The 112,408-nt window shown below is 70.8% G+C and carries 104 protein-coding genes, 5 tRNA genes, 2 pseudogenes and 2 riboswitches (1 of these 113 cut by a window edge); of the genes and pseudogenes, 59 read left to right on the top strand and 52 right to left on the bottom strand.

Features of this window, described 5'->3' with window-relative positions; all coding sequences use genetic code 11:
- From ACWDZ4_RS19165 to ACWDZ4_RS19155, 3 genes are all read right to left on the bottom strand, one after another.
- Positions 1–626: the 5' portion of a phosphatase gene (locus tag ACWDZ4_RS19165; protein WP_451509572.1), read on the bottom strand. Its footprint begins 154 nt before the window's first position; the window shows 626 of its 780 coding nt (coding positions 1–626); the start codon lies at positions 624–626; the stop codon falls past the left edge of the window.
- A gap of 134 nt (positions 627–760) precedes the next feature.
- Positions 761–1,381 (bottom strand): SACE_7040 family transcriptional regulator, encoded by a 621-nt coding sequence (locus tag ACWDZ4_RS19160; RefSeq protein ID WP_451509571.1) that lies wholly within the window; start codon positions 1,379–1,381, stop codon positions 761–763.
- A 22-nt stretch (positions 1,382–1,403) separates the two neighbouring features.
- Positions 1,404–2,582: a DUF418 domain-containing protein gene (locus ACWDZ4_RS19155; protein WP_451509570.1), complete on the bottom strand. Its 1,179-nt coding sequence runs from the start codon at positions 2,580–2,582 to the stop codon at positions 1,404–1,406.
- 277 nt (positions 2,583–2,859) lie between these two features.
- Between ACWDZ4_RS19155 and ACWDZ4_RS19150 the strand changes: the two genes are divergently transcribed.
- The 8 genes from ACWDZ4_RS19150 to ACWDZ4_RS19115 all read left to right on the top strand — a co-directional run bounded on the left by ACWDZ4_RS19150 (position 2,860) and on the right by ACWDZ4_RS19115 (position 13,965).
- Positions 2,860–4,476, top strand: a complete 1,617-nt coding sequence (locus ACWDZ4_RS19150; RefSeq protein ID WP_451509569.1) for a carboxyl transferase domain-containing protein — start codon at positions 2,860–2,862, stop codon at positions 4,474–4,476.
- Between the two features lie 13 nt (positions 4,477–4,489).
- On the top strand, positions 4,490–6,787 hold the full coding sequence (locus ACWDZ4_RS19145) for an ATP-binding protein (protein WP_451509598.1): 2,298 nt from the start codon (positions 4,490–4,492) through the stop codon (positions 6,785–6,787).
- Entirely contained in the window at positions 6,784–7,722 is a 939-nt protein-coding gene (locus tag ACWDZ4_RS19140) for a hydroxymethylglutaryl-CoA lyase (protein ID WP_451509568.1), read from the top strand. The genes ACWDZ4_RS19145 and ACWDZ4_RS19140 overlap by 4 nt, the downstream gene beginning before the upstream one ends.
- Before the next feature lie 2 nt (positions 7,723–7,724).
- Positions 7,725–8,885, top strand: a complete 1,161-nt coding sequence (locus ACWDZ4_RS19135; RefSeq protein ID WP_451509567.1) for an acyl-CoA dehydrogenase family protein — start codon at positions 7,725–7,727, stop codon at positions 8,883–8,885.
- 285 nt (positions 8,886–9,170) lie between these two features.
- Positions 9,171–10,193, top strand: coding sequence for an ABC transporter substrate-binding protein (locus tag ACWDZ4_RS19130; protein WP_451509566.1), 1,023 nt, complete (start codon positions 9,171–9,173; stop codon positions 10,191–10,193).
- Positions 10,194–10,195: 2 nt separating this feature from the next.
- Positions 10,196–11,077 (top strand): siderophore-interacting protein, encoded by an 882-nt coding sequence (locus tag ACWDZ4_RS19125; protein ID WP_451509565.1) that lies wholly within the window; start codon positions 10,196–10,198, stop codon positions 11,075–11,077.
- A 142-nt stretch (positions 11,078–11,219) separates the two neighbouring features.
- Complete coding sequence (locus ACWDZ4_RS19120; RefSeq protein WP_451509564.1) at positions 11,220–12,707, top strand: pyridoxal phosphate-dependent decarboxylase family protein; 1,488 nt, start codon at positions 11,220–11,222, stop codon at positions 12,705–12,707.
- Positions 12,691–13,965: a lysine N(6)-hydroxylase/L-ornithine N(5)-oxygenase family protein gene (locus ACWDZ4_RS19115; RefSeq protein WP_451509563.1), complete on the top strand. Its 1,275-nt coding sequence runs from the start codon at positions 12,691–12,693 to the stop codon at positions 13,963–13,965. Before ACWDZ4_RS19120 ends, ACWDZ4_RS19115 begins: the two co-directional genes overlap by 17 nt.
- Here the strand turns inward: ACWDZ4_RS19115 and ACWDZ4_RS19110 are convergent.
- Positions 13,892–15,193 (bottom strand): RNA-guided endonuclease InsQ/TnpB family protein, encoded by a 1,302-nt coding sequence (locus tag ACWDZ4_RS19110; protein WP_451509562.1) that lies wholly within the window; start codon positions 15,191–15,193, stop codon positions 13,892–13,894. The two genes, ACWDZ4_RS19115 and ACWDZ4_RS19110, sit on opposite strands and share 74 nt — an antisense overlap.
- A 151-nt stretch (positions 15,194–15,344) precedes the next feature.
- Between ACWDZ4_RS19110 and ACWDZ4_RS19105 the strand changes: the two genes are divergently transcribed.
- Positions 15,345–15,932 (top strand): GNAT family N-acetyltransferase, encoded by a 588-nt coding sequence (locus ACWDZ4_RS19105; protein ID WP_451509561.1) that lies wholly within the window; start codon positions 15,345–15,347, stop codon positions 15,930–15,932.
- Positions 15,929–17,749 (top strand): IucA/IucC family protein, encoded by a 1,821-nt coding sequence (locus tag ACWDZ4_RS19100; RefSeq protein ID WP_451509560.1) that lies wholly within the window; start codon positions 15,929–15,931, stop codon positions 17,747–17,749. The genes ACWDZ4_RS19105 and ACWDZ4_RS19100 overlap by 4 nt, the downstream gene beginning before the upstream one ends.
- Positions 17,750–17,819: 70 nt before the next feature.
- Here the strand turns inward: ACWDZ4_RS19100 and ACWDZ4_RS19095 are convergent, their stop codons facing one another.
- Entirely contained in the window at positions 17,820–19,439 is a 1,620-nt protein-coding gene (locus tag ACWDZ4_RS19095) for a beta-N-acetylhexosaminidase (protein WP_451509559.1), read from the bottom strand.
- 227 nt (positions 19,440–19,666) lie between these two features.
- Here ACWDZ4_RS19095 and ACWDZ4_RS19090 point away from each other — a divergent pair, with 227 nt between their 5' ends.
- Together ACWDZ4_RS19090 and glmS are read left to right on the top strand one after the other, a co-directional pair.
- Positions 19,667–19,948 carry a hypothetical protein gene (locus tag ACWDZ4_RS19090; RefSeq protein WP_451509558.1) on the top strand — a complete coding sequence of 94 codons (282 nt, stop codon included), beginning with the start codon at positions 19,667–19,669 and terminating at the stop codon, positions 19,946–19,948.
- Between the two features lie 34 nt (positions 19,949–19,982).
- On the top strand, positions 19,983–21,800 hold the full coding sequence (gene glmS, locus ACWDZ4_RS19085) for a glutamine--fructose-6-phosphate transaminase (isomerizing) (RefSeq protein ID WP_451509557.1): 1,818 nt from the start codon (positions 19,983–19,985) through the stop codon (positions 21,798–21,800).
- Between the two features lie 135 nt (positions 21,801–21,935).
- Here the strand turns inward: glmS and ACWDZ4_RS19080 are convergent, their stop codons facing one another.
- Positions 21,936–22,457 carry a universal stress protein gene (locus ACWDZ4_RS19080; protein ID WP_451509556.1) on the bottom strand — a complete coding sequence of 174 codons (522 nt, stop codon included), beginning with the start codon at positions 22,455–22,457 and terminating at the stop codon, positions 21,936–21,938.
- 801 nt (positions 22,458–23,258) lie between these two features.
- Here ACWDZ4_RS19080 and ACWDZ4_RS19075 point away from each other — a divergent pair.
- The 3 genes from ACWDZ4_RS19075 (at position 23,259) to ACWDZ4_RS19065 (ending at position 25,259) form a co-directional block, all read left to right on the top strand.
- On the top strand, positions 23,259–24,479 hold the full coding sequence (locus ACWDZ4_RS19075; RefSeq protein ID WP_451509555.1) for a helix-turn-helix domain-containing protein: 1,221 nt from the start codon (positions 23,259–23,261) through the stop codon (positions 24,477–24,479).
- A 5-nt stretch (positions 24,480–24,484) separates the two neighbouring features.
- The gene (orn, locus tag ACWDZ4_RS19070) at positions 24,485–25,096 is read left to right on the top strand and encodes an oligoribonuclease (protein ID WP_451509554.1); all 612 of its coding nucleotides are present in this window, start codon (positions 24,485–24,487) and stop codon (positions 25,094–25,096) included.
- A gap of 90 nt (positions 25,097–25,186) precedes the next feature.
- Positions 25,187–25,259 (top strand) — tRNA-His (locus ACWDZ4_RS19065).
- Positions 25,260–25,668: 409 nt separating this feature from the next.
- Here ACWDZ4_RS19065 and ACWDZ4_RS19060 read toward each other — a convergent pair.
- Positions 25,669–26,745 carry a LacI family DNA-binding transcriptional regulator gene (locus tag ACWDZ4_RS19060; RefSeq protein ID WP_451509553.1) on the bottom strand — a complete coding sequence of 359 codons (1,077 nt, stop codon included), beginning with the start codon at positions 26,743–26,745 and terminating at the stop codon, positions 25,669–25,671.
- Between the two features lie 249 nt (positions 26,746–26,994).
- Between ACWDZ4_RS19060 and ACWDZ4_RS19055 the strand changes: the two genes are divergently transcribed.
- The 6 genes from ACWDZ4_RS19055 (at position 26,995) to ACWDZ4_RS19030 (ending at position 32,737) form a co-directional block, all read left to right on the top strand.
- A complete protein-coding gene (locus tag ACWDZ4_RS19055) occupies positions 26,995–28,335 on the top strand; it encodes an ABC transporter substrate-binding protein (RefSeq protein ID WP_451509552.1) in 1,341 nt (446 codons plus the stop codon).
- Complete coding sequence (locus ACWDZ4_RS19050; protein WP_451509551.1) at positions 28,335–29,357, top strand: carbohydrate ABC transporter permease; 1,023 nt, start codon at positions 28,335–28,337, stop codon at positions 29,355–29,357. The genes ACWDZ4_RS19055 and ACWDZ4_RS19050 overlap by 1 nt, the downstream gene beginning before the upstream one ends.
- On the top strand, positions 29,354–30,202 hold the full coding sequence (locus ACWDZ4_RS19045) for a carbohydrate ABC transporter permease (protein ID WP_451509550.1): 849 nt from the start codon (positions 29,354–29,356) through the stop codon (positions 30,200–30,202). Before ACWDZ4_RS19050 ends, ACWDZ4_RS19045 begins: the two co-directional genes overlap by 4 nt.
- Before the next feature lie 36 nt (positions 30,203–30,238).
- A complete protein-coding gene (locus ACWDZ4_RS19040) occupies positions 30,239–31,690 on the top strand; it encodes a GH1 family beta-glucosidase (protein WP_451509549.1) in 1,452 nt (483 codons plus the stop codon).
- A gap of 112 nt (positions 31,691–31,802) precedes the next feature.
- On the top strand, positions 31,803–32,183 hold the full coding sequence (locus tag ACWDZ4_RS19035) for a cupin domain-containing protein (protein WP_451509548.1): 381 nt from the start codon (positions 31,803–31,805) through the stop codon (positions 32,181–32,183).
- A 116-nt stretch (positions 32,184–32,299) separates the two neighbouring features.
- Positions 32,300–32,737: a CBS domain-containing protein gene (locus ACWDZ4_RS19030; RefSeq protein ID WP_451509597.1), complete on the top strand. Its 438-nt coding sequence runs from the start codon at positions 32,300–32,302 to the stop codon at positions 32,735–32,737.
- A gap of 73 nt (positions 32,738–32,810) precedes the next feature.
- Here ACWDZ4_RS19030 and ACWDZ4_RS19025 read toward each other — a convergent pair whose 3' ends face one another.
- From ACWDZ4_RS19025 to ACWDZ4_RS19015, 3 genes are all read right to left on the bottom strand, one after another.
- On the bottom strand, positions 32,811–33,107 hold the full coding sequence (locus ACWDZ4_RS19025) for a DUF3303 family protein (protein WP_451509547.1): 297 nt from the start codon (positions 33,105–33,107) through the stop codon (positions 32,811–32,813).
- Positions 33,108–33,328: 221 nt separating this feature from the next.
- Positions 33,329–34,741 (bottom strand): sensor histidine kinase, encoded by a 1,413-nt coding sequence (locus ACWDZ4_RS19020; protein WP_451509546.1) that lies wholly within the window; start codon positions 34,739–34,741, stop codon positions 33,329–33,331.
- The gene (locus ACWDZ4_RS19015) at positions 34,738–35,427 is read right to left on the bottom strand and encodes a response regulator transcription factor (protein ID WP_451509545.1); all 690 of its coding nucleotides are present in this window, start codon (positions 35,425–35,427) and stop codon (positions 34,738–34,740) included. The genes ACWDZ4_RS19020 and ACWDZ4_RS19015 overlap by 4 nt, the downstream gene beginning before the upstream one ends.
- 76 nt (positions 35,428–35,503) lie before the next feature.
- Here ACWDZ4_RS19015 and ACWDZ4_RS19010 point away from each other — a divergent pair, with 76 nt between their 5' ends.
- Positions 35,504–36,106, top strand: coding sequence for a hypothetical protein (locus ACWDZ4_RS19010; RefSeq protein ID WP_451509544.1), 603 nt, complete (start codon positions 35,504–35,506; stop codon positions 36,104–36,106).
- Between the two features lie 45 nt (positions 36,107–36,151).
- Here ACWDZ4_RS19010 and ACWDZ4_RS19005 read toward each other — a convergent pair whose 3' ends face one another.
- The gene (locus ACWDZ4_RS19005; protein WP_451509543.1) at positions 36,152–37,018 is read right to left on the bottom strand and encodes a spermidine synthase; all 867 of its coding nucleotides are present in this window, start codon (positions 37,016–37,018) and stop codon (positions 36,152–36,154) included.
- A gap of 24 nt (positions 37,019–37,042) precedes the next feature.
- Entirely contained in the window at positions 37,043–37,546 is a 504-nt protein-coding gene (locus tag ACWDZ4_RS19000) for a hypothetical protein (RefSeq protein WP_451509596.1), read from the bottom strand.
- Positions 37,547–37,771: 225 nt separating this feature from the next.
- On the opposite strand from ACWDZ4_RS19000, the gene ACWDZ4_RS18995 reads away from it, so the two are divergent.
- A complete protein-coding gene (locus ACWDZ4_RS18995; RefSeq protein WP_451509542.1) occupies positions 37,772–39,124 on the top strand; it encodes a hypothetical protein in 1,353 nt (450 codons plus the stop codon).
- Between the two features lie 67 nt (positions 39,125–39,191).
- Here the strand turns inward: ACWDZ4_RS18995 and ACWDZ4_RS18990 are convergent, their stop codons facing one another.
- The gene (locus ACWDZ4_RS18990) at positions 39,192–39,788 is read right to left on the bottom strand and encodes a histidine phosphatase family protein (protein WP_451509541.1); all 597 of its coding nucleotides are present in this window, start codon (positions 39,786–39,788) and stop codon (positions 39,192–39,194) included.
- A gap of 218 nt (positions 39,789–40,006) precedes the next feature.
- Between ACWDZ4_RS18990 and ACWDZ4_RS18985 the strand changes: the two genes are divergently transcribed.
- The 7 genes from ACWDZ4_RS18985 to ACWDZ4_RS18955 all read left to right on the top strand — a co-directional run bounded on the left by ACWDZ4_RS18985 (position 40,007) and on the right by ACWDZ4_RS18955 (position 46,494).
- A complete protein-coding gene (locus ACWDZ4_RS18985; RefSeq protein WP_451509540.1) occupies positions 40,007–40,930 on the top strand; it encodes a phosphatase PAP2 family protein in 924 nt (307 codons plus the stop codon).
- Positions 40,827–42,008, top strand: coding sequence for a hypothetical protein (locus ACWDZ4_RS18980; protein ID WP_451509539.1), 1,182 nt, complete (start codon positions 40,827–40,829; stop codon positions 42,006–42,008). Before ACWDZ4_RS18985 ends, ACWDZ4_RS18980 begins: the two co-directional genes overlap by 104 nt.
- Positions 42,009–42,237: 229 nt before the next feature.
- On the top strand, positions 42,238–43,842 hold the full coding sequence (locus tag ACWDZ4_RS18975; protein ID WP_451509538.1) for a hypothetical protein: 1,605 nt from the start codon (positions 42,238–42,240) through the stop codon (positions 43,840–43,842).
- Complete coding sequence (locus ACWDZ4_RS18970; protein WP_451509537.1) at positions 43,839–45,194, top strand: AAA domain-containing protein; 1,356 nt, start codon at positions 43,839–43,841, stop codon at positions 45,192–45,194. The genes ACWDZ4_RS18975 and ACWDZ4_RS18970 overlap by 4 nt, the downstream gene beginning before the upstream one ends.
- A gap of 93 nt (positions 45,195–45,287) precedes the next feature.
- Entirely contained in the window at positions 45,288–45,629 is a 342-nt protein-coding gene (locus tag ACWDZ4_RS18965) for a hypothetical protein (protein WP_451509536.1), read from the top strand.
- A gap of 147 nt (positions 45,630–45,776) precedes the next feature.
- Positions 45,777–46,430, top strand: a complete 654-nt coding sequence (locus ACWDZ4_RS18960; protein ID WP_451509535.1) for a hypothetical protein — start codon at positions 45,777–45,779, stop codon at positions 46,428–46,430.
- Positions 46,421–46,494 (top strand) — tRNA-Lys (locus tag ACWDZ4_RS18955). Before ACWDZ4_RS18960 ends, ACWDZ4_RS18955 begins: the two co-directional genes overlap by 10 nt.
- 118 nt (positions 46,495–46,612) lie before the next feature.
- On the opposite strand, the gene ACWDZ4_RS18950 is transcribed toward ACWDZ4_RS18955, so the two are convergent.
- Positions 46,613–47,917: a M6 family metalloprotease domain-containing protein gene (locus ACWDZ4_RS18950; RefSeq protein WP_451509534.1), complete on the bottom strand. Its 1,305-nt coding sequence runs from the start codon at positions 47,915–47,917 to the stop codon at positions 46,613–46,615.
- A 329-nt stretch (positions 47,918–48,246) separates the two neighbouring features.
- Between ACWDZ4_RS18950 and ACWDZ4_RS18945 the strand changes: the two genes are divergently transcribed.
- On the top strand, positions 48,247–50,049 hold the full coding sequence (locus ACWDZ4_RS18945) for a putative bifunctional diguanylate cyclase/phosphodiesterase (RefSeq protein ID WP_451509533.1): 1,803 nt from the start codon (positions 48,247–48,249) through the stop codon (positions 50,047–50,049).
- A 24-nt stretch (positions 50,050–50,073) separates the two neighbouring features.
- On the opposite strand, the gene ACWDZ4_RS18940 is transcribed toward ACWDZ4_RS18945, so the two are convergent.
- The 3 genes from ACWDZ4_RS18940 to ACWDZ4_RS18930 all read right to left on the bottom strand — a co-directional run bounded on the left by ACWDZ4_RS18940 (position 50,074) and on the right by ACWDZ4_RS18930 (position 52,976).
- Entirely contained in the window at positions 50,074–51,135 is a 1,062-nt protein-coding gene (locus tag ACWDZ4_RS18940) for an LLM class flavin-dependent oxidoreductase (protein WP_451509532.1), read from the bottom strand.
- 305 nt (positions 51,136–51,440) lie between these two features.
- Entirely contained in the window at positions 51,441–52,406 is a 966-nt protein-coding gene (locus ACWDZ4_RS18935) for a helix-turn-helix domain-containing protein (RefSeq protein WP_451509531.1), read from the bottom strand.
- A 279-nt stretch (positions 52,407–52,685) separates the two neighbouring features.
- Entirely contained in the window at positions 52,686–52,976 is a 291-nt protein-coding gene (locus ACWDZ4_RS18930; protein WP_451509530.1) for a hypothetical protein, read from the bottom strand.
- 62 nt (positions 52,977–53,038) lie between these two features.
- Between ACWDZ4_RS18930 and ACWDZ4_RS18925 the strand changes: the two genes are divergently transcribed.
- From ACWDZ4_RS18925 to ACWDZ4_RS18895, 7 genes are all read left to right on the top strand, one after another.
- Entirely contained in the window at positions 53,039–53,632 is a 594-nt protein-coding gene (locus ACWDZ4_RS18925; RefSeq protein WP_451509529.1) for an NAD-dependent epimerase/dehydratase family protein, read from the top strand.
- A gap of 339 nt (positions 53,633–53,971) precedes the next feature.
- Complete coding sequence (gene ehuB / locus ACWDZ4_RS18920; protein WP_451509528.1) at positions 53,972–54,874, top strand: ectoine/hydroxyectoine ABC transporter substrate-binding protein EhuB; 903 nt, start codon at positions 53,972–53,974, stop codon at positions 54,872–54,874.
- Positions 54,871–55,554 carry an ectoine/hydroxyectoine ABC transporter permease subunit EhuC gene (gene ehuC, locus ACWDZ4_RS18915; protein ID WP_451509527.1) on the top strand — a complete coding sequence of 228 codons (684 nt, stop codon included), beginning with the start codon at positions 54,871–54,873 and terminating at the stop codon, positions 55,552–55,554. The genes ehuB and ehuC overlap by 4 nt, the downstream gene beginning before the upstream one ends.
- Entirely contained in the window at positions 55,551–56,201 is a 651-nt protein-coding gene (gene ehuD / locus ACWDZ4_RS18910) for an ectoine/hydroxyectoine ABC transporter permease subunit EhuD (protein ID WP_451509526.1), read from the top strand. The genes ehuC and ehuD overlap by 4 nt, the downstream gene beginning before the upstream one ends.
- Positions 56,191–56,946, top strand: a complete 756-nt coding sequence (ehuA, locus tag ACWDZ4_RS18905; RefSeq protein WP_451509525.1) for an ectoine/hydroxyectoine ABC transporter ATP-binding protein EhuA — start codon at positions 56,191–56,193, stop codon at positions 56,944–56,946. Before ehuD ends, ehuA begins: the two co-directional genes overlap by 11 nt.
- Positions 56,947–57,112: 166 nt before the next feature.
- Entirely contained in the window at positions 57,113–57,871 is a 759-nt protein-coding gene (locus ACWDZ4_RS18900) for an IclR family transcriptional regulator (protein WP_451509524.1), read from the top strand.
- Positions 57,872–57,943: 72 nt separating this feature from the next.
- Positions 57,944–58,017: transfer RNA gene (locus tag ACWDZ4_RS18895), tRNA-Lys, on the top strand.
- A 62-nt stretch (positions 58,018–58,079) separates the two neighbouring features.
- Here ACWDZ4_RS18895 and ACWDZ4_RS18890 read toward each other — a convergent pair.
- The 5 genes from ACWDZ4_RS18890 to ACWDZ4_RS18870 all read right to left on the bottom strand — a co-directional run bounded on the left by ACWDZ4_RS18890 (position 58,080) and on the right by ACWDZ4_RS18870 (position 66,210).
- Positions 58,080–61,268 (bottom strand): amidohydrolase family protein, encoded by a 3,189-nt coding sequence (locus ACWDZ4_RS18890; RefSeq protein ID WP_451509523.1) that lies wholly within the window; start codon positions 61,266–61,268, stop codon positions 58,080–58,082.
- A 106-nt stretch (positions 61,269–61,374) separates the two neighbouring features.
- Complete coding sequence (locus ACWDZ4_RS18885; RefSeq protein ID WP_451509522.1) at positions 61,375–62,643, bottom strand: sensor histidine kinase; 1,269 nt, start codon at positions 62,641–62,643, stop codon at positions 61,375–61,377.
- A 107-nt stretch (positions 62,644–62,750) separates the two neighbouring features.
- The gene (locus tag ACWDZ4_RS18880; RefSeq protein WP_451509521.1) at positions 62,751–63,341 is read right to left on the bottom strand and encodes a lytic polysaccharide monooxygenase auxiliary activity family 9 protein; all 591 of its coding nucleotides are present in this window, start codon (positions 63,339–63,341) and stop codon (positions 62,751–62,753) included.
- Positions 63,342–63,460: 119 nt separating this feature from the next.
- Complete coding sequence (locus ACWDZ4_RS18875) at positions 63,461–64,858, bottom strand: SPFH domain-containing protein (protein ID WP_451509520.1); 1,398 nt, start codon at positions 64,856–64,858, stop codon at positions 63,461–63,463.
- 11 nt (positions 64,859–64,869) lie between these two features.
- Positions 64,870–66,210, bottom strand: coding sequence for a peptidoglycan-binding protein (locus tag ACWDZ4_RS18870; protein ID WP_451509519.1), 1,341 nt, complete (start codon positions 66,208–66,210; stop codon positions 64,870–64,872).
- A gap of 168 nt (positions 66,211–66,378) precedes the next feature.
- Between ACWDZ4_RS18870 and ACWDZ4_RS18865 the strand changes: the two genes are divergently transcribed.
- Positions 66,379–66,452, top strand: a tRNA-Lys gene (locus tag ACWDZ4_RS18865).
- 88 nt (positions 66,453–66,540) lie between these two features.
- Positions 66,541–67,069: pseudogene (locus tag ACWDZ4_RS18860) on the top strand (galactose oxidase early set domain-containing protein); the annotation flags it as partial.
- Positions 67,070–67,198: 129 nt separating this feature from the next.
- On the opposite strand, the gene ACWDZ4_RS18855 reads toward ACWDZ4_RS18860, so the two are convergent.
- Positions 67,199–68,233: a glycoside hydrolase family 6 protein gene (locus tag ACWDZ4_RS18855; protein ID WP_451509518.1), complete on the bottom strand. Its 1,035-nt coding sequence runs from the start codon at positions 68,231–68,233 to the stop codon at positions 67,199–67,201.
- A 155-nt stretch (positions 68,234–68,388) separates the two neighbouring features.
- Positions 68,389–68,554, top strand: a riboswitch (cobalamin riboswitch).
- A 34-nt stretch (positions 68,555–68,588) separates the two neighbouring features.
- Here ACWDZ4_RS18855 and ACWDZ4_RS18850 point away from each other — a divergent pair.
- Together ACWDZ4_RS18850 and ACWDZ4_RS18845 are read left to right on the top strand one after the other, a co-directional pair.
- A complete protein-coding gene (locus ACWDZ4_RS18850; RefSeq protein ID WP_450258458.1) occupies positions 68,589–68,807 on the top strand; it encodes a CbtB domain-containing protein in 219 nt (72 codons plus the stop codon).
- 17 nt (positions 68,808–68,824) lie between these two features.
- Entirely contained in the window at positions 68,825–69,631 is an 807-nt protein-coding gene (locus ACWDZ4_RS18845) for a CbtA family protein (protein ID WP_451509517.1), read from the top strand.
- Here ACWDZ4_RS18845 and ACWDZ4_RS18840 read toward each other — a convergent pair.
- From ACWDZ4_RS18840 to ACWDZ4_RS18820, 5 genes and pseudogenes are all read right to left on the bottom strand, one after another.
- Positions 69,595–70,272 (bottom strand): class F sortase, encoded by a 678-nt coding sequence (locus tag ACWDZ4_RS18840; protein ID WP_451509516.1) that lies wholly within the window; start codon positions 70,270–70,272, stop codon positions 69,595–69,597. The genes ACWDZ4_RS18845 and ACWDZ4_RS18840 overlap by 37 nt on opposite strands.
- A gap of 1 nt (position 70,273) precedes the next feature.
- Positions 70,274–70,453, bottom strand: a pseudogene (locus tag ACWDZ4_RS18835) (hypothetical protein); the annotation flags it as partial.
- Positions 70,454–71,251: 798 nt separating this feature from the next.
- Positions 71,252–72,031: an HAD-IIA family hydrolase gene (locus tag ACWDZ4_RS18830; RefSeq protein WP_344497671.1), complete on the bottom strand. Its 780-nt coding sequence runs from the start codon at positions 72,029–72,031 to the stop codon at positions 71,252–71,254.
- A gap of 370 nt (positions 72,032–72,401) precedes the next feature.
- A complete protein-coding gene (locus tag ACWDZ4_RS18825; protein ID WP_451509515.1) occupies positions 72,402–73,292 on the bottom strand; it encodes a hypothetical protein in 891 nt (296 codons plus the stop codon).
- A 177-nt stretch (positions 73,293–73,469) separates the two neighbouring features.
- Entirely contained in the window at positions 73,470–74,633 is a 1,164-nt protein-coding gene (locus ACWDZ4_RS18820) for an ROK family transcriptional regulator (RefSeq protein ID WP_451509514.1), read from the bottom strand.
- 56 nt (positions 74,634–74,689) lie between these two features.
- On the opposite strand from ACWDZ4_RS18820, the gene ACWDZ4_RS18815 reads away from it, so the two are divergent.
- Positions 74,690–75,793 carry a Gfo/Idh/MocA family oxidoreductase gene (locus ACWDZ4_RS18815; RefSeq protein WP_451509513.1) on the top strand — a complete coding sequence of 368 codons (1,104 nt, stop codon included), beginning with the start codon at positions 74,690–74,692 and terminating at the stop codon, positions 75,791–75,793.
- Positions 75,790–76,290: a heme-degrading domain-containing protein gene (locus ACWDZ4_RS18810; protein WP_451509512.1), complete on the top strand. Its 501-nt coding sequence runs from the start codon at positions 75,790–75,792 to the stop codon at positions 76,288–76,290. Before ACWDZ4_RS18815 ends, ACWDZ4_RS18810 begins: the two co-directional genes overlap by 4 nt.
- Before the next feature lie 167 nt (positions 76,291–76,457).
- Here ACWDZ4_RS18810 and ACWDZ4_RS18805 read toward each other — a convergent pair whose 3' ends face one another.
- The 3 genes from ACWDZ4_RS18805 to ACWDZ4_RS18795 all read right to left on the bottom strand — a co-directional run bounded on the left by ACWDZ4_RS18805 (position 76,458) and on the right by ACWDZ4_RS18795 (position 78,694).
- On the bottom strand, positions 76,458–77,318 hold the full coding sequence (locus ACWDZ4_RS18805; protein WP_451509511.1) for a fumarylacetoacetate hydrolase family protein: 861 nt from the start codon (positions 77,316–77,318) through the stop codon (positions 76,458–76,460).
- A 121-nt stretch (positions 77,319–77,439) separates the two neighbouring features.
- Positions 77,440–78,258 carry a YidC/Oxa1 family membrane protein insertase gene (locus tag ACWDZ4_RS18800; RefSeq protein WP_451509510.1) on the bottom strand — a complete coding sequence of 273 codons (819 nt, stop codon included), beginning with the start codon at positions 78,256–78,258 and terminating at the stop codon, positions 77,440–77,442.
- 112 nt (positions 78,259–78,370) lie between these two features.
- On the bottom strand, positions 78,371–78,694 hold the full coding sequence (locus ACWDZ4_RS18795) for a DUF6412 domain-containing protein (protein WP_451509509.1): 324 nt from the start codon (positions 78,692–78,694) through the stop codon (positions 78,371–78,373).
- Positions 78,695–79,012: 318 nt separating this feature from the next.
- Between ACWDZ4_RS18795 and ACWDZ4_RS18790 the strand changes: the two genes are divergently transcribed.
- A complete protein-coding gene (locus ACWDZ4_RS18790; protein WP_451509508.1) occupies positions 79,013–80,017 on the top strand; it encodes a tetratricopeptide repeat protein in 1,005 nt (334 codons plus the stop codon).
- Positions 80,018–80,063: 46 nt separating this feature from the next.
- Positions 80,064–80,540: a very short patch repair endonuclease gene (locus ACWDZ4_RS18785; protein WP_451509507.1), complete on the top strand. Its 477-nt coding sequence runs from the start codon at positions 80,064–80,066 to the stop codon at positions 80,538–80,540.
- On the opposite strand, the gene ACWDZ4_RS18780 is transcribed toward ACWDZ4_RS18785, so the two are convergent.
- The 6 genes from ACWDZ4_RS18780 to ACWDZ4_RS18755 all read right to left on the bottom strand — a co-directional run bounded on the left by ACWDZ4_RS18780 (position 80,457) and on the right by ACWDZ4_RS18755 (position 87,649).
- The gene (locus ACWDZ4_RS18780) at positions 80,457–81,803 is read right to left on the bottom strand and encodes a DNA cytosine methyltransferase (protein ID WP_451509506.1); all 1,347 of its coding nucleotides are present in this window, start codon (positions 81,801–81,803) and stop codon (positions 80,457–80,459) included. The two genes, ACWDZ4_RS18785 and ACWDZ4_RS18780, sit on opposite strands and share 84 nt — an antisense overlap.
- A gap of 147 nt (positions 81,804–81,950) precedes the next feature.
- A complete protein-coding gene (locus ACWDZ4_RS18775) occupies positions 81,951–83,774 on the bottom strand; it encodes a DEAD/DEAH box helicase (protein WP_451509505.1) in 1,824 nt (607 codons plus the stop codon).
- Positions 83,771–85,225 (bottom strand): hypothetical protein, encoded by a 1,455-nt coding sequence (locus tag ACWDZ4_RS18770; protein ID WP_451509504.1) that lies wholly within the window; start codon positions 85,223–85,225, stop codon positions 83,771–83,773. The genes ACWDZ4_RS18775 and ACWDZ4_RS18770 overlap by 4 nt, the downstream gene beginning before the upstream one ends.
- A 5-nt stretch (positions 85,226–85,230) precedes the next feature.
- The gene (locus tag ACWDZ4_RS18765; RefSeq protein ID WP_451509503.1) at positions 85,231–85,920 is read right to left on the bottom strand and encodes a hypothetical protein; all 690 of its coding nucleotides are present in this window, start codon (positions 85,918–85,920) and stop codon (positions 85,231–85,233) included.
- A gap of 122 nt (positions 85,921–86,042) precedes the next feature.
- A complete protein-coding gene (locus ACWDZ4_RS18760) occupies positions 86,043–86,312 on the bottom strand; it encodes a hypothetical protein (RefSeq protein ID WP_451509502.1) in 270 nt (89 codons plus the stop codon).
- 800 nt (positions 86,313–87,112) lie between these two features.
- A complete protein-coding gene (locus tag ACWDZ4_RS18755; RefSeq protein ID WP_451509501.1) occupies positions 87,113–87,649 on the bottom strand; it encodes an ATP-binding protein in 537 nt (178 codons plus the stop codon).
- 306 nt (positions 87,650–87,955) lie between these two features.
- On the opposite strand from ACWDZ4_RS18755, the gene ACWDZ4_RS18750 reads away from it, so the two are divergent.
- Positions 87,956–88,801, top strand: coding sequence for a helix-turn-helix domain-containing protein (locus ACWDZ4_RS18750; RefSeq protein ID WP_451509500.1), 846 nt, complete (start codon positions 87,956–87,958; stop codon positions 88,799–88,801).
- Positions 88,801–89,010, top strand: a complete 210-nt coding sequence (locus tag ACWDZ4_RS18745; protein ID WP_451509499.1) for a DUF397 domain-containing protein — start codon at positions 88,801–88,803, stop codon at positions 89,008–89,010. Before ACWDZ4_RS18750 ends, ACWDZ4_RS18745 begins: the two co-directional genes overlap by 1 nt.
- A 36-nt stretch (positions 89,011–89,046) precedes the next feature.
- On the opposite strand, the gene ACWDZ4_RS18740 is transcribed toward ACWDZ4_RS18745, so the two are convergent.
- Both ACWDZ4_RS18740 and ACWDZ4_RS18735 read right to left on the bottom strand, forming a co-directional pair.
- Positions 89,047–89,199, bottom strand: a complete 153-nt coding sequence (locus ACWDZ4_RS18740; RefSeq protein ID WP_451509498.1) for a hypothetical protein — start codon at positions 89,197–89,199, stop codon at positions 89,047–89,049.
- A gap of 93 nt (positions 89,200–89,292) precedes the next feature.
- Positions 89,293–89,799, bottom strand: coding sequence for an alpha/beta fold hydrolase (locus ACWDZ4_RS18735; RefSeq protein ID WP_451509497.1), 507 nt, complete (start codon positions 89,797–89,799; stop codon positions 89,293–89,295).
- Between the two features lie 517 nt (positions 89,800–90,316).
- On the opposite strand from ACWDZ4_RS18735, the gene ACWDZ4_RS18730 reads away from it, so the two are divergent.
- Entirely contained in the window at positions 90,317–90,682 is a 366-nt protein-coding gene (locus ACWDZ4_RS18730; RefSeq protein ID WP_451509496.1) for a hypothetical protein, read from the top strand.
- A 337-nt stretch (positions 90,683–91,019) separates the two neighbouring features.
- Here the strand turns inward: ACWDZ4_RS18730 and ACWDZ4_RS18725 are convergent, their stop codons facing one another.
- Positions 91,020–92,429: a DUF445 domain-containing protein gene (locus ACWDZ4_RS18725; protein WP_451509495.1), complete on the bottom strand. Its 1,410-nt coding sequence runs from the start codon at positions 92,427–92,429 to the stop codon at positions 91,020–91,022.
- 173 nt (positions 92,430–92,602) lie between these two features.
- Between ACWDZ4_RS18725 and ACWDZ4_RS18720 the strand changes: the two genes are divergently transcribed.
- A complete protein-coding gene (locus tag ACWDZ4_RS18720; RefSeq protein WP_451509494.1) occupies positions 92,603–93,889 on the top strand; it encodes an SGNH/GDSL hydrolase family protein in 1,287 nt (428 codons plus the stop codon).
- A gap of 138 nt (positions 93,890–94,027) precedes the next feature.
- On the opposite strand, the gene ACWDZ4_RS18715 is transcribed toward ACWDZ4_RS18720, so the two are convergent.
- From ACWDZ4_RS18715 to ACWDZ4_RS18700, 4 genes are read right to left on the bottom strand one after another with little or no spacing between them, the layout of a single operon-like run.
- Positions 94,028–94,753 (bottom strand): DUF1707 SHOCT-like domain-containing protein, encoded by a 726-nt coding sequence (locus tag ACWDZ4_RS18715; RefSeq protein WP_451509493.1) that lies wholly within the window; start codon positions 94,751–94,753, stop codon positions 94,028–94,030.
- A 39-nt stretch (positions 94,754–94,792) separates the two neighbouring features.
- A complete protein-coding gene (locus ACWDZ4_RS18710) occupies positions 94,793–95,758 on the bottom strand; it encodes an ABC transporter ATP-binding protein (protein WP_451509492.1) in 966 nt (321 codons plus the stop codon).
- A 6-nt stretch (positions 95,759–95,764) separates the two neighbouring features.
- Positions 95,765–96,724, bottom strand: coding sequence for an ABC transporter permease (locus ACWDZ4_RS18705; protein ID WP_451509491.1), 960 nt, complete (start codon positions 96,722–96,724; stop codon positions 95,765–95,767).
- A gap of 10 nt (positions 96,725–96,734) precedes the next feature.
- A complete protein-coding gene (locus ACWDZ4_RS18700; RefSeq protein ID WP_451509490.1) occupies positions 96,735–97,535 on the bottom strand; it encodes an ABC transporter permease in 801 nt (266 codons plus the stop codon).
- A gap of 200 nt (positions 97,536–97,735) precedes the next feature.
- Between ACWDZ4_RS18700 and ACWDZ4_RS18695 the strand changes: the two genes are divergently transcribed.
- Positions 97,736–100,270, top strand: a complete 2,535-nt coding sequence (locus ACWDZ4_RS18695) for a transglycosylase domain-containing protein (RefSeq protein WP_451509489.1) — start codon at positions 97,736–97,738, stop codon at positions 100,268–100,270.
- Positions 100,271–100,314: 44 nt separating this feature from the next.
- Here ACWDZ4_RS18695 and ACWDZ4_RS18690 read toward each other — a convergent pair whose 3' ends face one another.
- The 3 genes from ACWDZ4_RS18690 to ACWDZ4_RS18680 all read right to left on the bottom strand — a co-directional run bounded on the left by ACWDZ4_RS18690 (position 100,315) and on the right by ACWDZ4_RS18680 (position 101,547).
- Positions 100,315–100,635: a DMT family transporter gene (locus ACWDZ4_RS18690; RefSeq protein WP_028811654.1), complete on the bottom strand. Its 321-nt coding sequence runs from the start codon at positions 100,633–100,635 to the stop codon at positions 100,315–100,317.
- A 36-nt stretch (positions 100,636–100,671) separates the two neighbouring features.
- A riboswitch (guanidine-III (ykkC-III) riboswitch) is annotated at positions 100,672–100,740 on the bottom strand.
- Positions 100,741–100,846: 106 nt separating this feature from the next.
- Entirely contained in the window at positions 100,847–101,182 is a 336-nt protein-coding gene (locus ACWDZ4_RS18685; protein WP_093800676.1) for a GroES family chaperonin, read from the bottom strand.
- 44 nt (positions 101,183–101,226) lie between these two features.
- Positions 101,227–101,547, bottom strand: a complete 321-nt coding sequence (locus ACWDZ4_RS18680; RefSeq protein ID WP_451509488.1) for a DUF3618 domain-containing protein — start codon at positions 101,545–101,547, stop codon at positions 101,227–101,229.
- A gap of 198 nt (positions 101,548–101,745) precedes the next feature.
- On the opposite strand from ACWDZ4_RS18680, the gene bcp reads away from it, so the two are divergent.
- The 5 genes from bcp (at position 101,746) to ACWDZ4_RS18655 (ending at position 105,467) form a co-directional block, all read left to right on the top strand.
- A complete protein-coding gene (gene bcp / locus ACWDZ4_RS18675; protein WP_450261218.1) occupies positions 101,746–102,213 on the top strand; it encodes a thioredoxin-dependent thiol peroxidase in 468 nt (155 codons plus the stop codon).
- Between the two features lie 107 nt (positions 102,214–102,320).
- A complete protein-coding gene (gene proP, locus ACWDZ4_RS18670) occupies positions 102,321–103,823 on the top strand; it encodes a glycine betaine/L-proline transporter ProP (protein ID WP_451509487.1) in 1,503 nt (500 codons plus the stop codon).
- Between the two features lie 161 nt (positions 103,824–103,984).
- Positions 103,985–104,671: an HNH endonuclease signature motif containing protein gene (locus ACWDZ4_RS18665; RefSeq protein WP_451509486.1), complete on the top strand. Its 687-nt coding sequence runs from the start codon at positions 103,985–103,987 to the stop codon at positions 104,669–104,671.
- The gene (locus tag ACWDZ4_RS18660) at positions 104,671–105,327 is read left to right on the top strand and encodes an HNH endonuclease (RefSeq protein WP_451509485.1); all 657 of its coding nucleotides are present in this window, start codon (positions 104,671–104,673) and stop codon (positions 105,325–105,327) included. The genes ACWDZ4_RS18665 and ACWDZ4_RS18660 overlap by 1 nt, the downstream gene beginning before the upstream one ends.
- Positions 105,328–105,383: 56 nt before the next feature.
- Positions 105,384–105,467: transfer RNA gene (locus ACWDZ4_RS18655), tRNA-Leu, on the top strand.
- 59 nt (positions 105,468–105,526) lie between these two features.
- Here the strand turns inward: ACWDZ4_RS18655 and rdgB are convergent.
- The 4 genes from rdgB to ACWDZ4_RS18635 form a co-directional block, all read right to left on the bottom strand.
- The gene (gene rdgB / locus ACWDZ4_RS18650) at positions 105,527–106,129 is read right to left on the bottom strand and encodes an RdgB/HAM1 family non-canonical purine NTP pyrophosphatase (RefSeq protein WP_451509484.1); all 603 of its coding nucleotides are present in this window, start codon (positions 106,127–106,129) and stop codon (positions 105,527–105,529) included.
- A 30-nt stretch (positions 106,130–106,159) separates the two neighbouring features.
- Positions 106,160–106,537, bottom strand: coding sequence for a hypothetical protein (locus tag ACWDZ4_RS18645; protein ID WP_451509483.1), 378 nt, complete (start codon positions 106,535–106,537; stop codon positions 106,160–106,162).
- Between the two features lie 116 nt (positions 106,538–106,653).
- Positions 106,654–107,385, bottom strand: coding sequence for a ribonuclease PH (rph, locus tag ACWDZ4_RS18640; protein ID WP_451509482.1), 732 nt, complete (start codon positions 107,383–107,385; stop codon positions 106,654–106,656).
- 116 nt (positions 107,386–107,501) lie between these two features.
- Positions 107,502–107,735: a glucose PTS transporter subunit EIIB gene (locus ACWDZ4_RS18635; RefSeq protein ID WP_093800669.1), complete on the bottom strand. Its 234-nt coding sequence runs from the start codon at positions 107,733–107,735 to the stop codon at positions 107,502–107,504.
- A gap of 221 nt (positions 107,736–107,956) precedes the next feature.
- Here ACWDZ4_RS18635 and ACWDZ4_RS18630 point away from each other — a divergent pair, with 221 nt between their 5' ends.
- Complete coding sequence (locus ACWDZ4_RS18630; RefSeq protein WP_451509481.1) at positions 107,957–109,219, top strand: PTS transporter subunit EIIC; 1,263 nt, start codon at positions 107,957–107,959, stop codon at positions 109,217–109,219.
- A gap of 274 nt (positions 109,220–109,493) precedes the next feature.
- Positions 109,494–110,771 (top strand): PTS transporter subunit EIIC, encoded by a 1,278-nt coding sequence (locus ACWDZ4_RS18625; protein ID WP_451509480.1) that lies wholly within the window; start codon positions 109,494–109,496, stop codon positions 110,769–110,771.
- An 86-nt stretch (positions 110,772–110,857) separates the two neighbouring features.
- Here ACWDZ4_RS18625 and ACWDZ4_RS18620 read toward each other — a convergent pair whose 3' ends face one another.
- A complete protein-coding gene (locus ACWDZ4_RS18620) occupies positions 110,858–111,610 on the bottom strand; it encodes an MBL fold metallo-hydrolase (protein ID WP_451509479.1) in 753 nt (250 codons plus the stop codon).
- Positions 111,611–111,788: 178 nt separating this feature from the next.
- Between ACWDZ4_RS18620 and ACWDZ4_RS18615 the strand changes: the two genes are divergently transcribed.
- Positions 111,789–112,331: a type II toxin-antitoxin system PemK/MazF family toxin gene (locus ACWDZ4_RS18615; RefSeq protein WP_451509478.1), complete on the top strand. Its 543-nt coding sequence runs from the start codon at positions 111,789–111,791 to the stop codon at positions 112,329–112,331.
- Positions 112,332–112,408 lie beyond the last annotated feature (77 nt).

Here is a 112,408-nt window from a genome sequence, read left to right as displayed (position 1 = left end):
GCGTCGATCCCGCGCTGACCCGCGCAGCCGGCCCACCCGTGGTCGGCGACGACCAGGTCGGGCAGCGGCCGCCCCTCGCGCTCCAGGCCGTCGAGAATCGCCGTCATCGGCTCGGGCGAGTGCGTGTGCCACAGGGTCGCGCCGCGCTCCAGCATCGCGACGTCCGCGAACTGGAACACCATGCCCTCATCGGCGGTGAGCCCGCCCGGAATCCGTACGATCTCGCAGCCCGCGACGCGCAGCGCGTCCGCGGTCGCGCGGTGTACGTCGAGGAGCCCGCCGGGGTGCCCGGTCGCGAACAGCACGCGCTCCTTGTCGGCGGCGGCCTTGCGCAGCCGCGCCGCCATCCGCTCCAGCGCGTCGACGGTCAGTTCGGGATCGATGGTGTCCTGGCCGCTGCGGTGCCCGGGGTCGTCGCTGACGCCGCAGCGCTCCGCCATCACGGCGAGGACGTCCTGCTCGTCGGTCCAGCGGTCGCCGAGTTCGAGGCCGAGCCAGTAGTGACGGTCGCCGTTCGCGAGCTTGCGGTAGTGGGAGAGGTTGTTGTCGCGGGGAGTGGCGACGTCACCGGCGATGCGGGTGCGGGTGAGGTGGTCGACGAGGGCGGCGCGGCTGGGTATCGGCATGGGCCCATTGTGCCGTCCGGCTCCGGCCCCCGTCCGGGAAAGCCGCCGCCGGAGAGGCCGGGGCGGCCGGAGAAGCCGGGGCCGCCGGAGAAAGCGTGGCCGCCGGAGAAAGCGTGGCCGCCGGAGAAAGCGGGTCAGGTCGCGGCGCGCGGCGTGAGCGCGCCGAACGCTCCGTGCGCCAGCCGCCGCAGCAGCCCCTCCATCGCCGCCCGTCCCGGCAGGCCCTTGCCGTACGACCCGAGGTGCGGCGTCGAGTTCAGCAGCCCGAACACCGCGTGCACGGCCGACCGCGCCTCCGTCTCCGGTACGCCGGGGTTCAGCTCCCGTACGACGGTGACCCACAGTTCGACGTACTGCCGCTGGAGCCGGCGCACCCGCTTGCGGTCGCTCTCCCTGAGCCGGTCCAGTTCGCGGTCGTGCAGGGTGATCAGGGGCCGGTCGTCGAGGGCGAAGTCGATGTGGCCGTCGATGAGGGAGCCGAGTACCGCCTCCGGGCTGTCCGCGGACTCCGCCGCGGCGCGCTGCCTGCCGCCGTCCAGCAGCCGCTCGCTGATGCCGACGAGCAGTTCGGCGAGCATGGCGTCCTTGCCCGGGAAGTGGCGGTAGAGGCCGGGGCCGCTGATGCCGACGGCGGCGCCTATCTCGTCCACGCCCACACCGTGGAAGCCGCGCTCGGCGAAGAGGCGGGCGGCCTCTTCGAGGATCTGCTCACGGCGGGTCGGGGCCGCGACGCGGGCGGCGGCGTTGGTGCTCATGAGGTCATTCTAAACCGGCCGGTTAGCGCTCGTTAACCTCAGGGGAACGACCGCCGGGACGCTCACCGGGACGCCCGCCGGGACGCTCGCGGAAATGAGTGAACGCCCGCAGCAGCCACTCCACCGGCCCGAGCCGGTACCGGCGCAGCAGCGGGCCGCTGAGGGCGAGCTGCGCCGCGTACAGGGCGAGCGCGAGGCAGACCGGGACGGCGATGCCCAGGCGTCCGTACAGGCCGAGGCCGTAGCCCGTGAAGACCAGGGCCATGACGAGCGACTGGGTGAGGTAGTGGGTCAGCGCCATGCGTCCGGCCGGCGCGAGGATGCCCGCCGCCCGCGCCCCGCCCGGCGCACCGAACCAGAGCAGCAGTCCGGCGGCGTACGCCGCGGTGAGCGCCGGGGCGAAGACGGTCCCGGCCATCCCGGCGAGCAGCTCCCAGCGGGCGGGGAGCGGGCCCGCCGTGCCGGCGGCGGAGAAGGCGGCGGTGGGCACGCCCACGCAGAGGCCGGTCACCAGGATGCGGCGCAGACCGGCGGCGCTCACACGGGTGAGCCACTGCCGCTTGCCGGCCGCCAGCCCCAGCAGGAAGACGGCGACGACGAGGCCGCCTATGGTCAGCAGCGCGACGGCGGCGAACCACAGCTGTTCCAGGTTCGCGCCGACGACATCGGCGAAGCCGCCCCGGTAGGCGGCGGTGAGTTCGGCGGCCTCCGCGGCGGCGGCGCCCGGCGCGGTGTCCGCGCCCGGGTCGGCCAGCGTCGCGAGCGCGCCGAGCAGCAGCAGGGCCGAGCCGAAGGCGCCCCACACCCACAGCGCGGCGCGGTACGCGCCTTCGGGGGTGGCCCGGCGGGCGGCGAAGAGGATCAGGCCGAGCAGGGCGTACGTCGTCAGGATGTCGCCGACGTAGAGGAACACCGCGTGCAGGGCGCCGAGGACGAAGAGCCCCAGCAGCCGCCGCATCGTCCGCGGCCCGAGGCGGGCGCCGGCGCGCTCGGCCGAGGCCGCCTGGAGGGTGAAGCTGTAGCCGAAGAGGAACGAGAAGAGCAGGTAGAACTTGCTCTGCGCGAGGAACTGGACCAGCCAGAGGGCCACGGTGTCGGCGGTGCCCGGCGGCCGGCCGCCCACCAGGCCGTAGGGACCGGCCATGGTCAGGCTGTTGACCAGGAGGATTCCGAGGAGCGCGAAGCCGCGGAGGGCGTCCACCTCCAGAACGCGCGGCCGCGGCCGCGGCTCCGTCCCGGTTTCCGCCGTGTCCCGCCGTGTGGTCACAAGCCCCGCCCCCGTATGCACCCCGTACGCAGTCGGAGGAAATCCTGACAGCCCTCGGACGCCAGTGCGTCATACCGCAGAACGAATCCCCCGGCCCCCGCCGGGCGGAGAGCCCTGGACAGAGGGGTTAGCGGTCGTTAACCTGAGAGGGCGTTAACGCTCACTAACATGCTCACCGACAGCACACCGACCGGGCGAGGGGGCTCAGGAGATGCGGCAGGCACCGGTGCTGACCAGCACCGCCGATCCGGCAGCCGAGGCATGGCGGGCCAATGAAGCGGCCCACCGGGAGCTCGTGGAGGGACTGCGCGGGCGGCTCGCCGCGGCGCGGCTCGGCGGCGGCGAGAAGGCCCGCGCCCGCCACACGGCGCGCGGCAAGCTGCTCCCGCGCGACCGCGTGGACACGCTCCTGGACCCCGGGTCGCCCTTCCTGGAGCTGGCTCCGCTGGCGGCCGAGGGGATGTACGGCGGGGCGGCGCCGGCCGCGGGTGTGATCGCCGGGATCGGGCGGGTGAGCGGCCGCGAGTGCGTGGTCGTCGCGAACGACGCCACGGTCAAGGGCGGCACGTACTACCCGATGACCGTCAAGAAGCACCTGCGGGCGCAGGAGGTGGCGCTGGAGAACCGGCTGCCGTGCCTGTACCTGGTGGACTCCGGCGGCGCCTTCCTCCCTCTCCAGGACGAGGTCTTCCCGGACCGCGAGCACTTCGGACGGATCTTCTACAACCAGGCCCGCATGTCGGGGGCGGGCATCCCGCAGATCGCGGCGGTGCTCGGGTCCTGCACGGCGGGCGGGGCGTACGTCCCCGCGATGAGCGACGAGGCCGTCATCGTGCGGAACCAGGGCACGATCTTCCTGGGCGGGCCGCCGCTGGTGAAGGCCGCCACCGGCGAGGTCGTCACGGCCGAGGAGCTGGGCGGCGGCGAGGTCCACTCCCGCACCTCGGGCGTCACCGACCACCTCGCCGAGGACGACGCCCACGCGCTGCGCATCGTCCGCAACATCGTGGCGACGCTCCCGGGACGCGGCCCGCTGCCGTGGCCGGTCGAGCCCGTCGAGGAGCCCAAGGCCGATCCGTACGGGCTGTACGGCGCGGTGCCGGTGGACCCCCGTACGCCCTACGACGTGCGTGAGGTCATCGCGCGCACGGTCGACGGCTCGCGCTTCCAGGAGTTCAAGGCGGAGTACGGCCAGACCCTGGTCACCGGCTTCGCCCGGGTCCACGGGCACCCGGTCGGCATCGTCGCCAACAACGGCATCCTCTTCTCCGAGTCCGCCCAGAAGGGCGCGCACTTCATCGAGCTGTGCGACCAGCGCGGCATCCCCCTCCTCTTCCTCCAGAACATCTCGGGCTTCATGGTCGGCAGGGACTACGAGGCGGGCGGTATCGCCAAGCACGGCGCGAAGATGGTGACGGCGGTGGCGTGCACGCGCGTCCCGAAGCTGACGGTCGTCGTCGGCGGGTCGTACGGCGCGGGCAACTACTCGATGTGCGGCCGGGCGTACTCCCCCCGCTTCCTGTGGATGTGGCCCAACGCGAAGATCTCGGTGATGGGCGGCGAGCAGGCGGCGTCGGTGCTGGCGACGGTCAAACGGGACCAGCTGGAGGCGCGCGGGGAGTCCTGGTCCGCGGCCGAGGAGGAGTCCTTCAAGGCTCCGGTCCGCGAGCAGTACGAGACCCAGGGCAACGCCTACTACGCGACGGCGCGGCTGTGGGACGACGGCGTGATCGACCCGCTGGAGACACGGCAGGTGGTGGGCCTGGCCCTGACGGCCTGTGCCAACGCGCCGCTGTCCGACCCCGCCTTCGGCGTCTTCCGGATGTGAGTGACACATGACGATGTTCGACACAGTCCTGGTCGCCAACCGCGGCGAGATCGCGGTCCGCGTCATCCGCACGCTGCGGGAGCTGGGCGTGCGCTCGGTGGCCGTGTTCAGCGATGCGGACGCGGACGCCCGCCATGTACGGGAGGCGGACACGGCGGTCCGTATCGGCCCGGCGGCGGCCTCGGAGAGCTACCTGCGCACCGACCACCTGCTGGAGGCGGCGGCCCGTACCGGCGCCCGGGCCGTCCACCCGGGCTACGGCTTCCTCGCCGAGAACGCGGCGTTCGCCCGGGCGTGCGCGGGCGCGGGGCTCGCCTTCATCGGACCGCCCGCCTCGGCCATCGCGCTCATGGGCGACAAGATCCGGGCGAAGGAGACGGTACGGGCGGCAGGCGTCCCGGTCGTGCCCGGCTCGTCCGGCAGCGGCCTGAGCGACGACGAACTGGCCGCGGCGGCGCGGGAGATCGGCATGCCGGTCCTCCTCAAGCCCTCGGCGGGCGGCGGCGGCAAGGGCATGCGGCTGACCCGCGTCGAGTCCGCGCTGGCGGAGGAGATCGCGGCGGCGCGGCGCGAGGCGCGGGCGTCGTTCGGCGACGACACGCTGCTGGTGGAGCGGTGGATCGACCGCCCCCGGCACATCGAGATCCAGGTCCTGGCGGACGCCCACGGCAACGTCGTCCACCTGGGCGAGCGCGAGTGCTCCCTCCAGCGCCGCCACCAGAAGATCATCGAGGAGGCCCCGTCGGTCCTCCTGGACGAGGCCACGCGCGCGGCGATGGGCGAGGCGGCGGTCTCGGCGGCGCGCTCCTGCGGGTACCGGGGCGCGGGCACGGTGGAGTTCATCGTCCCGGGCAACGACCCGTCGTCGTACTACTTCATGGAGATGAACACCCGCCTCCAGGTGGAACACCCGGTGACCGAGCTGATCACCGGCCTGGACCTGGTGGAGTGGCAGCTGCGGGTCGCGGCCGGTGAGGAACTCCCCTTCGCGCAGAAGGACATCACGCTCACGGGCCACGCGGTGGAGGCCCGCATCTGCGCGGAAGACCCGTCCCGCGGCTTCCTCCCCTCGGGCGGCACGGTCCTGGCCCTGCACGAACCGCAGGGCAACGGAGCACGGACCGACTCCGGGCTCACGCAAGGCACGGAGGTCGGCAGCCTCTACGACCCCATGCTGTCCAAGGTGATCGCGTACGCCCCGGACCGCGCCACCGCCCTGCGCCGCCTGCGCGCGGCCCTGGCGGACACGGTCGTCCTGGGCGTCCCGACCAACGCGGGTTTCCTGCGCCGCCTGCTGGCCCACCCGGACGTCGTCTCGGGAGCGCTGGACACAGGGCTGGTCGAGCGCGACGCGGACAGCCTGGTCCCGGAAGGGGTCCCGCCGGAGGTGTACGCGGCGGCGGCGCTGCTGCGGGCCGGGGAGGAGACCGCCGCCGACACCACTGCGCGCTGGACGGACCCCTTCTCCGCCCGCACGGGCTGGCGTCTGGGCGGCTTCCCCGCCTGGACGGTCCACCACGCCCGCGTACCGGGCCATGACCCGGTGGCGATCGGCGTGCGCACCACGGCGGCGGGCCTGGAGCTCCGACTCCCCGGCCCGCACCCGACGGCCCCCGACCTGGCAACCGCCATCCCCCTGCAACCGGTGGCGCCGAACGGCGCGCAACCCCCGCCCACGGGGGCCGACGGCGCCACCCCGGCGCCCCTCGCCGACGCGACCGCCCCGGGCACGGACGCAGCCCCGTCCCCCGGCACGGACACGGGTACGGGCGCAGCCCTCTCCCGGGGCGGCGGCGCGCAGTTGCCGCCCCGGAGGCCCGGCGGCCTGCCCCCTCTCCCGGCGGAGCCGCAGGCGTCGCCACCGGGAGGGGCCGGGACGGGGGAAGGAGAACCGCTCCCCACCCGCGCCCGCCTCGTCGCCACGGACGACCGCACCGTCACCGTCGAGCTCGCCGGTGTGACACACACCTTCAGCCGCGCCACCGGCCCGGAGGGCACCTGGCTGGGCCGGGACGGGGACTCCTGGCACGTCCAGGACCACGACCCCGTCGAGGCGGGCCTGACCGGCGGCGCCCGCTCGGGTGCCGACACCCTCGCCGCGCCCATGCCCGGCACCGTCACCGTGGTCAAGGTGGCCGTCGGGGACCACGTCGACGCCGGACAGAGCCTCCTCGTCGTCGAGGCGATGAAGATGGAGCACGTCATCTCCGCCCCGCACGCCGGCACCGTCACCGAGCTCGACGTGACGCCGGGCTCCACCGTCGCCATGGACCAGGTCCTGGCCGTGGTCACCCCGCAGGAGGAGTCATGACCGGGGCACTGCCGATGCGGGTGCCGGCAGCCGGCCTGCCCACCCGTGTCCGCATCCACGAAGTCGGCGCCCGCGACGGCCTCCAGAACGAGAAGACCGTCGTACCGACCGAGGTGAAGGCCGAGTTCATCCACCGCCTCGCCGGCGCGGGGCTCGCCACCGTCGAGGCGACCAGCTTCGTGCACCCCCAGTGGGTTCCCCAGCTCGCCGACGCCGAAGCGCTGTTCCCCCTCCTGCACGACGTCGGCGCCGAGCTCCCCGTGCTCGTGCCGAACGCCCGCGGCCTCGACCGCGCCCTCGCCCTCGGCGCGCGCCGCGTCGCCGTGTTCGGGAGCGCGACCGAGACCTTCGCGCGCCGCAACCTCAACCGGACCGTCGACGAGTCGCTCGCCATGTTCGAGCCGGTCGTCGCCCGCGCCAAGGAGGAGAAGGCCCACGTACGCGGCTACCTCTCCATGTGCTTCGGCGACCCGTGGGAAGGGGCGGTCCCGGTCCGCCGAGTGGTCGAGGTCGCCAAGGCCCTGCTCGGTCTCGGGTGCGACGAGCTGAGCCTCGGCGACACCATCGGCGTGGCCACCCCCGGCCATGTCCTGGCCCTGCTCACCGCCCTCGGCGAGGCCGGTGTCCCGGCCTCCGCGATCGGCGTGCACTTCCACGACACGTACGGCCAGGCCCTCGCCAACACCCTCGCCGCGCTCCAGTACGGCGTCACCACCGTGGACGCCTCCGCGGGCGGCCTCGGCGGCTGCCCGTACGCGAAGAGCGCCACCGGAAACCTCGCCACCGAAGACCTCGTGTGGATGCTCGACGGCCTCGGCGTCGAGACCGGGGTCGACCTCGGCCGGCTCACCGCCACCAGCGCGTGGATGGCCGAACGGCTGGGCCGCCCCAGCCCCTCCCGCACCGTGCGTGCCCTGTCCCACAAGGAGTCGTAGTCATGCCCCTCGACCACCGCCTCTCCCCCGAGCACGAAGAACTCCGCCGTACGGTCGAGGAGTTCGCCCACGACGTCGTCGCCCCGAAGATCGGCGACCTCTACGAGCGCCACGAGTTCCCGTACGAGATCGTCCGCGAGATGGGCCGTATGGGCCTCTTCGGCCTGCCCTTCCCCGAGGAGTACGGCGGCATGGGCGGCGACTACCTCGCGCTCGGCATCGCCCTCGAAGAGCTGGCCCGCGTCGACTCCTCCGTGGCCATCACCCTCGAAGCGGGCGTCTCGCTCGGCGCGATGCCCCTCTTCCGCTTCGGCACGGAGGAGCAGAAGCGCGCGTGGCTGCCGCGCCTGTGCTCGGGCGAGATGCTGGGCGCTTTCGGCCTGACGGAACCCGACTGCGGTTCGGACGCCGGCGGCACGAAGACCACCGCCCGCCGCGAGGGCGACGAGTGGGTCGTCAACGGCTCCAAGTGCTTCATCACCAACTCCGGTACGGACATCACCGGTCTGGTCACCGTCACCGCCGTGACCGGCCGCAAGCCCGACGGCAGGCCGGAGATCTCCGCGATCATCGTCCCCTCCGGCACCCCCGGCTTCACCGTCGCCGCCCCGTACTCCAAGGTCGGCTGGAACGCCTCGGACACCCGCGAGCTGTCCTTCTCCGACGTACGCGTCCCGCTCGCCAACCTCCTCGGCGAGGAAGGCCGCGGTTACGCCCAGTTCCTGCGCATCCTCGACGAGGGCCGCGTCGCCATCTCGGCGCTCGCGACCGGTCTGGCCCAGGGCTGCGTCGACGAGTCGGTGGCGTACGCGAAGGAGCGCCACACCTTCGGCCGCCCCATCGGCTCCCACCAGGCGATCCAGTTCAAGATCGCCGACATGGAGATGCGCGCCCACATGGCCCGCGTCGGCTGGCGCGACGCGGCGTCACGCCTGGTCCGGGGCGAACCGTTCAAGAAGGAGGCGGCCCTCGCCAAGCTCTACTCCTCCACGGTCGCGGTCGACAACGCCCGCGAGGCCACCCAGATCCACGGCGGCTACGGCTTCATGAACGAGTACCCGGTGGCCAGGATGTGGCGCGACTCGAAGATCCTGGAGATCGGCGAGGGCACGAGCGAGGTCCAGCGCATGCTGATCGCCCGGGAGCTGGGCCTCACCGGCTGACGCCCCGCACACCGGACGGGGCCGTCCCCGCACCACAGGGCGCGGGGCCGCCCCCGCCGCCTCGGATCTCCCGGAGCCTGCGGGCGAAGACGTGCGCGCCGACGCCACGGCCGAGCGCAGTCCAGCGGCAACCCCTGCCCAGGGCGGGGCAGTTCGGTTCGACCGCCGCCCGAGGCCGTCCGCCGCATGGAACCAGCCCCTGGACATTGCATGAGGTTAGGCTAACCTACCCTCGGACTTGTCCCGTGGAGGACCCCGACCGCACGTACGAAAGCAGACACCGTCATGCCTCACGCCCGAGCCACCCGCCTCTCCCGCCGCAGCCTGCTCGCCGCCGGCGGTGCCGTCGGCATCGGCGCCGCGCTGACCGCCTGCGGCGAGACCTCCGCGAAGAACGAGGAGAAGGACGCCGGGAAGTCGGGCCCGTGGTCCTTCAAGGACGACCGCGGCAAGACGGTGAAGAGCCCCGCCACCCCCAAGAACATCGTCGCGTTCACCGGTGTGGCCGCCGCGCTCCACGACTTCGGCGTCGAGGTCAAGGGCGTGTTCGGTCCGACCAGGACCGCGGACGGCAAGGCCGACGTCCAGGCCGGCGACCTCGACATCGACAAGGTCAAGATCGTCGGCAATGTCTACGACGAGTTCAACGTCGAGGAGTACGTCGCCCTCGACCCCGACCTCCTCGTCACGGCGATGTGGGAGAAGGACAAGCTCTGGTACGTCCCCGAGGCGTCCACCGCGAAGATCCTCAAGGTCGCTCCGAGCGTCGCCCTGTGGGCCGCGGAGACCACCGTCCCCAAGGCGATCCAGCGCCACGCCGACCTCGCCGAGTCCCTCGGCGCCGACGTCAGGGCCAAGAAGGTCACCGACGCCAAGACCCGCTTCGAGAAGGCCGCCGCGCGCCTGCGCCAGGCCGCCAAGGCCAACCCGAAGGTCAAGGTCATGATCGGCTCGGCGAGCCCGGACCTCTTCTACGTCTCCCTCGCGAAGATGTCGGCGGACACGCTCTACTTCCAGGAGCTGGGCGTGAACTTCGTCGAGCCGAAGGTGGACGCGGCCGGCTTCTTCGAGAGCCTCAGCTGGGAGAACGTCGACAAGTACCCGGCCGACATCATCATGATGGACAACCGGACCGGAATCCTGCAGCCCGACGACCTCAAGAACAAGCCGACCTGGACCCGCCTGCCCGCCGTCAAGGCCGGCCAGGTCACCCCGCGCACCACGGAGCCGATCTACTCCTACGACAAGTGCGCGCCGATCCTCGAAGACCTCGCCGAGGCCATCGAGAAGGCCAAGAAGGTCGCCTGAGCATGACCGGGACAGCCGAGGAGGCCGAAACCGCCACCGCCACCGTCCCGTTCCGCTTCTTCGGCCTGACGGTCGTCCGGACCCGGCGGCTCAGCACCTCCCTGGTCAGGGTGACGTTCGGGGGCGAGGACCTGCGGGCCTTCGCCTCCGGGGGCCGGGACCAGAGCCTCTCCCTCTTCCTGCCGCACCCCGGCCAGCCGGAGCCGGTGCTTCCGCCGGAGACCGAGCCGGACTGGTTCGGGGCGTACCGCGCGCTGCCCGACGACGTGCGCGCGGTCATGCGCTCGTACACCCTGCGCGCGCAGCGCCGCGCCGCCGACGGGGCCCGGGCCGACGAGATCGACATCGACTTCGCCCTCCACGGGGACGGCGGGCCCGCCTGCCGCTGGGCGGGTCGGGCGGGCGCCGGTGACCGCGTCGTGGTCCTGGGGCCGGCCGTCGAGGACAACACCGCCGTGCGCTTCCGCCCGCCCGAGGACACCGACTGGGTCCTGATGTGGGCGGACGAGACCGCGCTGCCGGCCGCCGCGGCCGCCCTGGAGTGGCTGCCGGCCGGGACGAAGGCCAAGGTCTGGATCGAGGTCCAGCACGCCGACGACCGCCTGGAGCTGACCACGGCGGCCGACGCGGACATCACCTGGCTGGTGCAGGACGAGAACGCGCCCTCTCCCCTGGAGGCGGTACGGGACGCCGGGTTGCCGGACGGTACGCCGTACGCCTGGATCGCGGGCGAGTCGTCGTGCGTACGGGCGCTGCGCCGCCACCTCGTCCAGGAGCGGAAGTTCGACCGCAAGCGCGTGACGTTCGTGGGCTACTGGCGCCGCGGGCTGAACGAGGAGCAGTTGCGGGAGCGGGAGCGGGCGGAAGAAGAAGACACGCAGTAACGCACGACGACTGCGTCCCCTGGGGGGCGAGTGCGTTGCGAGACAGAGTTAGGTTAGGCTAACCTAACAATCACACCGCGCCTTCGCCCCCCTCCTCCTGTCCTGAGGGCGCAATGAATTCCCGTACCCGGGAGGACAGTTCATGCGTTCACACCTGCTCAATGACACGACCGCCGAGCGGTACCGCCGGACCGCCACCGCAGCGGTCGAGCGGGTGGCGGACAAACTCGCCGCGACCAGAAAGCCGTTCACCGGCATCACCCCGGAGCAGCTCGCTCCCCGGTTCGACGCGATAGACCTCGACCGGCCGCTCGGTGACACCACCGCCGTCCTGGACGAGCTCGAATCCGTCTACCTCCGCGACGCCGTCTACTTCCACCACCCGCGCTACCTCGCGCACCTCAACTGCCCGGTCGTCATACCGGCCGTCGCCGCCGAAGCCGTGCTCTCCGCCGTCAACTCCTCCCTCGACACCTGGGACCAGAGCGCGGGCGCCACCCTCATCGAGCGCCGCCTCGTCGACTGGACGGCGGGCCGCATCGGCTTCGGCACCGCCGAGGAGACGGGCGCCGACGGCGTCTTCACCAGCGGCGGCTCCCAGTCCAACCTCCAGGCGCTGCTCCTGGCCCGCGAGGAGGCCAAGACCGACGACTTCGCCAAGCTGCGCGTCTTCGCCTCCGAGTGCGGCCACTTCAGCGTCCAGAAGTCCGCGAAACTCCTCGGCCTCTCCCCCGAAGCCGTCATCGCGATCCCCTGCGACAACGACAAGCGCATGCGGACCGTGGTCCTCGCCCGCGAGCTGGCCCGCTGCACGAGCGAGGGCCTCGTCCCGATGGCCGTCGTCGCCACCGCCGGCACCACCGACTTCGGCTCGATCGACCCGCTGCCCGAGATCGCCGAGCTGTGCGAGCTGTACGGCACCTGGATGCACGTCGACGCGGCGTACGGCTGCGGCCTGCTGGCCTCCCGCACCCGCCGCCACCTCCTCGACGGCATCGAGCACGCCGACTCGGTCACCGTGGACTACCACAAGTCCTTCTTCCAGCCGGTCAGTTCGAGCGCGCTGCTGGTCCGCGACGGTGCCACCCTGCGCCACGCGACGTACCACGCCGACTACCTGAACCCACGTCAGGTGGTGGAGGCGGGGGCACCTCCCGTGCCCGGAGGGCTACGGGGGAGCGTCCCCAACCAGGTCGACAAGTCCCTCCAGACCACCCGCCGCTTCGACGCCCTCAAGCTGTGGATGACCCTGCGGACCATGGGCGCCGACGGCATCGGCGAGCTCTTCGACGAGGTCTGCGACCTCGCCGGCGAGGGCTGGCGGCTGCTCGCCGCCGACCCGCGCTACGACGTCGTCGTCCAGCCCTCGCTCTCCACCCTCGTCTTCCGCTACGTCCCGGCCGACGTCACCGGCCCCGCCGTGATCGACCGCGCCAACCTGTACGCCCGCAAGGCGCTGTTCGCGTCCGGCGACGCCGTCGTGGCCGGGACGAAGGTCGGCGGCAGGCACTACCTGAAGTTCACCCTTCTCAACCCCGAGACGACGCTGACCGACATCGCGGCCGTCCTCGACCTCATCGCCGGCCACGCCGAGCAGTACCTGGGAGAGTCCCTTGTCCACGCCTCTTGAGCCTCTTGACTTCATCGGTATCGGACTCGGTCCGTTCAACCTCGGGCTCGCCTGCCTCACCGAGCCGATCGACGAGCTCGACGGCCTCTTCCTGGAGACGAAGCCGGACTTCGAGTGGCACGCGGGGATGTTCCTCGAAGGCGCGCACCTCCAGACGCCGTTCATGTCGGACCTGGTCACGATGGCCGACCCGACCTCGCCGTACTCCTTCCTCAACTACCTGAAGGAGCAGGGGCGGCTGTACTCCTTCTACATCCGCGAGAACTTCTATCCGCTGCGGACCGAGTACAACGACTACTGCCGCTGGGCCGCCGCCAAGCTCAGCAACATCCGCTTCGGCCAGACGGTCGCCTCGGTCGAGTTCGACGCCGGGTCCGAGCTGTACGTCGTCCGCACCCAGGACGCCACCTACCGCGCCCGCCACCTGGTCCTGGGCACCGGCACCCCGCCGTACATCCCGGACGCCTGCCAGGACCTGGGCGGCGACTTCATCCACAACTCGCGCTACGTGAGCGGCAAAGAGGCGCTCCAGGCGAAGAAGTCCATCACCCTGGTCGGCAGCGGCCAGAGCGCCGCGGAGATCTTCTACGACCTCCTCGCCGAAATCGACGTACACGGCTACCGGCTCAACTGGGTCACCCGCTCGCCGCGCTTCTTCCCGCTGGAGTACACCAAGCTCACGCTGGAGATGACCTCCCCGGAGTACGTCGACTACTTCCACGCGCTCCCGGAGACGACGCGCTACCGCCTGGAGTCCCAGCAGAAGAACCTCTTCAAGGGCATCGACTCCGAGCTGATCAACGCCATCTTCGACCTGCTCTACCAGAAGAACCTCAAGGGCCCGGTCCCCACCCGCCTGCTCACCAACTCCTCCCTCGACACCGCGAGCTACGACGCCGAAAGCGCGACGTACACCCTCGGGCTGCGCCAGGAGGAGCAGGGCAAGGACTTCGAGCTGAGCACCGAGGGCCTCGTCCTCGCGACCGGCTACCGCTACCGCACCCCCGCCTTCCTGGAGGGCGTGCGCGACCGGATCCGCTGGGACGGCCAGGGCCGCTACGACGTGGCCCGCAACTACAGCATCGACACGACGGGCCGCGGCATCTTCCTCCAGAACGCCGCCGTCCACACCCACAGCATCACCTCGCCCGACCTGGGCATGAGCGCGTACCGCAACGCCTACATCATCCGTGAGCTGCTGGGCTCCGAGTACTACCCGGTCGAGAAGGCCATCGCTTTCCAGGAGTTCGCCATTTGACCTCCTCTCCTCCCTTGGGGGAGGAGAGGCCAGCCCTCGCGGGTTGGGTTTTCTGCTTCGCCGACGACTGCCTCGCAGGAGTGCTCCGTTGAGGTCTTACACCATCTCCACAGACTGTCACCGCCAGCCCGGCGGCCAGAATATTGCGGGCTGCGTTGATATCCCGGTCCAGGACCAGCGGACACCGCTCGCAGCGGAAGACCCGCTCGCCCAGCGGCATGCTCGCCTTGACGTGCCCGCAGGCCGAGCAGGTCTTGGACGAAGGAAACCAGCGGTCCACGAGCACCAGGGTGCGGCCGTACCACTGGCACTTGTACTCCAGCAGGGTGCGCAGCTCGGTCCAAGCGGCGTCCGAGATCGCCCGCGCCAGGGTGTGGTTCTTGAGCAGACCGACCACATTCAGGTCCTCGATCACGATCGTTTGGTTGTCACGAATGAGCCGAGTGGTCAGCTGGTGCAGGAAGTCCCTGCGCCGGTCGGTGATCCGGGCATGCACCCGCGCCATCTTGGCGCGGGCCTTGTCCCGGTTCTTCGATCCTTTCTCCTTCTTCGCCGGCTGCCGCTGGGCTTTGGCCAGCCGAATACGGTCAGTGCGCTCATGACGCGGGTTGGTGACCTTCTCCCCCGTGGAAAGGGTCACCAGGGCGGTGATACCCGCGTCGATGCCGACCACGTCCTCCACCGGCGGCAGGGCTGCCACACCGGCGTCTTCGCACAGCAGGGACACAAACCACCGTCCCGCACTGTCGCGGGAGACGGTCACCGTGGTCGGCTGCACGCCTTCCGGCAGCGGCCTGGAGAAGACGACGTCCAGCGGAGCAGTCATCTTGGCCAGTGTCAGCTGCCCGTCGCGGTAGCGGAAGGCCGAGCGGGTGTACTCCGCAACCGCCTCGGACTGCTTGCGCGACGTGAACCTGGGATATTTCGCCCGGCCTTCGAAGAAGTGCGTGAAGCCCGCTTGCAGATGCCGCAAGGTCTGTTGCAGCGGTACCGAGGACACCTCCGTCAGGAAGCCCAGCTCGTCGGTCTTCTTCCACGCGGTCAACAGCGCCGAGGTGCCGTTGTAATTCATCCGCTCCTGGCGCTGGTACCAGGCCTCCGTGCGGGCTTGGAGGGCCAAGTTGCAGACCTTGCGCACACAGCCGAACGTGCGGAGCAGCTCCGCTGCCTGCACGTCACCGGGGTAGAAGCGGAACTTAAATGCCCGCTTCACCGGCTCGGCCTTCACCCTTCACAAGGCACCGGCGCACCGGTAAGGCTCAACTCCCTTGCTTGACAAAGGCATTCGAACCCAGCGCATCGACACTCCGCACCACCGAAGCACGGATGCGTTTCCTCCCCCGCCTGCAGGCGGGGGTATCCACACAAGGACCCAATTGATGAGCAGCACACAGTTCACCATCCGCCCCCTCGACCCTTCCCCAAGCTCTCGACTCCGTTCGGGCAGGGGAGGCCCCATTTCGGACTTCGAGCTGCTGCACGGCTGGGTCACCCATCCCAAGGCCGCCTTCTGGATGATGCAGGACGCGTCGCTGGCGGACGTCGAGCGCGAGTACATGGCGATAGCCGCCGCCGAGCACCACGACGCCTTCATCGGCGAGTACGAGGGCGAGCCCGCCTTCCTCATGGAGCGCTACGACCCGGCCCACGTCGAGCTCGTGGGCCTGTACGACGCCCAGCCCGGCGACGTCGGCATGCACTTCCTGGTCGCACCGACCGACAAGCCCGTCCACGGCTTCACCCGCGCCGTGATCACCGCGGTGATGGAGGAGCTGTTCGCGGACCCGGCCACCCGCCGCGTCGTCGTCGAGCCCGACGTGCGCAACGACGCCGTCCACCGCCTCAACGAGGCCGTCGGCTTCGAGATCGTCGAGAAGATCGCCAAGCCGGAGAAGGACGCCTACCTGAGCGTCTGCACGCGCGCCCGGTTCGAAGCCGCACGCCGCACCGCCGGAGCCGCCCTGTGAACCGCGAGAGCCCCACCGGCGCCGTCTCCCACCTCTCCCCCGAGCGCTGGGCCCACGCGAGCCGGCTCCTCGTCCGCAAAGCGCTCGCCGAGTTCTCCCACGAGCGCCTGCTGACCCCCGAGCCCCTCACCGGGGGCCCCTCCCAGGCTTCCGGCTCCGGGGGAGACAGGTACGCCGTCCGCTCCGACGACGGCGCGACCGAGTACCGCTTCACCGCCCGCCGCCACGCGCTCGACCACTGGCAGGTCCTCCCCGAGTCCATCACCCGCCACCGCGACGGCGCCGAGATCCCCCTCGACGCCCTCGAGTTCTTCATCGAGCTGCGCGGGGCACTCGGCCTGAGCCCGGAGATCCTCCCCGTCTACCTGGAGGAGATCAGCTCCACCCTCTCCGGTACGGCGTACAAGCTCACCAAGGAGCCCGTCACCGCCGCCGAGCTGGCCCGCGCCGATTTCCAGGCCATCGAGACGGGGATGACCGAGGGCCACCCCTGCTTCGTCGCCAACAACGGCCGTCTCGGCTTCGGCATCGACGAGTACCGCTCGTACGCCCCCGAGGCCGCCTCCCCCGTCCGGCTGATCTGGCTGGCCGCCCGCCGCGACCACGCCACCTTCACGGCCGGCGCCGGGCTGGAGTACGAGGACTTCGTACGCGCCGAACTGGGCGACGCGGTCCTCGACCGGTTCGCGGCGACGCTGACCGGCCTCGGCCTGGACCCGGCCGACTACTACCTCATCCCGGTCCACCCCTGGCAGTGGTGGAACAAGCTCTCCGTCACCTTCGCCGCCGAGGTCGCCCAGCACCGCCTCGTCTGCCTCGGCGCGGGCGACGACAGCTACCTCGCCCAGCAGTCGATCCGTACCTTCTTCAACACGAGCGACCCGGCGAAGCACTACGTCAAAACGGCGCTGTCCGTCATCAACATGGGCTTCATGCGCGGCCTGTCCGCCGCCTACATGGAGGCCACGCCCGCCATCAACGACTGGCTGTCCGGTCTGATCGAGAACGACGAGACCCTCCGGGCGACCGGCCTGACGATCATCCGTGAGCGCGCGGCCATCGGCTACCACCACCGCCAGTACGAGGCCGCCACCGCCAAGGGCTCCCCGTACCTGAAGATGCTCGCCGCGCTCTGGCGCGAGAGCCCCGTCCCGTCCCTGGCGCCGGGCGAGCGCCTCGCCACCATGGCGTCGCTGCTGCACACCGACCACGAGGGCGCGTCCCTCGCGGGCGCCCTCATCGCCGAGTCGGGCCTCGAACCGGCCGAGTGGCTGCGCCGCTACCTCCACGCGTACCTCACGCCGCTGCTGCACAGCTTCTACGCGTACGACCTGGTCTACATGCCGCACGGCGAGAACGTCATCCTCGCCGTCGAGGACGGCGTCGTCACCCGGGCGGTCTTCAAGGACATCGCGGAGGAGATCTGCGTGATGGACCCGGACGCGGTGCTGCCGCCCGCCGTCGAGCGCGTCCGCGCCGACGTGCCCGACGACATGAAGCTGCTGTCGATCTTCACCGACGTCTTCGACTGCTTCTTCCGCTTCCTCGGTGCCACGCTCGCCACCGACGGCGTCGTCGACGAGGACACCTTCTGGCGGACGGTGGCGGAGTGCGTGGCCGACTACCAGGAGGCGCACCCGCAGCTCGCGGACAAGTTCAAGCAGTACGACATGTTCGCGCCGGAGTTCGCGCTGTCCTGCCTGAACCGGCTCCAGCTGCGCAACAACAAGCAGATGGTCGACCTCCAGGACCCGTCGGGCGCGCTCCAGCTCGTCGGCACCCTCGACAACCCGATCGCGCGGTACGCACCCGCCTGACCGGGAGCGACGAACGGGCGGGCGCCCGTGTCCCAGGCCCTCACGGACGCCCGCCGCACCCTCTCCGTCCCTACTCCGCCGGCCAGGGCACCTGCGCCGAGCGGTAGTGGTCGATCCCCAGCGCCGAGAACCGCGGCCCCTGGGCCGCCAGCCGCACCTTGTACGCGTCCCAGTCGTGCGTGGCCGCCGGCGACCAGCCCAGCTCGGCGATGCCCGGCAGCCTCGGGAACGCCATGAACTCGACCTGGTCGTTGGTCCACAGGGTCTCCGACCACAGCGGCGCCTCGACCCCGAGGACCGACTCGGCCGGCGCGCCCGGCAGGTACGCCCCCGGGTTCCAGTCGTAGGAGCGCCGCACCTCCACATGGCCCGCCCAGGTGAGCCCCAGCGGCGTGTTCTTGTCGTACTTCATGTCGAGGTACGCCCGGTCGGCCGGCGACAGCACCAGCTTCGTCCCGTTCTGCGCGGCACGGGCGACCTGCGCCTTCTCCGCCGCCGACGTCCTGTCGAGGCCCCAGTACTGGGCGACGGCGCCCTCGGCCGGCTCGGCGCCGGTCAGCTGGTGCCAGCCCATCACCGTCTTGCCGTACTTGCCGACGACGGCCTGTGCTTTCTCCATGAAGGCGGCGTAGTCCGCGTGCGAGGTGGAGTGCGCCTCGTCGCCGCCGATGTGGAGGTACTTCCCGGGCGTCATGGCGGCGATCTCGCGCACCACGTCGTCCACGAACCTGTACGTGATGTCCTTCGCCACGCACAGCGAGCTGAAGCCGACGCTGGTCCCCGTGTAGAGGGGCGGGGCGACGCCGTCGCAGTTCAGTTCGGGGTACGAGGCGAGCGCCGCGTTGGTGTGCCCCGGCAGGTCGATCTCGGGGACGACCTCCAGGTGGCGGGAGGCGGCGTACCGCAGGATCTCCTTGTAGTCGGCCTTCGTGTAGTAGCCGCCGGGGCCGCCGCCGACCTGGGTCGAGCCGCCGTACGTCGCGAGCCGCGGCCAGGAGTCGACGGCGATGCGCCAGCCCTGGTCGTCGGAGAGGTGCAGGTGCAGCTTGTTGACCTTGTAGAGCGCCATCTGGTCGATGTACGTCTTGACCTTGTCGACGCCGAAGAAGTGGCGCGACACGTCGAGCATCGCGCCCCGGTAGCCGTAGCGCGGCGCGTCCTCGATCGTGCCGCCCGCGACCTTCCACGGCCCCCGCTGCCGGGTGTCCTCCTCCACGGAGGCGGGCAGCAGCTGACGGAGCGTCTGCACGCCGTGGAAGAGCCCGGCGGGTTTGCGGGCGGTGATGGTGACCCCGTGGCGTCCGGACTCCAGCCGGTACCCCTCGTCGCCCAGCGAGGCGTCCCCGGAGCCGAGCCGCAGCCGGATCCCGTCCTTGGCGTCCCTCTCCGTGACCGCGAGCGCGTAGCCGGTGGACGGACGCAGGATGCCCGCGAGGTACGAGCCGATCCGCCGCGCCTCGCGCGAGTCGTCGTCGACCCTGATGCGCGTCCGGTGCGTGAGGGCGTAGGAAGGCCCGCCCTCGGAGACGGAGGCGGGCGCCGGAATCACTTGGCCCAGCGGTCTTGCTTCCGCGGCGGGCCCGGCGGCCGCCGGGGTGGCCGCGATGCTCGTCGCGCCGGTGGCGCCGCCGACGATGACGGCAACGACCAGCGGAGCGAACAGGCGGGGGAGCGTTCTGCGTTGACTCACGGGCGGTCCCTTCGGCGGGCTTCGCAACAGTGGCGTAGTGCAGGCGAACGGTCACCATGCGTATCGCGCGCCCACTTCGGGGTCAAGGGTTTAGACCACTTCCGCGTCCGTGTCCTGCTCCGGGAGACACCCGGACGCAATCGGCACCCCCCACGCCAGAAGTGAGATCCTGCCCGCATTCGGGCAGGATTCTTGCGTACGCCCCGAATCCCCCGCAGTATCTACGGGTGCTCGAACGCCGTCCTTCGTCGCCGCACGACGACCTCATCGACCACCTGATCCGCAGCACCGCGCTCCCGCGCGGTGAGGCCGCCCGGGTGGTGCTCGACGTGCTGGCGTACTTCGACGAGACGGCCGAGGACTTCGTGCGCCGCCGCCACCGCGAACTCCAGTCCGGCGGCCTGGTGAACGCGGAGATCTTCGAGCGGATCGCGGCCGAGCTGCCGCACCGCGCCGTGGCGCCGCCGGAGCTCTCGCTCCGCCAGCTGCGCCGCATCGTCTACGGCTGAGCGCCCACTCAACGACTCGAGGGACAGAGAACATATGTGCGGAATCGTCGGTTATATCGGCAAGCGTGACGTCGCCCCGCTGCTGCTCGAAGGGCTCCAGCGCCTGGAGTACCGCGGCTACGACTCGGCGGGCATCGTGGTGACGAGCCCCAAGGCCAGTGGCCTGAAGATGGTCAAGGCCAAGGGCCGCGTCCGCGACCTGGAGGCCAGGGTCCCCAAGCGCTTCGCCGGCACCACCGGCATCGCCCACACCCGCTGGGCCACCCACGGCGCCCCGAGCGACGAGAACGCGCACCCGCACCTCGACGCCGAGGGCAGGGTCGCCGTCGTGCACAACGGCATCATCGACAACGCCACCGAGCTGCGCGCCAAGCTGGTCGCCGACGGCGTCGAGTTCCTCTCCGAGACCGACACCGAGGTCCTGGTCCACCTCGTCGCCCGCTCCCAGGCCGTGACGCTGGAGGAGAAGGTCCGCGAGGCGCTGCGCCACGTCGAGGGCACGTACGGCATCGCCGTCATGCACGCCGACTTCTCCGACCGCATCGTCGTCGCCCGCAACGGCTCGCCGGTCGTCCTCGGCATCGGCGAGAAGGAGATGTTCGTCGCCTCCGACATCGCCGCGCTGGTCTCGCACACCCGCCAGATCGTCACCCTCGAAGACGGCGAGATGGCCACCCTCAAGGCCGACGACTTCCGCACGTACACCACCGAGGGGTCGCGTACGACGGCCACGCCGACCACCGTGGAGTGGGAGGCCGAGTCGTACGACATGGGCGGCCACGACACGTACATGCACAAGGAGATCTCCGAGCAGGCCGACGCCGTGGACCGCGTGCTGCGCGGCCGCATCGACGACCGCTTCTCCACCGTGCACCTGGGCGGCCTGAACCTGGACGCCCGCGAGGCGCGCGGGATCCGCCGCGTCAAGATCCTCGGCTGCGGCACGTCGTACCACGCGGGCATGATCGGCGCGCAGCTGATCGAGGAGCTGGCCCGCATCCCCGCCGACGCCGAGCCCGCGTCCGAGTTCCGCTACCGCAACCCGGTCGTGGACCCCGACACCCTCTACGTCGCCGTCTCCCAGTCCGGTGAGACGTACGACGTGCTGGCGGCCGTGCAGGAGCTCAAGCGCAAGGGCGCCCGCGTCCTCGGCGTGGTCAACGTCGTCGGCTCGGCGATCGCCCGTGAGGCCGACGGCGGCATGTACGTGCACGCCGGCCCCGAGGTCTGCGTCGTCTCCACCAAGTGCTTCACCAACACGGTCGTCGCCTTCGCGCTGCTCGCCCTGCACCTGGGCCGTATCCGCGACCTGTCCGTCGCCGACGGCAAGCGGCTCATCGCGGGCCTGCGCAAGCTGCCCGCCCAGATCGCCGCGATCCTGGAGACCGAGGACGAGATCAAGAAGATCGCCGAGGAGTACGCGGGCGCCCAGTCGATGATGTTCATCGGGCGTGTGCGCGGTTACCCGGTGGCGCTGGAGGCATCCCTCAAGCTGAAGGAGATCTCCTACATCCACGCCGAGGCGTACCCGGCCTCCGAGCTCAAGCACGGTCCGCTCGCCCTGATCGAGCCCGCCCTGCCGACGGTCGCGATCGTGCCCGACGACGATCTGCTGGAGAAGAACCGCGCGGCGCTGGAGGAGATCAAGGCGCGCAGCGGCCGGATCCTGGCGGTCGCGCACCGCGAGCAGGAAAAGGCCGACCACACCATTGTGGTCCCGAAGAACGAGACGGAGCTGGACCCGATCCTCATGGGCATTCCGCTCCAGCTCCTCGCCTACCACACGGCGCTGGCCATGGGCCGCGACATCGACAAGCCGCGCAACCTCGCCAAGTCCGTGACGGTCGAGTAACGGCCGGCGGATCGAACCCGCAGGTACGACGGAGGCCGGCCCCCGCACGGAGCAGGGGGCCGGCCTTGTGTCGCGGCGCTCAAGGAATCAGGGCATCAGGGCATCAGGGCATCAGGGCATCAGGGCATCAGGACATCAGGGGATCACGATGACCGGCCGCTGCGCGCGCCGCGCCAGCCGGCCCGCCACCGAGCCGAAGATCCGCCCGACCAGGCCGTGCGTCGTCCCGACCACGATCGCGTCGGCCGAGTACTCCTGGCCGACCTCCTCCAGCTCGTGGCAGATGTCGCCACCGCGCTCGACGAGGATCCACGGCACTTCGGAGAGGTAGTCCGCGCAGGCCAGCTCCAGTCCGAGCACCTCGGTGCGGTGATCCGGTACGTCCACGAAGACCGGCGGCTCGCATCCCGCCCAGACCGTGGTCGGCAGCCTGTTGGCCACATGGACGATGATCAGACCGGAGCCCGACCGCACCGCCATGCCGATGGCGTACGAGAGTGCCCGCTCGCTGGAGGTGGAACCGTCGAAGCCGACGACGACACCGTGCTGGAAGGCGGGATCGCAGGAATGGCGCGTTTGTTCCACCGCCCGGAGGTCGTCCAGGGGATCGGCGACCTGCTTGCGGTCCGCGGGTTCGGGCATTTCGTGACCGGCCATGGGTGTCTCGGCGAAGAAGTCCTCTGAGGAGGGGTCGCTTTTATTGAGGGAAAGAGTGGCAATGAGCGGTGGAGCTGTGTCCGGGAATCACCTTCCCAACCCCATACCCCCAAGGGTACGGCGACACTCCCCTTCTGCCCAGAGCCGACCGCCCCTCGGACGGCGTCCAAGGGAGCATGCACGAGCCCGGCCCGTAAGGCAATGCCGGTTGCCCCTTACAGGTGTCTTGGCGGACGAGCGCCGTCGGCCGCGGCGCCCGGCGGACATGATCGACGACATGGCCGACAGCGCGGCCGGCGACGCGGTTCACCGGGGTACGTTCGGCCGTGCCCGCGGGTGGCAGCGGTGACAGCGGCGGCGGAAGGACGGGCGCGGCCGCGCCCGCGGACGCCGGGGCGGGCACCACAGCGAGGGAAGTGCGCCGGGGAAACAGCGACCCGGCACTCCCGCGCCCATAGCTTTTCAGCCAACTTCATGCCGCAGCCCCACCCTTGGCGGAATGACCCCTCAACCCCTGTTCCACCAGGCGTGAAAGGACCGTCTCCGGCCAACGCACCCTACGGGGACGGGCCATGAGGGCGAGGCGCACTTCCCTGCGGGGCCCGCGAGTGGAACGCTTCGTGATCGAATGCTTCGCGCCAAGTGGCCTTGTCGACATAGTGCCGAATGCCGAAGTTGTCACGCCGGCGCCACGGGACACAGTAGATTCGATCATGGGTATATACGGCGGGGGAATCATGCAGGACCGAGGGGAAACGTGCAGGACCGAGAGGACGCGAACACCAAGGGGGGCTTAGCGTCATGAGCCAGGACTCCACTGCCGTACCGGAGGCCGCACGGAAGCTCTCCGGACGCCGCCGCCGGGAGATCGTAGCGGTGCTGCTCTTCAGCGGCGGCCCCATTTTCGAGAGCTCGATCCCGCTCTCCGTGTTCGGCATCGACCGGCAGGACGCAGGAGTGCCCCGATACCGCCTGCTGGTGTGCGCCGGCGAGGACGGACCGCTGCGCACCACCGGCGGGCTCGAACTGACCGCCCCCTACGGCCTGGAGGCGATGAGCCGGGCCGGCACCGTCGTCGTGCCGGCGTGGCGGTCCATCACCTCGCCACCGCCGCCGGAAGCGCTCGACGCCCTGCGCCGCGCCCACGAGGAGGGTGCCCGCATCGTCGGGCTGTGCACCGGCGCCTTCGTCCTGGCTGCGGCCGGGCTGCTCGACGGCCGCCCGGCCACCACGCACTGGATGTACGCGCCGACGCTCGCCAAGCGCTACCCGTCGGTCCACGTCGACCCGCGCGAGCTCTTCGTCGACGACGGCGACGTCCTCACATCGGCCGGCACGGCGGCCGGAATCGACCTGTGCCTGCACATCGTGCGTACGGACCACGGCACCGAGGCCGCCGGGGCGCTGGCCCGCAGGCTCGTCGTACCGCCGCGCCGCAGCGGCGGACAGGAGCGCTACCTCGACAGGTCTTTACCGGAGGAGATCGGCGCCGACCCGCTCGCCGAGGTCGTCGCCTGGGCGCTGGAGCACCTCCACGAGCAGTTCGACGTGGAGACGCTGGCCGCGCGCGCCTACATGAGCCGCCGCACCTTCGACCGGCGTTTCCGTTCCCTCACCGGAAGCGCTCCCCTGCAGTGGCTGATCACCCAGCGGGTGCTCCAGGCGCAGCGTCTGCTGGAGACGTCCGACTACTCGGTCGACGAGGTCGCGGGCCGCTGCGGCTTCCGCTCGCCGGTCGCGCTGCGCGGGCACTTCCGGCGCCAGCTGGGCTCGTCCCCGGCCGCGTACCGGGCCGCCTACCGGGCCCGGCGGCCGCAGAGCGAGATCCACCCGGCCCCGCCCGCGGTCGCCCAGACCGTGGACGCGCTGCCGCAGCAGGCCAGGCGCGCGGCGGCGGCGAGCACACCGGCGGGCCCCTCCGCGACCGCGTCGGCCGCCCACGAGCCGGGGAAACCCGGCTCCGACGCCTACGCCCCGGGCCGTCCGACGCTGCCCGGCCAGCGGGAACGCCCCGTAGGGTGAGACACATGAACGATCGCATGGTGTGGATCGACTGCGAGATGACCGGGCTCTCGCTGACGGACGACGCACTTATCGAGGTGGCCGCACTGGTCACCGACTCGGAGCTCAACGTGCTCGGCGAAGGGGTGGACATCGTGATCCGCCCGCCGGACGCGGCCCTGGAGACCATGCCCGAGGTGGTGCGGCAGATGCACACCGCCTCGGGTCTCCTCGACGAACTGGCCGGCGGAACGACGCTGGCCGACGCCGAGGAGCAGGTCCTGGCGTACGTGAAGAAATACGTGAAGGAGCCCGGCAGGGCCCCGCTGTGCGGAAACTCGGTCGGCACCGACCGCGGGTTCCTGCTGCGCGACATGTCGACGCTGGAGGCGTACCTCCACTACCGGATCGTGGACGTCTCGTCGGTCAAGGAGCTGGCCCGCCGCTGGTTCCCGCGGGCGTACTTCAACAGTCCGGAGAAGAACGGCAACCACCGGGCGCTCGCCGACATCAAGGACTCCATCGCGGAGCTGCGCTACTACCGGGAGGCGGTCTTCGTGCCCCAGCCCGGACCCGACTCCGACACGGCGAAGAAGATCGCCGCGAAGTACGTCCTGCCTGCGCAGCCCGCGGAGTAAGCACCCGGTGACGCCCGGCGAAACCTGGGCGCGAGCACCCTCTGGGACCCTGTACACTTTTTCTCAGCCGGTCGGTAACGACCGGCCACGGTGGGTGTAGCTCAGTTGGTAGAGCACCTGGTTGTGGTCCAGGTGGCCGCGGGTTCAAGTCCCGTCACTCACCCTGAATGATCAAGCTCTGACCTGTAAAAACAGGTCAGAGCTTTTTCGTTCCCGGAACTTTGGGAACGCGATGGGAGCACAGAGCCCTCACGCCGGTCGCATGGTCTGCCCATGGCGAGCACTGCAGGGCGCCCCTGGGCGACGGAACGATCGCCTGCCAAGTGAAGTGACGCGAGGCCGGCGCCTGACAGTTCGGACGGTCCGGCGAAGAGCAGGCCGCCGGGCAGTTCAAGGCCCTCGCCGATGTCATCTACAACTGTCCGTAAGCCAGCCTGGCGACACGACGCCCCCCTGCGGACGGGGCGTTTTCGACTCACCCCGCCGAGGCCGAAGGGCTCGCCGTCGGGGGTGTCCCCACGGGAGCAGGCCGGGGGCCCGGATCTTGTGCGTTCCGTGAGTCGTCATGGCCGTCATGACGACGCGCGGGTCACCAGCTCCGTCGGGAGCACGACCTGGCGGGGGGCGATGCTGCGGGTGCCCAGCGGGCGGCGGTCGGCGATCTCGGCGAGCAGGACCCGGGCCATCTCGCGGCCCATCTCCTCTATCGGCTGCCGGACGCTGGTCAGAGGCGGGTCCATGTGGCGGGCGATGACCGAGTCGTCGAAGCCGACCAGGGCCACATCGCCGGGAACGCTGCGGCCCCGCTCGCGCAGGACCTGGCGGGCGCCCGCCGCCATCACGTCGGACGCGGCGAAGACCGCGTCGAGGTCCGGGCGGCGCTCCAGCAGTTCCGTCATGGCGCGGCGGCCGCCCGCCTCGGTGAAGTCGGCGGGGGCGATCAGCCGCTCGTCGGCGTCGAGGCCGGCCGCGGCCAGTGCCTGCCGGTAACCGTCGAGACGGCACTGGGCGCCGTACACGTCGAGCCGTCCGGTGATGGTGGCTATCGTGCGGCGGCCGCGCGCCACGAGGTGGTCCACGGCGCCGCGCGCGCCCGCCACGTTGTCCGCGTCGACCCAGGCGAGCGGCTCGCGCTCGGAGCGGCGGCCGCTGATGACGGTCGGTATGCCCAGCCCGGCCAGCAGCTCGGGCAGCGGGTCGTCGGCGCGTACGGAGACCAGCAGGACGCCGTCGACCCGGTGGCCCGCGAGGTAGTGCGCCAGGCGGCCGCGCTCGCGGTCGTTGCCGACGATGGTGAGCAGCAGCTGCATCTCGGTCCTGTCGAGGGCGGCGCCGACGCCCCGCAGGATGTCGGAGAAGTACGGCTCGGCGAAGAAGCGGGACTCGACCTCGGGGACGACGAGCGCGACGGCGTCGGCGCGGTTGGCGGCGAGGGCGCGGGCCGCGCGGTTCGGTACGTACCCCAGCTCGTCGACGGCGGCCTCGACGGCGGCGCGGGTCTCCTCGCTCACCCGCGGGGATCCGTTGACCACCCGGGAGGCGGTGCCCCGGCCGACACCGGCGCGTGCGGCCACTTCTTCGAGAGTCGGCCGTCCGCCGCTCCGGTTCCGGAATCCACGCGTCACGATGTCCCGACCTCCCCGCCCCATGTGCCGTCCGGTCGCGGTCCGGCGCTGCGCAATACCTCATAGCGGTCTCGGACCGCACATCCCGCCGTCCGGCGTCTTGACACTCCCACAGAGAGCCGCGAACCTTCAACACATCACAAGTGGGAGCGCTCCCACCCTACCTGACCCATACACATCCCGCACGTTCCCCGCCCGGGGCGCAGCCGCAATTCAAGGGCTCACCAGCACAGTTGACCGGCGGTCGGCACGTCAGGGCACAAGGAGGACGCAATGCGCATCATCAGCACCCGAACGCCCCACCGGGCGGTGGTCGTCGCCGTTGTCGTGGCACTCGGCGCCGGCCTGCTCGGCGGCTGTGCCGAGGACAGCGACGACCCGGACGGCGGCTCCGGCAACAGCGGGACGGACGCCGGGGGCAGGACCACGATCGAGATCGGCACCTTCGGGGTCTTCGGCTACAAGCAGGCCGGGCTCTACGACGCGTACATGAAGCTGCACCCGGAGATCCTCATCAAGGAGGACGTGACCGAGCGCGTCGACACGTACTACCCGGAACTGCTGACGCACCTCGCGGCCAACAGCGGCCTCCAGGACATCCAGGCCATAGAGGTCGGGAACATCAACGAGATCGCCACCACCCAGGCCGACAAGTTCGAGGACCTGTCCGAGGCGCCCGGCGTCGACAAGTCGAACTGGCTGGACTGGAAGTGGGCGCAGGGGACCACCAAGGACGGGCGGACCGTCGCGCTCGGCACCGACATCGGGCCCATGGGCATGTGCTACCGCAAGGACCTGTTCGAGAAGGCGGGGCTGCCGACCGACCGTGAGGCCGTCGGCAAGCTGTGGGCGGGCGACTGGCAGAAGTACGTCGACGCCGGCAAGCGGTACAAGGCGAAGGGGCCCGAGGGCACCACGTTCACCGACTCGGCGGCCGGTCTCTTCGCCGCCGTCAACAACGGCTACGCGGAGCGCTTCTACGGCGCCGACGGTGAATTGATCTACAAGGACAGCCCGGCCGTGAAGACCGCCTGGGACCTGGCGATGCAGGCCGCGACGGGCGGACTGACCGGAAAGCTGAAGCAGTTCGACAAGGCGTGGGACCAGGCGTACGCGAACGGGACCTTCGCCACCGTCTCCTGCCCGCCGTGGATGCTCGGCTACATCAAGGAGAAGGCGGGAGCGGCGGGCGAGGACAAGTGGGACGTCGCGGCGGCCCCCAAACCCGCCAACTGGGGCGGCTCGTTCATCGGCGTACCGAAGGCGGGCAGGAACAAGGCGGAGGCGGTCAAGCTCGCGGCCTGGCTGACCGCGCCCGAACAGCAGGCGAAACTCTTCGACCAGCAGGCGAGCTTCCCGTCCACCCCGCCGGCGTACGAACTGGACGCGGTCTCGGGCGCCAGGAACCCGTACTTCGGCGACGCGCCCACCGGGCGGCTCTTCGCCGAGGCGGCCAAGGGCATCCCGACGCTGGTGCTCGGCCCGAAGGACCAGCAGATCGGTACCGCTTTCGGTGACGTCGGCATCCTCCAGGTGGAGCAGCAGGGCAAGAGCCCGGAGCAGGGCTGGGAAGCGGCCCTGAAGGAGATCGACAACGCGGTGGACGGCGGCTGATGCGCCCGTACACCGACCACGCGGTGTCCCCCTCCGCGGGGGACGCGGCCGCGGACCGCCCGGAAGCGGCGCCGGCGGCGGGCGGGCGGCCGGGGGACACCGACCGCCGCCGGGCGTGGCGCAGCAGGCGCTACCGCTGGGACACGAAGTACAGCCCGTACGCCTTCGTCGCGCCCTTCTTCGTCTTCTTCGCGGCCTTCGGGGTCTTCCCCCTCCTCTATACGGGCTGGTCGTCGCTGCACCGCGTGTCGCTGTCGGCGCCGAACGACATGCGGTGGGCGGGGCTGCACAACTACACGCGGCTGCTGGAGGACGAGTTCTTCTGGAACGCGCTGCGCAACACCTTCACCATCGGCATCCTCTCGACGGTGCCGCAGCTGCTGATGGCGCTGGGCATCGCGCACCTGCTCAACTACCGGCTGCGCGCCTCGGGCTTCTTCCGGGTCGCGATCCTCACGCCGTACGCCACTTCGGTGGCCGCCGCGACACTCGTCTTCGTCCTCCTCTTCGGACGCGACTACGGGATGATCAACTGGGCGCTGGACGCGGTGGGGCTCGGGAAGGTCGACTGGCAGAGCGGGACCCTGTCGTCGCAGGTGGCGGTCTCCTCGATCGTGGTCTGGCGGTGGACGGGCTACAACGCGCTGATCTATCTGGCCGCGATGCAGGCCGTGCCGAACGATCTGTACGAGTCGGCGGCGCTGGACGGGGCGACGCGCTGGCAGCAGTTCCTCCACGTCACCATCCCCTCCCTGCGGCCGACGATCCTCTTCACGGTCGTCGTCTCGACGATCGGCGCGACGCAGCTGTTCGGCGAACCGCTGCTGTTCGGCGGGGCGGGCGGGCAGAAGGGCGGGGCGTCGCACCAGTTCCAGACGCTCGGCCTCTACCTGTACGAGCAGGGCTGGTTCAACTTCCACCTCGGCCGGGCCTCCGCGATCGCCTGGGCGATGTTCCTGATCCTGCTGATCGTCGCGGGCGTGTACCTGCTCATCGCCCGCCGCCTGAGGAGGAGCCAATGACGAAACTGACGCGTGTGCGCGCCGGCCGCCATCTGCACGGCGGCCCCCTCACCTACGCCGTGCTGACCGTCTTCACGGCCGGCTCGCTGTTCCCCCTCGTCTGGACGGCGGTCGCGGCCTCCCGCAACAGCACCCGGCTGTCGCAGACGCCGCCGCCGTTCTGGTTCGGCGGGAACCTCTTCAAGAACCTCCAGACCGCCTGGACCGACGCCAACATGGGGCTCGCCCTGCTCAACACGGCGGTGGTGGCCGGGACCGTCGCCCTGGGGACCGTCCTCTTCTCGACCCTGGCCGGCTTCGCCTTCGCCAAGCTGCGCTTCCGCTTCAAGAACCTGCTGATGCTGCTGGTGGTCGCCACGATGATGGTGCCGCCGCAGCTCAGCGTCGTACCCCTCTTCATGACCATCGCCGAGCTGGAGTGGACCGACCAGCTCCAGGCCGTCGTCCTGCCGACCCTCGTCAGCGCCTTCGGGGTCTTCTTCATGCGTCAGTACCTGGTGCAGGCGCTGCCGAGCGAGCTGATCGAGGCGGCGCGGGTGGACGGCGCGAGCAGTCTGCGGATCATCTGGCACATCGTCTTCCCGGCCGCCAGGCCCGCGATGGCGGTGCTGGGCATGCTCACCTTCGTGGCCGCCTGGAACGACTTCTTCTGGCCGGTCATCGCGTTGACCCAGGACAACCCGACCGTGCAGGTGGCGCTCGCCAACCTCGGTCAGGGGTTCGTCCCCGACCAGTCGGTCGTCATGGCCGGCGCCCTGCTCGGCACGCTGCCGCTGCTGCTGGCCTTCACGCTCTTCGGGAGGCAGATCGTGGGCGGGATCATGCAGGGCGCGGTCAAGGGCTGACGCGCGCCGACCCCACTCCGTACCGGGAGGACTTCCATGACCGAGAGCACCGAGAGCACCGAGGGCACCGAGGGCACCGAGAGCTTTCCGCCCGGCTTCCTGTGGGGCACCGCGACCGCCGCGTACCAGATCGAGGGCGCGGCACGGAAGGACGGCCGCACCCCGTCGATCTGGGACACCTTCAGCCGTACGCCGGGCAAGGTGCTCGGCGGTGACACCGGGGACGTGGCCGCCGACCACTACCACCGCATGCCCGGCGACGTACGGATGATGGCCGACCTGGGCATGGGCGCGTACCGCTTCTCGGTGTCCTGGCCGCGCGTGCAGCCGGGCGGCCGGGGCCCGGCGTGCGAGCGCGGCCTGGACTTCTACCGCGCGCTCGCCGACGAGCTGCTGGCGGCCGGGATCACGCCCAGCCTCACCCTGTACCACTGGGACCTGCCGCAAGAACTGGAAGACACTGGCGGCTGGCCGGAGCGCGACACGGCGTACCGCTTCGCGGAGTACGCGGGCCTGGTCGCCGAGGCGCTGGGCGACCGCGTCGAGCTGTGGACCACCCTCAACGAGCCGTGGTGCAGCGCCTTCCTGGGGTACGCCTCCGGGGTGCACGCCCCCGGCCGCACCGACCCGGTGGCCGCCCTGCGCGCCGCCCACCACCTGAACCTGGCGCACGGCCTGGCCGTCCAGGCGCTGCGCGCCGCGCTTGCGGCCCGCGCGCGGATCGGCGTGAGCCTCAATCCGAGCGCGGTCAGGCCGCTCACGCAGTCACCGGGGGACCTGGACGCGCGGCGCCGCATCGACGCCCTCGCGAACCGGATCTTCACGGGCCCGATGCTGGCGGGCGCGTACCCCTCCGACCTCTTCGCCGACACCGCGCACCTGACGGACTGGTCGTTCGTACGGGACGGGGACGAGGCGACGGCCGGAGCGCCGCTGGACACGCTGGGCATCAACTACTACGCCCCGGCGGTGGTTTCGGCGCCCGACGACACCGTGAAGGGCTCGGGCCGCGACGGCCACGGCGGCGGCGACCACTCCCCCTGGCCCGGCTCGGAGTCCGTCGTCTTCCACCGGCCGCCGGGCGAGCTGACCGCGATGGACTGGTCCGTCGATCCGACGGGCCTGTGCGACCTGCTGATGCGGTACGCCCGCGAGGCGCCGGGCGTGGCGCTGATGATCACGGAGAACGGCGCGGCGTACGACGACAAGCCGGCCGCCGACGGCACGGTCCACGACCCGGACCGCATCAGCTACCTGCACGGTCACCTGACGGCGGTGCGCCGGGCGATCCGGGACGGGGCGGACGTGCGCGGCTACTTCCTCTGGTCGCTGATGGACAACTTCGAGTGGGCGTACGGCTACAGCAAGCGGTTCGGCGCGGTGTACGTCGACTACGGGACGCAGGAGCGTACGCCGAAGTCGAGCGCGCGGTGGTACGGGCGGGTGGCGAGGACGGGCGTGCTGCCGCGCCCGGTGCCGGACGAGTGATCCGGCCCCCGAGCCCGGCCTCCTCCCCTCCCGCTCCCTCCCCTCCCCGATCCGACGTAGCCTGGAGAGTGGACTCGGGGTCGTTCCACTCGCCCGCCGGAGGCGGATGATCATGGCGTCACTCGTAAGCAGAAACTTCGACTCCTCGGACGAGACCCGTCCGTTCGAGGACGGCAAGGGCAGGCTCGACGTGATCACCACGGACCGGGGTCCGGTCGGCCGAGCCGTCTTCGAGCCGGGCTGGCAGTGGACCGAGCATGTCAAGCCCATCGCCGGGACCGACAGCTGCCAGGCCGCCCACGTCGGCTACGTCGTGAGCGGCCGGATGAAGATCGTCATGGACGACGGCGAGAGCATCGAGCTCGGACCCGGCGATTTCGCCTCCGTCGCACCCGGCCACGACGCCTGGGTTCTCGGCGACGAGCCGTGCGTGTTCCTCGACTGGGTCGGCTTCGGCGACTACGCCGTCCCCACGCGCACAGCCGGTCGCTGAATCCGTTCCGTGAACCGCCGCGACCCCGCCGAGGGGCGGCTGTACGCCATCCGTGTTGTCATCGAGGGAGGAGAGAACAACGTCCCGAGCGCGGGAGGAACCCCGACATCATGGCTATGAACAAGCAGCTCAAGGCTCGCGACATCATGACCGGCGGAGTGCAGTGCGTCGGTGCGCACCAGTCGCTGTTCGAGGCGTCGCAGATGATGCGCGACCTGAACGTCGGCTGTCTGCCCATCTGCGGCGACGACAACAGGATCACCGGCCTGATCACCGATCGCGACATCGTCGTGAAGTGCTGCGCCGAAGGCGTCGACCCGGCGACGGTGCAGGCCGGCACGTTGAACGGACACGTGCACTGGATCGATGCCGACGCGGACGCCGGCGAAGCCCTGGAAGTCATGGAAACACACCAGATCAAGCGTCTCCCGGTCATCGACGTCGCGGGAGGCCACCAGCTGGTCGGCATGATCACGGAGGCCAACCTCGCCAAGAACCTCAGCGACGAACAGATCGCGGAGTTCGCGACGCGGGTGTACGCCGCCACCGGCTGAACAGTCCGCACGCCCCCGGGGCCGGCCGTTCGTCAACCGCCCCGGGCACCGCCGTGCGCGGGCCGGGCCCGGGTCAGCCCTGTGGCCGAAGCGCCGACAGGCCCTTCTGAAGGTCCTCGCGGTTCATCGCCGGCTGCACCGTCACCTCCGCGCCCAGTTCGAAGAACGGCTCCGCGACGGAGGGCAGTTGTGAGCTGTCCTGCATGTCGAAGACCATGATGCAGGACCGCTTGCCCTCGGTGCCGGTGAAGTAGGCCGCCTCGGGCTTGAGCCGGTCCATCGTCGACTCCAGGAGCTGCGGAAGCGTGCCGTTCTTGAGCGCCTCCGTCGAGATCCTGGTGTCCATCACGGCTCGCAGCATGACCCTCATCGCCATCGCTCCTCACGCGGCGCACCACGGCCGGCGCAGCCCCAGCCGCGCACGTCGAAGCCCGGTGGCGTCGTCCCGCTCAGCCTCGTTACGGGTGATCGGAGCGGCAACATCTCATCGACCGTTCGAGCACCCGCGCACCCCGGCCGGGCGGGGAAGCCGGGAAGTCCGGAAGCCGGTCGAAGCCGGTCGAAGCCGCACGCCCGCGGGCTTCCTTCCCGTCACCGCCCCCGTCCCGTCACCGCCGCCCGCTTGCGCCGTCCCAACCGGTGTCCGTTCTGCTCGCCCGCCGCGCACCGGCCGTGGAGGCCGATCCAGATACGGACCTCGGTGCCGCCGAGCACCGAATGCCCGATGCGTACGTCGCCGCCCGTCGACTCCGCGACCCGCCGCACGATGTCCAGACCGAGGCCCGTGGACCCGTCCCTGCCCCCGCTGTTGCCGCGCACCAGCGCCGCCTTCGGGTCGGGGATGCCGGGCCCCGCGTCCGAGACGAGGACGATGACGGCGTCGTCGCCGTTGTGCACGTCCACCGAGAAGGCCGTGCCCACGGGGGTGTGGCGGAAGACGTTGCCGAGCAGCGCGTCGAGCGCGGCCGCCAGTTCGGGCCGGGCGACCGGGATGCGTACCGTACGGTCGACCCCCGCCAGACGCACCTTCCTGCCCTCGTCCTCCGCCAGCGCCGACCAGAAGTCCATGCGTTCGCGCACGACTTCGGACACGTCGCAGCCCGCGCCGGGCCCCGGCAGTCCCTGCCCCAGCACCTGCGCCTGCGACCGCTGTTCGCGCGCCGTACGGATGATCGTGTCGACCTCGCGTTCCAGCTGCTCGACCGCGGCCCTGGTCTGCTCGGCGGCCGGTCCCTCGCCGAGCGAGGCCGCGTTCAGGCGCAGCACCGTCAGCGGGGTCCGCAGCCGGTGTGACAGATCGGCGGCCAGTTCGCGCTCGTTGGCGAGGAGCTGGACCACCTGGTCGGCCATGGAGTTGAACGCGGCGGCGGCGGAGCGCAGTTCGGTCGGCCCCTCCTCGGGGACGCGTACGCCGAGCCTGCCCTCCCCCAGGTCGTGCGCGGCGCCCGCGAGCCGCTGGGCGGGCTGGACCATGCGCACGCCGAGCCGGTCCGCGACCGCCACCGAGCCGATGATCAGGGCGATTCCCACGCCCGCCAGGATGATCCAGGCGGTGGCCACGCCGTTGCTGACGTCGTCCTCGGGCACGAAGACCTCGACGACGGCGATCCGTCCGCTGGCGATCGCGGTCGGCTGGAGCAACGCGTAGCCGCCCGGCACCTCCGAGATGGAGGCGCGGCCGATCCGCCGCGTGGTCTCCAGGTCCTGCTGCGCCGCCCGGCGCTCGCCGATCACCAGCGGCACGCTGCCCGCCTCGTCTGCGGCCGGGACGTGCACGGCCATCCGGCCCGCGATGCCGACCTCGGTGGTCTGGACCGCCCGGTCCAGCGAGTCGCGGTCGGTGGCGATGGAGAGGGTGGGGCCGATGGTGGCGGCCCAGCGTTCGGCGTTGGAGAAGGCCCGGTCCCTGGCCATCTCCTTGACGACGAGTCCGAGCGGTACGGCGAAGGCCACCACGACCATCACGGTCACCGCCAGGCACACCTTGACCAGTGCCCACCTCATCGCGGCGGCTCCAGCTTCACGCCGACCCCGCGCAGGGTGTGCAGATAGCGGGGGCTCGCCGCGGTCTCGCCGAGCTTGCGGCGCAGCCAGGACAGGTGGACGTCGATGGTCTGGTCGTCGCCGTAGCTCTGCTGCCAGACCTCGGCGAGCAGCTCCTTGCGCGGTACGACGACTCCGGGCCGCCCCGCGAGGAACGCCAGCAGGTCGAATTCTCGGCGCGTCAGGTCCAGCCGCGCGCCGTCCAGCTCGGCCTGCCGGCGCAGCGGGTCGATGGAGAGCCCGCCGACCCGGAGCACCCGGGACGGCGGCTCGGCGCCCGCGACGGCGCGGGCGCGGCGCAGTACGGCGGCCATGCGGGCGGACAGGTGCTCGACCGAGAAGGGCTTGATGAGGTAGTCGTCGGCGCCGTCGTTGAGCAGCCGTACGATCTCCGCCTCGTCGTCGCGCGCGGTGGCGATGATCACGGGCACGTCGGTGATGCCGCGCAGCATCTTCAGCGCTTCCGACCCGTCGAGGTCGGGCAGACCGAGGTCGAGAATGACCACGTCGAAGCCGAAATGGGCGACCTCGCGCAGCGCCTCCAGTGCCGTACCGACGCTGCGCACCGTGTGGGTGGCTTCGGTCAGGTGCCGGATGAGGGCGGAACGTACGAACTGGTCGTCCTCGACCACGAGCACACTTGCCATGGGCGGCACCGTACGCCATGCGGGGGACGGAGGTCCCCCTGGGCGGGGGTGGGACGGGTGGGGCAGTATGACCCGGATGCAACGAGGATTCGTACACGCCGTGGCGTGGTCGCTCGCCACCGGCGCGGCGGTCACGCTGTCGTGGTGGGGCGTGCACACGGTGATGGCCGGTACGGCGTACGACCCTCCGCAGGCCCTCCCGGTCCCCACCGGCCCGCCCGAGCGGAGCGCCACCGCGCGGAGCGTGGAATCGCCGTCGTCCTCGTCCTCGGCGCGGCGCTCCGAAGAAGCCGAGAAGGCCACCGGGCGGCCGGAACGCTCCGCGTCGCCGCCGCTCACCCCGGCGGACCGCTCCACCCCGCCTCCGAGCCGTACGCCGAGCGGTTCCGCCGGCCCGTCCGGCGCCGGCGCCGGCTCCCCGCCACCGTCGCCGTCGCGGCCGCCGGCGGCCGCGGACAGCCAGGTGAGGAGCTACACCACCGAGGGCGGCCGGGTGACCTTCGACCTGGGGAAGACCTCCGCCAAGCTGGTTTCCGCGACGCCGGCGACGGGCTGGTCGATGCAGGTCTGGAAGGATCCGTCCTGGATCCGGGTGGAGTTCACCGCGGGCGCGGCCGCGGTATCGGTCTTCTGCACCTGGCACGACCACGAGCCGACGGTCGAGATCGTGAAGTCCTGACCGGAGTCACGTGCCGCCGTCACATACCGCGCTCACGTGCCGGAGTCAGGTGAAGGCGGACGCCGGCGGCTCCGGCGAGGGCCGGGCGCTCGCATCGGTGACGACGGCCGCGCCACCCGTGAAGTCGGCCAGTTCCCGGCCGTGTTCCACCCGCCCCGGGTGCGGGTCGGTCGCGGTGCGGCGGGTCCACTCGGCGATGGGCAGCGTACGGTCCGACGCCAGCAGCACCGCGTTGCCGAAGCGCCGCCCGCGCAGCACGGCCGGATCGGCGGCGAGGGCGAGCTCGGGCCAGACGGCGGCGGCGGTGGCGATCTGGCCGCGCAGGTACGCGAGGGGCGGGCCGTCGGCGAGGTTGGCGGCGTAGAAGCCCCCGGGCCTCAGCACTCTGCGTACGTCGGCGAGGAATTCGGTGCTGGTGAGGTGCCCGGGCGTACGGGCTCCGCTGAACACGTCCGCGATCACCAGGTCCGCCCAGCCGTCCGCGGCCTTGCCGAGCCCGGCGCGGGCGTCGAGGGAGCGGACGCGGATACGGGCCTGGGCGTCCAGCGGTACCACCCTGCGCACCAGGTGGACGAGCGCCGCGTCCACCTCGACGATCTGCTGGGTGGAGCGGGGCCGGGTGGCGGCGACGTAACGGGCCAGGGTGAAGGCGCCGCCGCCCAGGTGCAGGACGTGGACGGGCTGTCCCGGCGGGGCGGTGAGATCGGCGATGTGGCCGAGTCTGCGCTGGTACGCGAAGTCGAGGTGGGACGGGTCGTCGAGGTCCACGTGGGACTGCGGGGCGCCGTCGATGAGGAGGGTCCAGCCGCGCGGCCGGTCCCGGTCGGGTATCAGTTCGGCGAGTCCGCCGTCGACGTGCTCGACGACAGGCTCGGGGGCGGCGCGCTCGCGCCGTCTGCTGTTCTTTGCCACACAGCCAGTATCGGTTCGATCCGCTCAGCGGACCCGGTCGGCCGCCTCGATCAGCCGGGCCGCCTCGCCGAGGGCCGCCCTGAGCACCGCCGGGTCGGTGAGCGGTCCCGTGTCGGTGGGCGGCAGCAGCCAGCCGGTGCCGCTGACGGGCGGCTCGGGAACCACGGGCCGCGCGTCGGCCCCGATGTCGCCGGTCGGGCCCGCCGGGAGGCTCAGGCCGCGCCCGGCCGTCTGCGTACAGGCGCTGCCCGGCATGTCCCAGCCGTCGGCGGTGCCGGGGGGTACCAGGAAGCCGAGGGTGGCGCAGGGGCCGTCGTGCAGCACGGGGCCGACGGCGGGGGCGGAGGCGCGGCGGATGATGTCCACCGCTTCGAGGCCCTGCCGCACCGGGACCGTCACCAGGTCGCACGGCTCGACGCCAGGGACACAGGAGGTTCCTCCCGCCGCCGGCGGACCGGCGCTGAAGTCCTGGGTGGGCCTGTGCTGAGCCGTCGTCCTTGAGCCGCTGATCTTCACGCCGGCCTCCAACAAGGGAACCCTCCTCGCTCGAACGGGAACCGCGCTCCCGCTCCTCATTCTTCAACGCGCCGAAGCGTCAACGGCTACGGTGCCGCGCCGCCGCAAAGGATGGCAGTTCATGGCAGATCGTGGGTGAGATATCCCGTTTGCAGCGAAACACCGTGTGTTCAAGTCGTCACAGCGGGTACGTTTTTGCTCCGCTGGAGCACGCGAACCCTGCGGGAGGTCTTGGCCATGCCGAACAACGACTTCCGCCGCCTGCGAGGGTCCCGCTCACCGGCCGAATTCGCCGCCGCCGTCCGCAGGGCGGCACGTGAGATCGGTGAACAGGTCGCGTGCGACGCGCGCTACATCGGGCGCGTCGAAGCCGGCGAGATCCGATGTCCCAACTACGCGTACGAACGCGTCTTCCTGTACATGTTCCCCGGCCTGACGCTGGCGGACCTGGGCTTCTCGGCCCGCGAAACGGTACGTGGCAGGGGAGCGCGCACCACCACGACCCACAGCGACAGCGACGAGGAGAGCGACGTGCTGCGTCGCGCGTTCATGACGAGCGGCACCACCACCGTGGCGGCCGTGTCCCTGGGACTCGGCACCGCGCCGAGCGCCTCCGGTGCGGCCGACGCCCTCGGTGTGTCCGGTACGTCCGGTCCGCCGGCCGTAGCGCACCGCCGGCTCGGTGAGGCCGAGGTCAAGGCCGTGGAGGACGCGGTGCGGCAGATCCGGCTGCTCGACGACCGGCACGGCGCCGACGGCCTCTACAAGCGGGCCGCGCAGCCGCTCCGGACCGCCTACGCCCTGCTCGAGGCGAGCACGACGTCCCGCAGGTCGATGGCCGACCGGCTGCACGCCGGCGCCGGTGAACTCGCGCTCTCCGTGGGCTGGCTCGCGCACGACTCGGGCCGCTTCGACGACGCCCGCTCGCACTACGCGGAAGCACTCGCGACGGCCCGGGTGGCCGGCGATCCCGCGTTGGAGGCCCACGCGTTCAGCAACTCGGCGTTCCTCGCCCGGGACACGGGCCGGCCGCGCGAGGCGGTCCGGGCCGCCCAGGCGGGACAGCGCGCGGCGCAGCACGTGGCCTCGCCGCGGCTGCTCTCGCTGCTCACCCTGCGCGAGGCGGGCGGCTGGGCGGGGCTCGGTGACCGTACGGGCTGCGAGCAGGCGCTCGGCCGCGCCAAGTCCCTCTTCGAACGCGGTACGGCACAGGCCGATCCCGAGTGGATGAGCTTCTTCGGCGAGGCGGAGCTGGAGGGGCTGGAGGCCCAGTGCTGGTCGGCCCTGGGCGACTGGTCGCGCGCGGCCCGGCACGCCCGGCGCGCGGCGGCCCTCCAGGACCCCCACTTCACCCGGAACCTGGCCCTCTACAGCGCCGAGCTCGCCGACGACCTGGCCCGCGCCGGGGCGCCGGACGAGGCGGCCGCGGTGGGGCAGGGCGTACTGGATCTCCTGGAAGAGGTCCAGTCGTCCCGTATCCAGACGATGCTCACCGCGACGACCCGCGTCCTGCTGCCGCACCGCCGCTCGCCGTCGGTGGCTCCGTTCCTGTCCCGGCACGCGAGCGCGGGGGCGTCGCGCGGCGTCTGAACCTCCACGCCCGAATCCCCCCGGCCGGTCGGCCGGGGGCCGGCCGGCCGGTCAGGTGGTCAGGTGGTCAGGTGGTCAGGTGGCCGGTGTCGTTCCAGCGCTCGATCGCCGGGTCGCCGTACGCCCAGCCGAGGACCGACAGGGACGTCGGGTCCAGCCGGATGCGGGCGCCGAACGAGACGTCCAGGCCGAGCCAGCGGGCGCCCAGCGCGCGCAGGACGTGGCCGTGCGCGAAGACCAGCACGTCGCGGTCGGCCGAGCGCGCCCAGGCGACGACCTCGTCCACACGGCCGGAGAGCTCCGCGAGCGTCTCGCCGTCCGGCACCCCGTCGCGCCAGATGACCCAGTCGGGCCGCCCCTTCTGGATCTCGGGGGTCGTCATGCCCTCGTACGCCCCGTAGTCCCACTCCATCAGCGCGTCCCACTCCTGCGCACGGTCGCCGAACCCGGCGATCGCGCAGGTCTCACTGGCCCGCAGGAGCGGGCTGGTGCGCACCTCGGCGTCCGGCAGGCCGTCGAGCGGCGCCCGGTTCAGACGCTCGCCGAGCAGCTTCGCGCCGCGGCGGCCCTCGTCGAGCAGAGGGATGTCGGTCCTGCCGGTGTGCTTGCCGGACAGCGACCATTCGGTCTGTCCGTGCCGGGCCAGCAGGATGCGCGGTGCCATGACGGTGTCTCCCTGACGGTGCGAAGAACGGATGATACGGACGGAAAGGGCCGCCCGCACCATCATCGCGCACCCTGCCGAGGGGCAACCTCCCGGGCGATCGCGACGTCCCTGTACTCGCGTACCCGGTGCGCGCACATGTTCTCGTACACCGTACGGTTGAAAGGGTGGCCAGACAGCCCGTAGGCCGCACATACAGACAAATGGAGAGCGTTCGGATGCAGGACACCGCGCCCCGCAGAAGGCCACGCTGGTGGACCGAGCTGCTGCTGATCGTGGTCGTCTACGCGGCGTACACCGGTGGCCGGCTGTTCGTACGCGGCGACGAGGCGACGGCCGTCACCCACGGCCTGGCGATCCTGCGTCTCGAAAAGCTCCTGCACCTCAACGCCGAGCACCCTCTCAACCGGCTCTTCACCGAGCACGCCTGGCTCGGCATACCCGCCGACTTCGCCTACGCGTCGCTGCACTACCTCGTCACCCCGGCGATCCTCGTCCGGCTCTTCAGGCGGCGCACCGCCCACTACCGGGCCGCGCGCACCTGGCTGATGCTCTCGACCCTGCTCGGCCTGGTCGGCTTCACGCTGATGCCGACCTGCCCGCCCCGCCTCCTCGACGCGGGGCACGGCTTCGTCGACACGATGGCGCAGTACAGCGTGTACGGCTGGTGGAGCGGCGCGGCGAGCGCGCCGCGCGGGCTCGGCTCGATGACCAACCAGTACGCGGCGATGCCGAGCCTGCATGTCGGATGGTCGCTGTGGTGCGGGGTGATGCTGTGGCGGCACGGCCGTACGCCGCTGATGAGGTTCCTCGGTGCCGCGTATCCGCTGCTGACCACTTTCGTGGTGATGGGGACGGCCAACCACTACTTTCTCGACGCGGTCGCGGGCGCTGCCGTGATGAGCCTCGGACTGGCTCTGACCAGGCCGTTCATGCGTCTGGCCGACCAGGTGCGGGACCGGTTCGCACCGGTGGCGGACGCCGTGGAGTCCACCGTTTCCGGTGGCGTTGTCAGTGGCGGATGCGAGACTTCCGCGGGTGAGCGAATTCCTGGGCAGCGGACACGAACTGACACCTCCGCAGGTACCCCCGCAGGGGACGGCGCCGAAACCGGCGACGGCACTGCGGCAGCGCCTCGCTGAGCTGCGCGGCCCGTCCGTCCCGCCACTGCCCCTGGACGCGCGCGCGTTGGCGGCGCTCGCCGCCAACCCGGGCTGCGAGCGGCGCGCGCTGCTCGACGGCGCGGGGGTGAACAAGACCGCGCTCGCCGCGGCGCTCGGCTCCCCGTCGGGGTTCGGGCAGTCGCAGTTCGCCTTCATGCGGGGCAACGCGTTCGAGGCCCGGGTCAAGGCCGACGGCGGCACGGAGCTGATGCGGCTGCTGTACGAGCGCATCGGCGCCGGCTGCGAGCCCCCCGCCCCCGGCGGGACCCGTGTGCCCGACCTGGCGGCGGCCGGTCCCGAGGGCCGGGCCGCGCGGACGGCGCTGGCCCTGCGCGAGGCCACGGCGGCGGGAGCCTGGACGCTGCTCGACCACCCGCTGCTGGCCCTGGAGGTGGCGGGTTCGCCCGCGTACCTGGAACCGGACGCGGTGGTGGTCCACCCCGACGGGCACTGGACCGTCGTGGAGATCAAGTCCTTCCCGGTGATCGACGGCTCGGCTGACGCGGCGAAGGTGGGCGCGGCCGCCCGCCAGGCCGCGGTGTACGTCCTGGCGCTGGAGCGGGTCGCGGCGAAGGTGGCGGGCGCGCGGGTGCGCCACTCGGTGCTGCTGGTCTGCCCCAAGGACTTCTCCAACCTGCCGGCGGCGTCGGCCGTCGACGTACGCAAGCAGCGGTCGGTGACCCGGCGCCAGCTGGAGCGGCTGACCCGCGTCGAGGACCTCGCCGCCGCGCTCCCCGAGGGCACGACCTTCGACGTGGACCAGCCGGTGGAGAAGCTGGCGGCGGCCGTCGGATCGGTCGGCGCGGCGTACGCCCCGGAGTGCCTGGCCGCGTGCGAGCTGGCCTTCCACTGCCGCGAGAAGGCGCGCGCGGCGGGCACGGTGGAGACGCTGGGCCGCAGCGTGCGCGGTGAGCTCGGCGGCCTGACGACGATCGGCGAGGTCCTGGCCGCGGCGGAGGGGACGGCGGGGGATCCGGCCGATCCGACGGTGGCGGCCCTGCGCCGGGCGGCGGCGCTGCGGTCCGAGGCGCTGGCCGGGGCGGCGGCCCGATGCTGACGCCGCCGGGCCGTGTCCGGCGGGTGCTCTCCCTCGCCCGCCCTTCCCCGGCTGCGCCCTGTGCGGCTCCGCCGCGTGGGAGCTGCGCCCCGGACCCCGGACCCCGGTCGCCGAAGCCGAAGAGGCCGAGAAGCTGCCGCGTGCGGCGGCTTCGAGTCCGCCCAGCGGCGAAGGGCACACCCGGAGGGCGTCCGGGGAAAACCACCCGCCGTCCACAGAAAGGCGCCCCATGTCGCTGATCAGCACGCTCGCGCGGCTGGACGCCGTACGGACCGGGCGGGCCCAGGCGCTGGCCACCGTCCGCCACCGGCACCTGTCCGAACGGCCCCTGGTGTTCGTACCGCTGACGACCGCGGGCGAGGCCGGTGCGCCGCTCGGGGCGCTCGTCGGGACCGACCGGGACGCGCCGCGGCTCCTCGCGGTGCCCCAGCCGCGCGACCGCGATCTGCGGTTCGCGTTCCTCGCGGAGCTGGCCGAGGCCGTCCTGCCGTACCTCGACGGGTACGCCGACGACGTCGAACCGGCCGAGCGGGGCGAGACCGATCCGGCGACCGGCAGGCGGGTCAAGGTCGAGGTCGAGCTGTGCAGGGACGCGCCGCAGCTGATCGTGCCGAGCCGGGCGGGCATCGAGTACGTACGGCTGCTCGGGCGGTCGATGCGTTTCCGGCGTACGGCCGAGCAAGCCGCCGAAGCGACGGACACGCCCTACCCGGCGCCCCCGCACATCCCGCTGCTCGGCCGCTGGCTGACGCACTACGGCGAGCGGGCCCGGGTGCCGGGGTCCTCGCTGCTCCTCGCGGCGACCGACCTGCTGGGCCGCCACTGGGCGACCGGGCAGTCCAGCCTGGAGGACCAGCATCTGGGTGCGCTGCTCGCCTGGATCGATCCGGACGGCGCGGCGGGCCAGTCCGGCGCCGAGGCCGCGCTGCGCGCGGAGCTGGAGCGGGACGGGCAGGGGCAGTTGGTGTGCCCGCCGGCCGGGCCCGCGACCGACCCGGCGTTCGACAACAAGCTGCTGGCACCCGCGATCGACCGCTACGACCGGGCCCGCAAGGCGCTCGCCGCCGCCGAGGACGGCCTCGCGGCGGACGCGCGCCTCGGTGAACTGGCCGCTGCCGAGCGGCACATCCGCGAGCTGCTCGCCGGGCAGGCGCTGCCCACCTGGAAGGCCGTGTGGCGCGGGCTCGACCTGCTGCGGGAGTTGCCGGAGGGAGCGCGGGCGGCGGACCGCTGGACGCGCGACCGCTGGTCGTACACCGGCCACCGCGACCGGGTGCGGGCCGGGGAGCCGCCGCAGCCCCGGCGCGACGACGCGGTGACCGCCGCGCAGAAGCTCGCTTCCCGCGAGAGCGCGCAGGCGCAGCTGGAGGCGCAGGAGGCGCTCGACGATCCGCTGGTGATGGCCGGGCGGCGGCTCGCGGGCGAGGCGTTCACCAGCGAGGTACTGGACGTGGAGATGACCATGAGCGAGGGCAGGCGGCCCAGCCCCCGCCCCCTGGTCACCGTCCGCACGGACGACGCCCCGCACCTGGGTGAGCGCACGAAGGTCTACCGCTCGCTGGACGGCAGGCCGCAGACGGCGGAGTTCGTGCGGTACGAGCAGGAGGCGGGCGTCCTGGTGCTGCGGGTGACCGACAAGATGGGCCGTGGCAAGGAGCCGGCGCCGGGGTCCGTGCCGGAGAAGGGCGAGCACGTCTGCTGGACGCTCTTCGAGCACGACCAGCGCGGCGGCCCCCAGCTGCCCGACCCGGAGGCGACGCCCTGGACCCACGGCGGCCCGCCGGGCGCGCGTGCCGAGCACCCCGACCCCGCGACCCCGGAGGACCTCCTGTGACCCGTCCCCCCTCCGCCGGGGCGCCGCGCTTCGACCCCGGCGCCGAGGCCGCCCGCGCGACCGCGGCGATCCTCCACGACACGCTGCACGGTGTGCACCGCGGTGTCGTCGTGGACTCGCCGCCCGGCGCGGGCAAGTCGACGCTCGTGGTGCGGGCGGCGCTCGAACTGGCCGCCGCCGGACGTCCGTTGATGGTGATCGCGCAGACCAACGCCCAGGTCGACGACCTGGTCCTGCGGCTCGCGGAGAAGGAGCCGGACCTCCCGGTCGGCCGTCTCCACAGCAACGACACCGACCCGTACGACAAGGCCCTCGACGACCTCGCGAACGTACGGAAGTCGGCGAAGGCCGCCGATCTCGCGGGGCTGGACGTCGTCATCTCGACGGCCGCGAAGTGGGCGCACGTGAAGACCACGGACCCGTGGACGCACGCGATCGTCGACGAGGCGTACCAGATGCGTTCGGACGCGCTGCTCGCCGTGGCCGGGCTCTTCGAGCGGGCGCTGTTCGTCGGCGACCCGGGCCAGCTGGACCCGTTCTCCGTGGTCGGCGCCGACCAGTGGGCGGGGCTCTCCTACGACCCGTCCGCCAGCGCGGTCTCGACCCTGCTCGCCCACAACCCCGAGCTGCCCCAGCACCGCCTGCCCGTGTCCTGGCGGCTCCCGGCCTCGGCCGCGCCGCTGGTCTCCGACGCGTTCTACCCGTACACGCCCTTCCGCAGCGGTACGGGCCACGGCGACCGGCGCCTGGCCTTCGGCGTCCCGTCCGACGGCTCGGGCCCCGACCGGGTGCTGGACGAGGCGGCCGCCTCGGGCTGGGGCCTGCTGGAACTCCCGGCCCGGCACACCCCGCGCACGGACCCCGAGGCGGTGCGGGCGGTGGCCCAGGTCGTACGCCGCCTCCTGGACCGGGGCGGCGCGGCGGTCAGCGAGCGCTCCCCCGACCCGGCCCCGCTGACGGCGGACCGGGTGGCGGTCGGCACGGCCCACCGCGACCAGGCGGCGGCGGTCCGGGCGGCACTGGCCGGCCTCGGCGTCACGGGCGTCGCGGTGGATACGGCGAACCGCCTCCAGGGCCGCGAGTTCGACGTGACGGTGGTGCTGCATCCGCTGTCGGGGCGGCCCGACGCGACGGCGTTCCACCTGGAGACGGGCCGCCTGTGCGTCCTGGCCTCGCGCCACCGGCACGCGTGCGTCGTGGTCTGCCGGGAGGGGGTCGCGGACCTGCTCGACGAGCACCCCTCGACGGAGCCGGTCCAGCTGGGCGTCACGGTCAAGTTCCCGGACGGCTGGGAGGCGAACCACGCGGTCCTGGCGCACCTGGCGGAGCACCGGGTCCGGTACCGGCCGTAGACCGCCCGGGGCGCGCTGAGGCGTACTTGCGCGGTCCGGGACAATGGACGGTGGCCATCGCGCACACGTGGCCCGAAGAGGGAAGGAAAACCCATGGCGGAACCCGAGCGCACCGAGCGGCGACTGCGCCCCGCGCCGCTGCTCTTCGAGCCTTCGGAGGCAGCCGCCGACCCCGAGCACTTCTTCGACCTGGAGTCGCTGGAGGACCCGGGCGAGCTGCTGGAACGTGCCACGGAACTGGCGCTGGCGTTCCGGACCGCGACCGACCGGGCCGTCGAGTTCCAGGCGATCGCCGCGGCTCAGCTCGCCGATCCCCAGCGCTTCGACCGGCTGACGGCGGCGGACATCGCGCGGCGCGCGGACTGGACCGAGGACTACGCCAAGAAGATGGTGGAGTTCGGCCGGGACCTGCTCCGCGGCCCGAAACTGCCGTAAAGCCGTAAGCCGCAGCGGTTTCGCTCTTCGGGCCGTCACAGACTCTTGGCATATGCGGGCCACAAGATACCGCCTGCCGGCCCTCCGTGTCCCGGTTTCCGCGAACCCGCGGGGACGGAGCAGCCGCTGTCGGTAGATGTAGGTGGCATGACCGCCCGCAAGCGAAACGACGTCTCCCCGTACGCGTACTCCGGCACTCCCGCCCATGTCACCAGCGCCGGCGCCGCCTGGCTCGCCTCCGCCGCCACGTATCCGCGCAGCACCCTCTCGCTGTGGGAGGTCCGCCCCGCCGATCCCGGCGTCCTGCCCTGCGGCTCCGTGTTCGACGTCGTGAGCGTCCCCGCGGTCTTCGGCCGCCGGATGCTGGACCGGTTGTGGGCGGACGGGCCGGGTTCGGGTCCGGTCGCCGTCCACCGCGGCCGCATGCTGCTCTTCACCGCCCCCGGCACCGCCCAGCGGCTCCCGTCGCTGCTCACCTGGGAGGAGTGGGGCCGTACGGGCAGTACCGCCGAGGAGGGCGGGGGGAGCGGGAAGGGCGCCGTGCCGTCGATCCTGTGTCACGGCCCGGGCGACGCCGTGACCGTCCCCCCGCTCAGCGCCCCGGCCACCGCCCCCGCCGGCGCGGGACCGCGCTGGCTGGTCGCCCCCGACGTCCGCCGCCCGTGGCTGCCGGGCGCCGAGGCGATGCTCTGGGCGTGTGTACGAGCGGCCCGCCCCGACCGGGGCACGGGGGCCCGGACATCGATTTTTCCTCCCGCCGATCAGGATGCTAAGGTCTACGACGTCAGCAGGCGCCGCTAGCTCAGTTGGTTAGAGCAGCTGACTCTTAATCAGCGGGTCCGGGGTTCGAGTCCCTGGCGGCGCACAGACGGGAAAGGCCCCTCGCGGAAGCGAGGGGCCTTTTCGCTGCCCGGAAGTCGCTCGCGCAGTCGCTGGCGATGCTGCCCGCCCGGTGCCCGCGCCGGGCCATCGGTGCCGGGCGGTCAGGCTCCCGGCGTGATCTGCACCGTCCACGCCCCGGACCGCGCGCGGTCCGCCACCTCCACCCTCGTCCCCTCCCCCGGCACCGTGAACGTCTCCCCCTCCCGCACCGGCGCGTCCGCCAGCGGCGGGTACACCGACCGGTCCCAGCACGCGTCGCTGTCCGGATGCGCGTCCACCACCTCGATCGGCCCGCCGCCCGAAGCCGGCCCGTTGCGCACCCGGTAGATCAGTACGCCTTCCGTGCACAGCGCCCGGTCGTTGCCGGACCCGCTCCGCGCTTCGATGGCCAGCACGCTGTCCTTCCCGGTGCGTACGACCGCGAGCCGCGTGCCGCCCGTCCCGCCCCGGGCCGGATCCGCCGTCAGCGGCTCCAGCGTGAGCCGGGTGGCGCCGGTCTCCGACACGCAGGCCACCTGCCGCGGGTCCAGCCAGCCCAGCTTCCACTTGTGCCAGCCGAAGAGTTCCGGCGCGAGCCCGAACTGGCTGCCCATGACGTCCCAGTCCCCCACGTACGTGTCCCAGTCGCCCTTGCCGTCCACCGGCCGGTGGTAGAGATCGGGCAGGTCGAAGACGTGGCCGGTCTCGTGGGCCAGCACATTGCGGTCCGGCGGGTACTGCTCGAAGACGGTGACGATGCGCTTGATGTCCCGGCCGTCGGCCCGCAGCGGCTTGTCGAAGTTGACGACCTTGGTCGCGTCGGAGTCCACGCCGGGCGCGTGCGGGTCGGCGACGAGATAGACGATGTCGTACTGCGTGAAGTCGACCCGGCCGTCGGCCGCGGCCACCGCGTCGCTCAGGTAGGACGTGCGGTGCCCGGCGTCCCAGTCGCGCTCTATGCCGTACGCCGTGGAGTCCCGCGGCATCTCGACCCACTCGCTCCGGGGGTGCGGCCGCAGGGTGAACTTCCCGTACGAGGCGTGCCGGAAGAAGTCGCTGGTGGCCGGGAAGTAGTCGGCGGCGATCTGGTCCGGGGTGAGCGTGGGCGCCGAGTCGGGAAAGGCCAGGAAGATCATGACCGCGTCGAGGCTGCGCAGGGGACGCGGGTAGGCCGGGTTCCAGCTGTCGAGGCCCAGCGAATGGTGCGCCGTGGTGCGCGCCAGCACGCAGGGGCCCTCGCTCCGCGCCGCCACGGCGGGGCCTGCGACGAGGGAGGTGGCGGCGAGCGCCGTGAGGGAGGTGAACACCGCGGCTGTACTGCGCAGGCGTTCGCGCCGGCACCGGCGGGACCGGTCGGCTCCCCCGGGTGCCTGCTGACGGATCACGTCGACCTCCGGGTGCGTAAGTACGGGACGCCCCACCCACATTGTTGCGTTTTTATGAGGTATGCCCTGTTCCACTACCCCACACGAGTGACAGGACCTTCCACGCCCCATCCGTAGCCCGACACCCCGGGAGACATCACGGAAAGTCACAAACGATCGCGGAGGAACACCACAAGGCACGCACGTGCAGAAACGATCGTTCGTGGACGTCAGGTGCGCCGCGTCACGGTGACGTAGCTGGATCGGCCGTCCCGGCAGCCTCTATGATCGGCACACTTTCCTGCACGGAATCCGCCCCGGGCGGTGGTTCTCCACCCCGCCGCCGACCCCGACGACACCTGGAAGCGATCAATGCCCTGCGGGAGCGAGCGGTGAGCGGAATCTTCGAAGGACCCGGTTCGGCCCCTCACACCATCCGGCCGCCGGTCACACAACGTAACGACTCCGGTCGTTCCGCGTCCGAGCTGCGCGACTACCGGGCGGCCTTCCACGCCGCGCACCTCGCCATGGCCGTCGTGAACCACGAGGGGCTCGTCGTCACCGCCAACCCCTCCCTCGCCGGACTGCTCGGCACGGACCCCGACCAGCTGCACGAGCAGGTCGCGGCAGACCTCCTGGACCTCGGCGCCGACGCCCGCAGCCTGCACGCCTACCGCGAGGTCCTCGCCGGCCGGCGCGCCCGCTTCCGCTGCACCCGCAGGCTCAAGCACTCCGACGGGCGGTCCCTGTGGGCCGAGGTCACCATGACGTCCGTACCGGGCAGCGGCACGGTGCTGCTCTCGGTCGCGGACGTCAGCGACCGGCGTGAGCTCCAGGCCAGGCTGCGCCACCTCCAGATGCACGACCCGGTGACCCGGCTCCCCAACCGCACGCTGTTCTTCGAGCGGCTCACGTCCGCGCTGGAGAATTCGGCGTACGACGACGGGGGCACGGGCCGGATCGGCGTCTGCTACCTCGACCTCGACGGCTTCAAGGCCGTCAACGACACCCTCGGCCACCGCATCGGCGACCGGCTGCTGACCGCCGTGGCCTCGCGGCTGACCCGGTGCGCCGAGCAGTACGGCTACGCCCGGACCGGCGGCCATCTGGTCGCGCGGCTCGGCGGTGACGAATTCGCGCTGCTCGTCGAGGACTCCACCGGCACGGAGCAGCTCGCCGACCTGGCCCAGGCCGTGCTGACCGCCCTCCAGCTCCCCTTCGACCTGGCCGGGCAGCGGCTGGCGGTGTCCGCGTCCATCGGGGTCGTGGAGCGGGCCGCGGCCGGGACTACGGCGACCGGTCTGATGCAGGCCGCGGACACGACGCTGTACTGGGCGAAGGCGGACGGCAAGGCCCGCTGGACGCTCTTCGACCCCGAGCGCAACGCCCACCGGATGACCCGCCAGGCCCTGTCCAGCACGCTGCGTCCGGCCGTCGAACGCGGCGAGTTCACGCTGGAGTACCAGCCGCTGGTGGACCTGGAGGGCGGCGGCGTACGGGGGGTGGAGGCGCTGGTCCGCTGGGAGCACCCGCAGTTCGGCACGCTGGCGCCGAATCGGTTCATCTCCATCGCGGAGGAGGACGGCTCGATCGTCCAGCTCGGCCGCTGGGTGCTGCGGACGGCCTGCCGCCAGGCCAGGCAGTGGCAGATCGAGCACCCCGGCACCCCGCCGATCTTCGTCAGCGTCAATGTCGCCGTTCGCCAGGTGTGGGACTCCGACCTGGTGGCCGACGTCGCCGGGATCCTCGCCGAGACGGGTCTCGCGCCGGACCTGCTGCAGCTGGAGCTGACCGAGTCCGCGGTGATGGGCTCGGCGGGACGGCCGCTCCAGGCGTTGCAGGCGCTGAGCGACATGGGTGTGCACATCGCGATCGACGACTTCGGGACCGGCTACTCGAACCTCGCGTACCTGAGCCGGCTGCCGGTCTCGGTGCTCAAGCTGGACGGGTCCTTCGTCCGCGGCTTCCAGGACGAGGCGCACGCGAACCCGGCCGACGAGACGATCGTCGAGGCCATGGTGCAGCTCGCGCACCGGCTGGGCCTCACCGTCACGGCCGAGTGCGTGGAGACGACCGGGCAGGCCGCGCGGCTGCGCAGGATCGGCTGCGACACGGGGCAGGGATGGCTGTACTCGCGGGCGGTGCGCCCGGAGCAGATCGCCGCGATGATCGCCGTCAGCCCGCAGCGGGTCTGACGGCGACCGCCGGGGCGTCGCGCCCTACGCGCGGGGCAGGCCGTACGCGTCCGCGATGAGTTCGTACGAGCGCAGGCGGGCGTCGCCGCCGTGGGCGTTGGCCGTGATCATCAGCTCGTCGGCGCCGGTGCGCTTGGCCAGGTCGTCGAGGCCGGTGCGGACCTCGTCCGGAGTGCCGTGGACGACGTTGCCGAGCCAGCTGTCGACGAACTCGCGCTCCATGGAGCTGAAGGGGTACGCCGCGGCCTCCTCCGGCGTCGGGATCAGCCCCGGACGGCCGGTGCGCAGGCGGACCATCGACAGGGCGCCGGTGAGGACCTGGCGGCGGGCCTCCTTCTCGTCGTCCGCCGCGAGGGCCGACACGCCGATCAGGGCGTACGGGGCGTCGAGGACGGCCGAGGGGCGGAACGACTCGCGGTAGAGGTCGAGCGCCGGGACGGTGTTCTGCGCCGAGAAGTGGTGGGCGAAGGCGAAGGGCAGGCCGAGCGTGGCGGCGAGGCGGGCACTGAAGCCGGAGGAGCCGAGCAGCCAGATCGGCGGGCGGGCGGAGGGGCCCTGGACGGGCCCCGGGACCGCGTGGATGCGGGCGTACGGGTGGCCGTCGGGGAAGTCGTCGTCGAGGAACCGGGTCAGCTCGGCGAGCTGCTGCGGGAAGTCGTCGGCGCCCTCGTTCAGCCGGTCACTGCGGCGCAGGGCCGCGGCCGTCGCACCGTCCGTACCGGGGGCGCGGCCCAGGCCGAGGTCGATGCGGCCGGGGGCGAAGGCTTCGAGCGTGCCGAACTGCTCGGCGATGACCAGCGGCGCGTGGTTGGGCAGCATGACACCGCCGGAGCCGAGGCGGATGCGGTCGGTGTGGGCGGCGATGTGGGCCAGGATCACGGCCGGGGAGGAGCTGGCGACGCCGGGCATGGAGTGGTGCTCGGCGACCCAGTAGCGGTGGAAGCCGCGCTTCTCGGCCTGGCGCGCGATGGCGACGCTGGTGCGCAGGGCCTCGGTGGCGGTGGTGCCGCTGCCCACCGTCGCCAGGTCGAGTACGGAAAGGGGTACCGGCGCGCCTGCGCTCGCCGTGCCTCGAATCGCGTCCACCGGTGTGTCCTCCTGAGTGCGGTACGTACAACAGAAGCACCAACAGGAGGGAGTCTCCGTTTATTCCCCGCACCCGGCTCCGCCCCTGGGATCGGCCTCGCTGCGAAGCGGGCGCGCAGCCCGCGTGGCGCAGGGCACTGACCACGAACTCGCCGAGGAGGAGTACGGCGGATACTGCGGGGGTGGCGGCGGAAATGCCGCTCGATGTGGTCGTTCATGGCTCATACGCAACTCGCCCTCCCCGCCGCCTCCTGGTCCGCGTTCCTCCCGTACGCGACGCACAGCTGAGGAACATGCCCGCAACCTCAGGCGGCTTGGACCGAGGCCGGCGCCGGCATTCCGACCGCCCCGTTCCTCTCGACGCGGCAGTCGCGGCACAGTTCCCCGCGCGCCTCGGACCGGAAGGCACGCTCGCAGCCGTCGCAGGTCTGGAGGGGGACGCGGGTGACAGGTGGCGGGGCGTAGAAGGAGCGGGCCGGCGCGAAGGCCGGGAGGGGTGGCGGCAGGAGCGCGGCCAGCCGGTGGGCAACGAACCCGGCGGGGTGGTGGATGGGCTCGTCGGGCAGACGTGTCAGCAGCGCGCGGCGTACGTCGGTGACGCCGAGGTCCCGCTCCAGCCAGGCGGCCACGGCGGGCACGAGCCGCTGGACGTCCCACTGGGCGAGCCTGAGCCGGGGGTCGAGGCTGCGGAGTCCCGCGAGGAGGTCGGCGGCGGTGCGGCGGATCTCGGGCGTGGGCTCGGAGCTGGGTGCGGGAAGCGGCAGCCGGGGCTTCACGGTTGCCGTAGGCACGTCCACAGTGCTCGACGGAGCCACGGCCTCCGGCTCGGACGGCGGTACGTCCGCCGCCACCTCCACTGCCACCGGGCTCGGGACCTCGGGCTCACCGACGAGGTCCGCGAAGGCGGCTCGCACACCGGCCGCCGGGTTGTCGTAGAAGACCGTGCGGGTCACGACCTTCCCGCAGGCGGTCCGTTCCCTGGAGCGCACCAGATAGCCGTACGCCCCCAACTCCCGCAGCGCGGAGGCGATCCGCCCCTCGCCCTCGGCGAACTTCTTCGCCAGCTCCTTGATACCGATCCGGGCCCCGTCGGGCAGCGACTGGATGTGCGCGGCGAGGCCGATCGCGGTCAGTGACAGGTCGGGGTGCTGGGTGAGGTGGTTGCCGAGCACGGTGAAGCGTTCCGTGTGCCGGAACTTGATGTGCCGGACACCGGCGGCGGAACCGCCGGACCGGGAGCGCGCGGGCGCGCTAAGGTTCTTCTCAGCCATGGGGAAGGGTTTGCTTCCTGCGTGGTGAGGCCCCGGTCGGGATGCCAGTCCCGGCCAGGGGCCGTCAGAGTCTGTGGAGTTGTCTGCTGCGGCAGCACACTAGCCCGCCAACTCCCGCACATCACACCGGGATTCGCTCAACCACCCGTGTGGGTGATGAAAGCCGGGGTGGGGTGGGAAGGATTCCTTTCTCTCAAGTTGTTAAGTTTTTTGCGTCGCGGACGACCGGGTCGCGGTCCACCGGGTCGCGGCAGCCACGATCCGGCCGAAGCGGGCATTTCACAGCGCAAGCCGTGCGGCCTGCTCCCGAAGTCCCCGGGCCTCGGCGACGCTCTCGTACCGCCCGAGGCGGGCATGCATGTCCTGGGCGGCATCGTGGACCTTGACCGACTTGATCCCCTCCGCGCAGTCCACGAACTCGCCCCAGGTGGCGAAGGCGGCGTCCGGGTCGCCCCGGCGGAGCTGGACCTGGCCGAGGTCGGCCAGCACGATCGCGCGACTGCGGCGGCGGCCGAGGCCGTGGATTTCGAGAGCCTGGCGCAGGTGCTCGGCCCCCGGGAGCGAAAACACCGGCCAGGCCGACGCATCCCCCGGGGTGTCCTTACCCGACACCGTCGTTTCGAGGAGGCACCGTGCACGACCGCACCTCTCCCCTCTCCCAGCTCTCCGGCCGCACCGTCCTGATCACTGGCGGAGGCGGCCTCATCGGCAGCCGCATCGCCAAACGGCTGCGGGAACTGAGGGCCCGCCCCATCAGTCTGTGCACGCTGGACGCCTACCCGTCCTTTGTCTACAAGGAGCTGTTCGGAGTCGACCCCACCGACCCCACCGACCTCGACGTCATCGTCGGCGACGTACGGGACACGGAGATGATCGGCCGGATCCTGCCCGAGTGCGACTACGTCGTCCATGCCGCCGCCCTGGCAGACGTCGCCGCCTGCACCCGCAACCCGCTCGCGGCGATCCAGACGAACATCATCGGCACACAGGTGCTGCTGGACGCCGTGGCCGCAACCGACCGCATCCAGCGCTTCGCCCACGTTTCCTCGGCCAGTGTCTACGGCAACGGGAACCCCGATGAGACGCACAACGCGGACCTTTGTCGGCAGGTGTCACCGTCGCCGCGATCAACTCGTGCCAGGACATGCGCGCCCCGGACCGAGAAGTCGTCGTGCGGGTCCCGGGCGGGCTCTACCGTTGCGGTACGACGCAGTTCGGCGCACTGATCGGGGACGGCGTGCAGACAGGCAACGCCATCAGCCTTGGTCCAGGCGTGGTCGTCGGCCGCAACTGCCGGATCTCCAGCGGTGTCACTCCGGCCGGCCGGACCGTCGCCACCCGAAGCGTCGTCAGTGCCCCGCACACCGCCGACACCCACGTACGGCAACGATCAGCCCGGTCGCCGCACCGGTGAGGCCCCTGCGGTGTGCCGGCCGGGCCCGAGCCGGTCAGGCCCGGCGGAAGCCCAGGGTCTGCCCGCCGAGCCAGGGGCTTCGGGGGTTCGGGGGTTCCAGCGGCTGGAACTGACCGGCATACCTTGTCTGGAGCGGGGTAGCGGCGCGCCCATGGCTTCACCACCGGGGAATGACTCAGGCAGTACGGCAAGACGCCCGATACGCAGGCGTTCGCTCCTGTTCGGCACGGCCGCGCTGGGCGCCGCAGGGGCGCTCGGCGCGGCAGGGTGCAGCAAGGTTCCGTCCGGCGACACGCTCGCCCGGCTCAGGTCCCAGGGCACCGTCCGGCTCGGGATCGCGGGCGAGGCCCCGTACGGATACATCGACGAGCAGGGCGCGTTCACCGGCGAGGCGGTGGAGCTGGCGAAGGTGATCTTCAAGCGGCTCGGCGTACCCGGCGTACAGCCCTCGCCGACCGATTTCTCCTCACTGATACCCGGCCTCAACTCCCAGCAGTTCGACGTGGTCTCCGCCGGGATGTACATCAACAAGGACCGCTGCGCGCAGGTCGTCTTCGCCGACCCCGAGTACCAGATGCTCGACTCGTTCATCGTCCGCAAGGGCAACCCGAAGAACCTCCACTCCTACGCGGACGTGGTGAGGGCCGGGGCGAAACTCGCCACCGGCACCGGGTACGCCGAGATCGACTACGCGGTCGCCGCGGGCATCCCGCGCAAGGAGATCGACATCCTCCAGGACCCGGTCGCGGGCCTGGACGCCGTCGAGTCCGGACGCGTCGACGTCTTCGCGGGCACCGCCCTCACCGGCCGGGGCGTGGTGAAGAAGAGCACGAAGGCCGAGGCGACGAAGCCCTTCGCGCCCGTCGTGGACGGCAAGAAGAAGATCGACGGCGGTGGTTTCGCCTTCCGGCCGACCGACACCGGGCTCCGCGACGCCTTCAACCGGGAGATCCACAAGATGAAGAAGAGCGGCGAGCTCTTGCGGATCCTGCGGCCGTTCGGCTTCACCGAGTCGGAGATGACCACGATGACCGCAGAGGAGCTGTGCGCATGACAGCCGGACTGTGGACCAACTGGGTCCTCCCTGGCATCTGGATCACCCTCCAGCTCACGGTGTACAGCGCCGCCCTGGCCGCCGTCATGGCGTTCGGCATCGGCATGGCCCGCACCCACCGCTCGCGCCTCGTCCGCTTCCTGGCGGGCTTCTACACCGAGGTCTTCCGCGGCACGTCCGCGCTGGTGCTGATGTTCTGGCTGTTCTTCGTGATGCCGGTCCTCTTCGGCTGGGCACTCGTCCCGATGTGGTCGGCCGTCCTGGCGCTGGGACTCTCGTACGGGGCGTACGGCGCCGAGGTTGTGCGCGGCGCGCTGAACTCGGTGGCCCCGGCCCAGCGCGAGGCCGGGATCGCGCTCAGCTTCACCCCCTGGCAGCGGATGCGGCTGATCATGCTGCCGCAGGCGGTGCCCGAGATGATCCCGTCCTTCAGCAACCTGCTGATCGAGCTGCTCAAGAGCACGGCGCTGGTGTCGCTGCTCGGCATGGCCGACACGTCGTTCTCCGCCTATCTGGTGCGCCTGGCCACCCAGGAGAGCGCCGAGATCTACTCGGTGACCCTGGTGATCTACTTCGTGCTCGCCTTCGTCCTCACCCGGGGCATGCGCGCGCTGGAGCGCAGGTCGAAGGCCGGTATCGGCATCGCCGCACCCGCCTCCGCCGCCGGAGGCGCGCGATGAACCACTGGGACTGGTCCGCGGTCGCGGACTTCATGCCGGCGTTGTGGGACGGCGTGCTCGTCACGCTCCAGGTGCTGGCGCTCGGCTCGCTGATCTCGTTCACGCTCGGCCTGGTCTGGGCGATCGGCTACCGGGGGCCGCGCTGGGTCCGCTGGCCGGTGAACATCGTCACCGAGTTCATCCGCAACACCCCGCTGCTGGTGCAGCTCTTCTTTTTCTTCTTCGTCCTGCCGGAGTGGGGCGTGCAGGCATCGGCGCTGGTCACCGGCACGCTCGCGATCGGGCTGCACTACTCGACGTACACCGCGCAGGTCTACCGGGCCGGCATCGACGCCGTACCGGCCGGCCAGTGGGAGGCGGCCACGGCGCTGAGCCTGCCGGTCTCCCGCACCTGGTTCGCGGTGATCCTGCCGCAGGCGATCCGCCGGATCGTGCCCGCGCTCGGCAACTACGTGATCTCCATGCTGAAGGACACCCCGCTGCTCGCCGCCATCGGCGTCATGGAGATGCTCCAGCAGTGGCGGCTGGCCGGCGCGCAGACCTTCCAGTACGCCGAGCCGCTGACCGTCGTCGGCGTCGCCTTCATCCTCATCGCCTACCCGGCTTCCCTTCTCCTGCGAGCCCTGGAGCGCCGTCTTGTCCGCTGACCCGGTCCCCCACGAACTGATCCGCTTCGACAACGTCACCAAGCGGTTCGGCGACACCACCGTCCTGGACAACCTCTGCTTCTCGGTCGAGACGGGGAAGCACGTGACCCTGATCGGCCCCTCCGGTTCCGGCAAGACCACGATCCTGCGGCTGCTGATGACCCTGGTGAAGCCCGACGAGGGCGTGATCCGGGTGAACGGCGGGCAGCTCTTCCCGGCGGGCGAGAAGGAGGTCCGGGAGGTGCGCAAGAACATCGGCATGGTGTTCCAGCAGTTCAACCTCTTCCCCAACATGAGCGTCCTGCGCAATGTCACCGAGGCGCCCGTGCGGGTCCTGGGCCTGTCGAAGGACGAGGCCGCCGAGCGCGCCAAGGGCCTGCTCGACCTGGTCGGGCTCAGCGACAAGCAGGACGCCAAGCCGGCCCAGCTCTCCGGCGGCCAGCAGCAGCGGGTCGCCATCGCGCGGGCCCTCGCCATGCGCCCGCAGGTGCTGCTGCTGGACGAGGTGACGTCGGCGCTCGACCCGGAGCTGGTGGCGGGCGTGCTCGACGTACTGCGCGACATCGCCCGTACGACCGACATCACCATGCTCTGCGTCACGCACGAGATGAACTTCGCGCGGGACATCTCCGACGACGTCCTGATGTTCGACGCGGGCCGGGTGATCGAGTCCGGTTCTCCGGAGAAGATCTTCAGCGATCCGGAGCACGAACGTACGCGCGAGTTCCTCGGCGCGGTGCTCTGACCTCTCCGTCCGTCCGGGGGACTTGACTCCGGCATATGCCATGGTGGCGCGTCCCAGCTTACGGGCCTGGTGCGCGCCACCCATCTTGTCAACCCCTCCCCCGCAAAGGGCTCTTGGCGGCTATCGTGGAACAGATGCAAGCGGTCACAACCTGGTAGGGGGAACCGTGGCACTGAAGCCGGAGCCGACCGCACCGTTCCACTCGGTGCAGTACGCCCTGCGTGTGCTGGAGACGGTCTCCAGGCACGGGAGCGGTGTGACCGATGTGCAGATCGCCCGCGAGACCGGACTCCCGACCGCCCATCTGGCCTCCTTGCTGCTGATGCTGCGCCGCGAGGGGTACGTCGAACAGGTGGCGGACGGCGCCTATGCCGTCGGCGACTCGCTCGTGCTCCTCGGTTCCGGGTCCACCCGGCGCGAGGCGCTCCGGGCCAAGCTGCGCCACCACCTCGACCAGCTGCGCGACTCGGTGGGCGCGGCGATCTACATAAGCCGTTACATCGACGGCGAGATCAAGATCGTGCAGGTCGCCGAGGGGCCGCGCACGCCCAAGGTCAACGAATGGTTCGACTTCAGGTCCGCGGGCCACGCGAGCGCGATCGGCAAGTGCCTGCTGACCCAGCTCGACCAGAACGGGCGCCGGGACCACGTCTCCCGCCACAAGACCGCCCGGCTCACCTCCAGGACGATCACCAGCGAGCGGGTCCTCTTCTCGCAGCTGGACAGTCAGCCGCCCACGGTGCCGGTCCTGGACCTCCAGGAGTACGCGGTGGGCACGGTCTGCGCGGCCGTGCCGCTCACGGCCGGTTCCTCGGTGGGCTGCCTCGCCCTGTCCCTGCCGCTGGAGCACGCCCACCGCCTGCGCTCCGCGGCGGACACCCTGAACCGCAGGGCCGCGCCGGTGGTGCTGTCGCTGGCGCTGTGACCGGGGCGGTCCGGGGGCGGCCCCGGGCCGGTTCGTGGCACCCCTTCGGACCAGGTACTATTTACGAGTCAAGCGCCGCTAGCTCAGTTGGTTAGAGCAGCTGACTCTTAATCAGCGGGTCCGGGGTTCGAGTCCCTGGCGGCGCACAGACGGAAAGACCCCCGCGAAAGCGGGGGTCTTTTTCGTGTCCCGTCCGTTTCCCGGCGCCTCAGCAGCAGCCGTCGTGGCGCATCTGGGCGCCGGCCGCCGCCCAGTCGCCGGACGCGGCAGCGGTCGTACGGTCTGCTGTCCTGGCGTACGTACGCTCCAGGGCCGCCCGCTCATGGACCCGGCCGGCGATCAGCACCCGGTCCGTCCTCACCAGGTCGTCGAAGTCGGTGAAGGGATCGCCGTCGACGATCGTCAGGTCCGCGAGCCTGCCCGGTTCGACCGTGCCGAGGTCCTGCTCCGCGCCGAAGATCTTCGCCGGGACAGCGGTCACCGTGAGCAGCGCCTCGGCCGGGGTGAAACCGTGGCGCGCCAGGGCGCGCAGGCCGAGGTGGAGGAAGAGGCCGACCGGGGTGATCGGCGAGTCCGTGCCGAGGGCGACCCGGCCGCCGCCCTTGATCACGGTGCGTACGGTTGCCATCTCGCGGCGCAGGGCGAGCCGCTCGCTGTCGGCCGGTGTCCGTGCGGCCGAGGCGCGGACCGCCCGGGCGTCCCACGGCGGCATCATCGCGGTCACCCGGGGGTCGTCGGCGAGTTCCGGGGTGTCGGCGATCAGGTGGCCCGCGGTGAAGGGGGTCTCGACGAGGTGCAGGCCGCCGCGCGTGTAGTTCTCGACGGTGTCCTGGTGGGTGACGCCCCCGGCGGTCGCGCCGTGTCCGTGGTCGGCGCGTTCGGTGGCGACGAGGTGGGTGGTCAGGTCCTGGCCGGTCTGGACGCCCTGCGAGCAGAGGTGGGAGCCGGACAGTACGCCGAGCCGTTCGTGGCCGAAGCGGGCGGCCTCCTCCATCACCCAGGCCGGGGCGCGGACGTACGTCTTCACGAAGTCCCAGCCCAGGGCCTCGCCCCGGGCCAGTGAGCGGCGCAGTCCCGCGCGGGTGGTGTGCGCGCGGCCCATGCTGTACGCCACGCGGGAGCCGTCGAGGAGTTCACCGGTGGTGAGCAGGCGGGGCCCGGTGAGGCGGCCGGAGGTGAGGTCTTCGCGGAGGCGGGCCTGTTCGTGGCTGAAACCGGCGAGGGAGACGGTGGTCGTGATGCCGTACGCCAGGTTCAGTGCCGTCTGGCGGGCGCCGTACGTGTACGGCCAGGGGTGGGTGTGCGTGTCCCACAGGCCGGGCAGCACGGTACGGGCGGAGGCGTCGACGCGGCGGGAGGTGCGGCGGCCGGGGCGGTGGGGTTCGACGGCGGTGATCCGGCCGGCGCGGACGAGGATGTCGACGTCCTCGCGGAACGCGTCGCCGCCGTCCGCCGTCCCGTCCCAGAGGCGGCCCGCGTGGACCACCGTGTCCACGGGCGCCCGGCGGCGGTAGGTGAGGCGGACCGGGACGGTGCGGGGGCTGCCGCCGTCGAGCGGGCGCAGGCGCAGGCGGGCGCCGGAGAGGTAGAGGAGCGCGCGGGAGTCGGCGGACCAGGAGGGGTGGTCGGCGGGCTCGTCGTCGGCGGTGACCCGGCGGGGCTCTCCGTCGGGGGTGCCGTCCGGGCGGACCGGGAGCAGCCAGAGGGCCGACTCGCTGACGCAGGCCATGGTCCGGCCGTCGGGGGACCAGACGGGCCCGGAGGCGTACCGGTCGGAGAGCGAGACGTGCGGGGCCAGGGCGTGGAGGCGGGAGGCGCCGGTGGTGGTGTCGACGACGCGGATGAGGTTGTAGCCCTCGCGGTGGCGGAGGTTGAGGCGGTTGCGGTCGCAGTACGCGAGGTAGCGGCCGTCCGGCGAGAAGCTGGGGCGGCCGGGGAGTCCGCCGCCGCCGAGCGGGGACGCGAGGGTGCGCTCGGCGCCGGTGGCGAGGTCGCGGACGATCAGCTTCCCGGCCAGGTCGAGGGCGGCCAGGCGCTTGCCGTCCGGGGAGAGCGCGGCGTGGACGCGGCCGGGTCCGGTGACCGCCGTGTCCTCGCCGGTGGTCAGGTCGTGGCGGCGTACGGCGTTGAGTCCGGCGCGGTCGTCGACGTACAGCAGCGCCGTGCCGTCCGGGGTCCAGACAGGGCCCTGGAGGTAGGTGGTGGGGGCGGCCCGGACCAGTCTGCGCGGGGCGGCCGGGGTTCCCGAAACGGGTGCGGTCCAGAGGGCGTTGAGGGCGGCGAAGGCGACGGACCGGCCGTCCGGGGAGAGCGCGGGGAGGTGGACGCCGCGCACGGGGCGGGCGCGGTCCGGCTCGAAGTCGTACGGCTTGGTCCGGTACCGGGGGCGTACGACGGGCAGCGTCGCCGCGAACGGGACGGTGTCGGCGGGGGCGTCGCGGTGCGGGCGCAGGATCCGGAACCGGCCGTCGACGGTGAGCAGCAGCCGTTCGTCGTCCAGCCAGCGGGGCGGGGCGGTGGCGATCTCGCCGTCGACGGCGGCGGGTTCGCCGTCCACGACGAGGGTGACCTGCTCGTAGCGGCCGGGCGCGGGGGCGAGCGTGCGCAGCCAGGCGCGGCGGCCGGCCGGGGAGAGGGCGGGGGTCAGCAGATTGCCGGGGCCGGGGTCGGTGTGCTCGACGGTGACGGGGCCTTCGCCGGTGGCCGGGACGGCGGCGAGGGTGCGGGACGTGAGGGCGGCGGCGGCCGCGTCGAAGGTGCCCCGGACGAAGACGATCCTGGTTCCGTCCGGCGACCAGACGGGGTCGAAGTCCTCCCAGGGGGCGTCCTGGCCCGGTCCCTCCTGGCCGGGCAGGCCGGTGTGCCGGGTGAGTCTTCCGGTGCGTACGTCGACGGACCAGATCCGGTACGGGCTGCCCTCGACCGGGTCGCCGCCGCGCTCGGAGGAGAAGGCGATGCGGGAGCCGTCCGGGGACCAGGCGGGCGCCCGGTCGTCCCACGGGCCTTCGGTGAGGCGGCGCGGGCCCGAACCGTCCCTGGCCATGACCCAGAGGTGGAACTGGCCGCCCTTGAAGCACGCCGCCGCGATGTGTCGCCCGTCCGGCGAGCAGACGGGCCGGTTCGGCTCCAGGTCGGGCGGGGTGAGGGCGGTGGCGGGGGAGCCGTCGCGCGGAATCGCCCAGAGGATGTTCTGCACCTCGGCGACAAACGCGCCGCCGGGGCCGGCCGGGGCGGCCGCGCCGTTGGTGACGGCGGTGAAGCGCAGGCCGGTGCGGGCGGGCGGCGCGGCCGCCGCCTCACCGGGGGCCGCGCCCGCGGTCAGGCCCCCGGCCGCCCCCGCCACGGCGGTCCCGGCGGCGGACTGGAGGAACCGCCTGCGCGGCATCGGCATCGGCATGGACGGCACAACTGCCCCCTGGGACTCGTAAGTCGTGGTCCTTCCCACTACTGCCGCACCGCACGCCCCGTGTCACGCGGACGGGCCGACGGACGGTGTGTTCCGGTCAGGACTCCATGCGGTCGGCGGTCGGTTCGCACGGGATCCGCACCCGCAGCACGGTCGGCCCGCCCGGCGGACTGCTGACCGCCAGCGTGCCGTCGAACACGGCGATCCGGTCGGCCAGTCCGGTCAGCCCGGTGCCGGCGGAGGCGTCCGCGCCGCCCGCCCCGTCGTCCCGTACCGCTATCCGGAGCAGACCGCCCTCGTGCCGGGCGACGACCGACGCGCGGGTGGCGCCGCTGTGCTTGGCGACGTTGGCGAGGCCCTCGCAGACCGCGAAGTACCCGGCCGCCTCGACGGGCGCGGGCAGCCGGGGCAGGTCGACGTCGGTGTCCACGGGGACGGCCGACCGGTCGGCGGCGTCGGCCAGGGCCTCCCCGAGGCCGTAGTCGGTGAGCACCTGCGGGTGGATGCCGTGGATGAGCGCGCGCAGCTCGGTCAGGACGTTGCCCGCCTCCTCGTGGGCGCGGGCGAGCCGGTCGGCGAGAGGGCCCGGCGGTGCGTCGAGCCGGGCCAGGCCGAGTGCCATGGTCAGGGCGACGAGCCGCTGCTGGGCACCGTCGTGGAGGTCCCTCTCGATACGCCGCCGTTCGGCTTCGAAGGCGTCGACGAGCCGGGCCCGCGAGCGGGTCACCTCGACCAGCCGGTCGCGCAGTTCGCCTTCGCGGGGCGCGAGCACCAGCCGGGTCAGCAGGGAGCGCGCGCCGGCGATCACCCCGAGGGGGTAGAGGAGTACGGCGAGGAGTACGAGCCCGAGGAGCGCCGACGCGAAGGCCTCCGGGTAGGTGGTGATCAGGGGTCCCTTGACCACCCGGGCCTCCTCCCCGTCGACGGCGAGCTGCACGGGGGCGGCCATCAGCCCGGCCGGCAGGCCGACGCCGACCGTCACGGCCAGCAGGTCGAGCGGCCACAGGACGAAGGCGTGGAGCACGGCGTACGCCAGCTCGCGCCAGGTCGCCTGCTCCGTGAGGCGCAGCCCGGCCCAGGCGGCGAGTCCGGGTTCGGCGGGCGCGCGGTGCGGGTCGTCGGCGGCCTCCGGGTCGACGAGGGCGAGCCGCCGGCGCTCGGCGGCCGCGAGCGGCACTCCGGCCAGCAGCAGCAGCGGCAGTCCGATCAGGCCGAACGAGAACACCACGAGAAGCAGCAGCGCGAGCAGGGCGGGCACTCCGGTGAGCGCACTGCTCACCAGATACGCGACCGCACGCCAGGGCCAGCCGGTACGGAGGTAGTCGGCCCTGGTCAGGGCTTGTCGGAGGGTACGGGCGCGCGTCATGACGGCAACGGTATGCGGGGGCGGCCGGGCGGCCGCCCTCCGGGCCGGGAGGGTGTGCTGAGGGACGGGACGGGGCGGACCCCGCCCCGTCCCTCACAGACCGGTCGTCAGAACTGGACGTCGGAGCAGGCGTAGAAGGCGTTGGTCGTGTCCGCGACGTTCCAGACGGCCAGGATGATGTGCCGCCCGGTCTTCTGGGTCGGGACCGTGCCCTGGTGGGTCAGGGTGGCGGGCGGCTGCTGACCGCCGTACGGGACCGTCATGAACGGCTGTGATTCGAGGGCCGCCCGGGTGAGGGGCTTGCTGGAGTCCCAGCCGTTCTTGGTGATGTAGTACCTGAAGTCGCTGGTCGCGTGCCGGGCGGTGAACTGCCAGCGGAAGCCGTAGCCCTGACCGGCGGTGAGCCTGGTGGCGGGCCAGGCTCCTCCACGGGGGTCGTCGAGCTGGGCGAACTGGCTGTTGCCGCCGGAGCAGATCTTGCCGTCGGCCGGGCCGGAGGTGGGGAATCCCTTCGACCCTTCGACGCTCTGCGGTTCCCACTGGATGTTTCCGCAGCCGGTCACCGTGCCGTTGGCACAGAGTTTCTGACGGCTGATGGGTGAGTCGGTGTAGCCGTGACTGCTCGCGCTGCCGGTGGCGAGGAAGGACACCCCGGCTATCGCGAGACCGACCACGGCCGCACCTGTTTTGATTCGCATGCTGGCTCCTGAACGTGGGGGCAGTTCTGTGAGCTGTGCTGCGCGCGTGTTGTGCGGTCTAGACCAAGTCCCAATGTATTAACGGGTCATGAACATGTCCAGACCAATCGCGGATGCGTTCACAGACCCTCCCCACGGCCCGTGTAGAAGGCCACCGTCAGGTCCTTCACGAGCGCCTTGCGCTCGTAGTCGTCCAGCTCCACGAGGCCACGCGAGGTCAGCCGCGTCACCGTGTCGTCCACCGCGTCCACCACCGACGACAGCACACTGTCCCGGTGCTGCGCGTCGAGCACGGCGACCTGCCTGCGCCGCATCGCCGCCGCGACCTCGGGCGCGTACTCGATCCGCGTCGGCTGCGCCGAGAAGACCTCGATGCCCACCGGCGCCGCCTCCGCCGCCAGCATCCGGGTCAGCGCGTCACCGACCGCCTCCGCGTCGCGCAGCGTCGGCGCGGTGTCGTGGAAGGCGTCGGCCGGCAGTTGCGACAGCACCCGGGCCATCGCCGCCTCGACCTGCTCGCGCAGATACCGCGTGTGGTCCTCGACGGCGAGCATCGCCCGCGCCGTGTCCCTGATCCGCCACACCACGAGCACCACGACCCGCAGCGCCACCCCGTTCGCGTCCACGGCCTCCATCGGCTCACTGCGCCAGTGCCGCAGCCGTACGTCGATCCGGCGGCGCAGCAGCAGCGGGCTCACCCACACCAGGCCGCTGCGCCGCACCGTCCCCCGGTAGTCGCCGAACAGCGAGAGCACCCACGCGTATCCGGTCCGCCCGCGCCCCAGACCGCCGAACGCGAACAGCACGACCAGCACCAGCACGGCCAGCACCGCCCAGGTCCCGAGCCCGATGCCGTGGTACGGGCGAGGGGGCAGCCCGAGCAGTTCGGCGGCCCGCGCGGGCACCGCCCCCCTCCACCACACCGCCGCCGCGCCCGCCGCGAGCGCGCCCGCCCCCACGACGACCGCGCTCCAGCCGGACAGCGAGGGGCCGGGCCGCTCCGACAGCCCGGGATCGGCGGGCGTGGCGGGCCGCAGGGACCGCACCTGCCCGGACAGCGGTGCGGAGGCGGGCGAGACGGCCTCGGACGGTCGCAGGGCCGCGGCCCGGCGCTCGGGGCGCGGCCGTTCGGCGGCGCCCTTCCTGCGCCTGATCACCGTGGCGCCGGGCGGCAGCGTCAGCGCGGTCGGTCCGGTGTCGTCGCGGAACAGCAGGTGCACCGGGATCTCGATGGTGGTCTCGTTCCTGATGACCGGGGCCCGCCGGGTCTCCGGCCGCTCGGGAGCGGCCGGGGCGGAGCCTTCCGGCCCGACCGCCCCAACTGCCCCGACCGGCCCGGCCGCCCCGGATGTTCTGGCCGCCCCGGATGTTCTGGCCGCCCCGGACGTCTTGGGTGCCCCGGACGCCTTGGCCGCCCCGGACGCCTTGGCCGCCCCGGACGCCTTGGCCGCCCCGGACGCCTTGGGTGCCCCGGATGTCTTGGGTGCCTCGGATGTCTCTGAAGCCGTGGTGCTCATCGTTGCCTCCGTCATGCGAAGAGCCGCTGCCAGGTCCGCGGGCCGGGGTAGCCGTCGGCCGCCGCGCCGCGCCAGCCCTGGGCCCGCTGGAACGCCTCGACGTTGCGCCGGTCCGCCTCGCTCCAGTGCGGCCCCGGCCCCCACGCGTAGTGCTTGCCGTAGCCCTTCCTCACCAGCTGGTGGCCGAGCTTCTCGACGTACTCGTTCGACTGGCCGGGCCTGAAGTACCCCCGTCCGGGGAACGCCGTGGCGTGCGTTCCGCCGCCGGCCACACCCGGGATGTCCTTGCCCGCGCCCTGGACCAGCAGCCGCCAGGTGTGCGGGCCCGGCAGCCCGTCGGCCTCCGCCCCGCGCCAGCCCTGGGCCCGCTGGAACGCCTGGGTGGCGCGCCGGTCGGCCTCGCTCCAGCGCGGCCCGGGGCCTTCGGCGTAGAACCGCTTGCCGCCCCGGTCGACGAGCATCCGCCCCAGTTGGGTGACGTACCCGTTGTCCGCGCCGGGCCCGAAGAATTCCGCGCCGGGATAGGCCGTCTCGGCGGGGGTGTCACCGCCGCCGGCGCTGACGCCCTTGTAGCGGTAGGGGATGTAGCGCGACGAGTTGCTCCAGTAGGCGTACGGGGTGGCCTTGTGACGGGTGTGCGGGCGGGTCTGCTCGTAGGCCATGTAGCGGGTGCGGGTGCCGTCGGTCCAGCCGCCGAAGATCGTGACGTGCGAGCCCTTGGTGGGGTCGGCCGGATTGTGGAAGAGCAGCATGTCACCGGGTTCGAGCTGGTCCCGCGTGATCCGCGTGCCGTACTCGGCGAGGCTCCCCGTCCATTCGTTGCTGCCGAGGTTCCAGGCCATCGAGACGTAGCCCGAGCAGTCCTGCCGGTACCCGTCCGACCAGTACTTCTCCATGCTGTACGGGACCTTGGCGGTCACCCAGCGCCGGGCGCGTTCGAGGATCTCGGCCCTGGTGATGCCGCGCGGGGTGGGTGCGGTGGACGCGGCCGGGGTCACGTTCACGGCCTGCGCGGGGTGCCCGGGCCGGCCGGGCTGCTCGGTCCACCCCGCCCCGCCCGGCCGTTCGCCGTGCAGCGGGCCGCTTCCGCCCTGCGGGGTGTCGGGGTCGCTGTCGGCGCCCGTCCTGGCGGGCGCGTGCCCGGTGGCGGCGACGTCCGCCGCGCCGGTTCCGCCGCCGAGCACCACGCCCGCGGCGGTGGCGAGGACCAGCGCGCGGCGGGCTCCGTGGGCGGCCGGGTGGCCGCCGGCCGCGACCGCCAGCCCGAGGGCGGCGGCCCGGCGCCGCTGGGCACAGCCCGGGCAGCCGCAGTCGGCCGCGGGTTCGTACTCCTCGAACACCGGCATCGTCATGCGGTTCCCCTCCCGTGGGTTCCTGTGGCGCGTATACACAGGTGACAGTGTTTCAATTACCTGTACATCATGCATGTTAACGGCACAAATAATTACTAATCGGACTGTTCTCGGCGTGGTCGGTCCCGAGCACGCGCGCCGATCGGGTAAAGTTCTCCGAGTCAGCAGGCGCCGCTAGCTCAGTTGGTTAGAGCAGCTGACTCTTAATCAGCGGGTCCGGGGTTCGAGTCCCTGGCGGCGCACGCACCACCGAAGCCCTCTCACTCAGCGTGAGGGGGCTTCGGTATTTTCCGGTCTTCGCGCCTGGAGCTGGACCGTGCGCCAGGAAGAGGAGGAACAGGAAGAAGGGGAAGGACGGGCACGGGGCATCACCGCCGGGCCGGCCCGTACCGCCGGGTGGCCGACCCGGCCGTGGGCCGCAACTACCACTCGGGGTCGCTGCTGCTCCCCGACGGACGCGTCATGATCTTCGGGTCCGACCCGCTCTACGCCGGGCAAGGCCGGCACCGGGCCCGGCGTCTTCGAGCAGCACATCGAGATCTACACGCCGCCGTACCTCTTCAGGGAAGCGCGGCCGAAGCTCGCCGGCGGTCCGAAGACGGTCGAGCGGGGTTCCACCGCGATCTTCAGGACGGCGCACGCCGCGTCCGTCGAGGACGCGAAGCTGATGCGGCCCGGCGCCGTCACCCATGTCACCGACGTCGACCAGCGCACGGTCGCACTGAAGGTGAAGAAGGCGGGCAACGGCATCTCGGCCACCGTGCCGAAGAACCGGACGCTGGTCCCCTCCGGCTGCTACACGCTCTTCGTGACGGACGACCAGGGCACCCCCTCGGAGGGCGTCTGGACCGAGGCCCCCTGGCGGGCGCGGAGACGGGCGCGGGCGCGGACACGAACGCACCCGGGCAGGACGGCAGGGGGAGGGCCGCCCCGAGGGAGAGGGCCGCCCCGAGGGAGAGGCCCTCCCTTCCCTTCGTGTGAGCCAGGGTTACTCCTGCGCGTTGCGGGCCAGTTCGAGCGCGTACTCCTCGTACCACTCGCCCGCCTTCGGGCCGCCCCTGCAGTCGCCGTCCGACTCGCCGGGACGCTTGATCCACAGGTAGGCGTCGACCAGGTCGTCGCCGGTCTTGGTGGTCGGCTTCTCACCGAGCGCGCGGCCCGGCGGATTGCACCAGTTCTCCGCGGAATCGCCCCCGGTGTACGGGCCGTTGCCGTTGCGGCTGGTGTCGATCACGAAGGGCTTGTTGCCGACCTTCGCCGAGAGCCTCTTGCCGAAGTCCCTGCTCACCTCGGTGGTCTGGAAGTTGGAGACGTTCACCGAGAAGCCGTCGGCCTCCGCGATGCCCGCCCGCTGGAGCGGCTCGAACAGCGCGTCGGGCGACTTCCAGCCCGCGTTGCCCGCGTCCAGGTACACCTTGGTCTTCGGCTGCCGCTTGAGCCGTGTGACGGCGCCCTTGAGGAGGTCGTACCGCTCCTCGTGGAACTCCTCGGGCGTGCAGCCGTCGACCAGGTGCAGCAGCGCGTCCGGCTCCAGGATCACGGTGGCCGGGCGGCCGCCGATGCCCTGGGCGATCTCGTCGACCCACGCCCGGTAGGCGTCGCCGTCGGCCGCGCCGCCCTTCGAGAACTGCCCGCAGTCGCGGTGCGGGATGTTGTAGAGGACGAGCAGCGCGTCACGGTCGGCCTTCTCGGCCGCCTCGGTGAAGCCCCTGGCCCGCGCCTCGGCGTTCTCCGGGAGAATCCACTCGGCGGCCGGCTGCTCGGCGATCTTCCTGATCAGCCCGGCCTTCTCGTCGTCGCCCCGCTCGGCGTACTGCGTGACCTGCTGGGCGGCCTTTCCTTCCGGATTGACCCAGTACGGGTCGCTGCCCTTCGGCTGCTGCTTCACCGACGGCTGCTCCGTATCGTCGCCCCCGTCGCCGCCGGACGAGGAACAGCCCGTCAGCAGCAGCGCGGCGCCCACGGCCCCCACCGCGACCGTCCGGACACCCTTGCGTCTACGGTCGCCGCAACTGCCGTACATCCACTCCCCCTCGACCGCACCGACATAGCTGAGGCCCCCCGGCCTCCCCCCGGACACATCCGGTCGAAACCATCGTGACACACGGGTCCGTCACGGGACATGGGAGACAGGGGGCACGGAGGCGGGGGCGGGCGGGCCCGCGCGGCGGCCTGTTGACAGTGTTCAGCCAGACTGGGACTCTCCGGGGGACAACTCCACACATCGAGACGACGGTGGACAGGAACCCGGTGCGAGTCCGGGACGGTCCCGCCACTGTGACCGTACGAGAGCCCGAGTGCCCCCGTACGGAAGTCAGGAACTGACCCGTCGTTCTCCTGCCATGGGGCGTGGAAACCCCAGAAGGAGGCTCACCGGTATGTCACTGCACACCGCGCAGCACACCGACACCGCGGCGGTCGCGTCCGCCGCGACCAGTACCCGCGACTGGCTGATCATGGCCGCCGCGGCGATCGTCGCACTGATCGCGCTCTACGCGGTCTTCATGGACAACGGCACGGTCGTCTCCGCGACCGGCGACTACCTGCACGAGTTCTCGCACGACGGCCGGCACCTCTTCGGTGCCCCCTGCCACTGATCGGGGCCGTACGCACCATGTCCGCACCTGTCACACCCGTCCTGCCCCTGCTCGGGCGCGGGCTGGCGGCGGGCGGGGTGGCCGGCCTTGCCGCCGGCCTCTTCTCGCTGCTCCTCGCCGAGCCCCTGATGGACCGCGCGATCCGCCTCGAAGAGGCACGCTCCGCCGCCACGGAGCACGCGCACGGGGCGGCCGCCACGGCCGTCCAGCACCACGAGGAACTCTTCTCCCGCTCCACCCAGCACGCCGGTCTGGTCGTCACGGCGGTCGTCGCGGGCCTCGCGCTGGGCGCCCTGTCCGCCCTCGTGTACGCCCTGGTGCACCGCCGTACGGGGATCGGCGAACGGCCGTGGCCCCGCGCCCTGACCTTCGGCGCGGCCGCCTTCGTGGCCGTCTCGCTGCTGCCGGGGCTGCGCTACCCGGCGAGCCCGCCGGGGGTCGGGGACTCCGGCACCGTGGCCGACCGCCAGGCCCTGTGGCTGGCCGCCGTCGTCATCGGCGTCCTCGGCATGGTGCTGGCGTGGCAGGTGTACGTACGCCTCGCCGACCGGCCGGTCCCGGTGCGCCAGGTCGCGGTGGCCGTCACGGCGGTGGCGACGCTGGCGGTGCTCTTCGCGCTGCCGGGCAACCCGGACGAGGTGCCGGTGGCGGCGACGCTGCTGTGGGACTTCCGGATGCTGTCGCTGGCCTCGCACGCGCTGCTGTGGGCGGTGTTCGCCGCGGTGTTCGGCGGGCTCGGGCTGCGGGCCGCGGGGCGTGGGCGGGGCCTGTCCCCGGAGCCCGTTCCTCAGACGCCGGCCGGGCTGGAGGCGCCCGTCAGGTAGGCCGACACCACGACGTTCGCCGTATAGGTGCGGGCCTTCTTGTCGTACGTGCCCCCGCAGGTGATCAGGCGCAGTTCCGCCCGGCCGCTCTCGCGGGGGCCGTACACCTTCTGCGGGTCGAAGCGTTCGCGGGTGAAGACCTGGACGTCGTCGACGGTGAACTCCAGGCTCTCGCCACCGGCCCCCGTCACCCGGACCTTCGCACCGGGGCGGGTCGCGCTCAGATGGTAGAAGACGGCCGGTCTGCTCTCGGTGTCGACGTGGCCGACGAGCAGGGCGGCCCCCGCCGCGCCCGGCCTGGTCCCGTCCCCGTACCAGCCGACCCTCGACGGCTGGCTGTACGGCGGCGGATCGACGGCGCCCGTCGTGTCGAGCCCGCGCGGCACGACGGGCGCCGTGACGCCGATGGACGGCACCTCGACGCGCTGCGGCGCCGCGCCCTCGACGGGGGCGAGCGCCGGAGGCAGCACCGCCCCCAGCGGGCGGCCGACCGCGGCCACGTCTCCGGTGGTCGGTGCCGAGCTGCCACCGGGGCCGTCGGCCGTCCCGCGGCCCCACAGCCACAGCGCGAGCAGCAGCACCGCCCAGGCCACGCCGGTCAGCAGCCGTGCGCCACCGGACGGCCTGTCCTCGCCGGACATGTCAGTCCGTGTCCGTACGCCGACGGCGCACGCTCCGGTACGCCACGGCCACCGCCGCCACGCCCGCCAGCACGAGGCCGATCACGGTGTGCGGCGTCCCGGGCCCGTCCTCCTCGGCCGCGGCGAGCTGCGCCGCACCGCCGCCGCCCGCGTGCACGGGGGCGTGGGGGGTCGGGTGATGGCCGGGGCGCTGGTCCGGACGGTGGCCGGGGCGCTGATCGGGGCCCTGGCCCGGGTGGCTGTCGGGACGCTGGCCGGGACCCTGGTCCGGGTAGTGGCCGGGGTCCTGGTCCGGGCGGTGCTCGGGACGCTGGTCGGGACGCTGGTCGGGACGCTGGTCCGGGTAGCGGCCGGGGCCCTGGTCGGAACTTTGGTCCGGGCGCTGGCCGGGACGTTGGCCGGAACTTTCCTCCGGGCGCTGATCGGGGCGCTGATCGGGCTTGCCGGGGCGCTGGCCGGGCTTGCCGGGACGGACGACGGTGACGGTCCCCTTGGCCTGGCCGCCGTCCTTGCACTTCACCCGGATCTCGTACTCCTTGGGCTGGGCGTCCGACCGGATGTGAGCCTCGGCGAAGAGGGCGCCGCGGTCCGCGGCCGGGCTGAAGTGGACGGCCGTCGAGAAGGCGTCGGACGTGCCGGTGGCCTTCCCGCCCTTGCACACGTCGACCTGCAGATCCACCTCCCCGCCGGGCGCGATGGTGGACGGCGTGACGGCGATCCGGCCTTCGGCCCCGTCGCCGGCGTGGGCCGTCGCCGCCGGCGTGACGACCGCCGCGGCCGCCACGCCGGCACACAGGGCAAACTGCAATGAGCGCATAGTGAACCTCCTGGTCTTACGAAGATTCACCGGTACGGGCCGTTTCCGCATCTCCAGGGGCGCGCCAGTGCTCCGTACGGGCCCCGGAGCGCGCCGCCCCGCCCGGCCCCGCCGGGCCGGGCGGACGGCCGGGCGGGCGGGCGGGCGGGCGGGGCGGACGGGTCAGACGCGGTCGACGAGGTCCGCGATCGAATCGACGATCGTCGACGGCCGGAACGGATAACGGTCGACATCCGCCGGCCCCGTCAGACCGGTCAGTACGAGAAACGTCTCCATGCCCGCTTCCAGCCCCGCCAGGACGTCCGTGTCCATCCGGTCGCCGATCATCGCGCTGGTCTCGGAGTGCGCGCCGATCGCGTTGAGCCCGGTGCGCATCATCAGCGGGTTGGGCTTGCCCGCGAAGTACGGGTCCTTGCCGGTCGCCTTGGTGATCAGTGCGGCGACGGCGCCGGTGGCGGGCAGCGGGCCCTCACGGCTCGGGCCGGTCTCGTCGGGGTTGGTGCAAATGAAGCGCGCACCGGCGTTGATGAGCCGGATCGCCTTGGTGAGTGCCTCGAAGCTGTACGTACGGGTCTCGCCCAGGACGACGTAGTCCGGGTCGTGGTCGGTCAGGACGTAACCGATGTCGTGCAGCGCGGTGGTCAGTCCCGCCTCGCCGATGACGTAGGCCGTGCCGCCGGGCCGCTGGTCGTCGAGGAAGCGGGCGGTGGCGAGCGCCGAGGTCCAGATGTTCTCCACGGGCACGTCGAGGCCCATGCGGAAGAGACGCGCGTGCAGGTCGCGGGCGGTGTAGATCGAGTTGTTCGTGAGCACCAGGAACGGCCTGCCCGATTCACGCAACCGCTTGATGAAGGCATCGGCACCGGGGATGGGCGTGCCCTCGTGGATGAGAACGCCGTCCATGTCGGTGAGCCATGATTCGATCGGCTTGCGCTCTGCCATGTGCGGGGGCTCCTGCCGTACAGAAATCGTGCGGTGTGCTGGGGGCGCCGCGACAGCGCTGTGGCGGCGCCCCCAGCCTAGTCAGAAGGCCCAGATCTTCACGATCAACAACTGGTACTGGTTGAATGCTCCCCATTTGCGAGCGGGGGGTTCCTGGCTTGCGCAGCCGGACGGTCCTGTGGACCGCCAGATCTTACGCGCAGGTCTTACGCGCAGGTCTTACGCGCAGGTCTTACGCGATCGACACCAGCCGGGTGATGAGGGCGGGCTTCGTCGTGCGCGTTCGGGTAGTCCTTCGGGTAGTCCACGGATGGGTGTGCGCAGACAGCCGTGAACGCGGCGCGGCGCGGCGGTGGCGGGGACGGCCGGTTCAGCGCCGGGGTGCGCGGTGGCGCCGGGCCACCGCCACAAGAGCCGCGCCGCCGAGGACGAAGGCGCCGGCGACGGCCCCGAGCGCGGGCAGGTGGTCCTGGCCGGTCCGGGCGAGGGTGGGAGGTTCGCGGAGACCGCCCCCCGGGTCGTCGCCGAGGCGGTGGCCGTCGGGGGCGTCGGTGGGGTCGTCGGCGGGGTCGTCCGGCTCCGGGGCGACGGGGGAACCGGTTTCTGCATCCGGGTCCGAGCCGGCATCCGTATCGACGTCGGCATCCGTATCCGCATCCGCCTTCGCTCCGACAACGGCGAAGCGGTAGTCGTTCGACTCGCCGACCCACTCGCCGTCGCCGGGCTGCCGCTGGACGACGGCGGCGTTGGCGACGGCTTCGGTGGGAGCCGTGCCGGAGTCGAAGGCGAGCCGCACCTTCACGGTGACGGTACGGCCGGCGGCGACGGTGAAGCCCGGGAAGCCGCCGTCGAAGACGCCGATGTGCTCGTCCTCGTCGGTGGTGTCGAAGGGAACGCCGATCCACCGCCCCGCGCCGTCGTTGAACTCCAGCTCCACCTGCCCGGCGTCGAGCTCCCGGTCCTTGTCGGTGAGGACGACGACCGGGTGGATGTTGCGGCAGCTCCGGCCGGTGGTGTTGGTGAGCTCCAGGCGCCATTCGCCCGCCGCGCCGCCCGCCCGGTAGGTGCCGGGGCCGCCGCGCAGGCGGGTGGCGAGGGGGAAGCCGGGGGAGGCGGGGTCACCGCAGGAGGGCTGCTGGTCCGCGAAGGTGCCCAGGGCCGCGACGTCGTCCGACGAACCGTCGCCGGCCCGGGCGGTGACGGCCGCGGAAGAGACCACAGCGGCTGCCGCCGCGGCTCCGAGCGCGAGAGCACCGCGCACGCGCACGAGGAGCCGAGCCCTTGCAGGTCGAGATCGCCCGGTCATGATCCGTGACCCTGCCACGCGTGCGCGGCGGGCCGTGGACGCCACACCCCGGTGTGCTTGTACGACTGGATGAAATCCCTCCGACGGACCAGCCGCCGGCCACCCACCGCGCTCCCTTCCCGTCGCTCCCCGTCACTCCCCCGCATCCCCGGCGCCCCCCGCGCCCCCGGTTCCCGGGAACGCGACGTCCGCATGACCGAAGACCGGGGCGAGGACGAGCTGCGCGGCCCCGTCGGCGACGGCGCGCCCGTCGCCCACCGCCGCGGCGACCGGCACGGCGGGTCCGCCGCCCTCGCGCCGGGCGAGTGCGGCGAGTACCGCCCCGACACCCCGTACGAACACGTCCTCCTCCGCGGCGACGACACGCCCGCCGAGCAGCACCCGGTCGATGTCGAGCAGCCCGGCGAGGTTGGCCGCCCCGGCCCCCAGGACCCGTGCGGCCTCCGCGAGGTCACCGCGGGCGACGGCGGCGAGGCAGAGCGCCTCGATGCAGCCGCGGCCGCCGCAGGAGCAGCGGACCCCGTCCAGCTGGAGCGTCTGGTGCCCGAACTCGCCCGCCCCGGTGCGCGCCCCGCGGTAGAGGGCCCCGCCGAGCACCAGCCCGGCGCCGAGCCCCGTACCGAGGTGGAGGTACGCGAAGGACCCGCCGGCGGGCCGGGCCCGGAGGGCGAGTCCGAGAGCGGCGGCGTTGGTGTCCTTGTCCACCACGACGGGCAGCCCGAGCCGCTCGCTCAGCACGTCCCGCAAGGCGAAGCCGTCCCACTGCGGAAACCCGGTGACGCGGTGCAGCACCCCGCGGCCGTGGTCGAGCGGCCCCGGCACGGCGACCCCGACCCCGAGCAGCCCCCGTGGGGCGAGGGGGAGGGTCCGGGGCGGGGGAAGGGCCAGGGCGGCGATCTCGCGGGACGCCGCCTCGATCACCGCCGGTGCCCCCGCCCCGAAGTCCAGCGGCGTTCTCCGCGCCGAGACCGTCGCGCCCGCCAGGTCCACCAGGACCGCCGTCAGCTCGTCGCGGTCGAGGTGCAGCCCGACCGCGTACCCCGCGTCCGGCACCAGCCGCAGTACCGTCCGCGGCTTGCCGCCCGTCGACGCGCGCCGGCCGGCCTCCGCCGCGAGCCCCTCCGCCCGCAGCCGCGCGGTGATCTTGCTGACGGCCTGCGGCGTGAGCCCGGTGCGCTCGGCGAGCTCCAGGCGGCTGATGCCCGCCTCGCCCGCCGTGCGCAGCAGATCGAGGACCAGCGCCGCGTTGTGGCTGCGCAGCGCCGGCAGGTTCACGCCCGTATTGCTCCTGTTCACGAGCCCATTGTCCACCGCGCTTGCACTTTGGCAACAGCGTTGTTTAAGTGGGTGCCATGACTGGCACCGGTACCGATACCGACACCCACGCGCCGCTGCGCGTCGGACTCGTGGGCTACGGCCTCGCGGGCTCCGTCTTCCACGCCCCGCTCATCGCCGCCACCGACGGCCTCGCCCTCGATACGGTCGTCACCTCGAACCCGGAGCGGCAGGAACAGGCCCGCGCCGAGTTCCCCGGCGTCCGCATCGCGGCCTCGTCCGACGAGCTGTGGGCGCGCGCGGACGAGCTCGACCTGATCGTGATCGCGTCCCCCAACAAGACCCACGTCCCCCTCGCGACCGCCGCCCTCAAGGCGGGCCTGCCGGTCGTCGTGGACAAGCCGGTCGCCGGCACCGCCGCCGAGGCGCGCGAGCTGGCGGCTCTCGCCGACGAGCGCGGTCTCCTCCTCTCCGTCTTCCAGAACCGCCGCTGGGACAACGACTTCCTCACCCTCCAGCAGCTGATCGCCTCCGGCGAGCTCGGCGACGTGCAGCGCTTCGAGTCCCGCTTCGAGCGGTGGCGCCCGCAGCCCAAGGGCGGCTGGCGCGAGTCGGGCGACCCGGCGGAGATCGGCGGGCTGCTGTACGACCTGGGCAGCCACGTCGTCGACCAGGCGCTGGTGCTCTTCGGCCCGGCGGTCCGGGTGTACGCCGAGTCCGACGTACGCCGCCCCGGCGCCGAGGCCGACGACGACACGTTCATCGCGATCACGCACGCGAACGGCGTCCGCTCGCACCTCTACATGAGCGCCACCACCGCCCAGCTCGGCCCGCGCTTTCGCGTGCTCGGCTCGCGCGCGGGCTATGTGAAGTACGGCCTGGACCCGCAGGAGGCCGCACTGCGCGAGGGCAGGCGGCCGGCGGCGGACGGCACCTGGGGCGAGGAGCCGGAGGCGGCCTGGGGCCGCATCGGCGCGGGAGAGTCCCCGGCGACGGGCGGCGGCAGCCCGGTCCCGACACGGCCGGGCGACTATCCGGCGTACTACGCGGCCGTCGCCACCGCCGTGCGCGCGCGGACCGCTCCCCCGGTCACCGCGGCGCAGGCGGCCGCGGCACTCGACGTACTGGAGGCGGCGCGCCGCTCGGCCCGCGAGGGCGTGACCGTGGAGATCCCCGCATGAGCCCGACGAACCCCACGACCAGCCCCGCAAGCCCCACGGCCGCCGAACTCATCGCCGAACTGACCGCCCAGGAACGCCGCCTGGTCCTCCCCCGCTTCACCCACGAGGACGCCTGGGCACTCGGCAGCCTCCTGGTCGAGCTGGCCCGCGAACGCGACGCCCCCGTGGCGATCGACATCCGGCGCGGCACGCAGCAGCTCTTCCACTGCGCGCTGCCGGGGTCGAGCGCGGACAACGACGCGTGGATCGACCGCAAGCGACGCGTCGTGGAGCGGTACGCGGAGAGCTCGTACCTGGTCGGCACGCGCTTCCGTGCGAAGGGCACGGCCTTCGAGGACTCCTCGCGCCTGGACCCGGACGTGTACGCCGCACACGGCGGCGCGTTCCCGGTCGCGGTGGAGGGCGCGGGCGTGATCGGCACGGTCACCGTCTCCGGCCTCCCGCAGGCGGAGGACCACGCGATGGTGGTGGAGGCCCTGACCCGCTTCAAGGGCTGAGCCCCGCCCCGGCCCCACTCCTCGATCGCCGGACGACGCGATCGCCGGACGACGCGGCAGCGTCCAGCCCGTCCGGCGATCGAGGGCACGCCCGGAGGCCGTCCGGCGACCCGGGTTCCCGCGCCATCGCCTCCCCGCCGGGGAGACGATGACGCCTCCTGCACCTCCTACGCCTCCTTGAGCTCCTGCCGCTGGCGCCCCAGACCCGACACCTCCAGCTCCACCACGTCCCCCGACCGCAGGTACGGCTTCGGCTCGGGCTGCCCCATCGCCACGCCCGCCGGCGTACCCGTGTTGATCACGTCACCCGGGTACAGCGTCATGAACTGGCTCACGTACCGCACCACTTCGCCCACCGGGAAGATCTGCTCGGCCGTCGTGCCGTCCTGCTTCAGCTCGCCGTTCACCCACAGCTTCAGGTCCAGCGCCTGCGGGTCCGGCACCTCGTCCGCCGTCACCAGCCACGGGCCCAGCGGGTTGAACGTCTCGCAGTTCTTTCCCTTGTCCCAGGTCCCGCCGCGCTCGATCTGGAACTCGCGCTCGGAGACGTCGTGCGCCACCGCGTACCCCGCGACGTGCGCGAGCCCGTCCTCGGCCGAGTCCAGGTAGCGGGCGGTGCGGCCGATGACGACGGCCAGCTCGACCTCCCAGTCGGTCTTCGTGCTGCCGCGCGGTACGAGAACGGTGTCGTCGGGGCCGACGACCGTGTCCGGGGCCTTGAAGAAGATGATCGGCTCGGCGGGTGTCGCCGCACCCGTCTCGGCCGCGTGGTCGTGGTAATTCAGCCCGATGCACACGATCTTGCCGATACGGGCGAGCGGCGGGCCGACCCGTGTCCCGGCCGCGCCGTCGATCACCGGCAGCTCACCGCCCGCCGCGGCCGCGCGGATCCGGTCCAGGGCCGCCTCGTCGGCGAGCAGGTCACCGTCGATGTCCGGGACGAGACCCGACAGATCCCGGAGCGTCCCGTCCTGGTCGAGCAGCGCCGGACGTTCGGCCCCCGCCGTTCCCACACGCAGCAGCTTCATGGTCAGTCTCCTTGGTCGAGTGTCGCGCCCGGCCCCGGCCGATGGGTGCGGCCATCGGAGGATTGGTCGATCCTCCAAGGTCGGGGTCCACTCTGCAAGACCCCGTTCACGGACTGGACTGCTACGCGGCAGTAGCAACCGCGCCCCCACCAGCGGGAACGTCCCGGTAGAGGCAGGCCCGCTCGACCGCGCTCCACGTCATGCTGGTGACCAGGTACAGCGCGGCGGCCAACGGCACCACGGCCACCGTGAAGAGCGTCGCGAAGGACATCAGCGGCATCACCTTGGTCATCGCACTCATCGCACTCATCGCCCCGGTGCCCGGCACCTGCGGCCCGCCCTGCGCACCCGTGCCCGCGCCCGGGGCACCCATCCCCGGCACCCCCATGCCCGGTGCGGCCGCCAGCTGCCGCTTGGTACGCCGGTAATTGAACGTCGCCACCGCCGCGACGACCGCGAACAGCGCGACGTACAGCAGCCCCTGCGCCCCGAAGATCCCGCCGTCCGCCAGCGCGTCGGTCCAGCGGCCGCCGAGCGGGCTGGCGAAGAGGGCGTGACCGAGGAGCTCGTTCGGTTCGCCGCCGATCTGCCGGTTCGAGAAGAGGTGGTACATCAGGAAGAACGCCGGCAGCTGGAGGAGGCTGGGCAGGCAGCCCGACAGCGGCGAGACCTTCTCCTTGGCGTGCAGCTCCATGACCGCCTTCTGGAGGCGCTCAGGATTCCTGCCGTGCTTCTCGCGCAACTCGGCGATCTGCGGCGCGAGCTTGGTGCGGGCCTTCTGGCCGCGGGCCGCCGCCCGTGACAGCGGATGGACGGCGAGTCGTACGCAGGCGGTGAACAGGATGATCGCGGCGGCTGCGGCGGAGGCGTGGAAGAACGGTTCGAGCAGATCCGCGAGGCGCGTGACCAGGCTGGCGAAGGCGGACATGAAGTCGGACATGGTGAGCCCTCCGAAGGGTCTCGTCGTGCCGGAAGAGAGGCAGATCGGCATCGACGACCCACGCGGAGCACGCGAGGTGAGGGCAGGAGGAGAGGTGAGGCGGCTCGCGTCCCTACGCGGTGGTCGTCGAAGGACGACGACCCGGCGCCCGGGGCCTGGTCCGCCCGCGCGCGTCGGGATCACGCTGGGGCAGGAACGCGGTGCGCTGCTCCCGGTCCCGTATCGCCGTACGCACCCGGGTGCGTGGCACCGCGGGGACGGAGCGCGCCGCGACGAGGGCGCAGGCGGCGAGCGCGGAACCGGCCGCGGCGGTGGCGGCGACCGCGACGGCGGCGGAGAAGCTGCCGTTCTCGACGAGGAGGACGAGGAGGACTTCGGTGAGGAGGAAGAGGACAAGGCCGGCCGTGCGCGCCAACCGCGCCGAACAACTGATCACGTTCCCCCTCCTCTCATCAACTCCCGGACGATGCTGATGCCCGGCACTGACACCGACACCGCCGCCGACCTCTGCCGGGCGCTTCCCATCGGCCGGATCCGAGGCCGCACCTGCGCGTCGGGCCGCGCGTCCGCAGCACGCGGCCCGTACTGACAGACGCACAACGCGACCACCAGGTTCCCCGCGAGCGCCACGATCCCCGCCGGGCACGGTGCCGATGGTCCCTGGTGGTCCCTGGTGGTCCCGGCCGAATCGTGTCCGGTCTCCGACGCTCCGGGCTCTCTCACCGGCGCGGCGTACAGCAGTACGGTATGGACCATGCGCCCCGACACGCCTGCCGATCACGCCGATCACACCGCCGAAGCCGAGCGCCTGCTGCGCACCGCGACGCAGTATCCCGAGGACCAGGAGCCGCTGTACCTCCAGGCCGCGGCCCACCTGGAACTCTCCGGCGACCGTGCCCGCGCGGCCACGCTGTACGACCAGATCCTGACGAAGGCCCCGGACAACCCGGCCCTCGTGAAGGCCCTCAAGGCGGCCAACCTGTGGGAGTACGGCCACGAGGCGGAGGCCCGCGCGATCATCGACGGCATCCGCGCCGCGGCCCCACGCGAGCCGGCGCCCTGGGTGATCATCGCGGAGGCCCTCGAATCCCACGACGAACTCCACGCCTCCCACGACGCCTTCACCGCCGCGGTGACCCTCCTCGTCGACCCGTCGGAGGAGATCCCGTACGCGGCCGGGCCGCTCCTCACCGGCCGCCACCGCGTACGCCGCATGCTGGGCCTGCCGCACGACGAATGGGACGCGCTGGCGGACACCGTCAACGCCGGCCCCATCACCCTGGACGAGCTGCACGACCCGAACCGGCTGTGGTCGCTGGGCTCGGACAACCCGGCGGAACTCCGGGCCGAGATCGCCCGCCTGCGCGCTGAACTGGGCACGTACCGCACCGCGCTGTCCCGCCCGTTCCCGGTGGCGATGCTGCACTGGCCCGAGGAGGAGCTGCGCGAACTCCTGGCCGTGTACCCGGCCCTGACGGCGGACTACCCCACCCACGGCGCCCACCTGTCCGCGGTCGAGGCGTCCCTGCGCGACCTGTCCTCGACCGGCACCCAGAACCTGGGCATCGTGCGCGGAACGGTCCCCTCCTACGAGGCGTTCGCCGCATCGGAATCAGCGTCCCCCGAAGACGGCTCCCTCCTCCCCCAGTACGCCACGACCCTGGCGGCCCGCGGCCGGGCAACCTCCTGGCCCCCGGCCCGCAACGCCCCCTGCTGGTGCGGCTCGAACACCCCCTACCGCGACTGCCACGGGATGTAACGAGGACTCCGGCAGGCACGCATGCAGCCCAGATAACCTTGAAGATATGCCGAAGAAAGAGGAGTGGACAGCTCCAGCAGGTTCGTGGGCATCGTCGGCCGCACGTCGCCGAAACATGCAGGCGATCCGAAGCCGGGATACCAAGCCCGAGCAAGTTATCCGGCGGCTCGTGCACGCTCAGGGACTTCGTTACCGTGTCTGCGCCCGACCCCTCCCCGAACTTCGACGCACAGCTGACCTAGTGTTCCGCTCAGTCAAGGTCGCGGTTTTCGTCGATGGCTGTTACTGGCACGGGTGCCCCGAACACTACGTGCCACCGAAAACAAATTCCGGGTACTGGTCCGAGAAAGTACTACGCAACGTTGAGAGAGACCGCGACACTGATGTAAAGCTCAAAGATGCAGGGTGGTTGGTGCTCCGCTTCTGGGAACACCAACCATCAGCCTCTTGCGCTGACGAGATCGCCGCGACGGTCCTCATGCGGAGAGCCCTCAATGATAAAGCTAACAGGGAAGATAGCTGACTCGGCTTCTCCCTCCACGGGCTCGGCGACGGACGCAGCCTCTTCCATCGCATAGCCCTTGAGGAGTTCATCCCTGCTCTCTGGGCGAAGAACTGCGGCAATAGCACGCCCAATGGCTTCAGCGACGGGCGGCGGGAACGCGTTACCCACCTGCCGGTATTGCGCGGTCTTCTTTCCGGCGAAATTCCACGTAGGAGGAAATCCTTGAATGATGGCAGCCTGCTCTACTGTAAGCATGGGCCCAGCGGGTCGAAAAAGGTCACGCTTCGGGTCGCACTGCTCTCTGTCGTTCGCTAGCCCGTTCCCGTCGACACCCATAGCAGCCCAGGCGCGCTTAGCTCGGGTGGGCCCCAGATCGGCCCCTCCGTGCTTCCTTGATCCACCCACCAGAGTAGGGGCGACCCCCCCAGAGCTGCTCCGGAGGGCCAGCCGTGCGGCCTTACGCCATGCACGGAAGATGTTCTTTCCAGCCACCTCGCCAGGAAGCGCGGGCTTCCCTTCTTTGTTTAGCGTCCAGTAATCGCTGCACCGGTCATACATGGAACGTGAAAGTTTGTCCAGAACTGTCGACGTGCGATCTCGATCTTCAGCTGGCCAGACAAATCCACGACCGGTGTGAGCGTCCTTGTGGATCGCCACAAGGATTGCCCTCGGTCGCAACTGAGGAACATCGAATTTTTTGGCGTCCACGCGCCGCCAGACTCGACTCATCTCAGTATTTTGCTTGCTCGTGGACCACTCTGCATCAATCTGAGGGACTTCATACCCTAGTTCGTAGAGCCGGTTCACAATAGAACGGCGATAATCGATAAACACTTCCGGCGGCTCCAGAATTCCGCGAACATTCTCGATCATGATCGCTCTCGGCCGGAGCTCTTCAACGATTTTCAACATGTCCGGAAAAAGGTCCCGCTCGTCCTCGGCACCCAGCCGCTTTCCTGCCAGCGAAAACGGGGGGCATGGCACACCACCGGCCAAGAGATCGATGCGCTGACCGCCAGCCTTGATTTCCTTGCACTCTTGGGACTCAAGGAAATCTTTTACGTCACCCGGCTGAAGCGAAGCAACCTTATCCTCATCCCATCCCGGCCAAGAAGCCACGTTCTTCCGGAGAGTTCCGACGGCATGTTGGTCCCACTCAACAAGCGCCACGTGATCAAAGCCAGCGTTGTGCAGTCCGAGAGCCTGTCCGCCGGCTCCCGCACAGATCTCAACCGAGATGAGCGACTCATCGAACTGCGGTCGTTCCCGCCGGGGGGCCATCAGAACTCCTCGTGGTGTGGCACAAAATAGCTGCTCAAGTCTCGCAGAGAGAGAGCAGCGGATCACAGCCTTCTCACGAGAGTCTCGCAGCACAGCAGTGTGCCGTCCGCTCTGGGGTACAGCGGACGGCACACCGCCACGAGGGGCCTACCCAGGCCGCCCCATGTGCCGCAACAGGGCTTCGACGTCACCGGGAGCGAGGCCAGCGGCTACGGAGGGCTCTTCCTGCAAGTCAGAGAGCTGCTGTACAGAGGGGTCGTCGAGTATCTTGCCCATGAACTCCAGTTTCCGATCGAGACGAGCCGCGACCACCTCATCAATCGTGTCCCGAACAGCGAGAACTGTGACACGAGTCTCGGCATCAGGGCGGAGCCCGAGTCGGTGGATACGGTCAAGGCTCTGGAGGAAGCGCCCTGCCACGAAGTCACGGTCTACATACACAGCGTCGTGGCACACCTGGTGCAGGCTGATCCCCTCGCCGAGGGTTGCCGGGTTAGAGAGCAGCACCATGCACGCCGGATCTTCCCGAAAGCGCCGAAGCTGCTCATCCCTGTCAACCGTCCCGCCGTACACGACCGCCGGTGCGTACTTCTCCAAAAGCTGTTCAAGAGTGGTCAAGCTGCGAACGAATGTCGTCCAGATCAGCGTTTTCCGCCCCTGCTCGGCGTTCTCAGCGACAATCGCGGCAGTTTCCTTGTACTTAGGCGACAGCTCATAGTCCGGTAGGTTCTGCATGAGCGCGTAGAGCGAGTGCCCCTGAGGGATCTCAAGCGGCGGCAACTGGTAAGCCAAAGGCTCATAGCGGCTTCCGCTGTCCAACAACAGTGCCGGACTGGTCGCGGCCATCAACAGCCGCAGTGCCGTCTTCCCTAGAGAGCTGAGGTCATCGCGTGCAGCGCGCGAGTCAGCGTCACCCACCAGAGACCCGTAGATCTCAGCGTGCAGAGGTGGCATATCCACGTACCGCATCCGAAGTTCCATCGGGGGCAGGCCAAGTTCCAGCTTGGTAGTCCGGGTGAAAAGAGGCTTGAGGGCAACACTGGCGTAGGCCAGATCCCCGCCGGCCACAGCGCGGGCGACCGAACGCTGACCGTGCCCCGGCCAGACGAAACCCAGCAGATTCTCCAGGTCCTTCGAGCCGTTGGGAGCGGGAGTGCCCGTAAGGATCAACCGCCTCCGCGCCAGGGGGCCAAGGGCCATACAGGCAGCACCGTACGTACCTCGTGCCCCGAGCTTCATGCGGTGCGCCTCGTCGAGGATGATCATCGATGGCTCAGCCTGAAGCCAGGCCGCCAGCGTCGTGAGTGAACGGTCCAGTCGCTCGTAGTTCACGATCAGAACCTCCGCCCATTCATCTAGCGAACCGTCGAGCACATGCGGACGCAACCTGTGGCGGAAGCAGACCGCCGTTTCGTACTTCCATGACTCATACGCCGACTTCGGGCATACCACAAGCAGTCTCTTGACCTGCCCCATGGTTTTCTGTGCCGCATACACGCCAAGCGCTGAGCGGGTCTTACCGGCACCAGGAACGCTGAAGTTTGCACCGTGCTGGAGGGACAACAGCTTGGCTATATCACGCCTCTGAAACTCGCCCAACTCCGCGATCCACTCGTCGCCGAGCAAGTGAGGCACGTCGTCCGCCAAGACCTCTCCCGAGTGATCGGGAGCACTGAGCCTCCTCTCGACCGTCGCGGCGTCCTGGAGATTCCCCAGGATCAGGCTCCTCAGGTCGGAAGCCCACTCCACTCCTGTGGGGTCAGACCACCCCGCGACCTCGCCCACACTGGCCAATAGGTCATCAAGATCGACAGAGGCGGCCAATGGGCCGAGCTGGCCGCCCGTACGGAAGCGGGCGGCCAGCTGGACAAGCTCCCCGCGGTAATTCTCAGTGGTCCTGAGAACTACCTTGGTGCGCGTCTCATCAAATCCGAGAGTCAGCGAGACCTCAGCTTCTGTTCCGCTAGTCACGGCCTGCCTTCCGTGACGGCCTCGACCAGCCAGGACACCCCATCACCAGGTTCTCCCTGGATCCGTTTCGCCTGCTGAGCAAGCTTGCCCAAGCTCTCCTTTAGTTGGAGCACAGCGTCATCGAAAGCCTCTTCGTCGAGGCTCCGTGCCGTCCGCGCCTGCACAAGCTCGATTACACACTGATCAATATCGGCGCAGGCATCGGCGAGCCGGGCAGGGGCGAGCTGCTTGCGCTTGCGTACCCGGGCGTCCCGGCCGGCATCGTCGATTGCCTTGTCGAATGCTTCCTTCGCTTCATCGAAGAGCGCACGAGCCGTCTGCTTGTCGGCATCGGACACGTTCGTCCCCGTTGCCCCCGCCACAGCCTTCGCTCTCAGAATCTGGTCGTTGAGCGCACGGGCGTCAGCGACCCGAGAAGTGACCCCAGGTACCGTAACGCCCAGACCGGGCACCACAACTGCCTCGGGTGCAGAGCCTGCCTTCTTGCCCGCATCGCTGAGGCTCGACGGCAAGCTCCTAGCCAGGTAGTCCGCCTTCGCGAAGTGCTCGTCGATGTGACGCACATCCGTCTTGGCGAAATCAAGCAGCATCGCCGCGAGCCGCCACTCCTTGATTACCTCGGCTTCATCAGGCTCGACCGTAGACAGCTTCTTGTAGAGCCGTTCGAGTTCCTTCAGCTTCTCCTGGTCGTCCTCAAAGTCCACCAACCGCAGGGAAGCACTACCACTCCTGCTTCGTTCAATCAGTTCGCGAATCGTACTGAGGATCCAACGCTCCTGATGGTAAGTCTTCGTCAGGATCCTGAATTCCTTGGCGATCACTTCCGGAGTCCGACCGAGCGCCGCCTGCTCTTCCATGGCGAGCAACCGGTTGATGTACGAATAATCGCGACGGTGGTCTTTGCGCAACTGAAGTGAAAGTTCGACAGCGTTGATGTCCGCCCACGTGAAGGACGCCGGCAGGACACCCACCCTCATCGACTGCACACCACTCTCCCGTAGCGCAGCAGCCCTGGTGTTGCCGTTGACCAGTACGCCATGGTGCGTGACCAGCCCCGGATCGTTCTGGCCGAACTGCTCCAGACTCTCCTTGAGTTTGTCGAAGGCCGAGTCACGCAGATTGGGGTTGGCCGGCTCAGCTTGAAGCAGATACTTCAGGTACCCCTGACTCTCCGCACTCCACGGATCGCTATCTAGCGCCTGGTCCTTCAGCGAATCATGACTACGCTGGGCGCGGATTCGGTGAGTGCTGGGGTTGAGGTACAGGCTCTCCAGAGGGAGATCAATAACCTCCACATGGATGGCTTGGCCGTTCCAGTCAACCGTGACAGTCTCCCTAGTTCCACCTGAGTTCTTCACCTCCTCCAGCCTCTTCTTGATCAGTTCGCTGAACTCGTCCGCACGCGGCGGCGCCTGGAATTCCCGAAACATACTGTCCCCGATCCCCTTCACTCTGCTTACTTGTTGTCTCCGGCCGCGGCCTGCCGGACAACTTCCCGAGACTCCACCGGCAGCGTCCTGTAAATGCCCCAGAGCTGCTCCAGAGCTCCCTGCGTACGCTGATCCGCTTCGATCCAGCCAGCGAAGACTTCCCGCTCCAGGGCGGACAGCCCCGCCACCTTGCTGAGGAGACCGTCCAAGTCGATCTCCCTCTCCCCCCCGGCCCCGCATCGCCTGCACTCCGTGACCATCTGGAAGTCAACGGTGCCGTCCGCGAGTACAACCTTGCGCCGGGCGACGTTCAGCTGCGACAGAACATCACCTTCGTCGCTGTACGGCTCGCCCGCTCCAATCCCGCAGGTACGACAGAGGAAGTTGTCGCCCTGCCACACCTTGGCCCGCTGTGCGGCGCTCAGACTGTTCTTGTGCTTGGCAACCTTCGCCTGACCTGGGATCCAGATCTCGGCTCCCTTGGTCACATACCGCTGCTCCTCCTGCTTCAGCGCAGGATCGTCACGGCTCGTGTCGATCCTCCAGCCGTGATCTCTGAGATCCCGCAGCCTTCGGTCGATCTGTGCCACTTCAGGGAACGCCTTGCGGAGTGCAGCCTTGGTGAAGGTGTTGCCCTCCCCCACCTCAGTTTCCAGCCACAGGGCTGCACGGATCTTTCCGCCGAACTTTACGTTCTGCCAGGAGGGCAGCGTCATACTTGTCTCCGATCCTTCAGCCAGCCACGACCACGCATACCGCTTGACCAGGTCACGCAGTCAGGCATCAAGGAACCTGCGTCACAACCGGGTTGTGCGGGCTCAGGGTCGCCCTGAGTTGGTCAATTGATGACGTACGGCCGAACTGAAGTCCAGCGCAAGCACATGTTGCGCTCAAGGACGTCGACGCTCCAGGGCTTCAGGGTCCGCCCGCTACCCCATGCAGGCTTGAACAGGGAAGAAGGAACGGAATGCGCGCCGGTCAAGTAGGCACCAAGATCAGTCGCGACCTCCCCGCCGGGAGACTGCGCCTCGCTGGCACTCTCGTAGAGCTGCACCGTCACACTGGTGCTGTCACACTCGCCGCAACTGTCCGCCTGTTTGATGAGCACGGGTACAAAACGAACCGTGACGCCATATCGCGCTACTTGAACGGCCGTCGAGTGCCGCCACTTCGCTTCGTGACACTCCTGCATGAGCTGGCGGTCACGGGCGCGGGGTCTGAAACTGCCGTCGGCCTGACGAGGGGAGAGGCAGTGAAGGCACATGAGCGAGCCGAGCCGACTCTCTGCAAAACGTGTCCCACGCTGCGGAGCGATAACAACAATCTGCGTGAACAGAACCGACAGCTGAAGGAGAGTCAGGCCGGCCTGTCAGAAGCTCTGGCCACGGCTCGGCGGCGAGCGGCATCCCTGCCGGTCCCCCTTCGCAAGGGGGACCGGCAGCGACAAACGAACGATGTAGCGGGTGCCAGGCAGATCGCCAATGCCGCCGCGAGCCTTCGGAACCAAGGCAAGGCCGATGCGGCTCTCGCCATGCTGGCCGACACCGTCGGGAGATTGACCCCGCTAGAAGGAGCCGCGTCTCTCGCAGTACTGCGGGCGCAACAGCAGGCTCAACTCGCCGACACCTTGGTGCACATGTATGGACGAGAGCACTCTGAGAAAGAGGTCATCCAAGCCGCGCTAGAACTCCATGAACACGGGATGGCAGACGACGCTGTTGCGATCTTGCGCACCGCCATCCGGTAGCCCAGTCGGAGCAAGAACACGGACGGAGGCCTCCGCGATCTGTGGCAGCCTACGCCGGCAACCACTTGAGGATTTCAGCTCCTCTCACTTCCACCACCTGGTAACTGGCGCATGGCAACCGCCCTGGACCCACCACGCAGCTTTGGCATGCACTGCCCTCTTCAGGCAGCATCTGCCTCAAAGTGCATCTGGGCTCGGTCCAGGACGCCATCCGGGTCGGCGCCCTGGGCGGCGAGCCAGTGAAGCAGGTCTGCAATGAGGTCGGTTGCAGACTCCTCCAGTACGAAGGAGCACCGCACGCCCGTGAAACCAGAGCCGACGGTCATGCGACGGTAGCTTTCCAGCACGGCTGTCGCACGCTGAACACGACGGCACTGCTGGTCCGGTCCGAGGGTGAGTTCACACCAGACGATCTTGCCCGTCGCCGTGAGGATGGTGCCCCAGTCGGCTGCCATCGCAGCCACAAGGTGCAGGCCCCGGCCGCACTCGTCACCGCACTCGGGTTCCGCGGTCGACGGCACCGCGTGGCTCTTGTCGTGGAGTTCCACGCGGAGTCGGCCTTCGACCAACTCCATGACGAGCGTCGCCGCCGCACCTTCGCCCACGTGCTTGATCACATTCGTCGCGAGTTCCGTGACCGTGAGCTGGACCTCGTCCACCAGGGGCTGGATGCCCCAGCGGGTGAGCTGCTCCCGCACGGCTGCTCTGAGTACGTGGAGTTCAGCCGGCTCCGCCTCGAAGGGCAGAACGCAGCGGAGTCGGGGCTCAGTGACTTCGTGGCCATGCATGGCTGCACTCCCTCCCGCGCCACGTCAGCCTTGCGCCCGCCGTATCCGTACGGCTGCGCTGCGTAGCGCCCGGGTTGCGAGTATGGCAGCGAGAAGTCTCGCTATGTAACTTCTCACGAGAATCGTCCGAGTGAATTCGATGGTTCACCAACCGGGGTCTGCATAGCCTGTTGACCGGCCAGGCCTCTGGTCGGCACTGAACGGAAGGTCGCTTCCATGTCTGCGAGGGCCACAACCCGGCGCCGCCAACTCGGCGCGATGATGCGCAAGTTGCGTGCACGCAAAGGCATCACGCTGGAAGAGGCCGGCCGACTGGTCGGAGTCTCGAAGGCCACCGTCAGCAGGTACGAGACCCAGGAAGGGCCCGTGAAGTGGCCCATCGTGGACGCGCTCTGCCGTGAGTTCGACGCGAGTGACGCCGAACGCAACGCCGTTGTGGCACTCGCCAAGGACGCGAAGCAACAGGGCTGGTGGAGTTCCTTCGCCGACTCCATCCCCGGGGACATGAATCTGCTGCTCACGCTCGAAGACGAAGCCGTGCGCGAGGACCACTTCAACTGCCTTTACGTGCCTGGCCTCCTCCAGAAGCGCAGCTACACAGAGGCTGTACAGAACGCCTCTGAGATGCGTCTCGCTCCTGAGGAGATCAAACGGCTCGTAGACATTCGCATGAAGCGTCAGGAGATCCTCACCCGGGACAAGCCCCTGCACCTGTGGGCCATCCTCGACGAGTCGGTGATCCGGCGGGTGGTCGGTTCACGTGAAGTGATGAGAGAGCAGCTCGGTCATCTGATCGAAGCCAACGAATCACCGGAGATCACGCTCCAGATCCTGCCGTTCTCCAAGGGTGCCCACTCGGCCGCCATGGGCAGCTTCGTGATCCTTGGCGGCACCGAACCCTCGCTCGATGTCGTCTACGTCGACATACACGCCGGCTCTCTCTTCATGGAGAAGGAAGAGGAGCTGGACCGATACAGGCTTGCGTTCGACTACCTCCGCGCACAAGCGTTGGACATGTCAGCCTCGTCAGCCATGATCGAGCGTGTCCGTAAGGAGCTGTGATGCACACCCGAGAGCCGGCAATACCGTCCGACGCCTGGGTCAAGTCCTCGTACAGCGGGGCCAACACCAGTGAGTGCGTCGAAACCGCTGCCATGCCGAGGGGTACGGCGGTACGAGACAGCAAGCGTCCGGTCGGACCCCGTCTCAGCTTCAGCCACAGCGCCTGGTCCGGCTTCGTGACCGCCCTCCAAGAGGGCGAGCTTGGTTGAGGTGCTGACCATTTATCAGGCCGCAGCGTAAAGAGGCTAGGCGCGGTCCGGGCCGGGCGCCCGGGTGGTGGCGTGGGGGAGGAACGCGGTCAGGGCCGCGTGGAGGGCCCGGGGGTTGTCCAGGTGTACGTCGTGGGCCGCGTCCGGGATGGTCTCGGTGCGGGCGGACAGCGGGCGGTGGGTTCGCATTTCCGCGGCCTCCGCCTCCGGCATCCAGTCCTGCGCGCCCCGGGCGACCAGCGTGGGGCAGCGGATCCGGTCCCACTCCGGCCAGAAGTCGCGTTACGCGTTCTCCGCCACCGTGGCCACGATGACGTCGCGGTCCACGCGCGGGTGCCAGCCTTCGGGGCGTTCCTCCAGGCCCGCCGCCCACGCCCGGCCCGCCGCACCGCCGCCGAAGAACGCGGCCGCGGCGGACCGGAAGGCGAAAGAAACCGGCCGGGAGGCCGGCCAGTCGGCGATGGTCGCGGGGAGGCCGGGGTCCGGGCCCTTCGGGCCCGCCTCGACCAGGGTCAGGGACGCGACCCTGTCGGGGTGCGCCGCCGCCGTCAGCATCGCCGTGTGGCCGCGCATGGACTGGCCGACCAGGGACACCGGGCCCAGGGACAGCCCGCCGATCACCGCGAGCGCGTCGCGCACGTACGACGCCCTGGAGACCGAGGGTGGGCGGCGGGTGCTCGCGCCGTGGCCCCGGGCGTCGTACGCGATCACATGGCGCGTCGGGGCGAGGAGTTCCGCCAGGGCGTCCCATCCGGCCGCGTGGCCGGCCAGGCCGTGGAGGAGAAGCACCGGTGAACGGCCGAGACCCGGCCCGGGTCCGGGGCCGGGTCCTCCCGGTCGCGGGAGGTCAGGTGTACGTCGCCGCGAGCGCCGCCCCGCAGACCGTCCCGTATGCCGTCCCGCAGGTCCTTCCGTACGCCGCCCCGCAGGCCGTTCCGTACGCCGCGTCCCGCGTCGGCCGCCGGGTTCACCACGGTTCGTATCCGCAGGGGAAACCGAGGTACCGAAGGTCTCGCACCCCGGCCCTCGGTCGTAAATCGCCGGGGTGGGAGGGGGTGGGGCCGTGGGACGGCTTCAACTCCGCCGCCCGATTCCTGTGGTTGGGACATGACACAGCAGCGGAGTTTCGGACGGGCCGTCAGGGTCGGCCTTCCTGACGTCGCATCATCGCCGTCGATGCATACGATTCGCCCTCCTGGGGCATGTATCGGGCTATTCGGGTGGATTGCGTGCGTAATGCGCCTGATTCAACGCGAGATGGGGAGATCCTCACACAGTCCGTACGTACATCACGAAAGGGACCCCCATGCGTATCCGCACCGCGCTCGCCGCCTCCGCCTTCGCCGCATCTGTCCTGCTGGGCAGCGCCGGCACGGCGCTCGCCTGCGACGGCGAGAACGGCCCTGAGGGACGCCACTACTCCGACGAGTACAACGACGGCCGCCACCACTCCGACGAGTACGGCGACAAGGACCGCCACCACGCCAAGGGCAAGGAAGGCGGCTACGCCGAGTACTGCAACATCGGCGGCGAGAACGGAATCACCCACGCTCGCCTCATGGGCTACAAGGCGTACAGCAAGGGCAAGTACGACGGCCACAACGACGGCCACCACGAGGGTTACAAGCACCACGGCAAGTACGACACCTACTGCGTCTCCTCCCACAGCTGACAGCTCCGCGCTGTCGCACCATCAGAACGGCCCCGCCCCCGCGGCTTGTCCGCGGGCGCGGGGCCGCTCCCATGGACGCCCGCCCCGACAGCCGAATGCCCGCCCGATCCGCGGAGATCGGACCGCGGAGGTCGGGGACGCGGAAAGCGGGGACGCGGAGATCGGGGACGCGGAAAGCCGAGGCGCGGAAAGCCGGGACGTGGTCGAGCACGTGAAGGCTGCCGTACGTACTACCGGGCAACTCCCCCGGTGGCCGGGCGCGTGACCGACGACAGGCGGTCACGCGCCCGGCGTGTGTCCCCGGGCCCCGGCGCCCCGGACCCCGGTGCCCGCCGGCCTAACCGCCCACCGCGTGCGACACCGTGTAGATCAGCAGGCCCGCCAGCGCCCCCACCACCGTGCCGTTGATCCTGATGAACTGCAGGTCCCGCCCGATGTGGGCCTCGATCTTCTTCGACGTCTGCTCCGCGTCCCAGCCCGCCACCGTGTCGCTGATCAGCGAAGTGATCTCGCCGCGGTATGTCGTCACCACGTACACCGCCGCGCCCTCCACCCACCCCTCCAGCTTCTCCTGCAGCCGCCTGTCCGTCGCCAGCCGCGCGCCCAGCGAGAGCAGTGAGGCCCGCACCCGCAGGCGCAGCTCGCTCTGCTCGTCCTCCGCCGCCGAGATGATCATGGCGCGTACGGACGCCCAGGCCGAGGCGATCACGTCCTGGACCTCCCCACGCCCCAGGATCTCCGACTTCAGCCGCTCCACCTTCGCCCGCGTGTCCGTGTCCGACTGGAGGTCGGACGCGAAGTCCGTCAGGAAGCGGTCGATCGCGCCGCGCGCCGGGTGGTCCGGCATGTCGCGCATCTCGGAGATGAAGCGCAGCAGCTCCTTGTAGACACGTTCGCCGACCTTCCTGTCCACGAAGCGCGGCGTCCAGCCCGGCGCCCCGCCCTGCACCGCGTCCATCACCGAGTCCACGTGCAGCACCAGCCAGTCATGGGCGCGCGCGCAGACCAGGTCGACCGCGCGGTCGTGCGCGCCGTCCGCGACGACGCTCTCCAGGGCCTTCCCGATCCCCGGGGCGATCTCCGCGGCGTCCGCGCGCCGCGTGATCGCCTCGCCGACGACCGCCTGGACGTCGGAGTCGCGCAGGACGGTCAGCGCGCCGCGCAGGGCCGTGGAGAGTTCCTCCGTCACGCGGTCGGCGTGGGCCGGCTCCGCCAGCCAGGTGCCGACGCGGCTGCCGATGCCGATGGCGCGCAGACGGGCGCGCACGACGCCCTCGGAGAGGAAGTTCTCGCCGACGAAGGAGCCGAGCGTGGTGCCCAACTGGTCCTTCTTCGTCGGGATGATCGCGGTGTGCGGGATGGGCAGGCCCATCGGGCGCTTGAAGAGGGCCGTCACGGCGAACCAGTCGGCGAGCGCGCCCACCATGCCCGCCTCGGCCGCCGCCGCGACGTACGCCGGCCAGCCGCCGACGCCCGACCGCTCCGCCCAGGTGGCGAGTACGTACACCAGCGCGACCAGGAGCAGCAGCCCGGTGGCCGTCGCCTTCATGCGGCGTACGCCCTGACGCTTCTCCTCGTCGGCCGCGCTGTACGCGAAGGGCGGGAGGGGGGCGGACGAGGACGGAGAAGAGGAGGCCGAAGAGGACGGGGGCAGGGGTGTGGGCGGGGGCTTGGGTGGCGGGGAGGTCACGTGGGCAGAGTTCTCCTTGCCGGACATGTCGTCAGTTCCCTCTTCGTTACGATCCATCCGCTCCACCCGTTCGCCTCGCACGCACCATCTCGTACGTAATTTTCCCTACCTGACCTACTCGTGGAACGCACTGCGAGTTCCCGGCGTCTCCCAGGGCGGTGCAATGGCGCATCATGGAGTGAGTTCGAACGGAGCCTCGGGCTCCCCGCGCCCGAGGAGATACACCGAGCATGACCAAGCGCAACGGTTATGCCGTGCTCGCCGCGCTCGCCGCGGTGGTGGTCCTGGTTTCCGGGGCCATATTCGCCGGAGCGATGCTCGGCGGTCCCGCCGACGCCCCCCGGGCCCAGCCCCGTACACCGCTCCGTTCCGCGGCACCCGCCACCTCCGCCTCCTGGATCGGCACCTGGTCCAGCGCGCCCGCCCTGGCCGAGCCCGGTACGGAACAAGGGTTCCCGGGGCGTTCCCTGCGTAACGTCGTGCACACCAGCATCGGCGGCACCAGCGCCCGCATCACCCTCTCCAACCTCTTCGGCACACAGCCGCTGCGCATCACGCACGCCTCGATCGCCGTCGCAGCCACCCCCGGCGCCCCGACCGCCGCGAACGGCACCATGCGCCGGCTGCTCTTCGGCGGCTCCCCCTCGGTCGTGATCCCGGCCGGCGGGCAGGTCGTCAGCGACCCCGCCCTGCTGAAGGTCCCGCACGACACGGACCTCCTCGTCACCACCTACTCCCCCACGCCCAGCGGCCCGGCCACGCACCATCCGCGGGCCCGCCAGACGTCGTACGTCGCGGAGGGCGACCGTACGGAGGACCCGCTCGGTGACGCCTACACCGGACAGACGCCGTACTGGCGCTACCTCACCGCCGTCGACGTCCTCAGCGGCAAGGCCGAGGGTTCGGTCGTCGTCATCGGCGACTCGATCACCGACGGCGTCACCTCCACGGCCGGCGCGAACCGCCGCTGGACGGACGTGCTCGCCGACCGCCTCGACGGGCGCTACGGCGTACTCAACGCGGGCATCAGCGGAAACCGGCTGCTCAGCGACGGGGTCGGCCCGAGTGGCCTCGCCCGCTTCGACCGTGACGTACTGTCGCGCTCCGGCGCGAAGGCGGTCGTCGTCGTCCTCGGGATCAACGACATCCTCCGGCCGCCGCACGAGCTGGACGCGGTGCGCATCACGGCGGGCCTGGAGCAGCTCGCACGCCAGGCGCGGGCGCGCGGGCTGCGCGTGATCGGGGCGACGGTGATGCCCTTCGAGGGGACGCGGGCGCACACTCCGCGGCTCGAAGCGGTGCGGGACCAGGTGAACGAGACGATCCGTACGGGCGGCGTCTTCGACGCGGTCGTGGACTTCGACCGGGCCCTGCGCGACCCGTACGCCCCGGACCGGCTCCTTCCGGCGTACGACTCGGGCGACCACCTGCACCCGAGCGACGCGGGCTACCGGCGCATGGGCATGGAGTTCGACCTCGCGAGCCTGAACAGGAGCACGGCGCCGGCCGGAGTGTGAAGCCGCCGCCCGCCCGTCCCCCGGCCCGTCCGTGACGTCGTCGCGTCGTACGCGCATTCACGCCCCGTACGGATACGGATACGGATACGGATAGGGGTAGGGGTACGCGTACGGCGCGACGTCGTCACGCGGGGTCAGTCAGTCGAGCTCCTTGCGGTCGGCCTGGGCCTTCTTCGCCAGCTTCTCCTGCTTGCGCGCCTCCTTGAGGCGCTGCTTCTCGGCGCGCGTGATCTTGCGTTCCACACCCACCCCGCCCATCAGCGCGAACCCGGTGACCGTCACGCGCGGCGAGTCCGGTGCCACCGGCTCGGACGGCTGCGCCGCCTTCTCCGTATGGTCGCCGAAACCGCCCATGAAGCCGAAGCCCTTGACGTTCACGTCCAGGCCCGGCGGCACCGTGACCGCCATGCCTCCCATGATCGCGAAGCAGCGGATCACGGTGTCACGGTCCTCGAAGTGCGCCTCGCGCAGGTCGATCTGGCCGCCGCCCATCAGCGCGAACGCCGTGAACGTCCGGCCCACCGTCCACGTGCCCTGGCGCCCGAAGCCACCCCAGAAGGCGAAGGCGCCCCTCGACGTGGCCGTCCCACCGGTCCGGTCCCGCCAGGAGACCCGCGTACCGGGCGTACCGAGGGAAGAGGCAAGGGTCATGTCCGGTCCGACCGGGCCGCCCGTGCCCGGCACCGGCAGGTCACGCACCAGCGGCTCCAGCTCACCGTGCGTACGGGCCTTGTACACGGCGTCGAGACGCTGGTCGAACTCCTCCATGTCCAGCCGCCCCTCGGCGACCGCGTCGCGCAGCACCTCGGCGACCCGTTCGCGCTCGGCATCGGAGGCGCGCATTTCCGGAAGTCCACTGGTCATACGTCCAGACTAGTCAACAGCGGTGCGCCATCCCAGTGTTCAGAGTGCCGACCGGTCCGCGTACATCTTCGCGATCACCGCCTCGATGTCCGGCTCCCGCACCGACAGGTCCACCAGCGGATACCTCTGGGCCACCGCCGCCACCAGCGGCGCCGCCGAGACCGACGCCGGGAACGCCAGCCACTGCCTCGGCCCCTCCACCTTCACCACCCGCGCGCCCGCCACCTCGATCGGCGAAAGCTCGCGCTCCAGGTCCACGACCAGGGTCCGCTCGCTCTCGCCCACCTCGTGCAGCCCGCCCGGCGTGCCGTCGTACACCAGGCGTCCGTGGTCGATGACCATCACACGCTCACACAGCTGTTCGATGTCGGTCAGGTCGTGTGTCGTCAGCAGGACCGTCGTACCGCGCTCCGCGTTCAAGTCCCGCAGGAAGTCGCGGACCCTCGCCTTCGAGATGACGTCCAGGCCGATCGTCGGCTCGTCGAGGTACAGCACCTCGGGATCGTGCAGCAGCGCCGCCGCGATGTCGCCCCGCATCCGCTGCCCCAGCGACAGCTGCCGTACCGGCACGTCCAGCAGCTCGCCCAGGTCGAGGAGGTCGACGCAGCGCGCCATGTTCACCTTGAAGCGCTCGTCCGGGATCCGGTACATGCGGTGCATCAGACGGTACGAGTCGCGCAGCGGCAGGTCCCACCACAGCGTCGTGCGCTGCCCGAACACCACCCCGATCCGCTGCGCCAGCCGCGTCCGCTCCCGCGCCGGGTCGATGCCCGCCACCCGCACGCGGCCGCCGCTCGGCGTCAGGATGCCGGTCAGCATCTTGATGGTGGTGGACTTCCCGGCGCCGTTCGGCCCGATGTAGCCGACCATCTGGCCGCGCGGCACCGAGAAACTGATCCCGTCGACCGCCCGCACCTGCGTCTTCTCGCGCCGCAGCCGGCCCTTCTTGCGGCGTACGTCGAAGACCTTCTCGACACCGTCCAGCTCGATGAAGTCACTTTCCATACGGCGTCAGCTCCCCGTGCTGCGGTACGAACGAAGGCCCACCCGCCACGCCGCCCCGGCCAGCGCACAGCACACCACCGCCACCAGCGGCGGCAGGAAGGCGAGCCAGGACGGCAGGTCGAGCGGGTAAGGACGGTCCAGCACGTACAGCGCCGGAAGCCAGTTGACGAAGGCCAGCGGCAGCACGAACGTCACCCCGCGCACCAGGTCCTTCGCGAAGACCGTCGGCGGGTACTGGAGAAGCGTGGTGCCGCCGTACGTGAAGGAGTTCTGCACCTCGGCCGCGTCCTGCGCCCAGAACTGGAACGCCGCCCCGGCCACGAACACCGCCGAGAAGATCGCCGCCCCGCTGAGGACCATCACCGGCAGCATGAGGACCTTCAGCGGCGTCCACGCGATGTCCAGCGCCGCCAGCGCGTACCCGAGCACCAGCAGGCCCTGCGTGATCCGGCCCAGCCTGCGCAGCGCGAAACGGTCGGCCGCGATCTGCGCGAGGACCGGGACCGGGCGTACGAGCAGGGTGTCCAGCGTGCCGTCGCGCACCCGGCGCCCCAGCCGGCCCACCGAACCCATCACCAGGTCGGAGAGGCCGAAGGCCGTGCCCGCCGTCCCGTAGAGGAAGGCCACCTCGGGCAGCGTGTAGCCGCCCAGCGCGTCCACGTGCGAGAACATCAGCAGGATGCCGGCGAAGTCGAGGCCGGTCGCCGCGAAGTTGCCGAACGCCGTCATCACGAAGGACGCGCGGTACGCCATCGTCGAGCGGATCCACATCGCCGCGATCAGCCCGTACGCCCTGACGCCGGACCACAGCTGCCCGGCAGACCGGACCGGGACGGCCGCCTCAGCGGCTCCGGTCGTTCCGGTCCTCCCGGTCCTTCCGGTCCTCCCGGCCGTCCCAGCGCCGTCAGCGGCCTCAGCGCCGTCAGCGCCGTCAGCGGTTTCAGCGCCCTGGGCGGTTCCACTCATTCCGGTCGCCTCAGCCACCCTGGACCACCACCCTGCGCGTAGCCACCGACTGGAGCAGCCGCCCGGCCGCCAGCAGCACCGCCGCCCAGCCGATCTGGAAGGCGTACACCCGCACCAGGCCCCACCCCGTGTGCTTGCCGAGGAAGACGTCGGCCGGGATCTGGAGCAGCGACGACCAGGGCAGCGCCTGCGCGAACGTGCCCAGGGCTCCCGGGAAGAGGGTGAGCGGCAGCACCATCCCGGAGAAGAAGAGACCGGCGAGCCAGGTGATCTGCGCGACACCCGCCCCGTCGAGCAGCCAGAACGCGGACAGCGCCACCAGGAACCGGATCGCGAAACTGACGACGACGCCGAGCGCGACGGCGACCAGGAACGCGACCCACACCAGCGGATCGGCGGGCAGCACCAGATCGAACGCGAGCGCGCCGAGCGCCATCGGGACGACACCGCGCCCGAGGAGATGGAAGGCGGCCCGCCCCAGGTCGCCCGCCAGCCAGAAGAGCTGGAGGTCGGCGGGGCGGTAGAGGTCGATCGCGATGTCGCCGGTACGGATCCGCTCGATCAGCTCGTCCTCGAAGCCGCCGCCCATCATGGCGGCGGTCATCAGCAGCGCCTGCCCCAGCCACACGTAGGTGAGGGCCTGCGACAGGTCGTACCCGCCCAGGTGCGGACGCTCGTCCCACAGGGCCGTGAAGGTGTACGCCATGATGAAGCCGAAGACGGTGTTGGTGAACACCCCTGCCGCCGTGGCCACCCGGTACGTCGCATGACGGCGGAACCCGCCGGCCGCAACCACCGCGTATACACGCACACCGACCCCTCGATTCGCTTCCGGCACCAAAACCCCCGACCCTAGCCCAACAGGGTCAACCGCCGCAGGCGTTTTTCGCCGGAGGATCGGGGCACCGGTCCGGGGTGCGTGCAGTATGGACGTACCAGGCGAATCGCCCGATACCACACCGTTATGCCGGAGAGCGAACCTCTGGCCCCGCCCAGGGAGTCTCCACAGACATGAGCGACGAGCCACAGCAGCCCCAGGGGTGGGCACCCCGGGACCCCTCCCACCAGAACCCGGACGGCGGGAACGGGAAGGGAGAGGGGAAGACGGAGACGACGGAGACGACGGCGGAGATGAAGACGGAGGGGAAGGCGGAGGGGAAGGCGGAGGGGAAGGCGGAGGGGAAGGGGAAGAAACCCCGGCCCCGGCGCACCGGCCTGCGCCGCCTGATCCCGACCTGGCGGATGCTCCTCGGCACCTTCCTGCTGCTGGCCCTGCTCCTGTGCGGCGGGTTCGCCGCGGGTTACGCGCTCGTCGAGATCCCGGCCGCCAACAGCGCCGCCACCGCCCAGAGCAACGTCTACCTCTACGCCGACGGCTCCCAGCTCGCCCGTGACGGCGAAGTCAACCGCGAGAACGTCAAGATCGCTCACATCCCCAGGACCGTCCAGCACGCCGTACTCGCCGCCGAGGACCGCGGCTTCCACTCCGAGCGGGCCGTCGACCCCCAGGCCATGCTCCGCGCCGGCTGGAACACCGTCACCGGCAAGGGCAAGCAGTCCGGGTCCACCATCACCCAGCAGTACGTCAAGAACTACTACCTCGGCCAGGAACAGACCGTCACCCGCAAGGCGAAGGAGTTCTTCATCGCGATCAAGCTCGACAGCGAGGAGAGCAAGAACGAGATCCTCGAGGGCTACCTGAACACCAGCTACTTCGGGCGCAACGCGTACGGCATCCAGGCCGCCGCCCAGGCGTACTACGGCAAGAACGTCGACGAGATCACCACCGCCGAGGGCGCCTACCTCGCCTCGCTCCTCAACGCCCCCAACGCGTACGACATCACCGCCCACCCCGAGAACAAGGCCGGCGCCCTGAGCCGCTGGAACTACGTACTCGACGGCATGGTGAAGGAGAACTGGCTGAGCCCCACCGACCGCGCCGCGGCCGAGTTCCCCGCCCCGCAGGAGGCCAAGCCCGCCTCCGGCCTCTCCGGACAGCGCGGCTACATCGTCCAGGCCGTCGAGGAGTACCTCACCAGCAACAAGATCCTCGACGAGGACACGCTGGCCACCGGCGGCTACCGCATCACCACCACCCTGGAGAAGTCCAAGCAGGACGCCTTCGCCGACGCCGTCGACGACCAGGTGATGTCGCAGACGAGCAAGGACCGCAAGGCCGACCGCAACGTGCGCGTCGGCGGCGCCTCCATCGACCCCGCGAGCGGCAAGGTCGTCGCGATGTACGGCGGAATCGACTACACCAAGCAGTACGTCAACAACGCGACGCGCCGCGACTACCAAGTCGGCTCGACCTTCAAGCCGTTCGTCTTCGCCTCGGCCGTCGAGAACAGCTCCACCACCCAGGACGGCCGCCCGGTCACCCCGGACACCGTCTACGACGGCACCAACGAGCGGATGGTGGAAGGCCCCGCCGGACCGACGGGCTACGCCCCGGAGAACGAGGACCAGGCCTCCTACGGCCAGGTCACCGTCCGCACCGCCACCGACAAGTCCGTCAACTCGGTGTACGCGCAGATGGCACAGGACGTCGGCCCCGACAACGTCAAGAAGACCGCCGTGGCCCTCGGCCTCCCCGAGAACACCCCGAGCCTCGACCCGTACCCCTCCATCGCCCTCGGCGTCGCCACCGCCAGCGTCCTCGACATGACGGAGGCGTACGCGACCCTCGCCAACCACGGCGAGCACGGCACGTACACGATCGTCGAGAAGATCACCAAGAACGGCCAGAACGTCAGCAGCCTCCCGAAGCAGGGCACTGGCGCTGGTGCGGGTGCCGACACGGACGCGGACGCGGACAGCGGGCGGAGCATCTCCCGCGAGGCCGCCGACACCACGACGTCCATCCTCAGGAGCGTCGTCGACGGCGGCACGGGCACGGCCGCCCAGTCCGCGGGCCGCCCCGCCGCCGGCAAGACCGGCACCGCCGAGGAGGACAAGGCCGCCTGGTTCGCGGGCTACACACCCGACCTGGCGACGGTCGTCGCCGTCATGGGCCAGGACCCGGACACCGGCGCACAGAAGCCGCTGTACGGAGCCCTCGGCCAGCCGCGCATCAACGGCGGCGGCGCGCCCGCGCAGATCTGGGGCCAGTTCACGGCCGCCGCGCTCGAAGGCGAGCCGGTACGGGACTTCGAGCTGGAGACGGCGGCCGGCCCGGACGAACCGGCCATCCCGTCGTCCGGGCAGCCGGACACCGGGGAGCCGCAGGAACCGCCGACGAGCGAGGACCCGCAGGGCCCGACGCGGAGCCCGGCCGACGGCCAGGACCAGGGCGGCACGACCGACACCGGCACCACCACCCCGGACGACACCACGGGCCCCACGGGCCCCACCGACGGCGGCACCACGGGCACCGGCGGCGCCACGACGGACACCGGCGGCACAGCCGACAGGGGCGGCCCGGGCGGCACCACGGGCCCCGCCGACGGCGGAACAACCGGCACCGGTGGCCCCACCGACCCGGGAGGCGGCGCCACCGGTGGCCCCTCCGAGGGCCTGCTGGGAGGCGGCCGAGGCCGCCCCTGACGCACCGGCGGGGGGCCACCGGCCCGCCGACGACGAACGGCCCGCTAGTGGCCCGAGGTCGCCTTCAGCCCCACCACCGCGACCAGCAGCAGACAGACGAAGAAGATCCGGGCGGCGGTCGCCGGCTCACCCAGCACCACCATGCCGAGCACCGCCGCACCGGCCGCGCCGATACCGACCCACACGCCGTACGCCGTACCGATCGGCAGCGTCTTGGCGGCGTGCGACAGCAACAACATGCTCGCGACGATCCCCGCACCCGTGAACACACTGGGCCAGAGCCTCGTGAAACCGTCGGTGTACTTCATCCCGATCGACCAGCCCACTTCGAGCAGACCGGCGACAACCAGCAGAACCCAGGCCATGACGGCACCTCCGAAAACGAAACGCGGAATCAACGGGGTGCGTCGTCTTTGCCTTACAACCCGGTACGGCGCGTCTCGTCGGGGGTGCTTCCACCGTAGCAAAACCCGGCGGAAAGGGCCGGTGACTCCAGTCACCGGCCCTGCTCACTCAGCGGCTTACTCGCTTATCCAGACCCTGGCCCCACAGGCACATGCAGGCACATGCAGGCACCTACAGGTACAGGCCGGTCGAATCCTCCGACACCCGCTCGGAAGCCACCGCGTGCAGATCGCGCTCCCGCATCAGCACGTACGGAGTGCCCCGCACCTCGACCTCGGCCCGGTCCTCCGGGTCGTACAGCACCCGGTCACCCGGCTCCACGGTCCGTACGTTCTGACCGACCGCTACCACCTCGGCCCAGGCCAGCCGCTTGCCGACCGCCGCGGTCGCCGGAATCAGAATGCCGCCGCCCGAGCGGCGCTCGCCCTCAGGGGTGTCCGACCTGACCAGCACCCGGTCGTGCAGCATCCGGATGGGCAGCTTGTCGTGCGTGGTGTTCTCGCTCACGCCCCCGAACCTACCTGTCCGATCGTCCGTCGTAAGCCGGAGGGTCAGCCGCGCCTGCGGCGCGTCGACAGGGTGATCAGCCCCACCAGGCCCACGGCCACCAGCGCCACCGGCACGAGCCGCTCAAGACGCGGCGACCCGTCCTCCGACACGAACTGCGCCTTCACGTCGGACACCGTCCGGTTCACCGCGACGAACGCCCGGCCCGCGGTCTGGTCCACGGTCGAGGCGACCCTGGCCTTCGCGTCACCGACGATCGTCTTCGGGTGCAGCCGCACCCCGATCTCGTCGAGCGTTACGGCCAGCTTGTCCCGCCGGCTCTTGATGTCCGCCTCGATCTGCGCAGGGGTCCTGGCATCCGACACTGCGCTGCCTCCGTGGTCGTGGGCCGAATCCGGTTGTTTCTTCGTCGACAGTCTGTCAGCTGGGGCCGTCCCGCACCCCACGGCACCCCCATTACGCTCGGGGCCGTACCGGTATCGCATCTCGCGTCACCGCGTTACCCCTACCCAGACATCCCGGCATCCGACATCCGACCATCCCGCACGAGGAGACCAGACCTGATGAGCGAGCGACTCCAGCCCGGCGACACCGCCCCCGACTTCACCCTGCCCGACGCCGACGGCACCGAGGTCTCCCTCGCCGCCCACAAGGGCCGCAAGGTCATCGTCTACTTCTACCCGGCCGCCCTGACCCCCGGCTGCACCAAGCAGGCCTGCGACTTCACCGACAACCTGGAGCTGCTGGCCCAGGCCGGATACGACGTCATCGGCGTCTCCCCCGACAAGCCGGAGAAGCTCGCGAAGTTCCGCGAGAAGGAGGACCTCAAGGTCACGCTGGTCGGCGACCCGTCCAAGGAGGTCCTCACGGCGTACGGCGCCTTCGGCGAGAAGAAGCTGTACGGCAAGACCGTGACCGGCGTCATCCGCTCGACGGTCGTCGTGGACGAGGAAGGCAAGGTCGAACACGCCTTCTACAACGTGAAGGCGACCGGCCACGTAGCCAAGATCATCAAGGACCTCGGCATCTGAAAACTGTGACCAAGGTCCCGGAACCGGGGACCTTGGTTTGCACCACCAAATAAAAGGCAGAGGTTCCACTTGGACATCGGAAACGCGTCCGAGGAAAGGAACCTGCCATGGCGGCCCCCGGCCCCGGCCCCGACCACAGGGCCGACCCCGAAGCCATCAAGCGCCACCACACCCTCTTCCGCGCCGCCAGGAGACGGAAGAACCCGCCACTGCGCCGGTCCGACATCACCGTCACCGACGACGCGGCGGTCAGGCGGGCGGTCAAAGCGGCCTCGCTCGGCAATGCCATGGAATGGTTCGACTTCGGCATCTACAGCTACCTGGCGGTGACGATCGGCCACGTCTTCTTCCCGCCCGGAAACGACACGGTCCAGCTCCTCTCCTCCTTCGCGACCTTCGCCGTCGCCTTCCTGGTACGGCCCATCGGCGGCATGGTCTTCGGCCCCATGGGCGACAAGATCGGCCGCAAGAAGATCCTCGCCCTGACGATGATCCTGATGGCCATCGGCACATTCGCCATCGGCCTGATCCCGTCGTACGCCACCATCGGCTTCTGGGCCCCCGTCCTGCTGATCCTCTTCCGCCTGGTGCAGGGCTTCTCCACGGGCGGTGAATACGGCGGCGCCTCCACCTTCATCGCCGAGTACGCCCCGGACAAGCGCCGAGGCTTCTTCGGCAGCTTCCTCGAATTCGGCACCCTCGCCGGCTACACCGGCGCGGCGGGCCTCGTCACCGCCCTCACCGCCTGGCTCGGCTCCGACGCCATGGAAGCCTGGGGCTGGCGCGTCCCGTTCCTGGTCGCGGGCCCGCTCGGCCTCGTCGGCCTCTACCTCCGGATGCGCCTGGACGAGACCCCCGCCTTCCAGAAGCTGGAAAGCGGAAACGCCCGCGCCTCCGAAGCCGCCGACCCGGTGGAGACCACCGCCAAGGGCGACCTCGCCAAGATCTTCCGGCAGTACTGGCCCACACTGATCCTGTGCATCGCCCTCGTCGGCGCGTACAACGTCACCGACTACATGCTGCTGTCGTACATGCCGACGTACCTCTCCGACGAACTCGGCTACAGCGAGACACACGGCCTGCTCATCCTGCTGGGCGTCATGGTCTGCCTGATGGCGGTCATCAGCCAGGTCGGCCGCCTCAACGACCACTTCGGCCGCAAACCGCTGCTGATGGCGGGCATGCTCGGCTTCTTCTTCCTCTCCCTCCCGTCCTTCCTCCTCATCAAGCAGGGCAGCATCCCCGCGATCATCGCCGGCATGCTGATGCTGGGCCTGTCCCTGGTCTGCCTGCTGGGCACCATGTCGGCGGCGCTCCCGGCCCTCTTCCCGACGCACGTCAGGTACGGCTCCCTGTCGGTCGGCTACAACCTCTCCGCCTCGCTCTTCGGCGGCACGACCCCGTTGGTCATCACCGGCCTCATCAGCTTCACGGGCAACAACCTCATGCCGGCGTACTACTCGATGGCGGCGGCGCTCGTCGGCGTCATCGCGGTGGCCTGCATGAAGGAGACGGCCCGGAAGCCGCTGGCGGGCTCCCCGCCGTCGGTGGAGACCAAGGAGGAAGCGGCGGAACTGGTGGCGGCCCAGGCCCCCGGCCCAAAGTTCTGACCCGCAGCCCGGCCCATGGGCGGCCCGACCGGTCACAGTCGCAGCGACCACCGGGCCGCCCAAGTGGCGCACAGCATTCCGCATTTCGGACGTGACCATCCGATAACCGGTTCGTTGATCCGTGCGAGGCCGCGAACGCGCGGCCGGATACGGAGGGGATCATGCCGGTGAGCCCGTACACCCGCGAGCGTCTTGCGGAGGCAGCCAGCTCATCGAGGACACTGTCCGAAGCGCTGACCAAGCTCGGAGTCGACCCGAAGAGTTCATCGCGCGCGTACATGCGGGAGCGGATGAAGAAGCTGGGAATCGATACCGCCCACTTCGAGCGCGAAGGGGTGCGGTGGACCAGGGAAACTCTCGAAACCGCCGTCGCGGCCTCAACCAACATGTACGAGGTGCTACGACACTTGGGGGTCGCCCCCGTAGGCGGACAGCACACGCACATCAGCCGTCGCATCCATGCCCTGGGGATCGACATCTCCCACTTCACTCCGCAGGCCCGCACGGAGAACATGCGGGGCAACCGACGCCGTCGGTCGGCTCAGGAGATCCTGGTGGAGGAGCACTCAGTGCACGCCAAGCGCACGCCCAACGTGCGTCTCAAGCGAGCGATGCACGACCTTGGCATCAGCGACCTATGCGCCTTGTGCGGAATCGGACCCGTCTGGCAAGACCTCCCATTGGCTCTGGAGGTCGACCACATCGACGGCAACTGGCGCAACAACCGCGTTGAAAACCTGCGGCTCCTTTGCCCCAATTGCCATTCAACAACGGACACTTATCGCGGACGCGGAAAGGTGCGCAGAACAGCCGAACTCAGCCCGCCACACCTCAACGGTGAGGGGTGATGACCCAAGCCCGGCGGTATACACGGGAGTTGTTGGTCGATGCTGCCGCACGATGCCAGACCATTGACGAGGTCATCGCTTTCCTGGGCGCGACTCCCTACGAACGCCTCGGCCGCTACCTGACGCAACGCTTCGCGCACTATGAGATCGACGTCTCGCACTTCTCATCCCACCGACGCAACCGGCCGACCACCACAGAAGTGCGTCAAGCCGTCACTGACTCCCTCAGCATCGCAGACACACTGCGGCGGCTCGGCCGACCGGACAACGGTCGGCAACGGGCGTTGTTGCGCCAGTGGACGACTGAGGACGGTACCGAAACCACGCACTTCCTGGGGCAGGCCCACCAGAGAGGCAAGGTCGGTCCGACGCCAGTGAAGCGGGCCGAGGACGTACTCGTGAAACACGAGGACAAGCACCGAACCCGTACAGCGATCCTGCGCCGGGCTTTGCGCGAGACCGGCGTCCCCGAGGAGTGCGCCCGGTGCCGCACCGGTCCGGTCTGGCACAGCAAGCCGATGACGCTTGAGGTCGACCACATCAATGGCGACTGGAGCGACGACCGGGCCGGGAACCTCCGACTGTTGTGCCCTAACTGCCATGCCGTCACCAGCACCTGGTGCCGGGGAGGCAACCGCCGCCGTGCGCATCAATGATCCGTAATACGGCCGTGCCATCGCACTCCACCGCCCGGTACCATGGCAGGCGGCTAGCGGCGGTGGTGCAATGGTGACACAGCAGACTTAGGATCTGTGGCCCGTGAAACGGCTTGAGGGTTCGAATCCCTTCCGCCGCACAGTAAACGGCCTGCGAATCGAAGGATCGACTCGCAGGCCGTTCGTATGCTGACGGCACTCAGCCCAGCAGTTCCCGCACCACCGGGGCCAGCGCCCGGAACGCCTTGCCGCGGTGGCTGATGGCGTTCTTCTCCGCCGGGGTCAGTTCCGCGCAGGTCACGGCGTGGCCGTCCGGCTGGAGGATGGGGTCGTAGCCGAAGCCGTTCGTGCCGGCGGGGGTGCGGCGGAGGGTGCCCGTGAGGCGGCCTTCGACCACGCGCTCCGTGCCGTCGGGCAGGGCCAGGGCCGCCGCGCAGGCGAAGTGGGCCGTGCGGTGGAGGGCGTCGATGTCCGCCAGCTGGGCCAGGAGGAGGTTCAGGTTGGCCTCGTCGTCGCCGTGGGTGCCGGACCAGCGGGCCGAGAAGATGCCGGGGGCGCCGCCCATGACGTCGACCGCGAGACCCGAGTCGTCGGCCACGGCGGGGAGGCCGGTGGCCCGGGCCATGGCGTGGGCCTTGAGGAGGGCGTTCTCGGCGAAGGTGACGCCGGTTTCCTTGACGTCGGGGATCTCGGGGTAGGCGTCCGCGCCGACGAGGTCGTGGGTGAGACCTGCGTCGGCGAGGATCGCGTGGAGCTCGGTGATTTTCCCGGCGTTGCGGGTGGCGAGGATCAGGCGGGTCATGGTCCCCAGTATCTACGGGGACCTGTGGGGCTACGGGGTGCAGACCTTGCCGATCTCGGCGGCGGCGTCGGTGACGGGGGCGATGTCCGGGGTTTCGTCGCCGTTCTTGACGGCGGTGCGGACGTTGTCGACGGCCTTGTTCAGGTCGCCGACGGCCTTCGACAGGTCCGCGTTGTCCGTGGTGTCGTCGAGGCTCTTCAGTTCCCTGTCGATGTCGTTGAGGGCCTCGGTCAGCTGTGTGGGGTCTTCCGCCGCCGTGGAGACGGCGGTGGTCAGCTTGTCGACGCTGGTGGCGATGGCCTCGGCGGTCCGGGCGCAGTCCAGCGCCTTGTCGAGGGCTCCGCAGCCGACGAGGCCGGTGAGTGCGGCGGCGGTGACGACGGCGGCTGCGATACGGCGACTGCGCATGGAGCGGGTCCTCCCCGGACGACACGGGATACGTGGTGGTGCGGACGGGCGTACGGTTCGGCCCGTACGCCCGTGGTGGGGGAGACGCCGGAATGGGCGTCCGCGGTTGCCCGGAGTCAGAGTGCGCCTTCGAGGGCCGCGGCCTGGAGGGCCGTGAGGTCGGCGCAGCCGCCGGCGGCGAGGTCGAGGAGGGCGTTCAGTTCCTTGCGGTCGAAGGGTTCGGCTTCGGCGGTGCCCTGGACTTCGACGAAGCGGCCGTCGCCGGTGCAGACGACGTTCATGTCGGTTTCGGCGCGGACGTCTTCCTCGTAGCAGAGGTCGAGGAGGGGGGTGCCGTCGACGATGCCGACGGAGACGGCTGCGACGGTGCCGGTGAGGGGCTTGCGGCCGGCCTTGACGATCTTCTTCTGCTGGGCCCAGGCGATGGCGTCGGCGAGGGCGACGTAGGCGCCGGTGACGGCGGCGGTGCGGGTGCCGCCGTCGGCCTGGAGGACGTCGCAGTCCAGGACGACGGTGTTCTCGCCGAGGGCCTTGTAGTCGATGACCGCGCGGAGTGAGCGGCCGATGAGGCGGCTGATTTCGTGGGTGCGGCCGCCGATCTTGCCGCGTACGGATTCCCGGTCGCCGCGGGTGTTGGTGGCGCGGGGCAGCATCGAGTACTCGCCGGTGACCCATCCTTCGCCGCTGCCTTTGCGCCAGCGCGGGACGCCTTCGGTGACGGAGGCGGTGCAGAGGACTCTGGTGTCGCCGAAGGCGATGAGGACGGAGCCCTCGGCGTGCTTGCTCCATCCGCGTTCGATGGTGACCGGGCGGAGCTGTTCGGGGGTGCGGCCGTCGATTCGAGACATGGGGTGGAGCCTAGCCGTACATGCGTGAGGGGCCCGTTCCGGTACGTACGGAATCGGGCCCCTCACGGGTGAGACAGGGTGACTCAGGGGTGAGTCAGGGGTGAGTCAGGGGTGGCTCACATCATGTCTTCGATGTCTGCTGCGATGGGGTCGGCGTCCGTGCCGATGACGACCTGGATCGCGGTGCCCATCTTGACGACGCCGTGGGCGCCGGCGGCCTTGAGGGCGGCTTCGTCGACCTTGCTCGGGTCGAGGACTTCGGTGCGGAGGCGGGTGATGCAGCCTTCGATCTCGTCGATGTTCTCGATACCGCCGAGCCCGGCGACGATCTTCTCAGCCTTGCTGGCCATGTCTTTCTCCCTGTTGTTCAAAGCGCGACGTCTCGGCCCACCGTGGCCGCTTTGTCACGGTAACTCACGGTTGGCCCAACTTCGCGGGCGAGTAACCGCCCTGTACCGAATGATGGCGGTCACCGGTGCCCTGTCTTCCGGCCGAGCTCCGGACCGTACCGCAACTGGTCTACACCAGTTTGCAACGCCCGCCAAACCTGGCTCGTTCCGGGAGGACGCGCATGAGTTCGAACAGCGGAGCCGCGCCGCAGCGGACATGGCGGAGCGGTCTGTTCCAAGGGCTCCAGAAGGTCGGCCGCAGCCTCCAGCTCCCGGTGGCGGTCCTGCCGGCGGCGGGCCTGCTCGTCAGCCTCGGCAACCTGTTCTCGGCCTATCTGGACGGACCGTTCTGGGACAAGACGTCGAGGGTCCTCCTCAACGGCGGTACGTCGATCCTGGACGGCTCCTTCGGCCTGCCGTTGCTGTTCTGCATCGGGGTCGCGATCGGTTTCGCCAAGAAGGCGGACGGTTCCACGGCGCTCGCCGCGGTGGTCGGCTTCCTCGTCTACTTCAACGTGCTGAAGGCGTTCCCGCGCGAGGGCTCGGTGACGGAAGCCCTTCCCGAGGGCACTCCGCAGAATCCGGGGGTGCTCGGCGGCATCCTGATCGGGTTGCTGACGGCGGTCGTCTGGCAGCGCTTCCACCGGACCAGGCTGGTGGACTGGCTCGGCTTCTTCAACGGCCGCCGGCTGGTGCCGATCATGATGGCGTTCCTGTGCGTCGTCCTGGGCGTGCTGTTCGGTCTGCTGTGGGAGCCGGTCGGTGACGGGCTGACCTGGTTCTCGAAGCAGTTGATCGGCCTCGGGGCGTGGGGCGCCGGCATCTTCGGCCTCGCGAACCGGCTGCTCATCCCCATCGGCATGCACCAGTTCCTGAACACCTTCTTCTGGTTCCAGGCGGGCGAGTTCAGGACGCCGGACGGCAAGGTCGTGCAGGGGGACCTGACGCGGTTCTTCGCCGAGGACCCGTCGGCGGGGCAGTTCATGTCGGGCTTCTTCCCGATCATGATGTTCGGGCTGCCCGCGGCGGCTCTGGCCATCGCGCACTGTGCGCGGCCCGAGCGGCGCAAAGAGGTGACGGGCCTGATGGTGTCCGTCGCGCTCACGTCGTTCGTCACGGGTGTGACCGAGCCGCTGGAGTTCTCCTTCATGTTCGCGGCGCCGTTGCTGTACGGCCTGCACGCCCTGCTGACGGGGGCGTCGATGGCGATCACCTGGGCGCTCGGGGTGCACACGGGGTTCAGCTTCTCCGCCGGCCTGATCGACTACGTCGTGAACTGGCACCTGGGGACCAAGCCGTGGCTGATCATTCCGATCGGGCTGTGCTTCGCGGTCGTGTACTACCTCGTCTTCCGCCTGGCGATCACGAAGCTCAACATTCCGACGCCGGGCCGCGAGCCCCCGGAGGTGGAGGCGGAAGTCGAAGGGGACGCCACCAAGCCGTAACGCCGCAGTGCCGCAGCGCCGCAGCGCGTACTTCGGGCCACGGGAGCAGGGGAAGCGAGGGCCCTCGGACCTGTCCGGTCCCGGGGCCTTCGACGTGCGTGGGCGGATGTGTCCGGGAGCACGGAATCGAGGGTTCCTTATCCGTCCTTCACCATGCTAAAACTGGTCTACACCACTGAGTGGTGTAGACCACGTGGCGAGTGCGCCGCGTTGTACCGGAGACGCCGCCGTCCCCCGTTTCCCCCTGGCGGCGCCTTGCCCCATGGAGGAATTGATGTCCACGGACAGCGCCGCCCCCGCGGCTGCCAAGAAGAAGGGCGCCGGCGCGATGGCTGTCATGCAGCGTATCGGCCGCAGCCTCATGCTGCCGGTCGCCGTGCTGCCCGCCGCCGCGCTCCTGGTGCGTTTCGGCCAGCCCGACATGCTCGGCAAGGAGTCGTTCCCCACCTTCATCACCAAGCTCGCCGGTTACATGGCGGCCGGTGGTGGCGCGATCCTCGACAACATGCCGCTGCTGTTCGCCGTCGGCATCGCGATCGGGTTCGCCAAGAAGTCGGACGGCTCGACCGCGCTCGCCGCCGTCGCCGGTTACCTGGTCTTCCAGAAGGTGCTCGCCACCTTCACCGACGCCAACCTGCCGAAGGTCGCCGCCGTCGCGGACGGCAAGATCGTCATGAACGAGGCGCCGGTCAACGCCGGTGTCCTCGGTGGCGTGGTCATGGGCATCGTCGTAGCCCTCCTGTACCAGAAGTTCTACCGGACCAAGCTGCCCGCCTGGGCCGGCTTCTTCGGCGGCCGCCGTCTGGTCCCGATCCTCTCTGCCTTCGCGGGTCTGGTCGTCGGCATCGTCTTCGGCCTGATCTGGCCGGTCCTCGGTGCGGGTCTGCACCACCTCAGCGAGTGGCTGGTCGGCTCCGGCGCCGTCGGGGCGGGCATCTTCGGTGTCGCGAACCGCGCGCTGATCCCCATCGGCATGCACCACCTGCTGAACTCCTTCCCGTGGTTCCAGGCCGGTACGTACAACGACGGCGGCGTGGACTACCACGGCGACATCGCCCGCTTCCTGCACGGCGACCCGACCGCCGGTCAGTTCATGACCGGCTTCTTCCCGATCATGATGTTCGCCCTCCCGGCGGCCTGCCTCGCGATCACCCACTGCGCCCGCCCCGAGCGCCGCAAGGTCGTCGGCGGCATGATGTTCTCCCTCGCGCTCACCGCTTTCGTGACCGGCGTGACGGAGCCGATCGAGTTCACCTTCATGTTCATCGCCCCGGTGCTGTACGCGATCCACGCGGTCCTGACCGGTGTCTCGATGGCGCTGACCTGGGCGCTCGGCATGAAGGACGGCTTCGGCTTCTCGGCCGGCGCGGTCGACTTCTTCCTGAACCTCGGTATCGCGACCAACCCGTGGGGCCTGGCCCTGGTCGGCCTCTGCTTCGCGGCGGTCTACTACGTGGTCTTCCGCTTCGCGATCACCAAGTTCGACCTTCCGACGCCGGGCCGCGAGTCCGACGAGGAGCTCGCCGAGCTGCAGAAGGCCGAGGCGAAGTAGGCCCGCACCGGCCGCACGGAAGGAGGGCCCCGGACCGCAGCTGCGGTCCGGGGCCCTCCTTCCGTCCCGCGGAACGTTTCGCCGCGTCAGACCTCGTACTCCGCGCCCGCGACGGCCAGTTCCGTCGGCCCGTCGTACACCGCGCGCGCGTCGGCCAGGTTGGCCTCCGCGTCCGTCCACGGCGGGATGTGCGTGAGGACCAGCCGGCCGACGCCCGCCCTGCTGGCCTCCTCGCCCGCCTCGCGGCCGTTGAGGTGGAGGCCCGGGATGTCCTCCTTGCCGTACGTGAACGACGCCTCGCACAGGAACAGGTCGACGCCGTCGGCCAGTTCGCTCAGGGCGGGGCAGGTCCCGGTGTCGCCGGAGTACGCGAGCGACCTGCCGCCGTGTGCGACGCGGATGCCGTACGTCTCGACCGGGTGGTGGACCTTCTCCGTACGGACCGAGAAGGGGCCGAGCTCGAACGTGCCCGGCCTGAGCGTGCGGAAGTCGAAGACCTCGGCCATCGACTTCTCGGTGGGGGTGTCGGCGTACGCCGTGGTCAGGCGCCGTTCGGTGCCCTCCGGGCCGTACACGGGGATCGCCGGGGCGCGGCCTCCCTCGTGCCGGTAGTAGCGCGCGACGAAGTAGCCGCACATGTCGATGCAGTGGTCGGCGTGGAGGTGGCTGAGGAAGATGGCGTCGATGTCGTAGAGACCGACATGGCGCTGCAGCTCGCCGAGGGCGCCGTTGCCCAGGTCGAGGAGCAGCCGGAAGCCGTCGGCCTCGACGAGGTAGCTCGAGCAGGCCGATTCCGCGGACGGGAACGACCCTGAGCAGCCGACGACGGTGAGCTTCATGGAGCGTGAACCTCCGTAGCAGGGACGGGGAGGGTTCGTGCGGGTTCAGGTGCGTCGAGCGTAAGGCGCGAAAGTCCCGGTCGCTCCTCGATGGCGGGGCGTTGTGGGGGAACTCACCTGCACTGTCACTGGTTCGGGTGGAGCGCGCGCCGGGCGGTGCGCCGGTACCGTCGACGGTATGGACACGTCGTGGTGGGTGGCGCTGGTCGCCGTCGTGGTGCTCGCGCTGGTGGCGGCTCTCGTCGAGGGGCGGGGGCGCGGGCGGCGGCCGGGCGGGCGGACGCGGGGGCGTTCGGGCGGGCGTGCGGATGAGCGTACGAACGGGCGTGCCGACGGCCGTACTGAGGGGCGTACGCGTCCGCCGAAGGAGCCGCGCGGGCCTCGCGGGCCCGGCCGGCGCGGGCCGGAGCGGGGGCCGCGGGCGGGTGAGATCTGGTGGGCGGACGTGCCGTACGAGGACGGGCCGGGGTCGAAGGACCGGCCCTGTCTGGTGTTGTCCGTACGGGGGGACAGCGCCCTGATCGCGAAGATCACCAGCAAGTTCCACGACGAACGGCCCGGGGTGATCGCGTTGCCGCCGGGGGCGGTCGGGGACGCGCGGGGGCGGCCGAGCTTCCTGGAGACGGACGAGCTGCGGGATGTGGGGGTGCGGGGGTTCCGGCGCCGGGTGGGGGTCGCGGATCCCGGGGTCTGGAAGCAGGTCCGGCACCTGGCGCGGTGAGGCGGGGCCGGTGTGCCGGTCCTCGACCGCCGGGCAGGCCGAAACGTTTCGGCCTGCCCGAGCGGGAGGGGGTGGGG

The organism is Streptomyces sp. NPDC003016 (assembly GCF_053591455.1).
Note: the sequence above shows the minus strand (reverse complement) of the source record. Positions and strands in the feature narration are given on the sequence as shown.

Coding starts and splice junctions, on each gene's coding strand:
- ACWDZ4_RS18815 (WP_451509513.1), top strand. CDS start 74,690: ATGACTGGCACCGGTACCGATACCGACACCCACGCGCCGCTGCGCGTC.
- rph (WP_451509482.1), bottom strand. CDS start 107,385: ATGTCTCGAATCGACGGCCGCACCCCCGAACAGCTCCGCCCGGTCACC.
- ACWDZ4_RS19080 (WP_451509556.1), bottom strand. CDS start 22,457: ATGGCCGGTCACGAAATGCCCGAACCCGCGGACCGCAAGCAGGTCGCC.
- ACWDZ4_RS18890 (WP_451509523.1), bottom strand. CDS start 61,268: ATGCCGATGCCGATGCCGCGCAGGCGGTTCCTCCAGTCCGCCGCCGGG.
- ACWDZ4_RS18725 (WP_451509495.1), bottom strand. CDS start 92,429: ATGGATCGTAACGAAGAGGGAACTGACGACATGTCCGGCAAGGAGAAC.
- ACWDZ4_RS18990 (WP_451509541.1), bottom strand. CDS start 39,788: ATGGCACCGCGCATCCTGCTGGCCCGGCACGGACAGACCGAATGGTCG.
- ACWDZ4_RS18810 (WP_451509512.1), top strand. CDS start 75,790: ATGAGCCCGACGAACCCCACGACCAGCCCCGCAAGCCCCACGGCCGCC.
- ACWDZ4_RS19075 (WP_451509555.1), top strand. CDS start 23,259: ATGAGCCAGGACTCCACTGCCGTACCGGAGGCCGCACGGAAGCTCTCC.
- ACWDZ4_RS18690 (WP_028811654.1), bottom strand. CDS start 100,635: ATGGCCTGGGTTCTGCTGGTTGTCGCCGGTCTGCTCGAAGTGGGCTGG.
- ACWDZ4_RS19040 (WP_451509549.1), top strand. CDS start 30,239: ATGACCGAGAGCACCGAGAGCACCGAGGGCACCGAGGGCACCGAGAGC.
- ACWDZ4_RS18935 (WP_451509531.1), bottom strand. CDS start 52,406: ATGGCTGAGAAGAACCTTAGCGCGCCCGCGCGCTCCCGGTCCGGCGGT.
- ACWDZ4_RS18625 (WP_451509480.1), top strand. CDS start 109,494: ATGTCCACGGACAGCGCCGCCCCCGCGGCTGCCAAGAAGAAGGGCGCC.
- ACWDZ4_RS18740 (WP_451509498.1), bottom strand. CDS start 89,199: ATGCGAACCCACCGCCCGCTGTCCGCCCGCACCGAGACCATCCCGGAC.
- ACWDZ4_RS18800 (WP_451509510.1), bottom strand. CDS start 78,258: ATGTCCGACTTCATGTCCGCCTTCGCCAGCCTGGTCACGCGCCTCGCG.
- rdgB (WP_451509484.1), bottom strand. CDS start 106,129: ATGACCCGCCTGATCCTCGCCACCCGCAACGCCGGGAAAATCACCGAG.
- ACWDZ4_RS18985 (WP_451509540.1), top strand. CDS start 40,007: ATGCAGGACACCGCGCCCCGCAGAAGGCCACGCTGGTGGACCGAGCTG.
- ACWDZ4_RS19060 (WP_451509553.1), bottom strand. CDS start 26,745: ATGGGGCGGGGAGGTCGGGACATCGTGACGCGTGGATTCCGGAACCGG.
- ACWDZ4_RS18805 (WP_451509511.1), bottom strand. CDS start 77,318: ATGAAGCTGCTGCGTGTGGGAACGGCGGGGGCCGAACGTCCGGCGCTG.
- ACWDZ4_RS19020 (WP_451509546.1), bottom strand. CDS start 34,741: ATGAGGTGGGCACTGGTCAAGGTGTGCCTGGCGGTGACCGTGATGGTC.
- orn (WP_451509554.1), top strand. CDS start 24,485: ATGAACGATCGCATGGTGTGGATCGACTGCGAGATGACCGGGCTCTCG.
- ACWDZ4_RS18665 (WP_451509486.1), top strand. CDS start 103,985: ATGCCGGTGAGCCCGTACACCCGCGAGCGTCTTGCGGAGGCAGCCAGC.
- ACWDZ4_RS18885 (WP_451509522.1), bottom strand. CDS start 62,643: ATGACGCGCGCCCGTACCCTCCGACAAGCCCTGACCAGGGCCGACTAC.
- ACWDZ4_RS18645 (WP_451509483.1), bottom strand. CDS start 106,537: ATGCGCAGTCGCCGTATCGCAGCCGCCGTCGTCACCGCCGCCGCACTC.
- ACWDZ4_RS18870 (WP_451509519.1), bottom strand. CDS start 66,210: ATGACGATGCCGGTGTTCGAGGAGTACGAACCCGCGGCCGACTGCGGC.
- ACWDZ4_RS18875 (WP_451509520.1), bottom strand. CDS start 64,858: ATGAGCACCACGGCTTCAGAGACATCCGAGGCACCCAAGACATCCGGG.
- ACWDZ4_RS19010 (WP_451509544.1), top strand. CDS start 35,504: ATGCAACGAGGATTCGTACACGCCGTGGCGTGGTCGCTCGCCACCGGC.
- ACWDZ4_RS19105 (WP_451509561.1), top strand. CDS start 15,345: ATGAGCAGCACACAGTTCACCATCCGCCCCCTCGACCCTTCCCCAAGC.
- proP (WP_451509487.1), top strand. CDS start 102,321: ATGGCGGCCCCCGGCCCCGGCCCCGACCACAGGGCCGACCCCGAAGCC.
- ACWDZ4_RS18850 (WP_450258458.1), top strand. CDS start 68,589: ATGTCACTGCACACCGCGCAGCACACCGACACCGCGGCGGTCGCGTCC.
- ACWDZ4_RS18750 (WP_451509500.1), top strand. CDS start 87,956: ATGTCTGCGAGGGCCACAACCCGGCGCCGCCAACTCGGCGCGATGATG.
- ACWDZ4_RS19055 (WP_451509552.1), top strand. CDS start 26,995: ATGCGCATCATCAGCACCCGAACGCCCCACCGGGCGGTGGTCGTCGCC.
- ACWDZ4_RS18730 (WP_451509496.1), top strand. CDS start 90,317: ATGCGTATCCGCACCGCGCTCGCCGCCTCCGCCTTCGCCGCATCTGTC.
- ACWDZ4_RS18720 (WP_451509494.1), top strand. CDS start 92,603: ATGACCAAGCGCAACGGTTATGCCGTGCTCGCCGCGCTCGCCGCGGTG.
- ACWDZ4_RS18790 (WP_451509508.1), top strand. CDS start 79,013: ATGCGCCCCGACACGCCTGCCGATCACGCCGATCACACCGCCGAAGCC.
- bcp (WP_450261218.1), top strand. CDS start 101,746: ATGAGCGAGCGACTCCAGCCCGGCGACACCGCCCCCGACTTCACCCTG.
- ACWDZ4_RS18715 (WP_451509493.1), bottom strand. CDS start 94,753: ATGACCAGTGGACTTCCGGAAATGCGCGCCTCCGATGCCGAGCGCGAA.
- ACWDZ4_RS19045 (WP_451509550.1), top strand. CDS start 29,354: ATGACGAAACTGACGCGTGTGCGCGCCGGCCGCCATCTGCACGGCGGC.
- ACWDZ4_RS18765 (WP_451509503.1), bottom strand. CDS start 85,920: ATGACGCTGCCCTCCTGGCAGAACGTAAAGTTCGGCGGAAAGATCCGT.
- ACWDZ4_RS18965 (WP_451509536.1), top strand. CDS start 45,288: ATGGCGGAACCCGAGCGCACCGAGCGGCGACTGCGCCCCGCGCCGCTG.
- ACWDZ4_RS18840 (WP_451509516.1), bottom strand. CDS start 70,272: ATGTCCGGCGAGGACAGGCCGTCCGGTGGCGCACGGCTGCTGACCGGC.
- ACWDZ4_RS19150 (WP_451509569.1), top strand. CDS start 2,860: ATGCGGCAGGCACCGGTGCTGACCAGCACCGCCGATCCGGCAGCCGAG.
- ACWDZ4_RS18780 (WP_451509506.1), bottom strand. CDS start 81,803: ATGGCCCCCCGGCGGGAACGACCGCAGTTCGATGAGTCGCTCATCTCG.
- ACWDZ4_RS18995 (WP_451509542.1), top strand. CDS start 37,772: ATGCCGAACAACGACTTCCGCCGCCTGCGAGGGTCCCGCTCACCGGCC.
- ACWDZ4_RS19160 (WP_451509571.1), bottom strand. CDS start 1,381: ATGAGCACCAACGCCGCCGCCCGCGTCGCGGCCCCGACCCGCCGTGAG.
- ACWDZ4_RS19145 (WP_451509598.1), top strand. CDS start 4,490: ATGTTCGACACAGTCCTGGTCGCCAACCGCGGCGAGATCGCGGTCCGC.
- ACWDZ4_RS18785 (WP_451509507.1), top strand. CDS start 80,064: ATGCCGAAGAAAGAGGAGTGGACAGCTCCAGCAGGTTCGTGGGCATCG.
- glmS (WP_451509557.1), top strand. CDS start 19,983: ATGTGCGGAATCGTCGGTTATATCGGCAAGCGTGACGTCGCCCCGCTG.
- ACWDZ4_RS19125 (WP_451509565.1), top strand. CDS start 10,196: ATGACCGGGACAGCCGAGGAGGCCGAAACCGCCACCGCCACCGTCCCG.
- ACWDZ4_RS18615 (WP_451509478.1), top strand. CDS start 111,789: ATGGACACGTCGTGGTGGGTGGCGCTGGTCGCCGTCGTGGTGCTCGCG.
- ACWDZ4_RS19050 (WP_451509551.1), top strand. CDS start 28,335: ATGCGCCCGTACACCGACCACGCGGTGTCCCCCTCCGCGGGGGACGCG.
- ACWDZ4_RS18745 (WP_451509499.1), top strand. CDS start 88,801: ATGCACACCCGAGAGCCGGCAATACCGTCCGACGCCTGGGTCAAGTCC.
- ACWDZ4_RS18660 (WP_451509485.1), top strand. CDS start 104,671: ATGACCCAAGCCCGGCGGTATACACGGGAGTTGTTGGTCGATGCTGCC.
- ACWDZ4_RS19015 (WP_451509545.1), bottom strand. CDS start 35,427: ATGGCAAGTGTGCTCGTGGTCGAGGACGACCAGTTCGTACGTTCCGCC.
- ehuD (WP_451509526.1), top strand. CDS start 55,551: ATGAACCACTGGGACTGGTCCGCGGTCGCGGACTTCATGCCGGCGTTG.
- ACWDZ4_RS18630 (WP_451509481.1), top strand. CDS start 107,957: ATGAGTTCGAACAGCGGAGCCGCGCCGCAGCGGACATGGCGGAGCGGT.
- ACWDZ4_RS19135 (WP_451509567.1), top strand. CDS start 7,725: ATGCCCCTCGACCACCGCCTCTCCCCCGAGCACGAAGAACTCCGCCGT.
- ACWDZ4_RS18705 (WP_451509491.1), bottom strand. CDS start 96,724: ATGAGTGGAACCGCCCAGGGCGCTGAAACCGCTGACGGCGCTGACGGC.
- ACWDZ4_RS18695 (WP_451509489.1), top strand. CDS start 97,736: ATGAGCGACGAGCCACAGCAGCCCCAGGGGTGGGCACCCCGGGACCCC.
- ACWDZ4_RS18960 (WP_451509535.1), top strand. CDS start 45,777: ATGACCGCCCGCAAGCGAAACGACGTCTCCCCGTACGCGTACTCCGGC.
- ACWDZ4_RS19130 (WP_451509566.1), top strand. CDS start 9,171: ATGCCTCACGCCCGAGCCACCCGCCTCTCCCGCCGCAGCCTGCTCGCC.
- ACWDZ4_RS18880 (WP_451509521.1), bottom strand. CDS start 63,341: ATGCGAATCAAAACAGGTGCGGCCGTGGTCGGTCTCGCGATAGCCGGG.
- ACWDZ4_RS19030 (WP_451509597.1), top strand. CDS start 32,300: ATGAACAAGCAGCTCAAGGCTCGCGACATCATGACCGGCGGAGTGCAG.
- ACWDZ4_RS18855 (WP_451509518.1), bottom strand. CDS start 68,233: ATGTACGGCAGTTGCGGCGACCGTAGACGCAAGGGTGTCCGGACGGTC.
- ACWDZ4_RS19025 (WP_451509547.1), bottom strand. CDS start 33,107: ATGAGGGTCATGCTGCGAGCCGTGATGGACACCAGGATCTCGACGGAG.
- ACWDZ4_RS18975 (WP_451509538.1), top strand. CDS start 42,238: ATGTCGCTGATCAGCACGCTCGCGCGGCTGGACGCCGTACGGACCGGG.
- ehuB (WP_451509528.1), top strand. CDS start 53,972: ATGGCTTCACCACCGGGGAATGACTCAGGCAGTACGGCAAGACGCCCG.
- ACWDZ4_RS18620 (WP_451509479.1), bottom strand. CDS start 111,610: ATGAAGCTCACCGTCGTCGGCTGCTCAGGGTCGTTCCCGTCCGCGGAA.
- ACWDZ4_RS18710 (WP_451509492.1), bottom strand. CDS start 95,758: ATGGAAAGTGACTTCATCGAGCTGGACGGTGTCGAGAAGGTCTTCGAC.
- ACWDZ4_RS19120 (WP_451509564.1), top strand. CDS start 11,220: ATGCGTTCACACCTGCTCAATGACACGACCGCCGAGCGGTACCGCCGG.
- ACWDZ4_RS19035 (WP_451509548.1), top strand. CDS start 31,803: ATGGCGTCACTCGTAAGCAGAAACTTCGACTCCTCGGACGAGACCCGT.
- ACWDZ4_RS18830 (WP_344497671.1), bottom strand. CDS start 72,031: ATGGCAGAGCGCAAGCCGATCGAATCATGGCTCACCGACATGGACGGC.
- ACWDZ4_RS19140 (WP_451509568.1), top strand. CDS start 6,784: ATGACCGGGGCACTGCCGATGCGGGTGCCGGCAGCCGGCCTGCCCACC.
- ehuC (WP_451509527.1), top strand. CDS start 54,871: ATGACAGCCGGACTGTGGACCAACTGGGTCCTCCCTGGCATCTGGATC.
- ACWDZ4_RS18950 (WP_451509534.1), bottom strand. CDS start 47,917: ATGTGGGTGGGGCGTCCCGTACTTACGCACCCGGAGGTCGACGTGATC.
- ACWDZ4_RS18635 (WP_093800669.1), bottom strand. CDS start 107,735: ATGGCCAGCAAGGCTGAGAAGATCGTCGCCGGGCTCGGCGGTATCGAG.
- ACWDZ4_RS18845 (WP_451509517.1), top strand. CDS start 68,825: ATGTCCGCACCTGTCACACCCGTCCTGCCCCTGCTCGGGCGCGGGCTG.